At 55.4% G+C, this 115343-nt stretch carries 101 protein-coding genes and 1 riboswitch (2 of these 102 running past the window's edge); of the genes, 55 read left to right on the forward strand and 46 right to left on the reverse strand.

Features of this window, described 5'->3' with window-relative positions; genetic code table 11:
• The 3 genes in view from HZU72_RS03815 to hutH are tightly spaced (at most 1 nt apart) and all read right to left on the reverse strand, a layout consistent with a single transcriptional unit that may run on beyond the window.
• On the reverse strand, nt 1-636 hold the start of the coding sequence (locus tag HZU72_RS03815) for an FAD-binding oxidoreductase (RefSeq protein WP_180090615.1). Its footprint begins 753 nt before the window's first position; the window shows 636 of its 1389 coding nt (coding positions 1-636); the start codon lies at nt 634-636; its stop codon lies off the left edge, out of view.
• Nucleotides 633-1901 (reverse strand): alpha-hydroxy acid oxidase, encoded by a 1269-nt coding sequence (locus HZU72_RS03820; protein ID WP_180090616.1) that lies wholly within the window; start codon nt 1899-1901, stop codon nt 633-635. Before HZU72_RS03820 ends, HZU72_RS03815 begins: the two co-directional genes overlap by 4 nt.
• Nucleotide 1902: 1 nt before the next feature.
• Complete coding sequence (gene hutH, locus HZU72_RS03825) at nt 1903-3435, reverse strand: histidine ammonia-lyase (RefSeq protein ID WP_180090617.1); 1533 nt, start codon at nt 3433-3435, stop codon at nt 1903-1905.
• Nucleotides 3436-3821: 386 nt separating this feature from the next.
• On the opposite strand from hutH, the gene HZU72_RS03830 reads away from it, so the two are divergent.
• From HZU72_RS03830 to hutC, 3 genes are read left to right on the forward strand one after another with little or no spacing between them, the layout of a single operon-like run.
• Nucleotides 3822-4793 carry an isopenicillin N synthase family dioxygenase gene (locus HZU72_RS03830; RefSeq protein ID WP_208457951.1) on the forward strand — a complete coding sequence of 324 codons (972 nt, stop codon included), beginning with the start codon at nt 3822-3824 and terminating at the stop codon, nt 4791-4793.
• A 13-nt stretch (nt 4794-4806) separates the two neighbouring features.
• Complete coding sequence (locus tag HZU72_RS03835) at nt 4807-5409, forward strand: HutD/Ves family protein (protein WP_180090618.1); 603 nt, start codon at nt 4807-4809, stop codon at nt 5407-5409.
• Between the two features lie 56 nt (nt 5410-5465).
• On the forward strand, nt 5466-6179 hold the full coding sequence (gene hutC, locus HZU72_RS03840; RefSeq protein ID WP_180090619.1) for a histidine utilization transcriptional repressor HutC: 714 nt from the start codon (nt 5466-5468) through the stop codon (nt 6177-6179).
• A gap of 95 nt (nt 6180-6274) precedes the next feature.
• On the opposite strand, the gene HZU72_RS03845 is transcribed toward hutC, so the two are convergent.
• Nucleotides 6275-7636, reverse strand: a complete 1362-nt coding sequence (locus tag HZU72_RS03845; RefSeq protein ID WP_180090620.1) for a formimidoylglutamate deiminase — start codon at nt 7634-7636, stop codon at nt 6275-6277.
• A gap of 261 nt (nt 7637-7897) precedes the next feature.
• Here HZU72_RS03845 and hutU point away from each other — a divergent pair, with 261 nt between their 5' ends.
• The 6 genes from hutU to hutG all read left to right on the forward strand — a co-directional run bounded on the left by hutU (nt 7898) and on the right by hutG (nt 14344).
• A complete protein-coding gene (gene hutU, locus HZU72_RS03850; RefSeq protein WP_054645289.1) occupies nt 7898-9565 on the forward strand; it encodes a urocanate hydratase in 1668 nt (555 codons plus the stop codon).
• Between the two features lie 33 nt (nt 9566-9598).
• A complete protein-coding gene (locus tag HZU72_RS03855; RefSeq protein ID WP_054645290.1) occupies nt 9599-10252 on the forward strand; it encodes a flavin reductase family protein in 654 nt (217 codons plus the stop codon).
• Between the two features lie 62 nt (nt 10253-10314).
• The gene (locus HZU72_RS03860) at nt 10315-11643 is read left to right on the forward strand and encodes a YjiH family protein (protein WP_180090621.1); all 1329 of its coding nucleotides are present in this window, start codon (nt 10315-10317) and stop codon (nt 11641-11643) included.
• Nucleotides 11644-11655: 12 nt separating this feature from the next.
• Nucleotides 11656-12309: an aromatic amino acid lyase gene (locus HZU72_RS03865; RefSeq protein WP_137095032.1), complete on the forward strand. Its 654-nt coding sequence runs from the start codon at nt 11656-11658 to the stop codon at nt 12307-12309.
• An 8-nt stretch (nt 12310-12317) separates the two neighbouring features.
• Entirely contained in the window at nt 12318-13526 is a 1209-nt protein-coding gene (gene hutI / locus HZU72_RS03870; protein WP_180090622.1) for an imidazolonepropionase, read from the forward strand.
• On the forward strand, nt 13523-14344 hold the full coding sequence (gene hutG, locus HZU72_RS03875) for an N-formylglutamate deformylase (protein ID WP_180090623.1): 822 nt from the start codon (nt 13523-13525) through the stop codon (nt 14342-14344). The genes hutI and hutG overlap by 4 nt, the downstream gene beginning before the upstream one ends.
• Before the next feature lie 21 nt (nt 14345-14365).
• Here the strand turns inward: hutG and HZU72_RS03880 are convergent, their stop codons facing one another.
• Genes HZU72_RS03880 through HZU72_RS03895 form a run of 4 tightly spaced genes read right to left on the reverse strand, consistent with a single transcriptional unit; the run spans nt 14366 to nt 20316 of the window.
• Nucleotides 14366-15562 (reverse strand): lipocalin-like domain-containing protein, encoded by a 1197-nt coding sequence (locus tag HZU72_RS03880; protein ID WP_180090624.1) that lies wholly within the window; start codon nt 15560-15562, stop codon nt 14366-14368.
• Complete coding sequence (locus HZU72_RS03885; RefSeq protein ID WP_180090625.1) at nt 15559-18060, reverse strand: FtsX-like permease family protein; 2502 nt, start codon at nt 18058-18060, stop codon at nt 15559-15561. Before HZU72_RS03885 ends, HZU72_RS03880 begins: the two co-directional genes overlap by 4 nt.
• Nucleotides 18057-18722 carry an ABC transporter ATP-binding protein gene (locus HZU72_RS03890; protein WP_180090626.1) on the reverse strand — a complete coding sequence of 222 codons (666 nt, stop codon included), beginning with the start codon at nt 18720-18722 and terminating at the stop codon, nt 18057-18059. Before HZU72_RS03890 ends, HZU72_RS03885 begins: the two co-directional genes overlap by 4 nt.
• Nucleotides 18723-18762: 40 nt before the next feature.
• On the reverse strand, nt 18763-20316 hold the full coding sequence (locus tag HZU72_RS03895) for a sensor domain-containing diguanylate cyclase (RefSeq protein WP_180090627.1): 1554 nt from the start codon (nt 20314-20316) through the stop codon (nt 18763-18765).
• 357 nt (nt 20317-20673) lie between these two features.
• On the opposite strand from HZU72_RS03895, the gene HZU72_RS03900 reads away from it, so the two are divergent.
• The 8 genes from HZU72_RS03900 (at nt 20674) to uxuA (ending at nt 29369) form a co-directional block, all read left to right on the forward strand.
• Complete coding sequence (locus tag HZU72_RS03900) at nt 20674-21426, forward strand: GntR family transcriptional regulator (protein WP_180090628.1); 753 nt, start codon at nt 20674-20676, stop codon at nt 21424-21426.
• On the forward strand, nt 21426-22637 hold the full coding sequence (gene manD / locus HZU72_RS03905) for a D-mannonate dehydratase ManD (RefSeq protein ID WP_180090629.1): 1212 nt from the start codon (nt 21426-21428) through the stop codon (nt 22635-22637). Before HZU72_RS03900 ends, manD begins: the two co-directional genes overlap by 1 nt.
• Nucleotides 22638-22651: 14 nt before the next feature.
• Nucleotides 22652-23674, forward strand: a complete 1023-nt coding sequence (locus tag HZU72_RS03910) for a Zn-dependent oxidoreductase (protein ID WP_180090630.1) — start codon at nt 22652-22654, stop codon at nt 23672-23674.
• An 86-nt stretch (nt 23675-23760) separates the two neighbouring features.
• On the forward strand, nt 23761-24729 hold the full coding sequence (locus HZU72_RS03915; protein ID WP_180090631.1) for a TRAP transporter substrate-binding protein: 969 nt from the start codon (nt 23761-23763) through the stop codon (nt 24727-24729).
• A gap of 96 nt (nt 24730-24825) precedes the next feature.
• Nucleotides 24826-25404, forward strand: a complete 579-nt coding sequence (locus HZU72_RS03920) for a TRAP transporter small permease (RefSeq protein ID WP_180090632.1) — start codon at nt 24826-24828, stop codon at nt 25402-25404.
• Between the two features lie 2 nt (nt 25405-25406).
• Nucleotides 25407-26687 (forward strand): TRAP transporter large permease, encoded by a 1281-nt coding sequence (locus HZU72_RS03925; RefSeq protein WP_180090633.1) that lies wholly within the window; start codon nt 25407-25409, stop codon nt 26685-26687.
• Between the two features lie 3 nt (nt 26688-26690).
• Nucleotides 26691-28175 carry a mannitol dehydrogenase family protein gene (locus tag HZU72_RS03930; RefSeq protein ID WP_180090634.1) on the forward strand — a complete coding sequence of 495 codons (1485 nt, stop codon included), beginning with the start codon at nt 26691-26693 and terminating at the stop codon, nt 28173-28175.
• A 15-nt stretch (nt 28176-28190) separates the two neighbouring features.
• Nucleotides 28191-29369 carry a mannonate dehydratase gene (gene uxuA, locus HZU72_RS03935; RefSeq protein ID WP_180090635.1) on the forward strand — a complete coding sequence of 393 codons (1179 nt, stop codon included), beginning with the start codon at nt 28191-28193 and terminating at the stop codon, nt 29367-29369.
• A 112-nt stretch (nt 29370-29481) separates the two neighbouring features.
• Here the strand turns inward: uxuA and HZU72_RS03940 are convergent, their stop codons facing one another.
• The 4 genes from HZU72_RS03940 to HZU72_RS03955 all read right to left on the reverse strand — a co-directional run bounded on the left by HZU72_RS03940 (nt 29482) and on the right by HZU72_RS03955 (nt 33878).
• A complete protein-coding gene (locus HZU72_RS03940) occupies nt 29482-30981 on the reverse strand; it encodes a sodium:solute symporter family protein (RefSeq protein ID WP_180090636.1) in 1500 nt (499 codons plus the stop codon).
• 155 nt (nt 30982-31136) lie between these two features.
• Nucleotides 31137-31529: a RidA family protein gene (locus tag HZU72_RS03945; protein WP_022524043.1), complete on the reverse strand. Its 393-nt coding sequence runs from the start codon at nt 31527-31529 to the stop codon at nt 31137-31139.
• Nucleotides 31526-33013, reverse strand: a complete 1488-nt coding sequence (locus tag HZU72_RS03950) for an N-acyl-D-amino-acid deacylase family protein (protein WP_180090637.1) — start codon at nt 33011-33013, stop codon at nt 31526-31528. Before HZU72_RS03950 ends, HZU72_RS03945 begins: the two co-directional genes overlap by 4 nt.
• 1 nt (nt 33014) lies before the next feature.
• On the reverse strand, nt 33015-33878 hold the full coding sequence (locus HZU72_RS03955; RefSeq protein WP_180090638.1) for a MurR/RpiR family transcriptional regulator: 864 nt from the start codon (nt 33876-33878) through the stop codon (nt 33015-33017).
• Nucleotides 33879-33990: 112 nt separating this feature from the next.
• Here HZU72_RS03955 and HZU72_RS03960 point away from each other — a divergent pair, with 112 nt between their 5' ends.
• The gene (locus tag HZU72_RS03960) at nt 33991-35199 is read left to right on the forward strand and encodes an amino acid deaminase (protein WP_180090639.1); all 1209 of its coding nucleotides are present in this window, start codon (nt 33991-33993) and stop codon (nt 35197-35199) included.
• A gap of 35 nt (nt 35200-35234) precedes the next feature.
• Here the strand turns inward: HZU72_RS03960 and HZU72_RS03965 are convergent, their stop codons facing one another.
• The 5 genes from HZU72_RS03965 to HZU72_RS03985 all read right to left on the reverse strand — a co-directional run bounded on the left by HZU72_RS03965 (nt 35235) and on the right by HZU72_RS03985 (nt 40919).
• Complete coding sequence (locus HZU72_RS03965) at nt 35235-35924, reverse strand: HAD family hydrolase (RefSeq protein WP_180090640.1); 690 nt, start codon at nt 35922-35924, stop codon at nt 35235-35237.
• A complete protein-coding gene (locus HZU72_RS03970; RefSeq protein ID WP_180090641.1) occupies nt 35921-36895 on the reverse strand; it encodes a 2-hydroxyacid dehydrogenase in 975 nt (324 codons plus the stop codon). The genes HZU72_RS03965 and HZU72_RS03970 overlap by 4 nt, the downstream gene beginning before the upstream one ends.
• 49 nt (nt 36896-36944) lie before the next feature.
• On the reverse strand, nt 36945-37928 hold the full coding sequence (locus HZU72_RS03975; RefSeq protein ID WP_180090642.1) for a sugar kinase: 984 nt from the start codon (nt 37926-37928) through the stop codon (nt 36945-36947).
• Between the two features lie 85 nt (nt 37929-38013).
• On the reverse strand, nt 38014-39030 hold the full coding sequence (locus tag HZU72_RS03980) for a LacI family DNA-binding transcriptional regulator (protein WP_180090643.1): 1017 nt from the start codon (nt 39028-39030) through the stop codon (nt 38014-38016).
• Nucleotides 39031-39179: 149 nt separating this feature from the next.
• Complete coding sequence (locus HZU72_RS03985) at nt 39180-40919, reverse strand: HD domain-containing phosphohydrolase (RefSeq protein WP_180090644.1); 1740 nt, start codon at nt 40917-40919, stop codon at nt 39180-39182.
• Between the two features lie 279 nt (nt 40920-41198).
• Here HZU72_RS03985 and HZU72_RS03990 point away from each other — a divergent pair, with 279 nt between their 5' ends.
• A complete protein-coding gene (locus HZU72_RS03990; RefSeq protein WP_180090645.1) occupies nt 41199-42038 on the forward strand; it encodes a methyltransferase domain-containing protein in 840 nt (279 codons plus the stop codon).
• Complete coding sequence (locus HZU72_RS03995) at nt 42035-43039, forward strand: methyltransferase (protein WP_180090646.1); 1005 nt, start codon at nt 42035-42037, stop codon at nt 43037-43039. The genes HZU72_RS03990 and HZU72_RS03995 overlap by 4 nt, the downstream gene beginning before the upstream one ends.
• A gap of 10 nt (nt 43040-43049) precedes the next feature.
• Here HZU72_RS03995 and HZU72_RS04000 read toward each other — a convergent pair whose 3' ends face one another.
• Nucleotides 43050-43805, reverse strand: a complete 756-nt coding sequence (locus HZU72_RS04000) for a FadR/GntR family transcriptional regulator (protein WP_180090647.1) — start codon at nt 43803-43805, stop codon at nt 43050-43052.
• A gap of 247 nt (nt 43806-44052) precedes the next feature.
• Between HZU72_RS04000 and HZU72_RS04005 the strand changes: the two genes are divergently transcribed.
• The 4 genes from HZU72_RS04005 (at nt 44053) to HZU72_RS04020 (ending at nt 47563) form a co-directional block, all read left to right on the forward strand.
• Entirely contained in the window at nt 44053-44793 is a 741-nt protein-coding gene (locus tag HZU72_RS04005) for an SDR family oxidoreductase (protein ID WP_180090648.1), read from the forward strand.
• A 22-nt stretch (nt 44794-44815) separates the two neighbouring features.
• A complete protein-coding gene (locus HZU72_RS04010) occupies nt 44816-45658 on the forward strand; it encodes a fumarylacetoacetate hydrolase family protein (protein WP_180090649.1) in 843 nt (280 codons plus the stop codon).
• 23 nt (nt 45659-45681) lie between these two features.
• Entirely contained in the window at nt 45682-46704 is a 1023-nt protein-coding gene (locus tag HZU72_RS04015; protein ID WP_180090650.1) for a zinc-binding alcohol dehydrogenase family protein, read from the forward strand.
• Between the two features lie 130 nt (nt 46705-46834).
• Complete coding sequence (locus HZU72_RS04020) at nt 46835-47563, forward strand: SIMPL domain-containing protein (RefSeq protein WP_180090651.1); 729 nt, start codon at nt 46835-46837, stop codon at nt 47561-47563.
• Nucleotides 47564-47591: 28 nt separating this feature from the next.
• Here HZU72_RS04020 and greB read toward each other — a convergent pair whose 3' ends face one another.
• A complete protein-coding gene (greB, locus tag HZU72_RS04025; RefSeq protein ID WP_180090652.1) occupies nt 47592-48122 on the reverse strand; it encodes a transcription elongation factor GreB in 531 nt (176 codons plus the stop codon).
• Nucleotides 48123-48294: 172 nt separating this feature from the next.
• Between greB and HZU72_RS04030 the strand changes: the two genes are divergently transcribed.
• From HZU72_RS04030 to cysN, 6 genes are all read left to right on the forward strand, one after another.
• Nucleotides 48295-48954, forward strand: a complete 660-nt coding sequence (locus tag HZU72_RS04030) for a tetratricopeptide repeat protein (protein WP_180090653.1) — start codon at nt 48295-48297, stop codon at nt 48952-48954.
• Between the two features lie 72 nt (nt 48955-49026).
• Nucleotides 49027-49746: an NUDIX domain-containing protein gene (locus HZU72_RS04035; RefSeq protein ID WP_180090654.1), complete on the forward strand. Its 720-nt coding sequence runs from the start codon at nt 49027-49029 to the stop codon at nt 49744-49746.
• Nucleotides 49747-49748: 2 nt separating this feature from the next.
• The gene (locus HZU72_RS04040) at nt 49749-50195 is read left to right on the forward strand and encodes a DUF1249 domain-containing protein (protein ID WP_022524019.1); all 447 of its coding nucleotides are present in this window, start codon (nt 49749-49751) and stop codon (nt 50193-50195) included.
• Nucleotides 50195-50959 carry a phosphodiesterase gene (locus HZU72_RS04045; RefSeq protein WP_180090655.1) on the forward strand — a complete coding sequence of 255 codons (765 nt, stop codon included), beginning with the start codon at nt 50195-50197 and terminating at the stop codon, nt 50957-50959. Before HZU72_RS04040 ends, HZU72_RS04045 begins: the two co-directional genes overlap by 1 nt.
• Before the next feature lie 243 nt (nt 50960-51202).
• Entirely contained in the window at nt 51203-52135 is a 933-nt protein-coding gene (cysD, locus tag HZU72_RS04050) for a sulfate adenylyltransferase subunit CysD (RefSeq protein WP_180090794.1), read from the forward strand.
• Nucleotides 52136-52149: 14 nt separating this feature from the next.
• A complete protein-coding gene (cysN, locus tag HZU72_RS04055; RefSeq protein WP_180090656.1) occupies nt 52150-53592 on the forward strand; it encodes a sulfate adenylyltransferase subunit CysN in 1443 nt (480 codons plus the stop codon).
• 79 nt (nt 53593-53671) lie between these two features.
• Here the strand turns inward: cysN and HZU72_RS04060 are convergent, their stop codons facing one another.
• From HZU72_RS04060 to HZU72_RS04070, 3 genes are all read right to left on the reverse strand, one after another.
• On the reverse strand, nt 53672-54481 hold the full coding sequence (locus tag HZU72_RS04060) for an ABC transporter substrate-binding protein (protein WP_180090657.1): 810 nt from the start codon (nt 54479-54481) through the stop codon (nt 53672-53674).
• A gap of 65 nt (nt 54482-54546) precedes the next feature.
• Complete coding sequence (locus tag HZU72_RS04065; protein ID WP_180090658.1) at nt 54547-55278, reverse strand: ATP-binding cassette domain-containing protein; 732 nt, start codon at nt 55276-55278, stop codon at nt 54547-54549.
• Complete coding sequence (locus HZU72_RS04070) at nt 55275-55979, reverse strand: ABC transporter permease (RefSeq protein WP_180090659.1); 705 nt, start codon at nt 55977-55979, stop codon at nt 55275-55277. Before HZU72_RS04070 ends, HZU72_RS04065 begins: the two co-directional genes overlap by 4 nt.
• Before the next feature lie 166 nt (nt 55980-56145).
• Between HZU72_RS04070 and HZU72_RS04075 the strand changes: the two genes are divergently transcribed.
• The 4 genes from HZU72_RS04075 (at nt 56146) to HZU72_RS04090 (ending at nt 59591) form a co-directional block, all read left to right on the forward strand.
• Nucleotides 56146-57033, forward strand: a complete 888-nt coding sequence (locus tag HZU72_RS04075) for a substrate-binding domain-containing protein (protein ID WP_180090660.1) — start codon at nt 56146-56148, stop codon at nt 57031-57033.
• Between the two features lie 116 nt (nt 57034-57149).
• Nucleotides 57150-57713, forward strand: a complete 564-nt coding sequence (locus HZU72_RS04080) for a type 1 glutamine amidotransferase domain-containing protein (protein WP_180090661.1) — start codon at nt 57150-57152, stop codon at nt 57711-57713.
• On the forward strand, nt 57713-58831 hold the full coding sequence (locus HZU72_RS04085; protein ID WP_180090662.1) for an App1 family protein phosphatidate phosphatase: 1119 nt from the start codon (nt 57713-57715) through the stop codon (nt 58829-58831). Before HZU72_RS04080 ends, HZU72_RS04085 begins: the two co-directional genes overlap by 1 nt.
• An 85-nt stretch (nt 58832-58916) precedes the next feature.
• Nucleotides 58917-59591, forward strand: a complete 675-nt coding sequence (locus HZU72_RS04090; protein ID WP_141441305.1) for a zinc metallopeptidase — start codon at nt 58917-58919, stop codon at nt 59589-59591.
• An 18-nt stretch (nt 59592-59609) separates the two neighbouring features.
• Here the strand turns inward: HZU72_RS04090 and cmoB are convergent, their stop codons facing one another.
• Together cmoB and cmoA are read right to left on the reverse strand one after the other, a co-directional pair.
• Complete coding sequence (gene cmoB / locus HZU72_RS04095; protein WP_180090663.1) at nt 59610-60620, reverse strand: tRNA 5-methoxyuridine(34)/uridine 5-oxyacetic acid(34) synthase CmoB; 1011 nt, start codon at nt 60618-60620, stop codon at nt 59610-59612.
• A 2-nt stretch (nt 60621-60622) separates the two neighbouring features.
• Nucleotides 60623-61366 (reverse strand): carboxy-S-adenosyl-L-methionine synthase CmoA, encoded by a 744-nt coding sequence (gene cmoA / locus HZU72_RS04100; protein WP_180090664.1) that lies wholly within the window; start codon nt 61364-61366, stop codon nt 60623-60625.
• A 159-nt stretch (nt 61367-61525) separates the two neighbouring features.
• On the opposite strand from cmoA, the gene pgi reads away from it, so the two are divergent.
• The 5 genes from pgi to serB all read left to right on the forward strand — a co-directional run bounded on the left by pgi (nt 61526) and on the right by serB (nt 70807).
• Nucleotides 61526-63208: a glucose-6-phosphate isomerase gene (gene pgi, locus HZU72_RS04105; RefSeq protein ID WP_180090665.1), complete on the forward strand. Its 1683-nt coding sequence runs from the start codon at nt 61526-61528 to the stop codon at nt 63206-63208.
• Between the two features lie 318 nt (nt 63209-63526).
• Nucleotides 63527-65422 carry a DNA topoisomerase IV subunit B gene (parE, locus tag HZU72_RS04110; RefSeq protein ID WP_180090666.1) on the forward strand — a complete coding sequence of 632 codons (1896 nt, stop codon included), beginning with the start codon at nt 63527-63529 and terminating at the stop codon, nt 65420-65422.
• A gap of 125 nt (nt 65423-65547) precedes the next feature.
• Nucleotides 65548-67515: a methyl-accepting chemotaxis protein gene (locus HZU72_RS04115; protein ID WP_235975979.1), complete on the forward strand. Its 1968-nt coding sequence runs from the start codon at nt 65548-65550 to the stop codon at nt 67513-67515.
• Nucleotides 67516-67589: 74 nt separating this feature from the next.
• Complete coding sequence (parC, locus tag HZU72_RS04120; protein WP_208457952.1) at nt 67590-69845, forward strand: DNA topoisomerase IV subunit A; 2256 nt, start codon at nt 67590-67592, stop codon at nt 69843-69845.
• A 20-nt stretch (nt 69846-69865) separates the two neighbouring features.
• Nucleotides 69866-70807: a phosphoserine phosphatase SerB gene (gene serB / locus HZU72_RS04125; protein WP_180090667.1), complete on the forward strand. Its 942-nt coding sequence runs from the start codon at nt 69866-69868 to the stop codon at nt 70805-70807.
• 206 nt (nt 70808-71013) lie between these two features.
• Here serB and HZU72_RS04130 read toward each other — a convergent pair whose 3' ends face one another.
• From HZU72_RS04130 to HZU72_RS04155, 6 genes are all read right to left on the reverse strand, one after another.
• Nucleotides 71014-71400, reverse strand: a complete 387-nt coding sequence (locus HZU72_RS04130; protein ID WP_180090668.1) for a Na+/H+ antiporter subunit G — start codon at nt 71398-71400, stop codon at nt 71014-71016.
• A 67-nt stretch (nt 71401-71467) separates the two neighbouring features.
• The gene (locus HZU72_RS04135) at nt 71468-71737 is read right to left on the reverse strand and encodes a K+/H+ antiporter subunit F (protein ID WP_008958594.1); all 270 of its coding nucleotides are present in this window, start codon (nt 71735-71737) and stop codon (nt 71468-71470) included.
• A complete protein-coding gene (locus tag HZU72_RS04140; RefSeq protein WP_180090669.1) occupies nt 71731-72228 on the reverse strand; it encodes a Na+/H+ antiporter subunit E in 498 nt (165 codons plus the stop codon). Before HZU72_RS04140 ends, HZU72_RS04135 begins: the two co-directional genes overlap by 7 nt.
• Complete coding sequence (locus HZU72_RS04145; protein ID WP_180090670.1) at nt 72225-73736, reverse strand: monovalent cation/H+ antiporter subunit D; 1512 nt, start codon at nt 73734-73736, stop codon at nt 72225-72227. The genes HZU72_RS04140 and HZU72_RS04145 overlap by 4 nt, the downstream gene beginning before the upstream one ends.
• Complete coding sequence (locus tag HZU72_RS04150; RefSeq protein WP_022523997.1) at nt 73733-74065, reverse strand: Na+/H+ antiporter subunit C; 333 nt, start codon at nt 74063-74065, stop codon at nt 73733-73735. The genes HZU72_RS04145 and HZU72_RS04150 overlap by 4 nt, the downstream gene beginning before the upstream one ends.
• Entirely contained in the window at nt 74065-76905 is a 2841-nt protein-coding gene (locus tag HZU72_RS04155) for a monovalent cation/H+ antiporter subunit A (protein ID WP_180090671.1), read from the reverse strand. The genes HZU72_RS04150 and HZU72_RS04155 overlap by 1 nt, the downstream gene beginning before the upstream one ends.
• A gap of 175 nt (nt 76906-77080) precedes the next feature.
• Here HZU72_RS04155 and HZU72_RS04160 point away from each other — a divergent pair, with 175 nt between their 5' ends.
• The 3 genes from HZU72_RS04160 to HZU72_RS04170 are packed head-to-tail and all read left to right on the forward strand — an operon-like array spanning nt 77081 to nt 80847.
• Nucleotides 77081-77971: an ion transporter gene (locus tag HZU72_RS04160; RefSeq protein WP_180090672.1), complete on the forward strand. Its 891-nt coding sequence runs from the start codon at nt 77081-77083 to the stop codon at nt 77969-77971.
• 16 nt (nt 77972-77987) lie between these two features.
• A complete protein-coding gene (leuA, locus tag HZU72_RS04165) occupies nt 77988-79694 on the forward strand; it encodes a 2-isopropylmalate synthase (RefSeq protein WP_180090673.1) in 1707 nt (568 codons plus the stop codon).
• 34 nt (nt 79695-79728) lie between these two features.
• Complete coding sequence (locus HZU72_RS04170; RefSeq protein ID WP_180090674.1) at nt 79729-80847, forward strand: hypothetical protein; 1119 nt, start codon at nt 79729-79731, stop codon at nt 80845-80847.
• Between the two features lie 81 nt (nt 80848-80928).
• Here HZU72_RS04170 and HZU72_RS04175 read toward each other — a convergent pair whose 3' ends face one another.
• From HZU72_RS04175 to epmB, 12 genes are all read right to left on the reverse strand, one after another.
• Nucleotides 80929-82947, reverse strand: coding sequence for a pyrroloquinoline quinone-dependent dehydrogenase (locus HZU72_RS04175; protein ID WP_235975980.1), 2019 nt, complete (start codon nt 82945-82947; stop codon nt 80929-80931).
• Between the two features lie 10 nt (nt 82948-82957).
• Complete coding sequence (locus tag HZU72_RS04180; protein ID WP_180090676.1) at nt 82958-83323, reverse strand: hypothetical protein; 366 nt, start codon at nt 83321-83323, stop codon at nt 82958-82960.
• A 324-nt stretch (nt 83324-83647) separates the two neighbouring features.
• Complete coding sequence (gene atzF, locus HZU72_RS04185; protein ID WP_180090677.1) at nt 83648-85468, reverse strand: allophanate hydrolase; 1821 nt, start codon at nt 85466-85468, stop codon at nt 83648-83650.
• A 14-nt stretch (nt 85469-85482) separates the two neighbouring features.
• Entirely contained in the window at nt 85483-86202 is a 720-nt protein-coding gene (locus tag HZU72_RS04190; protein WP_208457953.1) for a hypothetical protein, read from the reverse strand.
• Entirely contained in the window at nt 86192-87262 is a 1071-nt protein-coding gene (locus HZU72_RS04195; protein WP_180090678.1) for an isopenicillin N synthase family dioxygenase, read from the reverse strand. The genes HZU72_RS04190 and HZU72_RS04195 overlap by 11 nt, the downstream gene beginning before the upstream one ends.
• Nucleotides 87259-90888: an urea carboxylase gene (gene uca, locus HZU72_RS04200; protein WP_180090679.1), complete on the reverse strand. Its 3630-nt coding sequence runs from the start codon at nt 90886-90888 to the stop codon at nt 87259-87261. The genes HZU72_RS04195 and uca overlap by 4 nt, the downstream gene beginning before the upstream one ends.
• Nucleotides 90889-91135: 247 nt before the next feature.
• Complete coding sequence (locus tag HZU72_RS04205; protein WP_180090680.1) at nt 91136-91774, reverse strand: urea amidolyase associated protein UAAP2; 639 nt, start codon at nt 91772-91774, stop codon at nt 91136-91138.
• A 15-nt stretch (nt 91775-91789) separates the two neighbouring features.
• Nucleotides 91790-92512, reverse strand: coding sequence for an urea amidolyase associated protein UAAP1 (locus HZU72_RS04210; protein ID WP_180090681.1), 723 nt, complete (start codon nt 92510-92512; stop codon nt 91790-91792).
• The gene (locus HZU72_RS04215) at nt 92509-93303 is read right to left on the reverse strand and encodes an ABC transporter ATP-binding protein (RefSeq protein WP_180090682.1); all 795 of its coding nucleotides are present in this window, start codon (nt 93301-93303) and stop codon (nt 92509-92511) included. Before HZU72_RS04215 ends, HZU72_RS04210 begins: the two co-directional genes overlap by 4 nt.
• Nucleotides 93300-94127, reverse strand: a complete 828-nt coding sequence (locus HZU72_RS04220; protein ID WP_180090683.1) for an ABC transporter permease — start codon at nt 94125-94127, stop codon at nt 93300-93302. The genes HZU72_RS04215 and HZU72_RS04220 overlap by 4 nt, the downstream gene beginning before the upstream one ends.
• Nucleotides 94128-94202: 75 nt before the next feature.
• Nucleotides 94203-95291: a putative urea ABC transporter substrate-binding protein gene (locus tag HZU72_RS04225; protein ID WP_180090684.1), complete on the reverse strand. Its 1089-nt coding sequence runs from the start codon at nt 95289-95291 to the stop codon at nt 94203-94205.
• Between the two features lie 57 nt (nt 95292-95348).
• Nucleotides 95349-95471, reverse strand: a riboswitch (guanidine-I (ykkC/yxkD leader).
• Nucleotides 95472-95732: 261 nt separating this feature from the next.
• Nucleotides 95733-96767, reverse strand: coding sequence for an EF-P beta-lysylation protein EpmB (gene epmB, locus HZU72_RS04230; RefSeq protein ID WP_235975981.1), 1035 nt, complete (start codon nt 96765-96767; stop codon nt 95733-95735).
• 164 nt (nt 96768-96931) lie between these two features.
• Here epmB and efp point away from each other — a divergent pair, with 164 nt between their 5' ends.
• Both efp and epmA read left to right on the forward strand, forming a co-directional pair.
• Entirely contained in the window at nt 96932-97498 is a 567-nt protein-coding gene (efp, locus tag HZU72_RS04235) for an elongation factor P (protein WP_133730405.1), read from the forward strand.
• An 86-nt stretch (nt 97499-97584) separates the two neighbouring features.
• A complete protein-coding gene (epmA, locus tag HZU72_RS04240; protein ID WP_180090686.1) occupies nt 97585-98565 on the forward strand; it encodes an EF-P lysine aminoacylase EpmA in 981 nt (326 codons plus the stop codon).
• A 3-nt stretch (nt 98566-98568) separates the two neighbouring features.
• Here the strand turns inward: epmA and asd are convergent, their stop codons facing one another.
• The 3 genes from asd to rsgA form a co-directional block, all read right to left on the reverse strand.
• On the reverse strand, nt 98569-99402 hold the full coding sequence (asd, locus tag HZU72_RS04245; RefSeq protein ID WP_180090687.1) for an archaetidylserine decarboxylase: 834 nt from the start codon (nt 99400-99402) through the stop codon (nt 98569-98571).
• A gap of 251 nt (nt 99403-99653) precedes the next feature.
• A complete protein-coding gene (locus HZU72_RS04250; protein ID WP_180090688.1) occupies nt 99654-100496 on the reverse strand; it encodes a sulfurtransferase in 843 nt (280 codons plus the stop codon).
• A gap of 18 nt (nt 100497-100514) precedes the next feature.
• Nucleotides 100515-101534 carry a small ribosomal subunit biogenesis GTPase RsgA gene (gene rsgA, locus HZU72_RS04255; protein WP_180090689.1) on the reverse strand — a complete coding sequence of 340 codons (1020 nt, stop codon included), beginning with the start codon at nt 101532-101534 and terminating at the stop codon, nt 100515-100517.
• A gap of 169 nt (nt 101535-101703) precedes the next feature.
• Here rsgA and orn point away from each other — a divergent pair, with 169 nt between their 5' ends.
• Nucleotides 101704-102309 (forward strand): oligoribonuclease, encoded by a 606-nt coding sequence (gene orn / locus HZU72_RS04260; RefSeq protein WP_180090690.1) that lies wholly within the window; start codon nt 101704-101706, stop codon nt 102307-102309.
• Here the strand turns inward: orn and queG are convergent.
• Complete coding sequence (gene queG, locus HZU72_RS04265; protein WP_371829533.1) at nt 102285-103442, reverse strand: tRNA epoxyqueuosine(34) reductase QueG; 1158 nt, start codon at nt 103440-103442, stop codon at nt 102285-102287. The genes orn and queG overlap by 25 nt on opposite strands.
• 97 nt (nt 103443-103539) lie before the next feature.
• Between queG and HZU72_RS04270 the strand changes: the two genes are divergently transcribed.
• From HZU72_RS04270 to HZU72_RS04315, 10 genes are all read left to right on the forward strand, one after another.
• Nucleotides 103540-105012: an NAD(P)H-hydrate dehydratase gene (locus HZU72_RS04270; RefSeq protein WP_180090799.1), complete on the forward strand. Its 1473-nt coding sequence runs from the start codon at nt 103540-103542 to the stop codon at nt 105010-105012.
• A gap of 11 nt (nt 105013-105023) precedes the next feature.
• Nucleotides 105024-105539, forward strand: coding sequence for a tRNA (adenosine(37)-N6)-threonylcarbamoyltransferase complex ATPase subunit type 1 TsaE (gene tsaE / locus HZU72_RS04275; RefSeq protein WP_180090691.1), 516 nt, complete (start codon nt 105024-105026; stop codon nt 105537-105539).
• Nucleotides 105530-106993 (forward strand): N-acetylmuramoyl-L-alanine amidase, encoded by a 1464-nt coding sequence (locus tag HZU72_RS04280; RefSeq protein ID WP_180090692.1) that lies wholly within the window; start codon nt 105530-105532, stop codon nt 106991-106993. Before tsaE ends, HZU72_RS04280 begins: the two co-directional genes overlap by 10 nt.
• An 18-nt stretch (nt 106994-107011) precedes the next feature.
• Nucleotides 107012-108919, forward strand: coding sequence for a DNA mismatch repair endonuclease MutL (mutL, locus tag HZU72_RS04285; RefSeq protein WP_180090800.1), 1908 nt, complete (start codon nt 107012-107014; stop codon nt 108917-108919).
• 60 nt (nt 108920-108979) lie between these two features.
• Nucleotides 108980-109918 (forward strand): tRNA (adenosine(37)-N6)-dimethylallyltransferase MiaA, encoded by a 939-nt coding sequence (gene miaA / locus HZU72_RS04290; RefSeq protein ID WP_180090693.1) that lies wholly within the window; start codon nt 108980-108982, stop codon nt 109916-109918.
• Between the two features lie 192 nt (nt 109919-110110).
• Nucleotides 110111-110359, forward strand: coding sequence for an RNA chaperone Hfq (gene hfq / locus HZU72_RS04295; RefSeq protein WP_007114649.1), 249 nt, complete (start codon nt 110111-110113; stop codon nt 110357-110359).
• 37 nt (nt 110360-110396) lie between these two features.
• Nucleotides 110397-111707: a ribosome rescue GTPase HflX gene (gene hflX / locus HZU72_RS04300; protein WP_071692781.1), complete on the forward strand. Its 1311-nt coding sequence runs from the start codon at nt 110397-110399 to the stop codon at nt 111705-111707.
• A 149-nt stretch (nt 111708-111856) separates the two neighbouring features.
• Entirely contained in the window at nt 111857-113122 is a 1266-nt protein-coding gene (hflK, locus tag HZU72_RS04305) for an FtsH protease activity modulator HflK (protein WP_180090694.1), read from the forward strand.
• Nucleotides 113123-114019, forward strand: coding sequence for a protease modulator HflC (hflC, locus tag HZU72_RS04310; RefSeq protein ID WP_180090695.1), 897 nt, complete (start codon nt 113123-113125; stop codon nt 114017-114019).
• A 143-nt stretch (nt 114020-114162) separates the two neighbouring features.
• Nucleotides 114163-115343, forward strand: the 5' portion of a protein-coding gene (locus tag HZU72_RS04315; protein ID WP_180090696.1) for an ATP phosphoribosyltransferase regulatory subunit. It continues 16 nt past the right edge of the window; 1181 of the gene's 1197 nt are visible here — the first part of the coding sequence; it begins with the start codon at nt 114163-114165; its stop codon lies beyond the right edge, outside the window.

Here is a 115343-nt window from a genome sequence, read left to right on the forward strand (position 1 = left end):
ACGGGTGATAATACCTAGGGTGCCTTCGGCACCGATAAAGCAGTGCTTAAGGTCGTAACCGGTATTGTTCTTGATCATGCCGTTCATCAAGTCGAGAATCCGGCCATCTGCTAGCACTACCTCCAGGCCGAGCACCTGGTCGCGGGTCATGCCGTGACGAATAACCCCATGGCCTCCAGCGTTAGTGGCAATAGTGCCGCCAATCTGGCAGCTTCCCCGAGCGCCAAAATCGACCGGATAGCGAAAGCCAGCCTCCTTAGCCGCGTTCTGCACCACTTCAAGCGTGGTGCCCGCCCGTACCGTCAGCGTGGCGGCGTCGCGATCAACGCTCTCCACCCCGGTGAGCCGGGAAAGCGATACCGCGATGCTATCGGCATTGGGCACTGCCGCGCCCGCTAAGCCGGTCATTCCCCCCTGAGGAACCACCGCGCGGCGATGTTCATGACATAGACGTAGCAGCCTGGAGACCTCTTCACTACTGGTAGGGCGTACTAGCGCCAGAGGTCGGCAGGCGGCATGGCCCGTCCAGTCGCTGAAGCAGGACTCAGGAATCGCCTCACCCAGCAGCACGCTGTCGCCAAAGCCATCGCGTAGTAAGTCCAAGAAGACGTCCTTATTGGCTGGATCAACACTCACGGTAGATCTCCCATGGTTGGTTGCACGGTTGCTATGTGGGAATGCACCGAATTAGCGGTGGGATAGTCTGGGAAGTAGCGTGGAATATGGAGGGGAGGGCCCAGGCAGCTACGGTCGAGCTGGTTTAGGCGAGGGCGCCCCAGCAAGGCAAGGGTGTTACGCAATTGTTGGTGGAGTAGCGTCAGAGCATGTGCGGCACCCGCCTCGCCGCCGACCGAGAGCCCATACAGTGTGGCCCGCCCGCTGAGTACTCCATTTGCGCCCAGGGCTAGCGCTTTTGCGATATCGCTGCCTCGACGGATGCCGCTATCAAGCAGGATTTCACACTGTTTCCCCACCGCCTCTACAATCAATGGCAGGCAGTCGAGGCTGGCGGGAGAGTCATCAAGTTGGCGTCCGCCATGGTTGGTGACCACGATGGCGTCAGCCCCCAGTCGCTGGCAGTGACGGGCATCTTCAGCATTGAGGATACCTTTGACGATCAGCTTGCCTGACCATTGCTGGCGAATCTCGGCTAACGATTCCCATGTGAAGTCGGTAGCCATCTGTTGGCTAATATAGGTAGCCGCGCTGGCTGCACTATGCTCTCCATGGGGCAAGTACTTGAGCAAGTTGCCCAGCGTCGGCAGACCGTGGGGCCATAGCGCCTGAGCTGCCCAGTACGGGTGAAAAAAGGCGTCAAAAGCGTGGCGAAGTGTTAGCCGCCGGGGATTCTGGTAGCTGCGATTATCCCATTCACGCCGGCCCAGCACCACCGCGTCAGTAGTTACCACAAGGGCCTCTGCATTGGCCACTTGAGCACGCTCGATTAGATCCCTGGTTGCCTGCTTATCACGTAAGGGGTAGAGCTGAAACCAAAGCCGACCGGCCGGGACGGCTGCGGCGATCTCTTCAAGGCTGTTGCAGGAAACGGTGCTGAGCGTGAAAGGAATATCGTGTTGCTGTGCTGCTCGCGCCAGTGCTATGTCGGCATCACGCCACAACATACCGTTGTAGCCGGTAGGGGCAATGGCTAATGGCATTGCGCACTCTTTTCCCAGCAGTGTAGCGCTGCTATCGATTTCGCTTAGGTCAATGAGCGTACGAGGTCGCCACTGCCAGCGTTGAAAGGCCCTGCGGTTGTCGTTAAGGGTGCGCTCGTCCTCGGCACCGGCGTTGAGATACTCCCAGGCAAAGGCAGGAAGTCGCTTGCTGGCCATTGCAGCAAGTTCATCGATACTTTGCGCCTGGCGCCAGCGGTGGCTAGGTGCGTAGCGTCGTTGCATGTTATTCCTCAGCGTAGAGCCGTGAGCGGGGCAGTAGCGTCTCGAAGGCAGCGTCAGCGACGAATCGCTGAGCGGCAACCAGATCGGGTGCGAAATAGCGATCCCGTTCATAACGTGCCACATCGCGGCGAATAGTTGCCAGAGCTTCTTCGAGGGAGGGGGAGGAAGTTAGGGGGCGATGGAACTCAACCCCCTGGGCCGCTGCCAGCAATTCAATAGCCACCACGGCGCTGGAATTGAACGCCATATCGGCCAGCCGCCTTGCCGCGAAGGTGGCCATGGAGACGTGATCCTCTTGATTGGCTGAGGTGGGTAAGCTATCGACCGAGGCTGGGTGCGCCAGGGTTTTGTTCTCTGAGGCCAATGCGGCGGCGCTGACCTGAGCGATCATAAAACCGGAGTTGAGTCCGCTCTCTTCGACCAGGAAGGCTGGCAAGCCTGACAGCGCCGGATCGACTAGTTGGGCGATGCGGCGTTCCGACAGTGCACCGATTTCAGAGATCACCAGCGCCAACACATCCGACGCCATAGCCACCGGCTCGGCATGGAAGTTGCCGCCGGAAAGCACATCACCATTATCGAAGACCAGTGGGTTGTCGGAGACCGCGTTGGCCTCGCGCAGAAACACGTTGGCAGCGAAACGAAGATGATCCAGGCAGGCGCCCATCACCTGGGGCTGACAGCGCAGCGAGTATGGGTCTTGAACCCTTGGGCAGTCGCGGTGCGATTCACGTACGCTGCTGCCAGCCAGCAATTCACGGTAGAAAACGGCTACATCCCGCTGACCGGGATGACCACGAACTGCCTGAATACGCTCGTCAAATGGGGTATCCGACCCTTTTAAGGCATCCACCGACAGGCTTCCTGCCACCACGGCAGCGGTAAATAGCTTCTCGGTGGCGAACAGCCCACGAAGCGCCAGCGCGGTGGATACCTGGGTGCCGTTGATCAGTGCCAATCCTTCCTTGGGTGCTAGCGTTAGCGGTTCGATACCTGCCAGCGCAAGCCCCTCAGCGGCGGGCATCTCTCGACCTTGATGACGCATGTGGCCTTCGCCAAGCAGGGTGGCCGCCATATGCGCCAGCGGCGCGAGATCCCCAGACGCGCCCACCGAGCCTTTAGCAGGAATACATGGGTAGACCCGCGCATTGTAAAGCGCCAATAGCGCTTCAATAATCAACCAGCGTACGCCCGAGTAGCCACGCGCCAACGAAGTTGCTTTCAGCGCCAGAATCAGCCCCACGGTGGCGTCATCCAGATTGTCGCCGACCCCGGTGCTGTGTGACAGCACCAGGTTCCGCTGCAGCTCGGTTAGCGATGCGCGTGGGATGGAGGTTTGGGCTAGGACGCCAAAGCCAGTGTTAATGCCGTAAACGGTGCGGCCGCTGTCCAGAATGTCGCTGACCGTGGCTTCGGCCCGAGCAACCTGATCCCGGCTCTCCTCGCCGAGCGCGAGAGTGGGACTGCCCTCGAAAAGCTCCCGCAGTGTAGCGAGCGTTATTTGGCCTGGGGAGAGTCGTTGTATCGATGTCATGGTTACCTCTATTGGCGCTTGGTAAACAGTATGCCGTGATGAAAGTGGTGGTGATGAAGTGAATGCCTTTATTATGTATATACAGGTAAGTGGGTTTGATGCAAGCGTAAAAGTAGATGCTAAGGCATGAATCATGAATTTATAATTTTTGCGTATTTTAAGTGCGATATTTATCTTTATGTCTCATTTTTGTGCACTTTTATTTTCTGGTAGGTCTTAGTTGCTCGTCGATATGTATATACTTACTGATTATTTAGCCTCTTGATGTCTTTTGGCACGCTCATTGCAAAATCGTCATTGCAAAGCCCTCACTATCATTTTTGAAAAACAAAACAGCTAAGAGGATGTGCGCAAGTACGTTCTATTAACGTTAGGAGACACAGCAGATGAGCAACTCAGCAATGACCATTCCTCTTGTTGATATGCAGGGCGTGCGGGAGGGGGACGCCCAATGCCTCGCTCGGGCAGGTGAGGCAATCCATGCTGCCTGTACCCAGGTGGGCTTTTTTTACATCATCAATCATGGGCTTCCCCAGGCGGTGATAGATGATGCTATGAAGGCCGCTCAACGCTTTTTTGGCGAGCCGCTTGAACGCAAGGTGGAGGTGGCGGTTAATAAGCGCCACCGCGGTTTTCATCGTCGTGGAGGTGCGACCATGTACCAGGCGACTCACCCCGATGAGAAAGAGTTTTATAGCTTTGGGTTGGATCTGGCCGAGGATGACCCGAGCGTGCTGGCGGGGGAGGCGTTGCGCGGACCGAACCAGTGGCCGAGTTTTATGCCTGAATTTCAGCAGGCGATGGATTGCTACTTTGTGGAAGTAGGTCGCTGTGGGGCAGACCTATTGCGTGCGATTGCGGTGAGTCTAGGGATCGACCCTGAGTTCTTTGCGGCTAAATACACCAAGCCGTTGCAGCGCACCCAAGCGGTCTACTATCCCGTTCAGGCTGATGATCGACCAGCGGATCAATTTGGCGTTGCGCCGCATACTGACTATGGCTGCGTAACGTTGCTCTACCAAGACGCTGTCGGTGGTTTACAGGTGCGTGAGCTAGGTAGCGAGCGCTGGGTCGACGCCCCCTTTATTGAGGGCTCGCTGGTGGTTAATGTCGGTGATTTGTTGGCGCGATGGTCTAATGACCGCTTCCGCTCTACGTTACATCGTGTCATCAATACCAGTGGCCGCGAACGCTACTCCATTGCGACCTTTTATGACCCCGATTATGCTGCTCGCGTTGATCCTGCCGACCTCGGTGTACCGGCAGCAGAAGCCCACTATCCGCCAGTAGCTGCGGGTGATTACATCTTGGGTCGCATTGATGCCTCAATGAGCTACCGCAAGGCTGCCGCATCCTGATGGGGAGCAATCAATGACGCTGCCTGAAAGGTTATGCTTTAGTGAACTTTTGCCCGTCGCTTGGCAAAATGGCGGTGGAGTAACACGTGAAGTGGCGCGCCAGGAGGGCGATGGGAAATCGCCGGGCTGGCGGGTTTCGGTGGCTGAACTTGATAGAGAGGGGCCATTCTCGATTATTGCTGGGGTCAGGCGTCACTTTACGGTGATAGGCGAGTATCCGGTCACACTTGTTTTGCCTGATCAGCGTGCTGTTTTGGCGCCTCGGGAAAGCTTTATCTTCGAAGGTGAAGCAGCGGTGAATTGCTTGTTGCCTGAAGGGCCGAGCCGGGCGCTGAATTTAATGTACAATCCAGCAAACTGGCAGGCTTCTGTTCGCTGGCTAACGTCTGGGGGGCCGCTAAGGCAAGCCCCAAGTGCTGAGACACTTATCTTAGCCGTTGACGGGCAGGCGTGGCTGGTCGGTGAGTCGTCACTGCCCATTACCAGTGGTGATATTTGGCACTGGCCCAGGCTGAACGCTGCTTACGAGCTAGCGACCGATAGCGGTAACACAATGACATTTGAGACGCTGCCTGCAACGCACTTGATTAGGGTCGACCTGTCTCCGCGGGTTTGATAATTCTTTTCAGAGTGTTCATGAGCGGGGTGGTGAAAGGGATTTGAGGAGAGCACGTGGGACGCCAACCGCCCCGGTATCAACAGATTAAGCAGTACTTGCTGGATAATATCCAAACGGGGCATTTTCCCGTCGATCATAAGATCCCGCCTGAGGAGCAGCTTGCGGTTACCTTCGGTGTCAGCAGAATGACTGCCAACAAGGCAATTCGCGACCTAGTGCAGGAAGGCTATCTGGTGCGTCAATCGGGGATCGGCACTTTTGTGACGGATCGTCGCTCTGAATCGCCATTGGCCGAAATAAATAATATCGCTGATGAGGTACGCAGCCGTGGCCACGAATACACTAATCGTGTGGTGAGTTGCGAAGCGCTGAATGCTGACGATGAAATCGCCCTGCGGATGGGCGTTCGTATCGGGACCAGGTTGTTTCATTCGATTCTTATTCACTTGGAAAATGGCCTTCCGATCCAGCTCGAAGAGCGCTACGTCAATCCGCGCTGGGTGCCCGGCTATCTGGAAGCAAATTTTGCGCGCCAGACGCCCAACGAGGTGTTGGTTGCTGCCTGCCCGATTACCGATATGGAGCACGTGGTAGAGGCGGTGCTGCCAGAAGCGGGGGCGGCAGAGTGGCTAGAAATCGATGCTGCGCTACCCTGCCTTAGCGTTCGTCGGCGCACTTGGTCAGGCGACCGCCTAATTAGCTATGCTCACCTGCTGCATCCCGGTGACCGCTATAAATTGCGTACTATGGCGAGCTCTTCTAAGTAGTCGTTCTTGCAAAGCAGCTTAAGTCGTTCTCGCGAAACATTCTCCCGAAACATTCTCCCGAAACATTCTCGCGAAACATTCTCGCGAAACAATAACTAACCTATCTCACGAAACAGTTTGGCAAGCGCCACACTGTTGGCTTCATCAAGGGCGTGACGACGCGCCTGGATAACCCAGCGGCCTGCGACCATGACATCGCGTATCTGTTGCTTGGAACCGCCAAACAGCCAACGGCCTAGCCGTGTTTCGTCTGTACTAGTGGCGAGGTAGGGGTCGCTGCCATCGAGGACGACAATATCGGCTCGCTTGCCCGCTTCGAGCGCGCCGATGGGTTGTCCAGAGGCCTGGGCGCCTCCTGCTAAGGCATGGCGATAAAGCCAGTCGCCCACCGGGCGTATTTCGCTATTGTGCAGGCAGTTGCGCTGTTGCGTGGCAAGTCGCTGGCCATACTCAAGCAGCCGTAGCTCTTCAACCACATCGAGTGAGACGTGACTGTCGGAGCCAATACCCAGGCGTCCACCCTGGGTGGCATACTCAACTGCGCGGAAAATACCGTCGCCCAGATTGGCCTCGGTGGTCGGGCAGAGTCCAGCCACGGCGCCGCTAGCGGCAAGGTCACGTACTTCTGCATCGTCTAGGTGTGTGGCATGGATCAAACACCAGTGCTCATCTACCTCAACATTATCCAGTAGCCATCGGACGGGGCGTTTTCCTGAATAGACGAGGCTGTCCTCCACTTCGCGTTGCTGCTCGGCGACATGAATGTGGCGTGGCCCTATAGGGTTCGTCGCCAGCACCGCCTGAATCTCTTCTAATGTCACCGCGCGCAGTGAATGGAACGCCATGCCCAGTGCTTGCGTGGGGTGGCCTGCAAGGCTTGGCTTCAACGTCTCAAGCAGGTTCAAAAAGTCTGGGACGGCGTGGATAAAGCGTCTTTGCCCATGATTGGGTGGCTGGCCGCCAAAGCCGCTGTGGGCGTAAAGCACCGGTAGCAAGGTAAGCGCAATGCCGCTGCGCTCGGCGGCTTGGCTAATCGCCCAGGCCATTTCAGCAGGATCACTATGGGCCTTGCCCGATACATCGTGATGTAAATAATGAAATTCGCTGACCTGCGTATAGCCGCCCTTGAGCATTTCGATGTAGAGCGCCTGGGCAATGGTGCCCACTTGATCCGGTGTCAGGCGGTCAACCAAGCCGTACATGCGGTCTCGCCAGCTCCAGAAGCTGTCTGGCTGGGGGCTACCGACTTCTGCTAGGCCCGCCATGACGCGCTGAAAAGCGTGTGAATGTAGGTTAGGCATACCGGGTAGCGCTGGCCCGGCTAAGCGCTGGGCGTTGCCGGGCGAGCTGTTGGGCAGTACCGATGTAAGCATGCCCGTGGCATCGACTTCGAACAGCACCTGAGAGGCCCATCCAGTCGGTAGTAGGGCATGATCAGCAAAATAGCAATGGGTCATCGGGGCTCCTTTTTGTTAACGAATAACGGATAATGTATATACATATAGCGAAGTCCGCTTCTTAGGTAAAGAAGAGAGTTGGAATTTCCTCGTAAAGTCCATTTTGGTGCGTAATTTCGCCCTATTTTTGGCGTTTGCACTATGTTGGCGAATATTTGGGACTGAGTTGTTTTTTTGCTAAAAAGGGCGATTTAGGTGATTGCGCAGAAGCGTTTGTTGCCATAATGTATATACAAGCTTTGACAACAAACAGGAGTTACCATGTCTCTTTCACGCTTTCGCGATACCGAAATTCGGGCACCTCATGGAGTCGAGCTCTCCTGCAAGAGCTGGCTGACTGAAGCACCGCTGCGCATGCTGATGAACAACCTAGATCCAGATGTCGCCGAGAATCCCAAAGAGCTGGTGGTCTATGGCGGGATTGGCCGCGCCGCCCGCAATTGGGAGTGTTTCGATACCATCGTTGAAACGCTCAAACGTTTAGAAGATAACCAGTCACTGCTGATTCAGTCTGGTAAGCCGGTGGGGGTATTTGAAACCCATAAAGACGCCCCGAGGGTGCTGATTGCCAATTCCAACCTAGTGCCAGCCTGGGCTAACTGGGAGCATTTCAATGAACTGGATAAGAAAGGCCTGATGATGTACGGCCAGATGACGGCTGGTTCATGGATCTACATCGGTTCTCAGGGCATTGTCCAGGGCACCTACGAGACCTTTGTTGAGGCTGGTCGGCAGCACTACGACGGCAAGCTGGCCGGGCGCTGGATTCTGACGGCCGGTCTTGGTGGTATGGGCGGGGCGCAGCCATTGGCGGCAACGCTAGCGGGTGCCTGCAGCCTGAATATTGAGTGTCAGCAGAGTCGTATTGATATGCGTCTGCGTACCCGCTATGTGGATGAGCAGGCGAGTGACCTCGACGATGCCCTGGCGCGCCTGGAGCGCTATACCTCAGAAGGTAAAGCCGTCTCGATTGCGCTGCATGGCAATGCCGCTGAAATATTGCCGGAACTGATTAAGCGTGGCATCAAGCCGGATATGGTAACCGACCAGACCAGCGCTCACGACCCACTGCATGGTTATCTGCCCGCAGGCTGGTCATGGGATGAGTATCTGACACGCGGGAAGACCGAGCCCGAGGTGGTGGTTAAGGCGGCTAAGCGCTCCATGGCGGTGCATGTGCAGGCCATGCTCGACTTCCAGGCAATGGGTATACCTACCTTCGATTATGGCAATAACATTCGCCAGATGGCTCAGGAGGAGGGCGTTTCTAACGCTTTCGACTTCCCCGGCTTTGTGCCTGCCTACATTCGCCCACTGTTCTGCCAGGGAATTGGCCCATTCCGCTGGGTGGCGCTCTCCGGTGATCCAGAAGATATCTATAAAACCGATCAGAAAGTCAAAGAACTCATCCCAGATGATCCGCATCTGCATAACTGGCTGGATATGGCCAAGGAGCGTATCAGCTTCCAGGGCTTACCGGCGCGCATCTGCTGGGTTGGCTTAAAGGATCGTGCTCGCTTGGGGCAGGCGTTTAACGCCATGGTCGCCAGTGGCGAGCTCAAAGCACCTATTGTGATTGGTCGCGACCACCTGGACTCCGGCTCGGTGGCCAGCCCCAATCGCGAGACTGAATCAATGCAGGATGGCTCGGATGCCGTCTCCGACTGGCCGCTGCTCAATGCGCTGCTCAACACCGCCGGAGGCGCCACCTGGGTCTCCCTTCACCACGGCGGCGGGGTGGGCATGGGTTACTCCCAGCATTCGGGCGTGGTGATCGTCGCCGACGGTACCGATGATGCCCACGCACGACTTGGCCGCGTGCTGCGGAATGATCCGGCTACTGGCGTTATGCGCCACGCTGATGCCAGCTATGAGATCGCCAAGAACTGTGCCCGTGAAAACGACCTTGATCTGCCGATGGTCAAGTGAACGGCCTGACTCCAACAAACAAGAGGACATGACATGAAATATATGCCGAACAGTGAGAAGTGCCCGCTGCCTTACTCACCCTTCAAAAGCTGTACCGTTCCGCGCCCGATCGGCTGGCTCTCTTCTATCAGCCCGGATGGGGTCGAGAACCTGGCACCTTACAGTCAATGGCAGAACCTGACGTTTGATCCGCCGATGGTGATGTTTGCTGCCAACCAGTATCCCGATGGCCGGCGCAAAGATACGGTCATCAACGCAGAGAAGACCGGCTGGTTCGTCTGGAACATGGTGACCTTTGATCTCAAGGACGCCATGAACACGTCCGCCATGGCGGTGCCGTATGGTGAAAGTGAAATCAGTCTCGCTGGATTGAAGACGGTCAAGGCTGACCTGTCCAATGTGCCGATGGTGGCAGATAGCCCCTGTCATTTCGAGTGCAAGTACATCTCGACGCACCGTCTCAAAGGCAACTCGAACGTGGGTACGATCGATATTGTCTTTGCAGAAGTCGTGAAGATTCACGTCAAGGATGAGTTCATTACCGAAGAAGGTAAGATCGACATCATGAAAGCGCGTCCTATCGCGCGCATGGGCTATCACGATTATACGGTGGTAGATAACCGTTTCGAGATGAAGATCCCGAAAGCTTCTGAAGATGAAGCAGATGGCCTCGAAGGTCGCCCTTGATAACTGGCCGATGGGGGAGACCTTCTCCCCTGTCGTCATCCTAAGCTAAGAGGATGCGGGAAATGGACAATAGCGCTGTTGACAACAATGCCAAGAGAAAACATTCACTTGCCGAAATCTTGAGGGTGGCGATTCCGAGCTTCCTTGGAATCATGGTCTTCTTCGTTCCGATAACAATAGCCGAGAAGAACACCATTCTTCTCGACCATTTGGTGATCTGGTGTGAGAACCTGCTGGGTGAAAACAGCCAATGGTACGCGCTGCTGCTTATCATTGGTGGCTCGGTATTACCCATCATGCAGAAGTTCTGGCGACAGGGCTTTGGCAGTATCGTGTTCACCCTCTTCAAGTTCATCGGCCTGGTCCTGGCAGGCATGGTCATCTTCAAGGCCGGCCCGGCAGCGCTTTACGAGCCCTTCATGCTGGAGTTTCTCTGGAAGGCGCTGGTCATTCCGGTTGGTATCCTGGTGCCGATTGGCGCCATCTTTATGCCGCTTCTGGTCAACTATGGCCTGGTGGAGCTGGTCGGGACTTTGACCCAGCCCTTCATGCGCCTGGCGTTCAAGGTGCCCGGACGGTCTGCTATTGACGCGGTGGCGTCATTCATCACCAGTTTTGCCGTTGGGCTCTTGATTACCAACAAGGCTTACCTCAGTGGGGAGTACTCCGCGAAGGAGGCTGCCATTATTGCTACGGGGTTCTCCACGGTATCCGTCGCTTTCATGGTAATCGTGGCCAGAACACTGGGGCTGATGGATATCTGGGTAGTGTTCTTCCTGGCAACGTTGTTCACTACGGTTGTGGTAACGGCTATCAGTGCACGCATTCCTCCCATCTCCAGCATGGACGATCACGCCTCGAATCGAGAAGCGACACCGGACAAGGGAAATCGCGTGGCAACGGCAGTGGCGGAAGCCATTGGGGTCGCCAACAGCCCGAAGAGTTTCCTCAACCTGGTCAAGGATAACCTCAAGGATGGCATCGTGATGACGATGACCATCCTTCCAACCATTCTCTCGGTCGGCACGATCAGCCTGTTGATTGAGAAGTACACGCCAGCCTTTGACTACATCGGGTATATCTTCTACCCCATCACGCTACTCTTTGGCATGGAGAATGGGCTGGAACTCTCTTCAGCAGTGTCTACGAGCTACTCAGAGATGTTCCTTCCCGCGTTGATCATGGCAGAGGCTGATGTTGTCTCGAAGCTGGTGGCGGGGATTACGGCCATCTCTTCTATTCTCTTCGTATCTGCCTCAATTCCTTGCATCATGGCGACCAATATCCCGATTTCATTCTATGGACTGACGGTCGTCTGGGTGGTCAGAACAGCCCTGACGATGGTGATAGCCATTCCGCTGTCTATGGGTATTGCTTCATTCATAATGTAGTGTTTATTTCAGATGGAAGAGAAGAAACTCCGCTCTGCTACTGATAACCCGTTAGTGGTTCCAGTTGAAGATGACAACCAGACTGTGACCCAGGCTAATCCTCACGGCGCCTCGGTGGCGATGGCCTGCGATCTGTTGGCCATCGCGGCCTGTGAGTGGAGTTCGATCTCAGAGCGGCGCGCCTACCGTTTAGTGACCCCCCAGGCGAATCAGCTGCCACCTTTCTTGACCACTGAAAGCGGCGTCAAGTCCGGCATGATGATCGCCCACTACTCGGCGGCTTCCCTGGTGGCGGATAACAAACGTCTGGCGCAGCCCGCAGTAACCGACAATTTTATCACCTCGGGCCTCCAGGAAGACCATCTAAGCTTTGGCGAAAGTGCTGCCCTGAAACTGGACAAGACCCTCGAAAATGCTTTCTACGTTCTTGCTATCGAATATCTACTCGCCTCTCAGGCCCTTGATTTAATTGGCAGCGATGAGTTTGCCAAGGGCACGTCGCTGGCTTGGAAATCACTGCGAGACGTCTTGCCTGCTTACCAGGAAGAGCATGCGCTGCACCTGGATATTGAGGCGACTTACCAGCGCCTAAAGGAGACTCAAGTGATCGATAAGCTCCTGTCTATTGCCCCGAACTTACTGCCGAGTCGGCAGCCTAGCGATTAGGAGGAAGCATGAAACAGCTATGGCACCACTGCCATGCGGTGACCCTGGCGGGTGGCCGCTACGGAATTGTGCGCGATGCGGCGCTGATTATAGACGCGGGACGCATCGCCTGGATTGGCACTGAGGCGCAACTTGACCGCGATGCTGCATTCGATGAAGTGCGTGACCTGGGTGGGCGCTGGCTAACGCCAGGGTTGATCGACTGCCACACGCATCTGGTGTTTGGCGGTGACCGCAGTAATGAGTTTGAGCAGCGCCTGGAGGGCGTGAGCTATAGCGAGATAGCTAAACAGGGCGGTGGAATCGTTAGCAGCGTGCGGGCCACTCGCGAGGCCAGCTTTGACGAATTACTGGCCAGTGCCGAGGCGCGCGCCAAGGTGCTGCTGAGCGAAGGCGTTACAACCCTAGAGATTAAGTCAGGGTATGGGCTTGATCTGGAAAGCGAGCGCAAAATGCTCAAGGTGGCCCGGGCGCTGGGGGAACGGCTACCTGTCGAGGTGCTTACGACTTGCCTAGCGGCTCACGCGCTGCCGCCCGAATACCACGAACGTAGTGATGGGTATATTGATCTAGTCTGCGAGACGATTCTGCCGACGCTGGCGAAGGAAGGCCTTGTCGACGCTGTCGATGGCTTCTGTGAAGGTATCGCCTTCTCTGTGGAACAGATGCGGCGCGTTTTTAATACTGCAAAACAACTGGGCCTGCCGCTCAAGCTACATGCTGAGCAGCTGTCACGTCTTGGCGGTTGTCAACTGGCTGCGGAGTTCGGCGCGCTTTCTGCTGACCACGTCGAGTATGCTGATGAAGCCGATGCTCGTGCAATGGCACGAAGCAGTACTGCCGCTGTGTTACTGCCGGGGGCTTTTCTTACCCTGCGTGAAACCCAACTGCCGCCAATTGCAGACTTTCGTGAGCAGGGCGTCACCATGGCGCTGGCCAGCGACCTTAACCCCGGTACGTCGCCGGTACTGTCGTTACGATTGATGATGAATCTTGGCTGCACGCTGTTCCGCCTTACCCCTGAAGAAGCGCTGGCAGGGGTGACCATCAATGCCGCTAAGGCGCTGGGCATTGCTGCCACCCACGGTTCGCTAGAAGTAGGTAAATGGGCAGACGCGGTCGTATGGGATATTACCGGGCCAGCGGAGCTTAGCTACTGGCTGGGCGGGCAATTGCCGGTCACGGTGTTTAAAGCAGGTAAGGAGGTAGAAGTATGAGCGACAGTTACCAACTCACGCAGGGCGATACGCCGCTATTGATTTCGATGCCTCACGCAGGTATCGCGCTAACGCCGGAGGTAGAGGCGGGGCTTAATAAAGCAGCGCTCAGCCTTGCCGACACCGACTGGCATATACCCCTGCTTTACGACTTTGCCGCCGAGCTCGGGGCGAGCCGTATTGAGGCGCGCTATTCGCGCTACGTTATCGACCTTAATCGGCCCGAGAACGATACGCCACTCTACGCTGGCGCGACGACCGGGTTGTTCCCCAGTACCGATTTCGACGGTAATCTGCTGTTTGAAGAGAGTCAGGTACCCTCTAAGGCACAGCGCGACTGGGCCAAAGAGCATGTTTGGCGCCCCTATCACAACGCCCTGGCAGGCGAATTGGCGCGGCTAAAGGCGCGATTCGGCTATGCGCTGCTATTTGACGCGCACTCTATTCGCTCAAAAATACCGCGGCTTTTCGACGACCAACTGCCTGATATTAATTTGGGTACCTTCGAGGAGCAAAGCTGCGATCCTGAGCTTAGTCGGACCTTGCAGGCGGTGTGTGCCGCTCAATCGCGTTTCACTCACGTGGTCAATGGCCGCTTCAAAGGGGGACATATTACCCGGGGGTATGGGGATCCTGATAACCATATTCACGCTGTACAGCTGGAACTCTCCCAGCGCACCTATATGAACGAACCAGACGACGAACAACCGATCTTTGCCTATCGCGAAGACCGTGCCGCTGAAGTACGTCCACTGCTACGTGAACTACTTGAGGCTATGCAGCGGTGGGGAGAGGTTAGCTACAGCCAGGGTAAATAAGACAATGTAGTCTTGATTTGCTCAATACCCGGTCATTTCCAGGTAGCCCTCGCCAAGCGATTCGCCGCTGGCGCGGTCGTTGATCACCACTTCACCTTCCCAGTAGGGCACGCTGGTGGTCATCCAGCGGTTGGCGTGGGGCGCTTCGATGTTGATGTCGATTCCTACTGACGGTATTTCCAGCCGCCATTGGGTGGGCACATTACGACCGGCGACAGTCGACGTTGCCAGCGGCGTCAGCGTAATGTCATCTGATGCTAAGGGGGTGGCGTCGCCTTGGGGGGTAATCCAGGTGCCGGAGCGGTAGTCTGCACTCTGCTCCTGATCTGCATCGTTGCTATCACCATTACCACCTCCCCGCAGTTGAAATGCCATCAGTTTGTGGCCGTCATCAAAGTGGATCGAGAACCAGTCCCAGCCTGATTGGCGGGCATCAAGCAGTTGGCTGCTCCACTCACGATCCAGCCAGCCGCGTCCGCTAACGGTTTTTGTCTCACCGTTAATGGTTACTTCGCCGTTTATCCGCCAGAAGGGCTGGCTGTAGTACATGGAGCCCTGGCCATTCGCAGCTTTTTGGCTAAAACCCTCTTCGCCGTGCAGTACTAGAGGCCCCTCTGCGGTAAGTTCTAAGCGGTAGCCAAAACGCGACGCGCCTTCGCCGCTGTAAGCGGTTAGCGTGAGGTGACTAAAATCGCTGCTATCAGACTCTTGGGCTTTAAGCTGCCAATCATCCAGCCAGGCATAAAAGGGGCTAATCATTACGCCTGCTTGGCTGTCCTGGGGAGTGTTCAATGGAGCCTGTGAGTGGCTGCGCCCGAAACGTTCGGCCACCTGATGCTGCTCGCCTTGGGAGATCGCCATATGGGCCATCCACAGTTGATCGGCTACCCAAGGCGTCGGTGCAGGGCGTTCGCTGGGTGGCATCAACGCCTGGCGAAAGAGCGTCCACTGCAGGCCGACAGGCTCACCTGCGGTATCTTCAAGGTTGGCGGTGAGATACCACCATTCGATACGGTAATCCGGATGGGCGGCGTGCTCTTGTGGAAAACTGAGCGGCTGATTAGGCTCGGCATGTCTAAAACCATCAGCGTCTTGTCCTAAACCGGCAAAGCCTGTGCTGTTGGTTTCGGTTTGCTTTTCTTCGTCACAGCCGTAAAGCGTCAACGCTACAGTGGCTAGAAGTAGAAGACGCAGGGTTAGTCGAAGCCTTAAGCTCATTGATTCGCCTCTTCCGCCAGTAAGGCCCGCGGTGAGGCGCGCCAGAAACGCAGCGTGGGCAGGGCTGCTGCCAGGAGTGCCACACCAACGGCGGTGGCCAGGGTAACAGCCATTTGCCCAGGAAATAGATAGAGCGGTAGTCGCCAGCCGAAGGCGGCCACATTAATAATCGCCACTAATCCCCAGGTAATCGCGATACCCAGTGGAATGGCCAGCAGGCCGGTGGCTAATGCGGCACCGCTCAGTTGCGCCAGATTCAACTGTGCCAGCAGTGCTCGGGGAACACCCAGCGCCCATAGCGGTGCTAACTGTTGGCGTCGGCTGCGCGCCTGGGTCAGTAGGCTGGCGAGAAGCGCCAGTGCCGCTACCGCTAGAGTTAATACATTGAGGGCGCGGGTAATGGTAAAGGTACGCTCAAAAATCTCGGTGGCAATACGCTTGATCTCGCGCTGATCGCTCAGCGCATCGCTACCGAGGTCAAAGCGTTCACGCAGGGCAGTACGTAGGGTATCAACATCAGCGTCATCACTCAGCACTAACCCCATGGAGCTAGGTGGCGCATCAAAACGAGCGGCTAGCTGGGGCGATGCCATCAGTACCTGCCCGCTGGGGTTGCCGTAGTCGGGATAAATAGCGGCGATGGTCAGCGTTTCATTGGCGCCCGGCGCGCTAAGCGTCAGGCGATCACCGGGGGAAAGATTCTCTGCGGTGGCGAGTTGCTCGTTAATAAAAATCGCACCATCACTAAAGGCTGCCCAGGCGGATGAGCGGTCTTGTTGGGTGGCCAGCAGTGGCCAGTGCGGGGTGAGTGATTCGCCAGGGGTAATGCCGTAAAGCTCGATAGGCGTGCCTAAAGAGCGGCTGCCTTCCGGCGTTGTGGCGGCCTGCAGGGTTGCATCGCTGCGTCGAGTGAGCAGGCGCTCGAAGACCTCCTGGCGATCAGCCAGCCAAGCATCAATATTCGCATATTGCTCGGTGGGGGCATTCAAATAGAGTGGGGCGACCAAGCGCTGATCAAGCCAGTCTAAAAACGTCAGGCGAAAGCCGCCGACCATGCTACCGACCCCCAGATTGGTCGCCAATGCGATAAGTAGTGCCATCATGGCCAGTGACAGCCTAGGTAGCTGAAGCTGCATATCCGCCAGCGCCCAGTGAATAAGCGGGCGCCGCCGGGCAAGGCGTGCCAGCACTTTCAGTACCAGTGCTAAAAAGGGCGGCAACAATAGAGCACTGGCCAGCAGCAGCGCGGCAATCAGCCCAAAGCCTGCCACTAAACCATCGCCAGGGGACTGAAAGTGTAGCCAGCCATATAGCGCTAGCGCACTACTTAAGGCGAGTGCGCCGGCGATGCTCATTAGCGATAATTGGCGGCGGTAACCGCTACGCCAAGCCTGCATCTGGCCTAACTCCAACATGTTTAAGCGGGCCGCGCGCCATAACACGCCGCTGCCCGCCAGCAGTAGTCCGGCAAGGCTAACCGCCAGCCCACCGACCCAGTAATGCCAGGGCAGGTTGAGCTCTTGCCCCACGCCAGCGCCATATAGTGAGTTCAGGGTTGCTGCGACATCGGGGAGTAACGAGCGTGCCAGCCATACGCCGCTGGCAATGCCGGCAAGCGCTCCGAACAGGCCGAGCAGGAACAGCTCTAAGCTGAGCGCTAGCACTAAACTGCGTCCTGATACACCCAGCACACGCAGGGTGCGCAGCATGCCCAGGCGTTGCTCCAACGCTAGCCCTAGCGCTGCTTGAACGATAAATAGCCCCACGACCCAGGCAAGTAGCCCCAGCGCGGTAAGGTTCAGGTGAAAGCTCTCGGTAAGTTGACCGGGGGAGGCTAGCGTGGTGGCGCGAGTGAGCGTTAATCCCGGTGGCGCTTCAGCGAGTGCCCCCGGGGCGGCCACGATGCGTGTCAGCTGGTCGCCGCTTTCAAGCAACCGCGCTGCGGCGGCAATATCCATGATCAGCGTGTCCGGCGGTAGTGCTGGCGCTAAAACGAGCGGCGGGAGTGTTTTGCCATCTGCCAAGGTCGGGGTGGCAGCCGATGCATTTTCACGCGCTATCTCCAGGGCTGCCAGGGTGTCAGGCGCTACGCGTGTTTGCCACGGGGGCGTTAGAAAGTCGCTTAACGACGCGGAGGTGTTGGCTTGAGCCAGCGCGTTATCGCTGGAAAGAGTCAGTGGGTCAATGCCGATCAGGGTTAGCCGAGTGCCATCTTGGGTAATTATTTCACCCTCTAGCATAGGCGAAACGGGCAAGCCTGCTTGGCGCAGGGCGTGATACTCGGCACGACTGAATGGCGTGCCATCGCGCCGCTCAAGCTGATCCAACTGGGTGTCAAACAGCGCATCGGCGCGGGCATAGCTGTCTCGCGCGGTGGCGTTGATCGCTTGGATACCACTCCATAGGGCACTGGCCACCCATAGGCCGAGCAGCAGCATAATCAGTTGCCCGGGGTGGCGCCGGTAGTGGCTAAGTAGCGTGGATAACACCCGGATCATGGTGCCGCTTCTAGTAGATTACCGTGGCTTAAGCGTAGGCAGCGGTCAAGCGGAGCCGCTACCTGGGGACTGTGGGTGACAATGAGCAGGGCGCACTGAGTCTCGCGAACCAGACTCAATAGCAGTTCAAGCACCTCGCCTGCGGTGGTTTCATCTAAATTGCCTGTAAGTTCATCGGCAAGCAGCAGAGGCGGGCGCGGCGCCAGGGCGCGGCCAATGGCCAGCCGCTGCTGCTGGCCACCAGAGAGCTGCTCCGGATAACGTTTTTCCATGCCATGCAGCCCAAGCCGCTCAATTAAGTAGTTGGTCCAGTCGGCATCGTCGCGTTTGGCTAAGCGCGCCTGTAAGCGCAGATTGTCGATGACCGTTAAGCTGGGTACTAAGTGGAATTGCTGGAAGACTAAACCCAGTTGCTCACGGCGTAGCCTGGCACGTGTGGGCTCAGGTAGAGACGCGACGTTCTGGTTTTCGAAGCTAACTGTTCCTTGGTCGGGAAGATCTAAACCAGCGGCAAGATGCAGTAGGGTGGATTTGCCGCTCCCAGATTCTCCCATAAGCGCCAGGCTTTGCCCTGCTGCAAGGCGAAGGGAGACATTGTCGAGCACGTTCAGCGGCCCTTGTGGCGTTGTGTAGGTTTTATGTACCTGATGAAATTCCAGCATGGCTGCTTTTGTTGTCCATTAAAGTAGAGGCTAGTTGATGCTAGTTTGGAGCCCCTGGCGCACCGCGCTCCCCATATACTGCTATTCCACCCCTGCCCGTGCGTTTAATGAAATACATACTTTTATCCGCGGCATCAATAAGCTCGCCTGCATCGCCAAATCCGCCGTCGTCCAGGCAGGCAATGCCAATTGAAACGGAGACATAGATAGGGTGCTGGCCGTCGTGAGCCATCGGCGTTTTTTCTAAACGCTGGGCAATGCGTTTGGCGAATACTTGAGCTGCCTGGGCATCTTCATCTGGCAAAATGACCAGGAACTCTTCGCCTCCCCAGCGCCCCGCAAGATCGCCTTCACGAATAAGCGACTGCAGCGTTTTGCCGAATTTTTGCAGCACGTTGTCGCCCATTTGGTGACCATATTGATCGTTGAGCCTTTTAAAGTGGTCAAGATCAATAAATACCACTGACATAATGCGTGACTGGCTTTGGCAAAGGATAAAACGTTTATGCGTCTGCTCTTCAAGCCAGGATCGGTTGGCAAGACCGGTGAGCATGTCTGTTCGTGAACGCTCTTCTAGCTCATCTTGCCGTTGACGCAGGGAGGTGAGCTCTACTTGTTGAGTATCAAAGCGCGCTTTGAGCTGTAAAGTCTGTTGAAACAGCAGCTGTTGGGCCTCAGCAAGCAACGATTCGTTATCCTGCAAAGGTGGCGCCGTCATTTGCAGCATGTCTGCCAGCGCTGGCAACTGTTCCTGAATATTCTCTAACAAAAGCCGTAATGAGATCGCATGGGCGCCCTGGTAGGTTTCAAACTCTCGTACCACAGCGATGAGCGACTGCGCAGGATGTGAAGAGAGCCAGGCGTCGGCGATGGGCCCAGATAGCTGAATGCAAAGTCTATCGGCAGCGGTAATGTCGTACTCACCGTGGCTGTCGCAGATACGCTGAGCGAGCGGTGTTGGAACACCCCACTTGGCGGCGAGCCAAGCGCCTACTTGAGAGTGGTCGCAGCCAAAAAGGCGCTGTTCTGATTCGGATAACTGTCGATGAGAGAGTGCGTATTCAGCATATAACTCATTGCTTTCTTTCGGGTATGTCGCCCTTAAGGCCATGATGCCAATGTCTTGTAGTAAGGCGGCAGTGAAAACGGGCCCCGCCATGTCCGGGCAAAGCTGTATGGCAAGGTGCCGTGCTGCTAACGAGGCAATGATAGAGCGCATCCATACCCGCTGATAATGGGCGTCAATACCTCTGTTTTGAAGCAGGCTGAAGCTCATTACCGCTGCCAGCGTGGTGTCTAACCCCAAACGAGCCGTTGCTTCTTGGCACGCATTTACCTTTATATGGCTACGTGAGAAAAAGGCGCTATTGGCTAGGGTAATGATACGTATGCTCAAGGCGGGGTCACGCTCGATAGCATTGGCGTAGTCGTTTACCGACGGATGCTCAGTACGCGCCAATTTTAAAACGTTAACGGCGACAGCAGGGAGGGTAGGTAAGTTTGGACACTTGAGTAGATCGGCTATCAAAAATGACGGTAATTCTGTCGTTAAGACCAGGTCTTGCGAATTATCCCTTGCCTGGATGGCCTGCATTATTCTCTCCTTACTTACGCGTATTTAGCTTGCAGCAGCCTTGAGCCATCCATGGCAATTTCGTATTGGGCAGTATTCAGTCGTTTGTATTAAACCACTTTAGGTGATTCGTCTGCTAAATACTCGCGTTGAATGCCAATTTTTTTACAGCTCAAAGTTCAAAAAATACGCCAAACCGAGATGTTATGTAAGATATTTCTCAGAATCAGGTAAGAAGCTGGCTATTCGTCGTCCGGCTCGATGTGCGACTAAAGAGTATAGAGAGGACCCTTTTTTTATCTCAATTCAACTACCATACTAGTCATATCAGTTCCTGACGCTAATCGTCTCGGGCTTCTCTAATTAGGATCAGGTGCAATGCACACGACATTACAAACGCTATGGCAGGAAACCCACGAAGGGGAATCAGTTCGCCAACGGCTATTTCATGTGCTGAGGCAGTCGATTATTCAGATGGTGCTGGCGCCGGGGCAGGCGCTATCAGAAAAGGAGCTTGCTGACACCTTTTCGGTGAGCCGTCAGCCGGTGCGGGAAGCTTTTATAAGACTCTCTGAGGCTGGGCTGGTGGAGGTGAAACCTCAGCGCGGCACCTATGTAGTCAGGATATCCCAGCGGGCAGTGCTCGAGGCGCGCTTTGTACGTGAAGCGGTTGAGGTAGCCGTTGTAAGGCTGGCGGCCGAAAAAGGCCTTGATCCAGCAGTGCTGACAGATTTGCACGATCTGTTAGCGCGGCAGCGTCGCTGTATTGAGCCTAATGATAACGATCGCTTTTACCGTCTTGATGAAGCCTTCCACCGCACGCTTTCACTGGGGGTAGAGCAGCACGCCGCCTGGAAAGTCATCGAAGAAGTCCGTGCTCAACTTGACCGGGTACGCTACCTCAGTGTGCCTCATAGCACCCCGCTGGAACGGCTTGTGAGCCAGCATGCCAGCATCGTTGCTGCCATTGAGTCACGAGACACCCAGCAAGCTGAAGAAGCGATGTCGCTGCATTTGCGTGAAATTTTGGTCTCTATGCCCGACTTGGTTCGTCGTTTCCCCGCGATGTTTGATGGAAAAGCAGCGTTCGAAGAACAAGAAAACCCAGCTCTTAAGCAGGAGACGATCTAATGAAGATTGAGCAGGCTTATACCATTGTGACCTCGCCGGGGCGCAATTTTGTGACGCTGAAGATTGTGACCGACCAGGGTGAATACGGCATTGGCGATGCAACGCTCAATGGTCGTGAATTGGCTGTGGTGGCGTATCTAGAGGAGCACGTCATTCCGACGTTAATCGGGCGCGATCCTCAGCGTATTGAAGATATCTGGCACTACCTTTACCGCGGCGCTTACTGGCGGCGTGGGCCTGTCACCATGAGTGCGATCGCCGCCGTAGACATGGCACTTTGGGATATTAAGGCGAAGCTTGCGGGCATGCCGCTGTATCAATTGTTGGGTGGTAAAAGCCGTGATCGGGTGATGGTGTATGGCCATGCAACGGGGCGAGATATTGAGGCGTGCCTGGAAGAGGTCGCCCGTCACGTGGATGAGGGCTATAAAGCCGTGCGCGTTCAAGCCGGTGTGCCAGGTATTGCCAGTATTTATGGTGTCGCCAAAAAAGAGGGCGAGCCCTACGAACCTGCAGATTCTGATTTGCCTGCAGAGCATGTGTGGAGTACCAGTAAATACTTAAACCATGTGCCTAAATTATTTGCCGCCGTACGTGAGCGCTTCGGCGATGATTTGCACGTGCTACACGATGTTCATCATCGTCTGACGCCCATTGAGGCTGCTCGCTTAGGTAAAGAAGTGGAGCCCTACCATCTCTTTTGGCTCGAAGACTGCGTACCGGCTGAGAATCAGGAGGCGTTTGGCCTTATCCGCCAGCACACCACCACGCCGCTGGCCGTAGGCGAAGTCTTTAACAGCCTTTTTGATGCCAAAGCGCTGATTGAAAACCAATGGATCGACTATATACGCGCCACTCTGACTCACGCCGGTGGGATTACCCATGTACGCCGAATCGCCGATTTAGCCGGGCTTTATCACGTGCGTACCGGCTTCCATGGGCCAACGGATCTTTCACCGGTTTGCCTGGGGGCGGCGATTCATTTTGATACCTGGGTACCCAACTTTGGTATCCAGGAATACATGCCGCATTCCAGCGCAACTGACGAAGTCTTCCCCCACGATTATCGCTTTGAAGATGGGCATTTCATCGTCGGTGAAAAGCCGGGGCACGGCGTTGATATCGACGAAAAGCTAGCCAAGCAATACCCCTATAAACGCGCCAGCCTGCCGGTGAACCGGTTAGAAGACGGCACCTTGTGGCACTGGTGAAGGAGTTCATCTAAATGCAAGCATTTCAAGTAAAGGCGCCCCATGACTACCAGGTCGCAGAAGTCGATCCGCCCAAGGTGGCTGCTGGTGAAGCACTGGTACGCGTAGCATTTGCCGGTATCTGCGGCTCGGATATGCACATTATCCATGGCGACAATGCCTTTGTGCGCTTTCCGCGCATCACCGGGCATGAGTTCGCCGGGGTAGTGGAGGCGGTAGGGGAAGGCGTGGCTGAGGTATTCGTCGGGGATCGCGTGTGCATTGATCCTGTTATCAGCTGTGGTCAGTGCTATCCCTGCCGGATTGGCCGTCCCAACGTGTGCAGTTCGCTTGAAGTGATCGGCGTGCATCGCGATGGTGGTTTTGAAGAGTTTGTGGCCGTCCCCGCGGCTAACGTGCATCAGCTACCTGATCATATCGGACTCGATGCTGCTGCCTTAGTTGAGCCCTACACCATTGCCGCCAACGTGCTTGATCGTATGCAGCCGCACCCTGGTGACCGGCTAATGATTCTGGGCGCCGGCGTTATTGGCCTTACGATCCTGCAGATGGCTCTGGCCAAGGGGATTAAAGAGGTCATCGTCACTGACGTTATTAATGAACGATTAGCGGCGGCAAAACAGCTTGGGGCAGCGCAGGTATTTAATAGCCGCGAGCAGGATGTCGAAAAAGAAGTGCTTGCCTTGACCCAGGGTGAAGGCGTGCCACTAATCGCCGATGCGGCCTGTGTGCCAGCGCTGCTACCGCAAATGCTGCGTTTAGCGTCGCCAGCAGGGCGCATTGGTCTGCTGGGCTTTAGCGTTCAGCCCAGCGAGCTCGTACAGCTAGAGGTGATCAAGAAAGAACTGACCCTGGTGGGGTCGCGACTTAACAACCGCAAGTTTCCGGAGGTGCTTAAGCTCATGGCAAGTGGGCAGTTGGATCCGTTGGCGTTAGTTAGCCATCGGTTGCCGCTAAGCGACATGCCCAGCGCTATCGACATGCTGGATCACCGACCAGAAGAGGCCCGTAAGGTGCTGATTCAAATTAGTGCTTGAGGGATGCGATACCAACCCACGCCAACCCACGCGCAATTAATAGCTGCAATTAACAACTAACAACACCCGTGTGCAGGAGAAAGACAATGATTAAACAACTTATCACCAGCGCTGTTCTTGGGGCCGCCATGCTAGGCAGCCACTCACTAATGGCGGCAGACTTTACTCTGCGTTTTGGCCATTTAGCCAATGAGCAGAACATTTGGCACCAGGCCGCCGAGAAATTTAAAGAGGAGGTAGAAGCAAACTCTGACGGGCAGATCGAGGTACGCCTCTACCCTAGTGAGCAGCTTGGTAACGAGATGGACGTGATCAATAGTATCCAGTTGGGCACAGCGGATATGACGATCACCGGCGAAAGCTTACAGAACTGGGCACCAAAAGCCGCGATGATGGCGGTACCGTATGCCTTTAGAGATTCCGAACATCTCCATTCCGCCGTTAACGGCGATATTGGTGCTGAGATTGAAGCGCAAATCACTGAACGCACTAATCTGGTACCTCTGGCGTGGTTTGAGCGTGGCCCCCGGGAACTGACTTCCAATCGTCCTATCCGTACGCCTGATGAGCTGGATGGGTTACGTCTTCGCGTGCCCAACGTTCCGCTGTTCGTTGATACATGGCAGGCAATGGGGGCACGTCCAACCCCAATGGCATTTAGCGAAGTGTTCACTGCGCTGCAGCAAAATACCCTGGAAGGTCAAGAGAACCCGCTTAGTCTGATCGAAAGCGCCAGCTTCAATGAGGTACAGGACTACGTCAACATGACCGGCCATGTGCGCAGCTGGATCTACGTGGTGATTGGTCGTAACCAGTTGGAAAGTATGCCGGAAGAACTTCAGCAGGTGGTGCGAGACGCTGCTCAAACGATGCAGGAGTATCAAGCCGAGCTTTTCGTTGATGACCAAGCACGTCTTGAGCAAGCGCTACAGGAGCGTGGCATGGAGTTCGTGGAAGTCGATGTCGATGCGTTCGCAGAGAAAGCTCGGCCCGCCGTGCTTGAGGCCTTAACCGAAGAGCAGCGTGAGCTCTTCGACGCTATCCAAGATTTGTAAGGTTGTATTGGAAGCGAACTGATAATGGTGATGGGCTAGCATCTTGCTGGCCTATCTTCTAACTGCACACGCAGCTTGCCCATTAAGGATACGGTTATGAACTCGGATCACAAAACGCTTGAAGAGCATGCGTTGGAGAGTCTGGATTCAATGTCGGCGGTGCCTAAGCTAGCAGGCCCCATAGGGCGCGTGATTGGCTGGGTGGATAAGTGCTTTCTAACCTTGGCCGTTGTGGCGCTGGTTGCCATAGCCGCCACGGTGCTGCTGCAAATTTGTTCTCGGCTGTTTTTGCCGTTTTCGATAGCCTGGACCGAAGAACTCTCGCGTTATCTGTTTATTTATATGGTGGCACTATCTGTTGGTGTAGTGCTGCGACAGAACCGAAACATCAGCGTTGAGCTTTTCCATCATCTGCTGGGGCCGCGCATACAGGCAGCCTTTCAAGCGTTGATCTGTGCGCTGATTGGCCTGTTTGCCTTTCTGGTGCTGCCTTACGCTTGGCAGTATGCGCAAAACGGCGCTTGGCAAACCTCGCCAACGCTGCATGTTCCCATGCTGTATATCTTTTTCTCAACGGTAGTCACCTTTGCGCTTCTCCTGGTTTACAGCTTGCTGGGGTGTCTTGAGGGAATTATCGCAATGTGTCGCTCCTCTGCCTCCCATCAGGAGTCGTAAGCATGGAAGTTATTATCCTCTTTAGCGTTTTCTTGGTTTTGCTCTTGGTGGGAATGCCCATTGCGTTTGCGCTGGGTTTAGCCTCGCTCTCTTATCTGCTGCTTGAAGGCATTTCATTAACCATCGTGCCGCAGCGTATGTATGCGGGTATCGATACCTTCGTGCTGCTGTGTATCCCCGGTTTTGTGCTGGCCGGCAATTTAATGAATGTGGGTAATATAACTGATCATATTGTGCGTTTCTCCAACGCTCTGCTAGGCCATATTCGCGGCGGACTTGGCTTGGCCAATGTGGCAGGGTCGATGATTTTCGGTGGTATTTCCGGCACGGCGGTTGCGGATTCAGCCAGCATCGGTTCGGTGATGATTCCCGGTATGGCTCGCTCAGGCTATGACAAGCCGTTTGCCGCTGCAGTTACCGCCGCCTCGTCAACCGTTGGGCCGATTATACCGCCCAGCGTCCCGATGATTATCGCCGGTTCGCTTAGCGGTATTTCGGTCGGGCGGATGTTCCTGGCAGGTGCAGTGCCGGGGCTTTTAATGGGCCTCGCCATGATGATTACGGTGTACATTCTGGCCGTTCGGCGTGGGTATCCCAAAGAGCAACGGGTACCGTTTTTGCGGTTGCTGCGCGAAGCCAAAACGGCCTTCTGGGCACTGCTGATGACCGTGATTATTCTCTACGGCATTATTGGCGGGTTTTTTACCCCTACCGAAGCCTCTATTGTGGCTTGTCTCTATGCCTTGGTCGTCGGCATGTATGTGTATAAAGGCCTGTCATGGAAAAAGCTTCCGGCGATTTTGTCAGACACCGTATTAACCTCTTCGGCATTACTGCTGATGGTGGGGTTAGCCAACCTGTTTGGCTGGATACTCACCAGTGAGCAGATCCCTCAGATGGTAGCCTCACTGATTCTCTCCATTAGTGATAACCCGCTCATTGTTTTACTCATCCTTAATCTGATTCTTTTGTTTGTTGGCGCTTTTATGGAGACCATTGCCGCGCTGATTATTCTTTTCCCGGCCTTGGTGGGAGTAGCGACTGGCGTGGGTGTCGATCCGGTTCACTTTGCGGTAATCGCGGTGTTGAACCTGATGATTGGGCTGACAACACCACCGGTGGGGGTGTGCCTATTCGTGGTGGCGGGGATTGGCAAACTACCTATGTTGACGGTGGCAAGAGCCATCGTACCCTTTTTGCTATGCAACTTGGCGGTGCTGTTGTTGGTGACTTATGTCCCCGCGATTTCGCTTTGGCTGCCTAACTTGCTAATGGGAGAGTAATTAATGATAGCTCCACAGCGTATTGAAGCAATGCCAAAAAGCGGTCGGATCGGGGTTGTCCATCTGGGGTTAGGCGCTTTTCATCGCGCGCACCAAGCGGTCTATTTAGAGCGTTATCGCCAACGCAGTGGCGATGGTGAGTGGGGCGTCTGCAGCGCGAATTTACGCTCTAGCGTTGGTCTAGTCGACGGCTTAGGTGCGGCAGGGCAGCGCTATCATGTAGCGGAGTACGCCGATAGTGACAGCATCACGCTGCGCGAAATAGGCGTGATTGAAGAAGCGCTATTCTCGGGCCGTGATGGTGCGGACGAAGGTATGGATAGCTGGGGTCGGGATCGGGAGGCGCTACTGGCGCGAATGGCGTCTGCGGATACCCGTGTTGTTACATTAACAGTCACTGAGAAGGGCTACTTTTTAAACCCTGCCAGCGGTGAGTTAAGAGCCGATGACCCCATGATCATCGGTGATATAGCTTCGCCCCAACAGCCGCGTACCGCCCCAGGACTATTGGTGGAGGCGTTGGCTCGACGGCATGAAGCAGGCATTGCCCCGTTTACGGTGCTTTCTTGCGACAACATGCCGGATAACGGCAAGCGAACCCGCCAAGCGGTGATCCAGCTGGCCGAGCAGCGTGCCCCCGCGCTGGCTCGCTGGATCGCCAATGAAGTGGCGTTTCCCTGCAGCATGGTGGATCGCATCGTCCCTGCGATGACCGACGACGACTTTGAGCGCTTAGCGGCATTGGGCGTTACCGATCCACACGCCGTGGTATGCGAAGCGTTCACGCAGTGGGTGGTTGAAGATAGCTTCCCCCAGGGGCGACCCGGCTGGGAAGCTGAGGGGGTTGAGATGGTGGCAGATGTGGCGCCGTTTGAAACCATGAAGCTGCGCATGCTCAATGGCAGCCACTCTTTGCTTGCCTATCTTGGCGCGCTTGCAGGTATCGAAACGGTTTATGACGGCATTAATCACGTCGAGCTTCGGGCGCTATTGCGCCGATATATGCTTGAAGAAGCGGCACCTACACTTGAGATGCCCGAGGGAATCGATTTAGACGCTTATGCTGACTCGCTGCTGGCACGCTTTGCCAATGACAGTTTGCGTCATCGTCTGCAGCAGATCGCGATGGATGGCAGCCAAAAGCTCCCGCAGCGCTGGCTCTCTGGTGCGCTCAAACGTAGCGCCGCTGGTCTATCCTCGCCCTGTGTGGCATTGGGGATGGCGGCCTGGATTCGCTACACCACGGGCGAAGATTTATTGGGGAATCGCTACACCGTCGATGACCCGTTAGCCAAACGCTTTGCTGATTTACACCATACCCATAGCTCCGATCCCAGCGCTCTGGTGGCGGCCTATTTAGCCATGGACGATGTCGTGCCTTATGCATTGGTAGCGGATAAGGCTTTTGCTCAGTCCGTACTAACGGCATATCAAATGCTGAACCAAGCCGGATTGGACGGGGCGCTCGCGGCACTTGAGCGCAACTAATAAAAGGAGATCACCATGGAGCATACCTGGCGCTGGTTTGGCCCTAATGATGCTATTCGGCTGAAAGAAATTCGCCAGACAGGCGCAACCGGTATCGTCACGGCACTGCATGAGGTGCCCAATGACCAGGTTTGGCCGGTTGAGGCAATCCGAGAGCGTCGGCGGATGATTGAAGCGGCTGGTCTGACATGGTCGGTGGTAGAGAGCGTGCCGGTACATGAGTCGATTAAAAAAGGATTGCCGGCGCGAGATGCCCTGATTGCAACCTACTGCCAGACACTGCGCAACCTTGCGGCTTGCGGTATCGACACCGTTTGCTACAACTTTATGCCGGTGCTGGACTGGACGCGTACCGACCTGACCTATGAACTGCCCGATGGCGCTTTGGCCCTACGTTTTGATCAGGTGGCGTTTGCCGCCTTTGATCTTTATCTGCTGCAGCGGCCAGGGGCTGAGAAAGAGTACCGCGCCGAGGAGAAAGCCCAGGCACGCCGCTATCTGGACGTAATGGATAGCGCAGGGCGCGACAAATTAGTCAATACACTGATCGCTGGACTACCGGGTGCCGAAGAGCACTACACCCTTGAGCAGTTTCGCGCTGTATTGGAAGAGTACGCTGATATTGATGCCGCTCGGCTGCGAGAAAACCTTGGCTACTTTCTGCAGGCGGTGATTCCGGTGGCAGAAGAGGTGGGCATCCGTATGGCCATCCATCCGGATGACCCTCCGCGGCCGCTACTGGGCCTGCCTCGAGTGGTTTCGACTTGCGAGGATGCCCAGTGGATTATCGATTGCATACCCAGCCCAGCCAATGGCTTGACGCTTTGCACAGGCTCTTACGGCGTTCGTGAAGACAATGATTTGGTGGCTATGACTCGCCACTTTGCCCCGCATATTCACTTTATTCATCTGCGCGCCACCCAGCGTGAAGCGGATGCGCTCTCGTTCCACGAGTCCCCTCACTTGGCAGGTGATGTGGATATGGTAGGTGTTATTCAAGCGCTGGTTGAAGAGGAGCGCAGACGCGAAAGAGAGGGTGGGGCACGTTTACCGCTGCGTCCGGATCACGGCCACCAACTTCTGGATGACCAACAGCGCAGTACGGCACCCGGCTACCCGCTTTACGGTCGTATGCGCGGCCTAGCCGAACTACGCGGTGTGGAGCTTGCAGTGCGACAGCAAACTGACCGATAACCCATTACCCTTCAACCTATATTACTCATCAACCTACATTACTCCTCAATATAGGAAAGCCCTGCTGGCTAATGTCTCAGCAGGGCTTTTTGGTGGCGCTAGCGGCTAACGATTAGCGAGGTGCAGCGGGCGCTTCAGCGTTCGTGAGAGTCGGTTCGGGCACTTGCTCCATACGCTTGCGCTCTTGGTCAAGAATTGCCAGTGCCTGGGTAGAAGTCACGCGCGAGGCGGGCGTCACTAGGCTTACAATCACACCCGCTACCAGCGCTACTAGCACAGCGGGGATGCTTGGGTTACCCCAGAAGGCTGTCCAGTCGCTATTGGCAATAATCGTTAAGGAGGTCACCGAGGCGCAAATTAATGTGGCGATGGCACCCTGCCAGTTATAACGTGACCAGAAACGGCCCAGCATGGCACTCACAAATAGTCCTGAAAGAATCGTTGAGATCATACGGGTGATGTAGGTGATGACATTGTCTGAGGCCAGGGCGAACAGCAGCGCCAGACCAATGGTTGCCACTAGCGCAATACGCGAGAAGCGCACTACATTTCGCGCTGAAGGCGTGCGGCCCGTTGCCAGCACATATAGATCGCGAATCAGCGTGGAAACACCGGCAATGGCATCGGAGCTAGCGCTAGACATCGTGGCGGAAAGACCCGCGACCAATAGCAGTAGCCCTAATCCTAGGGGCATGATTTCAGTGGCCAGGAAAGGGAAGGCAAAGTTGCTATTTTCAAGCCCAGGGTTAAGGGCGTGGGTGGCCATACCAATAATCGCGGGAATGATCGAAAAACCCAGGTAAAGAACGCCGGTGATTAAGAACGAGCGGCGTACCGATTTGACTGATTTGCCTGAATAGATGCGTTGACGAAAGGAGGGTGTAGCAAGCACGCCAATGGCAATCACGGCAGCCAGTGACAGCGCTGGCAACGCACCAATTTGATCAATACCTAGAAAGCTAGTGGCCCCTGCATCCATACCAGCCGTAAGGCCTGAGAAGCCGCCAACCTCGATCAGTGCCAATATTGCCATCAAGATAAAACCCGCGAACAGCACGACTGCTTGAATGGTGTCAGTCCAGATAACCGCAAAATAACCCCCTACCACGCAGTAAATGCCGAAGCCTAACGCCACCAGAATACGCGCGGTGGTTAGATCGATATCCGCCATCCAGGAGAGATAGAGACCACCGCCAAGAATATGCGCGCCCAACCAGCCTATACAGGCGATATAGATAAGTAGCGCGACCACATTACGTACCAGCCGATTCGCACCGACGTAATAGGCGAGTTCCTCACTCATGGTCATAAAGCGAAGTTTACGTACGGGAGCAAAACAGACCGCGAGCAGTAAAATGCCCACGGCACCCCCAAGCCCGTATAAGGCACCCGCCCAACCGTTGGCGTAACCGAACCCAACGGCGCCCATGCTGGAGCCGGTGCCCACCATGGTCGCCACCGTAGTCCCCACGGTAAGAAATAGCGGTACGCTTCGCCCGCCGAGTAGGAAGTCGTCGCCGCTGCCCCGTTTGTGTCTTGAAATCCACCAGCCAAACACAATCATGGCGACAATGTAGAGCACGAAGGTAATAAGGAATAGTTGGCTGTTCATGTTAACCTCTTATCGTTGTTTATCCGGCCGTTGCCGCGGCCGAAGGTAGGCAATGGAAGCGATTACCGTGGAGCTTTTTATCCTAATCACGCGGTAATCTGGCGCTGCGCCCTTGCCGGGGTGCGGCGCTTTTTTTGGTATTTAAAGTTGAGTGTTTAGACGCGATCAGCGCGGAAGCACTTCACGTCAACCTCGACTTTGCAATCCACCACCAGGTCTTGAACGCTGCAGATGCGTGCCGGTGGGTTGTCACCAAAGACCTCCTTAAACACCTTGTTGAACGAGGTGAAATAGCGCGCATCGGTGAGCACGGTGGTGACATGTACGACGTCTTCAACGCCGAAACCTGCTTCTTGCATGATGGCCAGGCAGTTATCGAAGGCGAGGCGGGTCTGCTCAACAATGCCGCCTTCAACGACTTCGCCGTCGGTCATTGGTGTTTGTCCGGAGACGTATAGCCAGCCACCTGCCTCTACGGCGCGGGCAAAGGGCAGCTTCTGACCGCCGGTGCCTACGCCGCCTTCCGTGCCGTATCGAGTAATGCTCATGGTGTTTGCTCCTGGTTGGGTTGAAAGGTGGGGATCGATTGAGAAATGCGCTCTGTTCTGCGCAGCATTCTGCCAGCGCGTTGGTCTGAAATTGCGCCTTGGTGATAGGCGATTTTGCCGTTCACTATGACCATTTCGATGCCTTTAGCGGCCGCGATGGGGGTCTCGTAATTGGCCGTATCTTCAAGAGTCGTGAGATCAAAAAGGGTGAGGTCTGCGTAGGCGCCTATGCGGATCACTCCGCGATCCGTTAAGCCGAAATTAGCTGCTGAAAGGCTGGTCATTTTGCGCACTGCTTCCGCCAGTGACATTAGCTTTAAATCGCGGCTGTAGTGGGCCAGCACACGCGGAAATGCACCCCAAAGGCGTGGGTGAGGGTGCGGATCGTTCGGTAATCCATCGGAACCGATCATGGAGAGCGGATGCGCTAACACTTGCTGCATATCCGTTTCACTCATGTTGTGGTAAACCGCCCCCGCCGGCTGTAGCTGCTTGGCCGCATCTAACAGTGATACCCCCCATTCGGCGGCGATCTCTTTTAATGGGCGACGCGCCTGCTCTGGGTGCGTTGTCGACCAAGTAATGGTGATCTCAATCTCATCCGTGACCTGGCCCAGATCGAGAGTGGAGGAGCCTGCGGTGTAGGGGTAGCAGTCGCAGTGGGCATGCTGGTACTGGGCGGCAGACTCCAATTTACTCAGCGCTTTACCAGCGCCTCCCCAATTGCCCGCGCCTGCGCATTTGAGGTGCGAGATCACCAGAGGCACCTGACCATTGCGAGCGGTGGAAAATGCTTCGTCCATGGCCTCCAGCAGGCCCGCAAACTCATCTCGAAGATGGGTGGTATATACGCCGCCTGATTTCCCAACGGCGGCCACCAGTGGGGCCATTTCGGTGGTCGGCGCGTGTATCGCGTTGCGATAGGCAAGCCCTGAGCTAAGCCCTAGGGCTCCCTCATCCAGCGCTTGGCTTAGCAGCACCTCCATTTGTGCAATTTCTTCAGCAGTGGCAGGCCGGGCAAAGCTGTCCATCACCTGGCTGCGCAGACTGGTATGCCCCACCAAGGCGGCGACGTTGATACTTGGCGCAGCGGCGTCTACGGCGTTGGCATAGGCGCTGAAGCTTGGGTAGCGAAAGTCTTCTAGCTTGCCCAGTAAATTCATGGGATCGGGTACTTCGCGAGTGAGTGTCACGGGGCTCGCACTGATCCCACAGTTACCCACCACCACCGTCGTTATCCCTTGTGTCAGCTTCGGCAGCATCTCGGGAGTACGAATGACATTGGTGTCGTCGTGAGTGTGGACATCGATAAAACCAGGGGCCAGATGGCGCTCTTGGGCGTCAATAATGGTGGTGGCGGTGGCGTAGGGCATGTCTCCGATGGCGCAGATACGCTCGCCTTGAATAGCTACATCGGCACGAAAATGAGCTGCGCCGGAGCCATCCAGTACGTTGGCGTTACGAATCAGCAGGTCGTAAACCATCTTAATCTCCTAGTGGCTGGCGGTTGTCGCCACCGCGATGGTCATCGAGGCTAAGCTTGAGACGACGCAATTTAGTTCGTGAACGCTCACGGTGACGCATGGCAAGTTCAAGTGCTAACACATCGATGACCGCCAGCATGGCGTAGCGGGAAGCTGAAGGGTGATAGATGAAGTCCGTTTCCCGAGAGGTAATCGGGAGCACAATGTCGGATGTATCGGCTAAAGGAGAATTCAGGGCGGTGATGGCAATCACTTTTGCGCCGTACTGCCTGGCAATTTGTGCAGACTCCACCATCTCCGGGGTGTAGCCAGTGACAGATAGCACGACGACTACGTCATTCGGCTCTAGGGTTGACGCTACCATGCGGGGCAATAGTGCTTGAGGGTAAGCGCAGATCGCATAGCCAAGACGGACTAAACGGAATTGAAACTCTTGGCAGAGAATGCTGGAACCGCCCCCTGCGCCAAATACCAATATCTGACGCGCTTTATCCAGCTGTTCGACCGCGCCTGCCACATCGGCCTGGGCGAGTAGGTCGCGGTTAAGCGCGAGGGTTTGTGTGGCTATGTCATACACCACGCTTGAGCTGTCTTCGGGTGTCGCTTCTTGTATAAAGCGGCGACCTGCTGCTAAAGCGCGTGTTAAGCGCGTTTTTAAGTCGCGCACATTAGTGCAGCCGATAGCGCGTGCAAATCGGGTGACACTGGCATCACTTACCCCCGCGCGCTTGGCGATGTCACCGATGCTTGCTTCGGTGACAAACTCGATGTCAGCAAATATCAGCTCGGCGACTTTTTTTTCAGCTTCACGCAAGGCAGCAAAGTCAGTAGTAATACGTGACAAGATGTCGATTTCCTGGCTCACCGTGGACTCCTAATGGTTGCCTGATTTAAAAAGTATGTTAGTTTCTAACCTTAAGTCAATAGTTGTGAAAGTATCTAACATTGATGCTTTATTAAAATGAGGATATGGGCGTATGCAGACAATGGCGTTAGCGATGGATAAAGGCGGTGAGGAATTGGGATCAAACCTTCTATCAGGTGTCAGCCTACCCGCTGCCGTGGTGCATGAAGGCCCACTGGCTCATAACGTAGAGTGGATGCAGCGCTTCGCAGAGGCTCACGGTGCTCGCTTGGCGCCCCATGGCAAAACCACCATGACGCCCGCGCTTTTCCATCGACAGCTCCAGGCAGGTGCGTGGGGTATCACACTTGCCACTGCGCCCCAGTGTCGTGCTGCTTTCGCCAATGGCGTTACCCGAATATTGATGGCGAACCAACTGGTGGGTCAGGCAAATATGGCCATTATCGCCTGTCTGATCGAACAGGGCGCTGCGTTTTACTGTGTGGTCGATAGCCATGAGAACGCACGCCAACTCGGGTGTTTTTTTGCTGAGCGGGGCTTGACGTTATCGGTGCTTATTGAGATAGGCGTGGAGGGTGGCCGCTGTGGCTGCCGCAATCAGCAGCAAATTCTTTCGCTGGCGGAGGCGATTGCTAATGAGCCAGCACTTTCTCTGGTGGGCCTGGAGGGCTATGAGGGTGTGGTTCACGGGGATAATCCCGAATCTGGTATTCGTAACTATGCTAAATACCTGGTGGATGCTGCCGTAGAGCTTGAAGCTGCTGGACGCTTTGCTGAAGAGAACCCGATTGTCACCGCGTCAGGTTCCGCCTGGTATGACGTGATTGCGGAGGCCTTTCAGGGCGCACCGCTTCAGGGGAGATTTACCCCCGTGCTACGCCCAGGTTGCTACATCGTCCACGACCATGGGCTTTATCGTGAAGCGCAATCAGCGGTATTAGGCCGCCGGCCAGATTTGCAGCAGGGGCTTGAGCCTGCCCTGGAAGTTTTTGCCCAGGTGCAGTCGCTTCCCGAACCTGGACTTGCCATTGTGGCGTTAGGTAAGCGTGATATCGGTCATGACCAGCTACCTATTGCCCTGCGTCGGTTCCGGGAAGCCGGTGAGCCCTCTCAGTCAATGTCAGTTGCTGGCTGGGAGGTGACAAAAATTATGGATCAGCACACCTTTGTGCGCCTTCCGGAAGGAGCTCAAGATGTCGAGGTCGGTGATATTGTCGCGTTTGGCGCCTCTCATCCCTGTTTAACCTTCGATAAATGGCGCCAGATACTGTTAGTGGATGATCAACTAAACGTTAAAGAGCGTATGGCGACCTACTTTTAAAGGTGTCTGCAGTGTTGCCCGTCGCGGCGCCATCATTACGCCGTCGCTTGTACAGTTAAGCGTGCAATAGCAGCGGGTAATTCATGGGCGTGATGGATGCCAATGGCACCTTCGGGGGTGATTTCCTCATTAGGGAAGTGGTTGAGGTGAATCACGTGCATGCCCGCCGCTAGCCCTGCTTCCACACCCACAGCCGCATCATCGATCACCACGCACTGCTGAGGAGCGTAGCTCATAGCGGCGGCAGCCTTACGATACAGCTCGGGGTCGGGTTTCCAGACGTTGAGGGTATAGGCGCTAAAGAGCTTGTCGGCAAAGTGATGGCCTAACTCGGTGCTTTCCAGCGCACAGCGAATTTTGCGCTCGGGGCCATTAGACACCACGGCCTTGGGGTGGCTGCTTAAGTGGTCAAGAGCAGCAGCCATGCCCGGTATTGCCACAAGCTCGGCCCGCATACGGGCTTCCATGCGCGCCCGCATACCCGCCTCAAGCTGAGAGAACTGGCCTTCTGCCAACGCCTGGAAACGCTTTTCCAGCGTTTGGACGATGGTCTGGAAGCGTACCCCGCGAAACTCATCCATATACTGCCGTGCTGTGAAGGGTAAGCCGAACTCGGGAAGGATTTCGGCCATCACCTCGGCAAGCAGTATTTCGCTATCCACCAGGGTGCCATCGCAATCGAACAGTAAGCACAGGGGCGTGGAAGGAGGCGTGGCAGGCTTCATTGATAGGTTTCCTCGTTGACTAAGCTAATTGGCCGCTCGCCCTGGAGTGCTAGACGAATATTATCCACCGCCCGTTGGGCCATGGCGTCGCGGGTTTCATGGGTAGCAGAGCCGATATGCGGCAGGGCGACCACATTGGGCATCTTCGTCAGCGGTGACGCAGCGCGTAGTGGCTCCTGCTCAAATACATCCAGCCCGGCTGCTTGAATAACGCCGTTTTCCAAGGCGTCTATTAAAGCGCTTTCATCGACGACTTTGCCTCGGGCGATATTGATAAAAATGCCTGAAGGCTTCATCAGCGCGAACTCTTGGGCACCGATCAAGCGTTCGGTTTCGGCGGTAAGCGGCACAGTGACACAGACGAAATCGGCCTCGGCCAACAGTTCGTTGAGTTCGCGGCGCTGCGCGCCAAGTTCACTCTCTAAATCGGGCTTGGGTGAAGCGTTGGAGTAGAGCAATTGCATACCAAAGCCCAGGGCTCCGCGCCTGGCAACGGCTTGGCCAATGCGTCCAAAACCCACCATGCCCAAGGTTTTGCCATGTACATCGCTGCCAAACAGTGCGGGGCCAATGCTGGCTTGCCATTTGTCCGCTTTGATCCACTCGGCTAGTTCAACCACTCGGCGCGCCGCGGCCATGATCAACGCAAAGCCGGTGTCGGCGGTGGTTTCGGTAAGCACATCAGGTGTATTGCACAGCATAATGCCGCGCTTCGTAAGTTCATCAACAGGGATGTTGTCGTAACCAACAGAGATGGTCGCGATGACTTTCAAGTTGGGTGCTGCGTCCAGCAACTGGGGGGTAATGGCTAAGCCAGAGCCGATGATGCCGTGCGCCTCCGCTAATAGAGCGCGATTTTCAGTGGCATCAAGCGCAGTGGCTTGCGGCAACACATCCACTTCAAACAAATCGCTAAGTTCAGCCTGTTGAGCGTCGCTGAGTCGTCCTTGAATCACTAGACGTTTTTTCATTGTTATCTCCATGGTGAAAAGCCTGTTATATAAAAGTAGTGTGTGGCGATTAGCCAATGGGCTGGTCGACTTCAAGCGCTAATAGCTGCTCGCGATTAGGCAAACCTTCCATATCACCCACTACCTGGATGGCTTGGGCGCCAATGAGGTTGCCGCGTTGGGCGGCTTGATGCGCCGTCCTTCCGTCAAGCAGGGCGCTAATGACACCGACGGCGAAGCCATCGCCTGCGCCTACGGTATCCACCACCTCAGCAACGTGGCAACCGGCCACCGTAAAGCTCTCTTCTTGCCCATCCAGGTTGCCACGGTAATAGCTACCTTCAGGGCCCAGCTTGATGATCACAGCCGAGGCACCTTGATCCAGATAATAGCCTGCTATGTCGTAAGGCGTCTTCTGCCCGGTGAGAAGCTGGCCCTCTGAAAGCCCAGGTAACACCCAATCGGCGCGACCTGCGAGTTCATTAAGGGTCGACCGCATAACGTTTTCGCTGGGCCAAAGTGACGGCCGTAAATTGGGGTCAAAGGAAATACTAGCGCCGTGGGCGCGGGACTCTTCCATCAAATGATGGCTAAGCTGGCAGGCGCTTTCAGATAACGCTGGGGTAATGCCCGTCGCGTGAAGGTGGTTAAGCGCCTGAAAGTCGACATTCCGGGCGTCGTCAATAGTGAGATGGCTGGCGGCACTGCCACGTCTGAAATACTCTACTCGCGGGTCGTCGCCATTCTGGGCACGCTCTTTAAAGAGCAGCCCGGTGGGGTGCTGTGCATCGGCACGAATATAGCGATCATCGATACCTTCCGCTGTTAATGCGGCCTGAATAAACCCTCCAAAGCTATCGGTTCCCACTCGACTTAACCAGCCCACGTGGAAACCCAGCCTTGAGAGGCCTATAGCGACATTATTATCGGCGCCTGCCAAGCGGCGGTGGAAACGCTCAATGCTGGATAAGTCGCCCGGTGTATCAGCGACAAACATAGCCATGGCTTCGCCGAAGGTGAGAATTTCTGGTGGGCTAGAGAAGGAGTGGTGCATAGTCAGTAATCTCTTCGAGTTGTTCGTTATCATCCAATGGGAACGATACCATTTTTGTGGCAATTTTTTAGCACCGACTAAAAAATTAGCGTTGAGTAGAACCTCGTTCGATCAGAGTAGGTGAAAAACTCAGCGCCGCTGGCATTGACGATGCATGGGGCGCAATGCGATGCATCAAGCATTGAACAGCCGTTTTACCCATTGCATCGGTGGGTTGGGCAAGCGTAGTAATGCCGGGAGAGATCAAAGCGCACCACTCGAGTTCATCAATCCCCATCAAGCCTATCTTGCCAAGCGATAAGTCCAACTGTTGAAAAAGACGGGTCACTGTTAGGGTGGCATTGCCATTGCCGCATAAGACAGCGCAGGCGTGTTGTTGGTGGGTTGCTAAAAAGTCGCTTAGCGCTTGAAGCGTTGCAGTGCCATCTGAGTTAGCAAGCAGGGAGGATGAATGAATAAGCCCCAACTGCTCGGTAGTGTGGTTAAAGCGGGCCAAGCGTTTTTGTCGGGTGCTTGACTGCTGGGGAGCTTCGCTGACATACAGCACGGCCTGGTAGCCCTGATCGACCAAGTGTTCGAGTGCCATATCGATCGCCAAGTGATTATCGAGTCCAACCACCTCCGCTTCCACATGATCGACTTCGCGGTCTAGCAGCACAATGGGAGTCCCCTGGCTGATAAAAGTATGTAGTTGTCGTTCAGGGCTGCCGGACGCATTTACCACAAGACCTTCCACCTGATAGGCACCCAGCAGGTCTAAATGCTGGCGCTCCTGTTCTGGGTCGTTATCAGTATTACATACTACCAATGAGTAGCCGTATTGGCGGCACGCTTGCTCGACACCATGTGTGATAGCCACTGAAAATGGGTTGCGGATATCTGCCACCAACATACCTAACAATTTAGAGCGGCCACCTTTTAACCCGCGTGCCATCTGATTTGGCTGGTAGCCAAGGGTACCTGCCGCATGGGCGATACGCGCTTGGAGTGAGGGCGAGAGCCGATCACGCTCTTCGCCAAAATAGCGCGACACGCTGGTTTTAGAGGCACCAGCGAGGCGGGCTACTTCAAGAATGGTGGAACGGCGCGGTGTAGGCGGCATAGTGTGCTTAAAAAATAGTGTGCTTAAAATTGTGTGATTGGATAAATAGTGTCTTTCGCCAAAGTATCTTCCGTTACATGCTGGTTGACAAAATTAACACAGTCTAATTTTGGGTGTTTGCTAGGCCAAAAGCAACGGCGTGCGAGCCGCTAAGGGTGATTGACCATATGAATATTGTAGTCTGTGGGGTTTACCGTGCCCTCAAGATGTCCAATTTGAGTAAAGTCACTATTTTCAAGAACCGTGTCAATAGATGTGTCTCTAAAGGAGAGGTTTTTAATAACGTTGACCTTGCACGGCATTCCCTTTGTGTCGACATCCATTATCCATGCTAAAAAACCGTTTGAGAATTTAGCTAAGCTGCCGATAGGGTATAACCCAAAGTGTTGGATATACTCTACAAGTAGTGACTTTTCATAAATAGTTGGGCAGTTGTTAACCCAGCGATAGGCATCAAGAGGTTGCCGTGGTTTCTGACCATTTCGTTCGTGAGTTAATTTGTTGATTATTTTAATAACACTGATTAGCCGAACGTGCTCGGATAACTCTGCTGCTGTCTTTCCTGCTGGATACCCGCTGCCATCAAGCCGTTCGTTGGCATTGAGGATAATGTTATGGCAGGCTGGGCTAGCAGTCCAGTTTAATGCCGTTAGTCTGTTCTCCAATGTGACAACATGCTCTTTGAGCATTTCCGCTTGTGAAGGAGACATATGCATCTTAAGCGAGGGGAGTTGCTCGCTAATAAGCAGTGGTTTTCCCATGGTGTGCAGTAAAGCCCCGGCGACCGCTTCCCGCGTCTGCGATGCGTATGGATCACGACTGATCAGAATCATCGCGAGTTGACTACCCACTTGTATGGCATGGCGCACCCACTCGGGTTCATCATGCAGAAAAGCCATCGCATACTGAAGTCCCTTTCGGTCTTGATTCACCATGTACAGCAGGCTGTCTACACACTCATAGAGGCTCTCTTCTGGAAATAAATCCTTGTTTTTGGTGAACATTAACATGACTTGTAGCTGGTGAGCGACTTCAAGAACACCGCGTAGCAGAGGAGAACGTTGGCTACTCTTGGTTTGATCACGCTCTTCTTTGTGCTGCATTTTCTTCTCTTTGGCATCTGCGATGAAAAGCCGCGACTTAGCACGTGAGTTGCTATCTTGTAGGCCTGAACGAAAAGCGGCTTCGAACTCAGACTCCGATACATAATGGAAAAGTGTTTCAGTCATTGTGGCTGTCATGTTAATAAACTCAATGCCGATAGCCGCGTAGTCGTGGCTTCCAAAAGGGCGCATATGACGAATACGCCCCTGAGTATTGAATGTTTCTCCGTTTGGAAACTCCAGTGTTACCTCTGGCAGCGTCTGGTTAACGCTAAGGGCCATGCTATCTTCGAGGCTGACATACACCATGCAGCCGCCCACTGAAAGGTTACGCACTTTTCCTTCCACATTAAGCTCATGAGCAAAGACTTCAAGGTGCACACGTGCATGCATACCAAGAATAAAGGGAACGCGTAGAGCACCTCTATTATCGGAAGCAAAAATAGAGTTGGGAAGCTGACACTCAAGATGGTAAGTGCAGGCATCTATCTTAACGACGTGTGCAGGTACTTGCTCAATATTGTAAATTTCTTCTTCTATGCCAGGTGAAGGGTGTGAAGCTTCTATGTCAAAGCAAATAGTATCGTTTTTAAAATAAGGAGAAAGCGAACTTCCAGTGTAATGAATAGCTAAGGTTATTTTTCCCCTATCCAAATCTATCTTAATTGCCTTAGCTTCGATGGCATAGGCTGCTTCCTTAGAAAATATAGAAATAGCATGCTCTTTTTTTAGCAGTGATCGTATTATCTGCCCAGTGGTATTTTGGTTTTCCATATCGATAATCATATAAAACCCACCGCATTTATTTTGTTATAATTTATATCGACTTGGTGGTGACTGCTCTACATTTCTATTGCTTGTCACTGCTACCATGATAGGACATTTTCCCTGTGTCGATTAGCTATTATTTCGCTCCAGTTTGCAAACCTATTTATATCTGTTTTAAAAGTGATTTGTAATGTTTTGATGATTTTTGTTTATGTTTGATGCAGGCTAGACCACCATTCGGTCGAGTAGGCATAATCAGGTAAACTGCACGTTTTCTTTTACAGTGATGCCCGCGGCATGCCCTCAAACCCTAAATCAATCCATTCTCAATCGCGCAGCTATGAATTAACGCCGTCTGGCGATCGCTATTTCGATGGCCTGGCCGAGAAATTTTCCCGCTCGCTCTATCAAGCGCCCCGGGGCGAGCTGCGTCTCGCTATGCTCGACTACCTGCTACCGGAAATGCTGAATCTAGAGTGGCAGTGTGTGTTGGACGTGGGGGGGGGGTTGGGCCAGCAGGCGGCATGGTTTGCTGAGCGGGGGCACCGGGTCACGATGACTGAGCCCTCAGCAGATATGCTCAGCTACGCAAAAAACTGGCACCGGAATGTTAAAACGTTACCGGAAGAGGCGATCACTTATCTACAGGCGCCGCTGCAACGGTTAACAGAACAAGCTCCTGGCCCATGGTCGCTTATTACCTGCCATGCAGTGTTGGAGTGGTTGGGTGATCCGCAAGCGGCGCTGGCCACCTTGAGCGATTTATTGGCCCCAGGTGGCCAGCTAAGCTTGATGGTGTTTAATCGCGATGCACTGCGCTTTTCTAATGCAGTCAAAGGCAACCTTGAGAAGGCGTTGAGCGACCGCTTGGCAGGGAAGGGCAAGCGCCAACGATTGACGCCTATTTCGCCCGTTAGTCATGCCGAGATAGAGCAGTGGAGTGCGGATAACGGCTTAGTGATAGATGCAGTCGCCGGTATCCGCGTCTTTCAAGATTTCTTGCGCCACCCTCCCGCCACGCCAGCAGAAATTGAAACGCTGCTGGCGCTGGAAAAAAAGTACTGTCGCCATGATCCTCACTGGCGCTTAGGTCGCTACCTACTTTATACATTAACTAAACCGGAGATCGTTGAATGAGTGCCCAAGCCCCAGCGTGCCGATTGTTAGAGCGGCAAAAAGATAACTATGTAGCGCTGTGGGTCATTGGCCCGCCAGTCGATAGCTGGCTTATTGATCAATCGACGGGTGTGGTCAGTGGCGATTTTGGCGCACTGCGTGAGTGGCAGGCGAAAGGCAAACAGGCCCGAGCGCCTTTTGACTTAGAGGTGGGCGAGACATTCGGCAAAGAGCTGGTGCTGTTTTGGCCGAAGGCACATCAGTTAGGTATTTGGTGGCTCAAGTGGTTATGTGAGCAGCTACCTGAAGGGACGCCCTTTGAAATTGTCGGCGAGCATCAAGGTGGAATTAAACGCGTTCCCAAGATGCTGGAAGAGCTGGGCATGCCTTGGGATAAGCGCGACAACGCCCGGCGCTGTTCACTCTTTGCCACCCAAACCGTGGCATTGGATTCGACTAGCGATAGCGCTTGGCAGCAATTCGAGACATTAGGACTTACGCTGAACAGCCACCCGGGCGTATTTGGCCACGGTAAAGTCGATGAAGGCACGCTGTTACTGTTGGAGAGCATTGAGAATAGCTTGCCGAAAAAAACGCTCAAAGTGCTGGATATGGGCTGTGGCGACGGCATCATTAGCGCCTGGCTGGCTCAGCGTGGCCATTATGTAACCGCTGTGGACGTCAGCGCCTTTGCGGTAGAGGCGTGTAAGCGTACGTTAGCGGCGAACGGGCTAGAGGGTCGAGTGCTCTGCAGTGATGTTTTCAGTGCGCTTGGAGGCGAGCAGTTTGACTGGATTGTTAGCAACCCGCCGTTCCATAAGGAGCGTGATATCAGCTATGGCCCCAGTCAGCGTTTGATCAGCGCGGCGCCAGAGCATCTCAATGTGGGCGGGCAGTTAATCCTGGTGGCAAATGGCTTTTTGCCCTATCCAGACCACTTGCAGCGGGCATTTCAGGACTTCCAGACCCTGGCGGATAATCGCCGCTTCAAGGTTTACGGTGCGGTTAAATCTCAGCGCTAGGCCTGGACGCTTACTCGGCAAAGAAAACATTAAGTACGTGATCCAGATGCACTTCCATGGCACGACGAGCAGCCACCGGGTCACGTTCTTCAATGGCTTTAACGATGCGCTTATGGTCGTCCTGGGAGCGCTGCGGCATATCTGTTTCCATAAATAGCTCCTGGAGTCGACGAAACATGGCGCCGTACTTGTGGCCAAGCAGATGCTTGATGACAAGTGCGTAGGCCGCGTTACCTGAAGCCTCAGCAATACGAATATGCAGTAATCGATCCCCGGCGCAGTTACGCCCGCCATCGGCGTTGTCAGATACATTTCGCTCAAATGCCAAACGGATCGCTTTCATATCCTCTTCAGTGGCGTTCATGGCTGCTAACGCGGCAATTTCCGGTTCCAGATAGCGGCGCGTCTGGAGCAGTGAAAAGGGCGGGATCTCTTCGTCCAGATTGAGCTCAATTTCGCTCTCGAACTCTGGGTCTATTGCCCAGGGCTCGGTTCGAGCGGCTGCGCGCATCACCGACTCCATGGGAGTGGCGCGCGATTCAAGAACCACGACACCATGGCCGACCCGAACAGCTACCTGCCCAACCACTTCGAGAGCAATCAAGGCCTCTCTCACTGAAGCCCGACTAACGCCAAGAGCTTGGGCAAGCTCTCGCTCGGGGGGTAACAGCGTTCCTGGGGGAAACTCACCGTCATTGATTAACTGCTGTAACTGATCAGCAATCTGGCGATAGAGGCGCTGCGAGCGGATGGTTTGAATCGGCATTCGTGGTGTTTCCTATCCGTTTCATTGGTGGTTTTAGACTAAGGTTGATGGCTACTAAAGTTTATTCCCCAAAGCAGCTATTTAGCTTTTTGAGGCTTGCCAGGGTCAAAGTTTCTCGCTCATACTCGGCTCATTGGTCAGGCCATTGGATATCTGGATGATTTGGCCTGATGTATGTTCCCATTCTTTTCAAGGTCGTACCACAGCTTTTAGGCGCGCGCCTTAGCCGTTAGGGATGTGCAATAGTATGAGACTCAAAAACAAAACTGCACTGATCACCGCCGCTGCAAACGGCATTGGGCGTGCTAGCGTCGAGCGCTTTGTTGCCGAGGGTGCACGCGTATTCGCGACAGATATCGATATTGCCAGCTTAGAAGGGATACCGGGTGTTGAAGCTTATCGCCTGGACGTCACGGATAGCCAAGCGATCCACCATTTAGCCGCTTCACTACCGGCCTTGGATGTACTGTTTAACTGCGCCGGTATGGTGGCAGGTGGGACCGTACTCGAATGCGACGAGGCCACTTGGCAGCGATCGATGGATCTGAATGTCACTTCAATGTTTCATACCTTGCAGGCTTTTTTACCGGGCATGTTGGCAAAAGAGAGTGGCAGCATCATCAACATGGCTTCCCTGGCATCTAGCATTAAAGGAGTTGCTAATCGCTGCGCTTACGGTACCTCTAAAGCCGCGGTAATCGGACTGACCAAGTCAGTCGCCGCCGACTTTATGACCCAGGGAATTCGCTGCAATGCGATCTGCCCTGGCACCGTTGAGTCTCCCTCTCTCAAACAGCGTATTGCTGAGCAGGCACGTAAAGAGGGGCGCAGTGATGCAGAGGTGCTAGCCTCTTTTATTGCCCGTCAACCAATGGGTAGGTTGGGGCGAGTGGAGGAAGTGGCGGCGCTGGCGGCTTTCCTGGCTTGTGATGAATCGCAGTTTATTACCGGCACCACGCAATTGATCGATGGTGGTTGGGCTAACTGATTACTTCAGAAGGAATAACAATATGAAACTTTTACGCTTTGGAACGACAGGACAGGAAAAGCCGGGCATTCTCGATAGTCAGGGTAAGGTGCGTGATCTTTCCGCCCTCGTTAGCGATGTTGCTGGTGATGTGTTGAGCGACGAAGGGTTGCAGAAACTTCGCGATGTGGATCTCTCTACATTGCCAGAGGTCGCGGCTGATGTGCGTCTGGGGCCTTGTGTTGGTCACGTGGGCAAGTTTATTTGTATTGGTCTCAACTACTCCGATCACGCAGCAGAAACCGGCGCTGAGGTTCCCCCTGAGCCGGTCATTTTCAATAAGTGGACAAGCGCTATCTGTGGCCCCAATGACAACGTAGAGATTCCTCGTGGCTCCCAAAAAACCGATTGGGAAGTCGAGCTTGGGGTGATTATTGGGAAGGGGGGGCGTTACATTGATGAAGCCGAGGCCATGTCACATGTGGCGGGGTTCTGCGTGGTTAATGATGTGTCCGAGCGCGAGTTTCAGCTGGAGCGCAGTGGGACTTGGGACAAAGGCAAGGGCTGCGATACGTTTGGCCCTTTAGGGCCCTGGTTAGTTACCCGTGATGAGATTGTTGACCCACACCAGTTAGGTATGTGGCTTGAGGTAGACGGCCAGCGTTACCAGAACGGCAATACGCGCACCATGGTGTATCAAGTGCCTTTTCTGATCAGTTACTTGAGTCGTTTCATGAGTTTGCAGCCTGGCGATGTTATCTCAACCGGCACACCTCCCGGTGTGGGCATGGGCCAGAAGCCCGCCGTTTACCTTCGTGATGGGCAGCAAATGCGTTTAGGTATTGAGGGCTTAGGTGAGCAGCAGCAGCGGGTCGTTCAGGCCTAAACATAACGAGGAGAAGCGCGCTTATGGAAGTGCTTGTCTGTTCAAAGCCGCAACATCTGGAGCTGCGTCACGCTGCTAAGCCAGAGTGTGCCCCTGGGCATGCCGTGGTACGGATACGCCGTATCGGTATCTGCGGAACGGATATTCATGCTTATGGTGGTAATCAACCCTACTTTGAATACCCCAGAGTGTTAGGCCATGAGCTTGCTGGTGAGGTCGTCGAGGTTGCTGATGATCACGCTCAGCACCTACTTGGCAAGCAGATTTATGTCATTCCTTACCTGCATTGCAGTGAGTGCCGTGCCTGCCGTCAGCATAAAACCAACTGTTGTCAGCGCATGCGGGTAATCGGCGTGCATAAAGATGGCGGAATGGCGGAGTATCTAGCCGTTCCCACCACTCATTTAGTGGTGTCGGAAACGCTCACGATTGATCAACTGGCGCTGGTGGAGTGCATGGCGATTGGTGCACACGCAGTACGGCGTAGCCAGCTTCAAGTTGATGAACTCGTCGTTATTGTGGGCGCTGGGCCTATTGGCATGGGTGTGTTGCAGGTAGCTAATAGCCGTGGTGCTCGCACACTGATGGTGGATACCAATGCCTCTCGGCTGGGTTTTTGCCGCGATGTGTTGGGTGCTGATGCGGTGGCCAACCCACAGAAAGTCGATGTGGCTGAACTTATAAGCGAATTGAATGATGGGGCGTTGTCAGATGTGGTGTTTGATGCCACAGGGAGCCCTCGTGCTATGGAGGCTGGGTTCGATCTGGTGGGGCATGGCGGTCGCTATGTGCTGGTGAGTATAGTCAAAGCAGACATTACCTTCAGTGATCCTGATTTCCACAAGAAAGAGTTGACCTTGATCGGCAGCCGTAATGCCATTCGCGAAGACTTTGATAGCGTGGTGTCTCTGATGGAGAGCGGGGACATCAATGCTGAAGCGATGATTACCCACCGTGCTTACCTTGCTGACGTGCCTGCCCAGATGCCCCAGTGGTGCGACCCCGCTAATCAGGTTATCAAGGCCATGATATCGATTGATCATTAACACTTCTGCATCGTTTCCTCAAACTTGCCACATTCAGCCGCCGACGAAATTACCGTTAAGGACTATCGTTAAGGGCTATGATGCAAATTAAGGAGTCGTTAATTTAACGGTATGAGTAGGAGTGGCGGCAATGACGGGAAATATTCGAAATACGGCGGTACTGGGAAGTGCCGTTCTACTGGGCGGGCTGCTGGCGCTAGGGCTGGTATGGAGCGGTAGCTATATCAAGGGCGCCGCAGAAGTGTGGCAACAGTCGTCACGTAGCGTCACGGTACGCGGCTTGGCCGAGCGAGAAGTGCCGGCGGATTTGGTGCTGTGGCCGTTCAATTACAGTGTCAGCGCCAATAGCTTGAGTGACCTTGAGCAGCAGTTGTCCAGTGACGAGCAGGCAATTCGCGATTTTCTGGAGGCGCAGGGGTTTGCATCGGAGAATGTTAGCTCCACTCCGCCGCGGATTACCGACCAATATAGTAATCAGTACGGTGGTCAGCGCCCGGATGAGCGCTACCGCGCCGAAGCAACACTGCTACTACGCTCCCCCGATGTTGAAGGGGTGATCGAGGCAATCCCCAATGCGACTTCACTGGTGCGAGAGGGCGTACTGCTCTCGCCCAGCTACGAATACCGCACGGAGTTTCTGTTTACCGGACTCGATGCGATCAAGCCTGAAATGATTGCGGCGGCCACTGCGGATGCGCGTAACGCCGCACAGCAGTTTGCCGAAGATTCCGGTAGCCAAGTGGGTCAGATTCGTCAGGCGACCCAGGGCTACTTCTCCATCGAGGACTTGGACAGCTACACGCCGCAAACCAAACGTGTTCGCGTTGTCACCACAGTGGATTATTCCTTACAAGATTAGGCCCTAGGCGGCGTGAATGGCGCAGGAGTTAGCCAGTGTAATCAATGGCGGTGATGGTATAAAACGTATCACCGTTAGGCGTGAGCACTTTTGCTTCATCACCCACCTGTTTACCGAGCAATGCTTTGGCCATAGGCGCATCGATACTGATCCAGCGCTTTTTGGTGTCGATTTCGTCGTGGCCAACGATCCTGAGGTGCACCTCACCGCCATTTTCATCCTCCAGGCTTACATAAGCGCCGAAAAACACCTTGCTGGTATCGGCTGGCAGGCGGTCTACGATTTGCAGTTCGTCCAAACGTTTCGTCAGGTAGGTGATTCGGGCGATAACGCGGTTCAGCTCTTTCTTGTTATAGGTGTAATCGGCGTTTTCACTGCGGTCGCCCTGGGCGGCTGCTTCGCCGACCTTTGCTGAAATGTCCGGGCGTTTAACCCGCGATAGGTGATCCAAGATAGCGCGCAAGCGAGCCGCCCCTTCTGGGGTAATCAGGTTGCTCTTAGGGGCTTGACGCGGATCTTTGGCTGGATCGCGCCAGCGGGTCATGTTGCGGCCTTTCATTACCTATTCCCCATTGTGTTTCGAGCTATCTACCTTACGTTAATTGCGCGAAGCATACCAAGCAACATACTACTGGAGAATCATTCAAACGTTTGTTACATTTTTGCTATATTGAGCGAGAGACCCGCTATTGGTAGGTCTAACCAGGACAACAATAATGTTAGGAGCATGTATGCGAACTTACTCTTTTTCACGCAACTCTTTGTCACGTTCAATAATCGCCGTTGCCATTGGCAGCGCGCTGATGCTGTCTCCGCTAACCGCTTCTGCCTTTGAAGGCGAGCTGTTTTCGCTTAAAAACAGGTGGGAGCATACCGTGACTGAGATGCCCGCCAACGAGCGGGAGAGCACGTTAAAGGCGTTGGCAGGTGAAGCGGAGCAGTTGGCCGAGCAGCACAGCGATGAAGCTGACGTACTTGTCTGGCAGGGTATAATTCTGGCGTCTTATGCCCGTGAGCGAGGCGGCTTAGGCGCATTAGGAACCGCAGGTGATGCGCGTGACGCGTTAGAAAAGGCGATTGAAATAGATCCCCAGGGGTTGAATGGTTCCGCCTACGTCACACTAGGTGCGCTTTACGATCGCGCTCCGGGGCGGCCACTCGGTTTTGGCAATAGTGATAGCGCTGAACGCATGTTCCAGCGTGCCTTGGAGATCCGCCCAGACGGCATCGATGTGAACTACTACTACGCTGCCTTTTTGAAAGAAGAGGGCAATGAGCAGGCCGCTCGCGAGCACGCCCAGCGAGCGGTTAACGGCACCGCTCGAGACAACCGGCAAGTCTCCGATGAAGCGCTACGCCGTGATGCCGAAGCGCTGCTTAATAAGCTGTAATCCACCCGCTGAATTGGCATTCCCGATGGCGAGCATTGATAATAGATCGATTATCACCACCGGGAGTGCCTCATGGCGTCCAACTCCAAGCACGATGCTGTTCAGAATCCTACTTTTCAGCGCCCTCCTTTTAAAAACACGTCTCTTAGTGTCCCTGACTTAAAGCGCGATGATGTTGAGCTGTTTAAACGGGAGACGCTACACCAAGGGTTTTTCCGCCTGGAAGCCTTAGAGCTTCGTCACCGGCTGTTTGAAGGCGGTTGGAGCGAACCCTTGCGGCGTGAAGTGCACAATCGCTTTGATGCGGTGGGTGTACTGCTCTACGACCCCGAACGAGACTCTCTGGTGCTCATTGAGCAGTTTCGTGCCGGCGCCATTGATGATTCCGCGTCTCCCTGGAAGCTCGAACTCGTGGCCGGTTTGGTCGAAAAAGACGAATCGCTGGAAGATGTGGCGCATCGCGAGGCATGGGAGGAGGCCGGTTGTAAAGTGGCCCAACTGACCAAACTTCACACGTATTATCCCAGCCCTGGCGCCTGCAACGAGCAAGTGACACTATTTTGTGGTTTGGTAGATACCCAAGGATTAGGTGGGATTCATGGCCTAGATGAAGAGCATGAGGATATTCGTGTTCACGTCATGCCTTTCGCTAACGCTTGGGAACTCTTAGAGAAGGGGCGACTCGACAACGCCATGTGTTTAATTGGTCTACATTGGCTTAATAGCCAGCGAGCCTCACTGCGTGCTGCCTCTCAGCGCGCTTTGACGCAAAGCGAAACCGACGAGGAGTGAACATGGCGAGAACGGCCTATGTCACCGATTTAAAATCGCTCCAAGGGGAGTGTAGCGCCAACTATTTACGTTTGGTGCGCCTGGTGGGCGATATGGAGGCCGGCCAGCGCCGCGATATTGCCCTGCGCGGTGATAAACAGCATTTCGGTGATCTGCATCTGTATATTCAAGAGCAGGCGCCTTACACCACCATGGTGAATGTTTCTCAGACCGGCCCACTAGATACCGTTTTGGAAGGGCCGCGTATGCGCGTACATCTCTATCACGATGTACGCATGGCGGAAGTGACCGACTTTCAACGTGAGCGCCACTTTAGTGGCCGCTACCGCTACCCCAATGCCCGGATGCATCAGCCGGATGAGAAGCTTCAACTTAACCGCTTCTTGGGCGAGTGGCTGGCTCACGGCCTTGCCCACGGTCACACGGTCGACGTGCCGGAGATGCCCTAATGCGTGTGGTTCAAATTACCGACGCCCATCTCTATGCGGATATTGAAGCGCGTTCCCGGGCGGGCATACCCTGGCAGCAGTTTCAGCAGGTGTTGAATGCCGTTGTCGCCGAAAAGCCCGATATCGTGCTGTTTACAGGTGATATAAGCCAGGATGAATCGGCCGCTTCCTACGCCTTGGCAGTGCAGGCGCTGGAGCAGTTGCCTTGCCCCTGGTACTGGCTGCCGGGTAATCACGATCAGCCCGAGTTCATGGCGGCCGAGCGGCCGATGGTCGAACAAGTGGACTTGGGTTCGTGGCGCATCCTGCTGCTCAATACCCAGGTGGAGGGCAAACCCCACGGTGAACTGGGAAGCGAGCGGCTAGCTAAGCTCGCTGAACAGTTAGAGAACGATGACCGGCCCACGCTGATAGCCATGCACCACCCGCCAGTTGACGTGGGGGCGGTGTGGATGGATGCCATTGGCTTACAAGATCGCGACGCATTTTGGCAACTGCTAAGTAAACACCCGCACGTTAAGATCATCCTATTTGGGCATGCGCACCAAGCCTACGCCGAGCATCATATTTTAGGCGTAGGTAGGGGCATAGGTGAAGCGACTATTGATGTTTATGGCTGCCCGGCGATGGCCGATCAGTTTCTGCCTGGTGCCGAGCAGTTTGCGATTGATGAAGCTTCCCGCCCTGGCTATCGGGTTATCGATTTGGCGTATAGCGATGCCCAGGAAAGCGAGTGGCAGAGCTGGATTGAGCGCATTGATTAATAGGCCTATCACATTCTTAGTCTTCGTTAGGTGATTAAGGAATAAAAAGATAGTTATTAATTCTTTTGGGTTATTATCAACTCGGCGTTACCCTACCCACATTCGAACGTACAATTATTTATAACGTACGCTGATTTTAGCTTGTGTGACGAGCTTGTTCTTGTGAGGTAAGGGGCCATGACCCAATTGTCTACATTGTCGTCAAAAGAGCGGTCTTCAGAGACGCGTTCTTCATCTACAGCGATGCAGGGGGAGGCTTTTAATGCCCCTGATGCCGCACGCTTGACCCACCTCAAGCAACTAGAAGCCGAGTCTATCCATATCATCCGTGAAGTCGCCGCCGAGTTCGCTAACCCGGTGATGATGTACTCCATCGGCAAAGATTCGTCGGTAATGCTGCACTTGGCGCGCAAAGCTTTTTACCCCGGCACACCCCCATTCCCGCTGATGCACGTGGATACCACGTGGAAGTTTCGCGAAATGATCGAGTTCCGCAACCGCATGGCCGAAGAGGCGGGTATGGAGCTGATCGTGCACACCAACGAAGAGGGGCGGTCAGCCAATATCAACCCGTTCGATCACGGCAGCGCCAAATACACCGATATCATGAAAACCCAGGCGCTCAAGCAGGCGCTGGATAAGTATGGGTTTGATGCGGCCTTTGGTGGCGCGCGTCGGGATGAAGAAGCCTCGCGTGCCAAGGAGCGCGTCTACTCGTTCCGCGATAAGTATCACCGCTGGGATCCTAAAAACCAGCGCCCTGAGCTGTGGAACGTGTATAACGCCAAGGTCAATAAAGGCGAATCGATCCGCGTGTTCCCGCTCTCTAACTGGACCGAGCTGGATATCTGGCAGTACATCTACTTAGAGTCGATACCCATCGTGCCGCTCTACTACTCGGCCAAGCGCCCGGTGGTCGAGCGTGATGGTATGCAAATTATGGTCGATGATGACCGCTTGCCGTTAGCGCCTGGTGAAGTGCCGGAGCAAAAGTCAGTGCGGTTTAGAACGCTTGGCTGCTACCCGCTAACCGGCGCGGTGGAATCCGAAGCCGCGACGCTTCCGGAAATTATTCAAGAGATGCTGCTGACCCGAACCAGTGAACGCAGTGGCCGCGCCATCGATCGCGATCAGGTGGGTTCGATGGAAAAGAAAAAGCGCGAGGGCTATTTTTAAATGAGGAAAGTCTGATGTCTCATCAATCCAATTTAATCGCCGATAATATCGAAGAATACCTGCACGAGCACGAAAACAAAGACCTGCTGCGTTTTATTACCTGCGGCAGTGTCGACGACGGCAAATCGACGCTGATTGGCCGTCTGCTTCACGACTCAAAAATGATCTTTGAAGATCAACTGGCGGCGATCACTCAGGCTTCCAAAACCAGTGGTACTACCGGTGACACCGTTGATCTGGCGCTGTTGGTGGATGGCCTGCAGTCAGAGCGTGAGCAGGGCATTACCATCGATGTGGCGTACCGCTTTTTCTCTACCGATAAGCGCAAGTTTATTATCGCCGATACGCCTGGGCACGAGCAGTACACCCGCAATATGGCCACGGGGGCGTCAACCGCCAGCCTGGCGATTATCCTGATCGATGCACGCTATGGTGTGCAAACCCAGACTCGCCGCCATAGCTTTATTGCCGACCTGCTAGGTATTCAACACCTGGTGATTGCGGTCAATAAGATGGATCTGGTGGACTTCTCCGAGCAGCGGTTTAACGAGATAGTCGATGAGTACCGCGCCTTTGCTACCAATCTGCAAGCGCCGGATATTCGCTTTGTACCGATGTCGGCTCTGAATGGCGACAATGTGGTCAATCGCAGCGAACAAACGCCCTGGTATTTTAGCGATGGTTACCAGGGGGAAACACTGATCGAGCTATTAGAGAGTGTCGAGATTACCCGCGATCAGAACCTCAGCGATCTGCGTTTGCCGGTACAGTACGTCAACCGCCCGAACCTGGATTTCCGCGGCTATTGCGGCACGTTAGCTGCGGGGGTATTACGCCCTGGGCAAGACGTTAAGGCACTCCCGTCGGGTAAAACATCGCGGGTTGCACGGATTGTCACCTTTGATGGCGATCTAGCGGCGGCTTATCCTGGCCAGGCGATCACTGTGACCCTGGAAGATGAGATCGATATCTCCCGTGGCGACTGGCTGGTGGCAGCGGATAGCGAACTGCCACTCTCCAACACCTTTAAAGCCGATATTGTCTGGATGCAGGAAGAGGCGTTAACGCCGGGTAAGCTCTACGATTTCAAATTGGCGACCCGCGACCTTTCCGGCGAGGTCAGTGCTATTGATTACCAAATCGACGTCAATACCCTCGAGAAACATGCCACTCACTCGCTGGGGCTAAATGCGATTGCCCGCTGCGATGTGGAACTGACCGCCGCTATTCCGGTGGATGATTACCGCACCAGCCCAGGTACCGGTAGCTTTATCATCATTGACCGGCTGACCAATGTCACTGTAGGGGCCGGTATGATTCGCGGTACCGCCAGCGCCCCAGGCAATGCTTCAAACGCCACCGATTGGGCCGCCTTTGAACGCGACTTGAATGCCCTGGTGCGTAAGCATTTCCCTCACTGGGAAGCGAAAGATATCAGCGGCTTATTTAACCGCTAAAAAGCTTAGACGCACGCACCGCAGCACAAAGCACAACGGCACGCCTTGAAGGCGTGCCGTTTTTTGATGAGTTGAAATATTACTCAGCGTTAGGAAAAAATAGTTGCTGTCCGTCTACCTCAAAATCCGCAATCGCTTGCTGGCCTTTATCGGAAACCAACCACTCGTGCCACTGGGCGGCGAGGTCGTGCTTCAGGTGCGGGTGACGCTCTGCCGAAAGCAATAGGCTGCCATACTGATTGAATAGCGCTTCATCGCCTTCAAACAGCAAGGTAAGGTCTTGTGGGTTGTCAAAGGCGACCCATGTGGCTCGGTCAGTAAACGTATAGGCGTCCATACCCGCGGCGGTATTCAACGTAGGGCCCATGCCGCTGCCCAGCTCGCGGTACCACTCGCCCTGTGGTGTGACCCCAGCATCTTCCCACAAGCGCAATTCCGCGCGGTTGGTGCCGCTATCGTCCCCACGTGAGGCGAAGGGCGACTCGCTCTCGGCAATACGCTGCATGGCATCTATAACGGTTTCGCTGTCATGGATGCCCGCAGGGTCATCGCTCGGGCCGACGATCACGAAATCGTTGTACATCACATTCAGACGTTCTGTGGCGTAGCCATCGGCCACAAACTGCTCTTCACCTGCGGTGTCGTGAACCAGCAGGCTATCCGCATCGCCACGGCGGCCAATTTCGAACGCCTGGCCGGTACCCACGGCGACCACGCGCACATCAACCCCGGTCTCTTCGCTGAATGCGGGGATGATGGCGTCAAACAGGCCAGAGTTTTCGGTAGAGGTGGTGGAGGCCAGGGTAATGTAGTCATCGGCTGCCATCAGCGTCGCGCTGAAGGTCAGCCCTAGGGTGCCAGCGGTGATAAGTGCGGTAGTTTTGTTCATTTTTGCTCCTTGATCGCTTTTCATGAATCGTTTTACTTCAATCCTAGGGCTCACTCATATTGGAGCTACCAGACCAACTCGCCGCGAATAAACGCCCCCGCCTCAGGTGAGGTGGGGGCGGTAAAAAAGTCACTGGCAGGGGTATATTCAAGTAGTTCGCCGTTATGCAAAAACACCACGTCATTGGCTAAGCGACGTGCTTGGTGCAAGTCGTGAGTAGTCATAACGATACGTGTACCGCTGTGATGAAACTCCAGTACGGCATCTTCAACGGCCTTGATGGCGGCGGGGTCGAGCGCCGAGGTGGGTTCGTCTAAAAACAGCACTTGGGGATTGAGCAGCCAGGCCCGTGCTAACGCTAAACGCTGCTGCTCACCGCCGGAAAGCACCCGCGCAGGCCGTTTGGCTAGGTGTGCTAAGCCAAACTTCTCAAGGGCACTCATCGCCTGGGCTTTTCGAGGTAATGCTTTCAGTTCTGATCGAGCCGCTTTGTTGATGGCTAGCACATAGGTCAGATTATCCAGCGCAGAGCGTCGCAACAGCACCGGGCGTTGGAAAACCATGGCTTGCGCAGGCTGAATTCCTTGCCAGCGAACCGAACCGCTAGAGGGCGTTAGTAGGCCGTGGGCGAGACGCATTAACAGGCTTTTGCCCGCACCGTTCGGCCCCATTATTAACGTTCGCTGGCAGCCTGCAAGGCGCAGTGAAGTCGGTTTAAGCAGGGTATGGCCGCGATGGATAAAGCTCACGCTGTCGAGCTCAAGGGGGGCGATGGGGGGCATATGATAAGCGTTCATCCCAGCCGCCTTTTCGCCGTTTCGCCGATCATGTGGGCAATCGCGTTAATCATGGTAACCAGGGCGAGCAGGATGATCCCTAAGCCAAGTGCCATAGGCAGGTTGCCCTTGCTGGTTTCCAACACAATGCTGGTGGTCATCACGCGAGTGACGCCATCGATATTGCCACCCACAATCATTACCGCACCCACTTCGGCGCTGGCGCGTCCGAAGCCCGCTAGGATCACCGTTAACAGCCCAAAGCGCGCGTCCCACAGCAGGGTGGGGATCATACGTAGGCGCGTTAGCCCCAGTGAGTTCAACTGCTCGGCATACTCACTGTGAAGCGCTTCAACCTGCTGCCGAGTGAGGGCGGCAATAATGGGTAGCACCAGAATTACTTGGGCTATCACCATCGCGGTTGGTGTAAACAGCAGCCCCCATTCACCCAGTGGGCCTGCGCGCGAAAGCAGTAGGTAAACACAAAGCCCTGCCACGACTGGCGGTAAGCCCATCAGGGCATTTAGGGCGACAATCACGACGTTACGTCCAGGAAAGCGCCATAGCGCCAGAGCAGCGCCTAAGGGCAGGGATATCAGGCTGGCAATTAATACCGCCATCAGCGATACCTGCAGCGAGAGCATCACGATGGAGATTAACGCGCTATCCATACTCAGGATTAGGGTGAGAGCCGTACTAAAAGCGTTGTCACTGGTGAGCATTGAGCGTCGGTTTCACTTTTGTATGAAGAGCTGTTGTATGAAAACTGTTGTCCGAGAATTGGCATAATGTATCGAAAAATGACTTAATGCACTGTGTCCTGAAATTTATGCAGTCATATGCAGTAAAAATAAAAAATTGCGCTCTATGCAGTGAGGCTACCTTGCGATGTCTGAACCACATGCTTACCTGACCACCACAGAAGTCGCTGACTATTTGCGCTTAAAAGAGCGCAAGGTGTATGACTTGGTACGCCAAGGCCAGATCCCCTGTAGTCGGGTAACGGGAAAGTTGCTGTTTCCCCGCCAACAGATCGATTTATGGGTACTCAACCATTTAGAAGGCGATCAGGCGCAGCGCTTATCAGTGCCGCTAGTAGCGGCCGGTAGCCAGGATCCGCTGCTGGAGTGGGCTATTCGGGAAAGCGGCTCTGATTTGGCGATGCTCTGCCAAGGCAGTGGCGACGGCGTGCGGCGGTTGCTTGACGGCAAGGCGATGCTGGCGGGTATTCATCTGCTGGATGCTTCTACTCAGCGTTATAACGAGCCCAGCGCGCTTGGCTTAAGCGGCATGCGTGATTTGTTGATAGTGCACTGGGCAAAGCGCCGCCAAGGGTTGCTTTTACCCGCTGGCAACCCGCTGAGCATCTCTGGGTTAAATGATTTAAAACGGCCCGGAGTGCGCGTGGCGCATCGCCAGTCCGACGCTGGAGCAGCACGGTTGCTGCACTGTTTGCTACAACAAGCAGGCATTGAAAGCTCGGTGATCAACTGGGCGCCACATGCTTCCTTAAGTGAAGATGATTTGGCGCTTAGCATTGGTCAGGGCGAGGCGGATGTTGGACTGGGAGTTGAAGCCGCCGCCCATCGCCAGCACCTCGGCTTTGTTACACTTTGCGATGAGCCGTTTGATTTGATTATGCAGCGGCGCAGCTATTTCGAACCTTCAATACAGCGACTATTGGCGTTTGCTCATCAAGTGCGTTTTGCCGAGAGGGCAACACAGTTAGGGGGTTATGATATTGCTGAACTAGGACGGATTGTGCATAACGCCTAGCGCGCTATTCGCTAACTGTTAATCTGCGGTGTCAGCAGGAGAGCTTGACCCTGATTCAATATCCGCCACACTAGTGGGGCGTTACTAACGCAAATCATCACGAAAAGGAGAGCATGATGAAACAAGGACTAAACGGTAAGCGTGTTGCTATTTTAGCCGCAGATGGTTTTGAAGAGTCTGAGCTGAGCGTACCGCGCGCCGCCTTACAGAAAGAGGGTGTTGAGGTTCATGTGGTCACCCCCGACGGTAAAGGAATCCGCGCTTGGGCGGAAACCGACTGGGGTGACAACTATGAAGCCGATAAAGCCCTTGCTGATGCCAGTGAGTCTGACTACCACGCCTTGGTATTGCCGGGTGGTTTATTCAACCCCGATGAACTGCGCATCAACGACGATGCGTTGAGTTTCGTAAGAGGGTTTTTCCAGGCAGGTAAGCCTGTTGCCGCTATCTGCCATGCGCCGTGGATTTTAATTAATGCGGGCGTGGTTGAAGGCCGCCGCATGACCTCGGTACACAGCGTCGCGCAAGATTTACGCAATGCCGGCGTTGAGTGGGTCGATGAGCCAGTTGTTGTGGACAGCGGTCTTGTGACAAGCCGTACGCCGAAGGACTTGGATGCCTTTAACGCCAAGTTACTCGAAGAGCTGCAGGAAGGGCGTCACTCCGGTCAACACGCTTGATGAACGTATTGCGTCAGTGGACAAGCTTTATCAAAAGGCTTGTCCACGTTATTGCCAAACCCATCAAAGGAGACAGTAGCCGCGGCGGGATGGTGGTTCATCCTTACCGCGGCTATGGCTCCCAGCGTGAAGTTTTTGTCATGGGCCGGGTGTTTCGCCAAGCCGCACTAGGTCGAGCCATTCCTCGCCATGGCATGCTACGCGATACCGCAGACGTGGCGCGGCGCGTTTTACGCCGAGGGCTGGCCGAAGCGCAGGTAGAAATTCACATCGGCGAAAATCAGCTCTGCGTCGGTACAGATCGAGATGGCTATTTCGACGTCCACTTACCGATTAGTCACACCCTGCCCATTGATGTCTCCTGGCACCGAGCCGATATTTTAGTGCATTGCTCAGGGCAGACGTCGGTACGTACTCACGTAGAAGTTTATATACCTCCGTCAGAGGCGGATTTGCTGATTATCAGTGATATTGATGACACCGTTATGTTTACCGGGGTGGCGGAAAAGCTCAAAATGCTTTACCGCTTATTTGTTAAAAAGCCTCATCGCCGCACCGCTTTCCCCGGGGTTGCGCCGCTTTATCAAGCTTTACATCGTGGCGTGAGTGAACGCGCTGAGCGGCCCATTCTGTATGTATCCCGTGGCCCTTGGGCGATATACGAAATGCTCGAAACCTTTTTTCAGATCAACCGCATCCCCGTTGGGCCGATTATTTTTTTACGCGAATGGGGCGTCTCTTTACGCAAGCCTTGGCCGCGCCGTGCAGAAGAGCATAAGCGTGAACTGATCGACCGTATGTTGACGCTTTACAATGATATGCCGTGTATTCTAATTGGCGACAGCGGTCAGCACGATCCAGAAGTATATATTGAGATCTTGAAAGCCTACCCGGATCGGATTAAAGCGATTTACATTCGTCGAGTGGATAAAAACCCCAAGCGTGAGCAGGCGATACAACGCTTGCGCGATGAGTTGGTTGGCACCCAGTGCGAGTTGGTTCTTGCCGTCGATAGCGTTCTGATTGCCGAACACGCTCACGCCCAGGGCGATATCTCTGCTCACGGCTTAGCGGCAGTAAAGCGCGAAGTGGAGGAGCATCGCAACGATCCCGCATAACGCTGTTGCCAAGCCAGTCCCCATGGTAAAAGCTACGCTACGAAAAGGTGTGTTTAACGACGGTCATTTGTAGATAGGGACTGCCATGGTTGTTGTGCTGATCATTTTTGCGCTGGCGGTATTTGTGCTCCCCAATGTTTGGGCCAAGTGGGTGCTGAAACGCCATACCCGCGGCCGTGACGATTACCCGGGCACGGGTGCAGAGCTTGCCGATCATTTGCTGCGCCGACTAGGTATTGAGGGCGCAAGCGTTGAGCGCACTGAGTTCGGTGACCATTATGACCCTGAAACCCGCTGCGTACGTCTTTCACCAGATAACTACGATGGGCGTTCGCTAACGGCCGTCACGGTGGCTGCCCATGAAGTAGGGCACGCCATTCAGCATCACCAGGGCTACGCGCCGCTACTGGCGCGCAGCCGCTTAGTCGGCGTTGCCCAAAAAGCTGAGAAACTCGGCGCTGTGCTGATGATGGCTGCGCCTTTTCTGTTTTTATTGACGCGTCTGCCGGGTGGTTTGGCCATTGTAATTGCCATGGCGGTGATCAGCTTTGGCACCGCAGCGTTGGTACATTTGGTGACTCTGCCGGTTGAGTTTGATGCCAGCTTTAACCGCGCGCTGCCGCTCTTGAAAGAGTACGTCCCGCCTTACGATATGCCCGGTGCCCGGCATGTACTCACCGCCTGCGCGTTTACCTACGTGGCCGCCTCACTCGCCAGCGTGATGAACCTAGGCCGCTGGCTGGTGATTTTGCGGCGGTAGTTTGCAAGCATGCAGCCCCTATTCTGGCTTGTTGGCGATAATCACCGCCCGCCGCGGTGCGGGGTAGCCTTCAATGGTGTGGGTGCGGTCTTCAGGGTCGAGAAAATCAGCCAAAGATTGGTAGGTCATCCACTCGGTTGAGCGCTGCTCGTCTAAGGTGGTAACGGCTTCGTCAACCACGCGCACGTTGGTAAAGCCGCAGCGCTCCAGCCAATGGCAGAGCGCCTGAGAAGAGGGCAGGAAGTAGACGTTGGGCATGGCGGCGTAACGTTCGCCGGGCACAAATACGGTCTGCTCGTCGCCTTCGACTACCAATGTTTCCAGCACCAGCTCGCCGCCCGGAGCCAACGCGGCTTTTAGCTGCTGAAGATGTTCCAATGGGGCAGGGCGATGGTAGAACACGCCCATGGAAAATACCGTATCGAAAAAGCTCAGGTTTTCTGGCACATCCTCGATGCCTACTGGCAAGAACTGCGTTCTGCCACCATCAGCATCGCCGACGAAGTGGCGTACCGCCTGAAACTGCCAGTAGAAGCGCGGCGAAGGGTCAATTACTAATACGAAAGCAGCCCCAGCCCCTGCCATCCGCCAAGCGTGGTAACCGCTGCCACCGCCCACGTCGAGCACCTTGCGGTATTTTAGCGGCGCCAGGTGTGGAGCCACTCTCTGCCACTTCCAGTCCGAGCGCCACTCGGTATCAATATGAATGCCGCCCAGTTGAAAAGGGCCTTTACGCCAAGGGGCAAGCTTTCTTAGTAGGTTAAAACACTGGCGCTGCTGGCTATCGCTAAGATCGAGATCAACGCTGACGGTGTCGCTGTTTAAATCCACGCGCCGCTCGGCGGGCAGCGCGGGAAGCTTGGCCACCGCTTTTTCCCAGGCGGATAAATCGCCGTGGCGGTTACGGTCAAGCCCGTGAGCTAACTGCTCGGGAAGCTTCGCTAGCCAGGATGTTAGCGAGGCATCAAGCGTGGCTTGCTCTAAAAACGCCTGATAAATTGCGCGATGATCGTCGGGTAGTGGCGCCACCTTTAACCCTCCTTAAACGCAATCAGCGAGGCAAAGTTAAGGTACTGGAACCAGGTCATTGAGCGTGGAAAGCCTGCTTGTTTCAAACGGCCATGAAGTGCATCGAGGGTATCCGGCACCAGTACGTTCTCAAGAGCGGTGCGCTTCTGGCTGATCTCCAGATCACTGTAACCATTGGCGCGCTTGAAATCGTGGTAGCGTTCTACCCGCCAGGCATTGTCGCGCTCGTCGGCGTCGATGGTTTTCTCAGAGAGAATCAGCACGCCGCCGGGTTCCAGCGCCGCATAAAGCCTCGCCAGTAGCGCATCGCGGTCGGCGGCGGGCAGAAACTGTAGGGTAAAATTGAGAATGATCATGCCCGAAGGCGCATACTCTAGGGTACGAATGTCGGCTTCTTCGACCTGCATAGCGTACGCTGGGCACTCGTCAGCAAAGGTTTGCCGAGCCTGGGCGACCATGGCGGGCGATAGGTCAACGCCCGTGTAGCGAAAGGCGTCGGGCGCCAGCGCCCCTGCCAGCGCCAGGCCGGAAGCGCCCAGCGAGCAGCCTAGATCATAGACATGGGCGCCATGGCGCAGGTGGCGCTGGGCAATTAAGCTCAACATGCCGAGAATTTGCCCGTAGCCGGGTACCGATCGGCGGATCATGTCAGGAAAGCAAGCGACCACCTTTTCGTCGAAAGAGAACCGCGCGACTCGGTCAAGGGGTGTCGAAAAGATAGCGTCACGGTAAGATGCATCACTCATGGGCAAGCCGGGATCATGGAAAAGGCGTGCTAGTTTACGCGCCCTTAATTGACGAGAACAGGCCTGTCTAGCACAGACTCGTTTAGAACAGCCCTGTTTAAGTTTATTAACCTGCTTAAAAAGCCCCGCTGCAAGGATCGACGCCACTGGAGAAGCTAAATGGCCTCAGCATCAAGCGCTACACCCGATACGTTACCGGCATGGCAAACGTTAAAGCATCACGCTGAAACGCTGCAGCACGTTCACTTGAAAACGCTGTTTGGCACCGAGCCTTCCCGTTGGGAAAGCTTTACTCGCCAGGTGGCGGGCTTGACGCTGGATCTTTCCAAGCAGCGCTGGGATGACGATACGCTCGAGCATCTGTTTACGCTGGCCAGCGAAGCGGGCGTACCCTCTGCCATTGAGGCGCTGCTAAGTGGTAAGCGAGTGAACGTCAGCGAAAACCGCCCGGCGTTACATACAGCGCTGCGTTTACCCGATGATGCGACGCTGGAGGTTGAGGGTGAAGATATCGTTGCCGCCGTACACGAAAGCCTTGCCCAAATGGAGCGCTTGGTCAGCCGGCTGCACGCAGGGCAGTGGCGTGGTGCCACCGGCAAGCCGATTCGGCATGTGGTTAACCTGGGTGTAGGCGGTTCAGATCTAGGCCCACTAATGGTCACCCATGCCTTGGCAGATTTCCGACCCAAAGATATTCATCCTGTTGAGGTGCATTTTGCCTCCACCATGGATGGCTCCCAGTTAGCGGACTATCTGAGCCGGTTGAATCCTGAAACCACTATCTTTGTGTTGTCATCCAAGTCGTTCACCACCATTGATACGCTCTCCAACGCTAACACCGCTCGGGAGTGGTTACTTAGCCGCTTGACCCAGCATGGTGCGACGCCGATCAGCGCTGAGCTGGTGGTGCGTCAGCACTTTATTGGTGTGTCGGCGAGCCCTGAGAAAATGACCGAGTGGGGCATTGCTGACGATCACCAGTTAACATTCTGGGAGTGGGTAGGCGGGCGCTACTCGCTATGGGGCACCATTGGCTTACCCATTGCGCTGGTGGTTGGGATGGCGAATTTCCGCGAGTTTTTAGCCGGTGCGCACGCCATGGATCGCCATTTTGCTGAGGCAGAAATGGCGGAGAACCTGCCCGTGCTGCTGGCGTTAGCGGGCATCTGGAACGTCAATTTCCTGGATATCCGCGCGCACTCCATTCTGCCCTACGATGGGCGCTTGGAGTATTTCGCCGCCTATCTTGAACAGCTTGAGATGGAGTCCAACGGCAAGTCGGTTACCCGTCAAGGCCAGCCGATTAACTACTCCACCTGCCCTGTGCTCTGGGGTCAGCTTGGCCCCAACGCCCAACACGCGTTTTATCAGCTATTACACCAGGGAACTCAACCGGTGGTGTGTGATTTTATCGCGCCGCTCAAGCGATACGATGAGGTGGAAGACCCGGATACCCGCCGCCACCTTAAAACCCAGCATCGTCTGGCACTGGCCAACTGTTTTGCGCAGTCCCGCGTATTAATGCTTGGTGATGACGCTTTGGAAGACGACGGCCCACGGCCAGAGCACAAGCGTTATCGTGGTAACCAGCCCTCGACGACGGTGCTGCTTGACCAGCTCACCCCAGCGACCCTTGGTTCGCTTATCGCCCTTTACGAGCACAAAGTCTTTGTTCAGGCGGTGATTTGGGATATCAACCCGTTCGATCAGTGGGGCGTTGAGCTAGGCAAACAGATTGCCACGGATACTCAAAAGATTATCGACCATGAGGGAGATCTATCGCGGATGGATGCTTCCAGTAAGGGATTGATTGAAGCATTTTGGGCGTCTGAGCAGGAGTGAATTAAGTAGATAGCGAGCCGGGGCTAACCCGGCGACAGGTCTACGAGGAGGCGCTGTGAACCCATCCTTGGGCGCTACATTTGCCATCTGACCGCCATGGATGGCGAAAATGCCGGAATTGAAGGGATCATTTTTCCGGCCATGGCAAATGACCTCCTCTACGACCTATCCCCGGCGCCCCTGGCAACAAGCATGAAGCATGGCTAGATATACAGCTTTTTGCTTTTCCGCTATCCTGTGCTTCTTTGCAAGTCGGCAATGACACTTTTCAGCATTTGATATGGCTGCCAGTACGATTTTTCAGGGAACCGACGTTACATGACCCAGTTTGATGCCTCTCAGTACGGCGCGAGTTCCATCGAAGTCCTGTCGGGCCTCGAGCCGGTACGTAAGCGTCCCGGTATGTATACCGACACCACACGCCCCAACCACCTTGCTCAGGAAGTGATTGATAACAGCGTCGATGAAGCGCTGGCGGGCCATGCCACCGAAATTAACGTCGTGCTACATAGCGATGGCGGTATTGAGGTGCAGGATAATGGCCGAGGTATGCCCATCGACCTACACCCGGAGCATGGTGTTTCAGGCGTTGAACTGATATTTACCAAATTGCACTCGGGTGGCAAATTCTCCTCCACTAGCTACCGCTTCTCGGGCGGCCTACACGGGGTAGGGGTCTCGGTGGTTAATGCGCTATCGCGCCGGTTAGATGTCGAAGTCACCCGGGATGGGGCACGCCATGCCATGGCCTTCGAGTTCGGTGAGAAAGTCGAAGAGCTGCATGAAATTGGCAAAGCCCCCAAGCGGGCAAGTGGTACTTTGGTGCGTTTCTGGCCGGATGAGAGCTACTTCGATAGCCCCAAGTTAGCGCTAACCCGGTTGAAACACCTGTTGCGTGCCAAAGCGGTGCTGTGTCCCGGCTTAAAAGTCACGCTGGTAGAACCTGACGGCACTTCCACCGAGTGGGAGTTCGCCGATGGTTTGCGTGATTATCTGGTCGAAGCCACTGACGGCTATGAAGTGCTTCCGGCGGAGCCGTTTGTCGGCCACTTCAATGACGACGAGCACGGCGTAGACTGGGCGATTCAGTGGCTACCGGAAGGCGGCGAAGCGCTGCTGGAGAGCTACGTTAATCTGATTCCCACCCCCCAGGGCGGTACCCATGTAAACGGCTTCCGTTCCGGGCTGTTGGATGCGCTGCGGGAATTCTGCGAATACCGTAACCTGCTGCCCCGCGGCATCAAACTCACTGCTGATGACCTCTGGGAGCGCACCTCCTTTGTGCTCTCAGTGAAGATGCTCGATCCACAGTTTGCCGGGCAAACCAAAGAGCGGCTCTCATCGCGCACGATTGCCGGTTTTGTTTCCGGCGTCGTTAAAGACGCTTTCTCGCTATGGCTGAATCACCACGTGGATCAAGCCGAAGCAATTGCCGAGCTGGTCATCAGCGCGGCGCAAAATCGCCAGAAAAAAGCCAAAAAAGTCGCCCGTAAAAAGGTCACTTCCGGCCCGGCACTGCCCGGTAAGCTGGCGGACTGCTCCGGTCAAGATCCCGCCCAGAGCGAGCTGTTTTTGGTAGAAGGGGACTCTGCCGGCGGCAGTGCCAAGCAGGCGCGTAACCGCGAGACCCAGGCGATACTGCCCCTGCGCGGTAAGATTCTGAATACCTGGGAAGTGGAAACCCACGATATCTACGGCTCCCAGGAGGTGCACGATATCGCCGTCGCCATTGGCGCTGACCCCGGCAGCGCTGATCTGGAAAAACTGCGCTATCACAAGATCTGTATTCTCGCCGATGCCGACTCCGATGGCTTGCACATTGCCACGCTACTGTGCGCGCTGTTTGTACGCCATTTTCCGAGCCTGGTAGACGCAGGCCATGTGTATGTCGCCATGCCACCGCTTTACCGTATCGATCTGGGTAAAGAAGTGCACTACGCCCTGGATGAGAGCGAAAAAGCCGCCATTCTTAAGCAACTGGCCAATAAGCGTGGCACACCTAATGTGCAGCGCTTTAAAGGCCTGGGTGAGATGAGTCCGCTACAGCTACGTGAAACCACCATGTCGACGGAAACCCGTCGCCTTGTGCAACTGACGTTGACCGTCGGCGACGGCACCATGGAAATGATGGATATGCTGCTGGCCAAGAAGCGTGCCGGTGATCGCAAAAAATGGCTGGAAGATTACGGCAATCTTGCCGATATCGAAGTGTAGGTAAAAGCAGACAAGCGTTAACAAGCCGTTGTTACAGTAACGCGTACTTTAGCCGATAGTTGAATGTAGAGCTTACATACTAAAAAGACGTAATAAACGTACATTCATATATAAGGGGAAGGCTTTTGTTTAACACGATATCCCGACAGTTAACGCTGTCTGCATTCGTACTTATGCTTCTGATGGCGGCCAGTATTTACGGCGTAATGGCGTGGCGAGGTCAGCCGCTGGTTATCGATGCGAGCCAGTCATTGATAGAGCGTACGGGGGGCTCGATTGTAAATGCGCTCAATGGTCAATTAGCCCGGGTCGAAGGCAATACATCAAGTTTGGCGGCTTTGGCCGAATCGCTACCGCGTGAAGAAGCCATTTACCTTGAAGCCTTGCCTAATGTCGTTGATGACAACGGCAATGCAACGGTGGCGGGCGGCGGTATTTGGCCGGAGCCCGGCGCATTTTCCTCGGGGGTCGAGCGTTTTAGCTTTTTCTGGGCACGCAATGCCCAGGGCGAGCTGGAATTTTTGGATGATTATAACGCAAGCGATATTGCCGCCTATCATGATGAGGCATGGTACAGCAGTGCCCTTGATGCAACCCCTGGGCAGTGTGTTTGGTCTGCTGCTTATCGCGATCCGGCGACCGGCGTCGCGATGGTGACCTGTAGCGTGCCTTATTACCTCGATAATGACTTTGCTGGTGTGGCCACCATTGATATGCAGTTAAACGGTGTTGCTGAGTTTCTCGCCGAAAATGGTGGCGGCACAGGTGGCTATGCTTTTGTGTTGGATAAAGATCACAACGTAATTGACTTGCCGGGCGTTGAGCAGGCGTCGGATGAAATGCGTGGCCTGGGCGATTTAGTGGGTGATATGCCTTGGCTTCAGCCCATTGTAGAGGCCGTTGAGGCTGGCCGTGATGAGGCCAATGTAGAAAGTGCGGGCGTATTGGACGAGCCTGCGGCAGTGCGTTTGTTTGATATGCCAGACACTGGCTGGACACTCGGCTTGGTAACGCCTAGCGAACAGGTAACGGCTTTGGCGCGCACCTTAACGCGTGATTTATTGATGTTTATTTTACCGCTGTTGGCGCTGCTGCTCGCGCTAGGCTGGTGGGGTGGGCGTATCTTGTTACGTCAGATTCGCAGTACTACTGGGCAGATTGATCAACTGGGCCAGGGCGGTTCCAGTCGTGAACTGACCATTTATCGCGATGATGAAATCGGCGAGCTACGCGGTGCCGTTAATCGCTACGCGGAGAAGTTGCAGCGTCTGTTTGGTGACGTGCGTGGCGTAGCGGATGCCATTGCCAGTGAATCGACGGAAATTGCCGCGGGCAATACCGAGCTTTCTAGCCGCACTGAGCAGCAAGCGGCTTCTCTGCAAGAGACTTCTTCTACGATGGAAGAGATGGCCGCTACGGTGAAGCGCAATGCTGACAACGCTCAAGAGGCGGATCAGCGAGCGAAAGAGTCAGCAGAAAAAGTGAAACAGGGTGGAGAGCAGGTATCACGGCTGGCGCAATCCATGGAGGCCATCAATGCGAGCTCTACTGAGGTCTCTTCGATAGTCGATGTGATTGAAAATATTGCCTTCCAAACCAATATTTTAGCGTTAAATGCCTCTGTGGAAGCGGCGCGAGCCGGTGAACATGGGCGTGGCTTTGCGGTAGTGGCCAGCGAAGTACGTGAGCTGGCGTCGCGTAGCGCTGCTTCTGCCAGAAACATTAATGGGCTGATTAAAACCACCTCAGAGCAGATTGCGACCGGTAGTGGCTATGCTCAAGCAGCTGAATCCGCCATGAAAGACATCGTGGTGGCGATTGAAGAGGTTACTGCACGTATTAGTGAGATCAGCCAGGCGTCTGGCGAGCAGACCAACGGTATTGATGAAATCAACCGGGCGGTCACGCAAATGGATACGGTGACGCAGCAAAATGCCGGGTTGGTTAGCGAAGCGGCGAGTGCTGCCAATGAGCTGTCGTTACAGGCCCAGCGCTTGAAAGGGCTGTTAGACGAGTTTCACGGTAGTTCTCAAGAAGCGTCATCTACGGCAGCGCTATCTAATGCATCAAACGAAAGGTATCAATTAACATAGCGAGCCATGTTAAGTGGCCGCGTGTCCGCTTATCAGCCGCCCCAACAGGGGCGGTTTTGTTGTCAAGGTAGGATATGATCGACATGGATATTCAAGTAGCGGAAGGAGACGTCGAGCGTCTCTCCCTGCGCGACTACACTGAAAAAGCGTACCTCGACTACTCGATGTACGTCATTCTTGACCGCGCCTTGCCCAATATTGGCGACGGCATGAAACCCGTGCAGCGGCGAATCATTTACGCCATGCGCGAGCTGGCGCTGCATGCCAACGCCAAGTACAAAAAGTCGGCGCGTACCGTCGGTGATGTGCTGGGTAAATTCCACCCCCATGGCGACAGCGCCTGCTACGAAGCCATGGTGCTGATGGCGCAGCCGTTTAGCTACCGCTACCCGCTGGTAGACGGCCAAGGCAACTGGGGGAGTCCTGACGATCCCAAATCCTTCGCCGCCATGCGCTACACCGAAGCCAAGCTTTCCAAGTTCGCCGAAGTGCTGCTGGGTGAACTGGGTCAAGGCACCGTCGATTGGGCGCCCAACTTTGACGGCACCATGCAGGAGCCGCTGGTACTGCCGGCCAAGTTACCCCATGTGCTGCTCAATGGCGGCACAGGGATTGCGGTTGGCATGGCCACCGATATTCCTCCCCATAATGTCTCGGAAGTGGTCGAAGCGACTTGTCATCTGTTGCGCAATCCCAAGGCGACCACCGCTGATTTAATGGAATTCGTACCCGCACCTGATTTCCCCACCGATGCGGAAATTATTACTCCGCCTGCTGATCTGCGAAAGCTTTACGAATCCGGGCGTGGCTCGGTCAAGCTGCGTGCCCGCTACATCCGCGAAGAAGCCAATATTGTTATCACCGCCGTGCCCTATCAGGTCAGCGGTGCCAAAGTATTGGAGCAGATTGCCGCGCAAATGCAGGCCAAAAAGCTGCCCATGGTGGCTGACCTGCGCGATGAGTCGACCCACGAAGAGCCGACTCGCTTGGTCATCGAACCGCGCTCTAACCGCATTGACGTAGAGTCGTTGATGGCGCACCTGTTCGCCACGACTGACCTGGAAAAGAATGTACGGGTGAACATGAACGTGATCGGCCTGGATGGCCGCCCACGGGTGATGCCGCTTCCCGAAATGCTGGGTGAGTGGCTGCAGTTCCGTCGTAGTACGGTGCGCCGTCGTTTAGAGCACCGCCTAGGCAAAGTCGAAGATCGCCTGCATATCTTGGAAGGCTTGCTAATTGCCTACCTTGATCTGGACGAAGTGATCCGCATTATTCGCGAGGAGGACGAGCCTAAAGCCTCGCTGATGGCGACGTTTAGTCTCTCCGAACGCCAAGCCGAAGCCATTTTAGAGTTGCGCCTGCGTCACCTTGCCAAGCTCGAAGAGATGAAAATTCGCGGCGAGCAGGATGAACTGGAAAAAGAGCGCAAATATTTAGAGGGGCTGCTGGGCAGCGAAGCCAAGCTCACCACACTGATCGAAAAAGAGATCCGCGCAGCGGGTAAAGAGCACGGCGACGAGCGACGCTCACCGCTGGTCGAGCGCGAAGAGTCCAAGGCGCTTTCAGAAGTGGAGCTGCTGGGCGCTGACCCGATTACCGTGGTGCTCTCCGATAAAGGATGGATTCGTGCGGCCAAGGGGCACGATATCGACCCCGAGGGGCTCTCCTATAAAGCCGGGGATAGCTTCCAACTGGCGGCGAAAGGTAAAACCAATCAGCCGCTGGTACTGCTGGATGACACCGGTCGCGCCTATACGCTGTCTGCTCACAATCTTCCCAGTGCGCGGGGTCAGGGAGAACCGGTCACCGGTCGCGCTAATGTTGCCGCTGGGGCGAAAATGGCGGGCCTGATGTTCGCACCGCCGGAACGGCGCTTCGTGCTCGCCACTGACGGCGGTTATGGCTTTGTGGCGCGGCTCGATACGCTCACCGGTAAAAACAAAGCCGGTAAAGCGGTGCTTAGCCTGCCCAAAGGTTGCAATGTGATGGCGCCGGTTGAAGTGCCAGAGGGCGACGAGCTGTGGGTTGCCTCGGTTTCAAACGAAGGCCGGCTACTGCTGTTTCCCTTGGATCAACTACCGGAAATGTCCAAAGGCAAAGGCAATAAGATGCTCGATATCCCCGGCCCACGAGCTGCCCGTCGGGAGGAGTTTGTTACCGGCATTGTGGTGCTCGCCGCCAGTGAGGCGCTGATGATTCATGCTGGTAAGCGCAAGCTAACCCTAAAAGCTGACGATTTAGCTTATTATCGCGGCGAGCGTGGCCGCCGCGGCAGCAAGTTGCCCCGTGGCTTCCAGAAAGTCGACCGTTTAGAGGCAGGAGAGTAAATAATGGCAGGAGCTAAGTGATGGCAGGCGGTGACTTAATCCTAACCGTATTAGCGGCACGTTTAACCGCAGATATTCAATCCCAGGTAGACGCCCTGATCGTGCAATTTGGTCTGCAGAAAAGGAGCACCCGTCGACTTGCCGATCTGTCGTTGCAGCAGAACTCGGTACAGCTGAGCAAGTGCCTCGACTGTATCGAGCATCGTCTGGTAGGTGAGGTGGATGTTGAAGCGGTTCGTAATGCCGCACGGGTACTGAGCGAAACTCTTAGTGCGGATATTGTTATCCAAGCAGATACTCGTGATCACGTTCAGCCCCGTTTGGTGTGTTTCGATATGGACTCCACGCTGATCAAAGCTGAAGTGATTGACGAACTGGCCCGCCGCCATGGCGTGGGGGGTGAAGTCGCAGAAGTCACCGAGCGTGCCATGCGCGGCGAGCTGGATTTCAAAGCGAGCTTTCGTGAGCGGATGAGTAAACTGGCCGGTTTGGATGAGTCCGTGCTGGCGGAGATCGCTGAGGAATTGCCGTTAATGGAAGGTGTAGAGCGCTTAATGATTAACCTGAAGCGCTTAGGCTTTCGCACCGCCATCCTCTCCGGCGGCTTCACTTACTTTGCTCGCCACTTACAAGAGAAGCTTGGCTTTGACGAGATCCATGCCAATGAACTGATCATCGAAAATGGCAAGGTAACTGGCGAAGTAAGTGAACCGATCGTCGATGCCGAGCGCAAAGCCGAACTATTAGAGTCCATTGCTCAGAGGGAAGGTTTTACCCTGGGTCAAACGATTGCGGTAGGGGATGGCGCCAATGATCTGAAAATGCTTGCCAAAGCGGGCATGGGGATTGCATTTCGGGCTAAGCCTTTGGTGCGTGCTCAGGCACGCCAGGCGATTTCTACCTCAGGTCTTGATGGCGTGCTCTATCTACTGGGCTATCACCAGCAGGATTTAACTCCGTAATGTAATGCGTCTGGAAGCTAATTGTGGGAGGCAGCTTCAGCGGTGGTTCGACATCTCGGCGAAGGGAGCAGAATGCTCCCCAAGGTTATCAGCCTAAAGGGTCGCGAGCTAAAGCTACCTCCCACTGTGGGACTATTATGCTGGAAGCCAGTTGGTTGTGAGCTAAAGTCCCGCTCACTTAGGCAGGCGTTTTTATTGTTATCGTTTCAGCCATGGCCTTTATCCGGGTGGGGGACCGGTTTATCGCCGACTTCTTCTGGTCGCAGCTCTACCGGTTTACCCTGGGTTTTATCAGCGTGCTTTAAACGCAGGTGCAAGCCGGACTTGGCCAGCAAGTGGGCACTGACCGGAGCGGTAATAAACAGGAAGAGCGTGATTAGCAGTTCTTGAATGTCGGGTTTGCCGTCCACGCTCCAGAAATACATCATCGAAGCGATCAACATACAACCGATACCCAGAGTGGTGGCCTTGGTCGGGCCATGCAGGCGCATATAAAAGTCGCGCAAGTGGGCCATTCCTAGCGAACCAATAAACACAAAAATGCCGCCAGCAACCAGCAGCAGCGAAATAACCGCCTCTATTACTCCTGACATAACGCCCCCTGGCATGATCCTTTCTGGCATTGCAGTTGCCTCTTTTTGGAGGCGGCGATCACGGTACTCATTCGATAATATCTCCGCGCAGAATATATTTGCACACCGCAACGGTACTGATGAAACCTAACATCGCGATCAGCAGCGCCGACTCGAAATAGGTTTTGCTGTTCAGCCATAGCCCCAGTAGCACAATCAGTGCAATCGAGTTGACGTACATAGTGTCCAGGGCGAGTACCCGGTCGGGCAGGCTGGGGCCGATGGTAAGCCGGTAGAGATTCATCAACAGTGCCATCACCACCAGGGCTAAGGTGATATAAAGCGCAATGCTCAGCATTCGTAAATCTCCTTGAGCGGGCGTTCATAGCGCTCACGAATCTGCTTAATCAGCGCCTCTTCATCGTCCACGTTTAATGCGTGAATCAGCAGTGACTTGCCATCCATGCGTAGATTGGCCGATACGGTGCCCGGTGTCAGGCTGATCGTGCTGGCCAGCAGCGTAATGGTGAAGCGCTCTTCGAGCATGAGTGGGTATTCAATAAAGTGAGGCTTAAGCTTGCGCCACGGGTTGGCGATCAAGTAAGCCACTTCAAAGTTGGCGATGATAATGTCGCCCAGTAGCCGGAAAATAAATCGCAAAAGCGCGAAAGGTTTGGCTATAAGTGGGCGCGCATCCCAAAAGCGGTGGGTCAGCAGTGGGATCAAAATGGCTAATGAGCCACCGAGTACGAATTGACCAAAGGCATAACTGCGTACCAGCAGCAGCCAAACGACTAGCAGTAGTAGTGATAAAACAGGCGTGGGTAGCCAGGAGCGCGGAGCAATCATTGGGCATCTCCAGCATCAGGTAGTAGCGTGCGAATTAGCACCTGGGGGTTAGCTAATTGCTCAGCCGTGGCTTGAGTGTAGCTGCTCACTGGCCCGGCCATGGCGACTAACAGAGGGGCTGCACTCAGCAGCCAGATAACCCCAAACCACTGGCAACGGGAAAGTGGCGTACCGCTGATGGTGCCCCGGTGGCTACGCCAAAACAGCGTAGAACCTGCCCGGGAAAGAGCGATCAGCGAGGCTAAGCTGGTTAGCAGCAGCAGCGGCCATAGCCATAGTCGCTGGGTGCCTTCGGCAGCATTGAGCATCAACGCTTTGCCGAAAGCGCCGGAGAACGGCGGGATGCCTGCGACGGCGATAGCGCCGACAAAAAACAACATGGCGAGTGCTGCGCCCTGCACCATAGGGCGGCCCTTGACTATGCGAGTACCCGCTTTGCCACGCTGTAGGCCAATCATTTCCGCTAGCAGGAACAGACCACCGGTGATCAACGTAGTGTGGATCAGATAGTAGATTAGTGCAGAGACCGCCTGTGGCGAGCGCATGCCGATACCCGCCAGCAGCGTGCCCACTGACACCAGCACCAAATAAGCAACCAGCAGTCGTAAGTCCCGTGCGGCCAATACCCCAACGCCTGCGGCAGCCAGGGTAGCGAGCGATAGCCACCACACCCAGGGCTGTTCCAGCGCTTCCAAGTCGCCAGCGCTGTCGCCAAAAATGAGCGAGTAGACGCGCAGAATGGCGTAAATACCCACTTTGGTCATGATGGCAAACAGCGCCGCCACTGGGGCGGGGGCCGAGGCGTAAGCTTTGGGCAGCCAGAAGTAGAGCGGCAAAATGGCGGCTTTTAACCCAAACACCACCAGCAGCATCAGTGCCCCAGCGCTCACTAAGCCGTCACGCTCTGCGGATAGTTCTGCTACCCGAATAGCCATATCGGCCATATTGAGCGTACCCGTAGCGCCATACAGGATCCCCACTGCAATCAGAAACAGTGAGGAGCCTGCCAGATTGAGCACCACATAGTGGACGCTGGCTTGAATTCGCGCTTTACCGCCGCCGTGAAGCAGCAGGGCGTAGGACGCCAGGAGCAGAACTTCAAAAAAGACGAACAGGTTAAACAAATCACCGGTTAAAAAGGCGCCATTGATGCCCAGCAGTTGCCATTGAAAAAGACCATGGAAGTTACTGCCTTTTTCATCGTCACCGGCGCAAGCAAACACTACTGCGCCAACGGCTAATACGGCAGTCAGCAACAGCATTAACGCCGAGAGGCGATCCAGCACTAACACGATGCCGAACGGAGCTTGCCAGTCCCCCAGCGCGTAGTAGGTGATTTCACCACTGGCGGCTTGGCGTAATAGGCCTATCGCGACCAGCAGCAGTAGCACCGTGGCAGCAACACTCACCGTGCGCTTGTAACGCACTAATCCTTGGCGTTGATAGAGCAGCAATATGCCCGCGACTAGCGGTAGAACGACAGGGAAAACAATTAGATGCTGCATCATTCTCGGTCTTCCTTTTTACCGTCGACGTGGTCGTTCCCCACTTCACTCCGCGCCCGCATGGCCAGGATCACCACAAACGCGGTCATCGCAAAGCCGATCACTATAGCCGTGAGCACTAGCGCCTGGGGCAGCGGGTCGGCGAAACCTGCACCCTCGGAGACAATGGCAGCTCCATCAGTGGTTAGCCCCCCCATTGAAAACAGGAACAAATTCACGGCGTAAGAGAGCAGCGTAAGACCCACCACGACCGGAAAAGTACGGCCGCGTAACGTTAGATAGAGGCCAGAAGCAGTCAATACACCGGTGGTCATCGCATAAAGCAGTTCCATTAACGAGGCTCCTTGGCAGAGGTGGCGGCGGCGTTGGCGTCAGCATCCTGTTCGCTTGCTTCGGTCACCGGGCGGTGAGCGGTGGTGACCTTACCAAGGTTGGCAAGAATCATCAGCGTAGCGCCCACCACCGCTAAGTAGACACCCAGATCAAAGAGCAGCGCGGTGGCCAGTTCAAAGGTGCCGACTAGCGGTAGGCTGAAATAGCCAAATGTGGATGTTAAGAACGGATGACCAAATAGCCAGCTACCCAGCCCAGTTAGGGTGGCTATCGCCACGCCAATGACGGCTACTGGTTGGAAAGGGAAGTCCAAACGCTCTTGCGCCCACGCCACGCCCCGGGCCATGTATAGCAGGATCAAGGCTACCGCCGTGATCAGCCCGGCGATAAAACCACCCCCCGGCTGATTGTGGCCACGCAGGAAGATAAACGCTGATACCAACAGCGCCAGCGGCAGCAGCGTCATTGAAATTGATGTGAGTACCGCTGGGTAGCGGTCAGGTGACCATACTCGGCCTTCGCCGTCGCTGTGCGGCATAAACAGGCGTAAGCGGTTCAGCAGCTTAAATATCGCCAGGCCAGCGATGGCCAGTACGGTGATTTCACCTAGGGTATCAAATCCCCGGAAGTCGACCAGAATCACGTTGACCACATTGTAGCCGCCACCGCCGGGCTTGCTGTTCTCCACAAAGAAACTGGAAATCGACAGCGTCTCGCGGGTCATGACCGCATAGTTAAGGCTGGCAATCACCAAGCCAAGGGTGCCGGCTAGCAACATGTCGCGAACGTTGCGTAGTGGGCTGGATTCCCGTGGGGTCTTTTGTGGCAAGAAAAATAGCGCCAGCATCAACAAAATCATGGTCACCACTTCCACCGAAAGCTGTGTCAGCGCTAAATCGGGTGCTGAGAAGCGGGCGAAGGTGAGTGCCACAAAGAGCCCGACGACCGATAGCATCAGCAGAGAAATTAGCCGGTAGCGGTGAGTGGCAGCGGTGGCCACGCCGCCAAACATCAGCATCCCCGCCCCGAGTATGAGGATACCGTCCAGCTCTTGATTGCCGGCAGCACCCGTTAAGTCGGTGATCTGAACCAGGCCGATCCCACCCATGACTAATGCGCCCAGCCAGAGCCAGCCCACATAACGCTGTAGCGAATTGCCTTCCAGCGCGGCAATAAGCTGCTCGGCGCGATAACCTATGGAGACAAGCATGCGCTCAAACACCCGCCGGGCATCGACCCCGGCAAACTGCTGGGTAAATCGACGCACCTCTCCATAGCGCCAATAGAGGGCAATGCCCACCACGAAGGCGAGCAAACTCATGATGAGCGGTAGATTCACGCCGTGCCAAATAGCCAGGTGGAAATCTAGCGGGCTACCGATCACCGCTTGGCTGGCGAGCTCTAACAATCCCGTTGCCATAAAGGCCGGGAACAGTCCCACTATCACACACAGGGCTACCAATATTTCTACCGGCAAACGCATAAGGTGTGGCGGCTCATGGGGCGATTTCGGTGGTGCTTCCCGAGCCGGTTTGAAGAAAACGGCGTGTACTAAACGCAGTGAATAGGCCACGGAAAGAATACCGCCAAGCGCCGCTAATGCGGGTAACAACCAGCTAAGTCCGCCTAAAACGGGCGTCGCTAGCGTTTCTGTGAAGAACATCTCTTTGGATAAGAAACCATTAAATAGCGGTACGCCCGCCATTGCGGCAGCCGCTAGCGTAGTCAAGAGTGCCGTCACTGGCATGGCTTTTTTCAGCCCGCCCAACTGTTTCAGCTCCCGGGTACCGGTCTCGTGATCGATAATGCCGGCACTCATAAACAGTGCAGCTTTAAAGGTGGCGTGATTCAGAATGTGAAACAGGGCAGCTAAAATCGCCATGGGGCTACCGATACCCAGCAGCACGGTAATCAAGCCTAAATGGCTAACGGTGGAGAACGCCAGAATACCCTTTAGGTCGGTCTTCATCAGTGCAAACCAAGCGCCATATAGCATGGTGATGATACCGACCAGGGAGACCACCACGCTCCATAGCTCGCTACCCGCGATGGCTGGGTGCAGTCGTGCCATCAGGAAAATGCCCGCTTTAACCATGGTGGCCGAATGCAGATAGGCTGATACCGGTGTGGGCGCTGCCATGGCGTGGGGTAACCAAAAATGGAACGGGAACTGCGCCGATTTGGTAAAGGCCCCCAGCAGTACCAAACCCAGCATAAGCGGGTAGCGGGAATCCGCCAGAATCACTTCGCCGCTAGTCAGTACATCGCCCATATTGAAGCTGCCCGCCATATCGCCCAACAGCAGCAAGCCTGCCAATAGGGCAAGGCCGCCCGCGCCGGTAACAGTGAGCGCCATGCGTGCGCCTTTACGGGCGTCCGATTGGTGCGACCAGTAACCGATCAGCAAAAACGAAGAGAGGCTGGTTAACTCCCAGAATAGCCATAGCAGAATCAGGTTGTCCGACATTGAAATACCCACCATTGACGCCATAAAAAGCATCAGGAAGGCGTAGAATCGGCCATAGGGTTCGTCTTTGGCTAAATAGTAGTGAGCATAAAGAATAATCAGCAGACCGATGCCGAGTATCAATAGGTTGAACAGCAGCGATAGCCCATCCAGGCGGAACGCCAGGTTCAGTGCCAGTTCCGACATCCAGGTGGCCGAAAAACGTAGCTGCTCGCCATCTAAAAGAGCTGGCACATTGAGTAGCGTCATTACTAGGGCGGTAGTGGGCAGCACCGCCGTTGCAAGGGAACAGAAACCGCGCCCGCGCCGTGCGGTGAGTGCCGGCACCAGTACGCCTAGCAGAGGCAATAAGGCTATCCAAAGCAGTGTCATGGGGATCATCCAGCGGCTAAAGTAAAAAAAGTCAAAAGAGTACCAACAGGGCGTCTAAAGAGGCGTTCTGGTGGCGTAGGATACATCAAGTGAAACAACAGGATATCACTTGTGTAGCAGGCGTGTAATTTTAGTATAAAGTGTGCGGATTAACCGTTGAGAGATTTTTTGTTACATGAGTGAGTCCTTTACTACCTGGCAGGCCCGTTTTGAAAAGCTGCGGTCAAACAAGTTTTTTGAAGCGATGGTGATCGCCATTATCGTCATTTCCGCCCTGGTGATCGGAGCAAAAACCTACGACGAAACCACTCAGGTTGAGCAGTGGCTGCTCTATCTCGATATCGCAGTAACGATATTTTTCCTGATTGAGATTTTAATCAGAATGGCCGCGGAGCGCAGCCTGCTCGACTTCTTCAAAAAGGGCTGGAACGTTTTTGACTTCCTGATTGTGACTGCCAGTCTCATCCCCATGGATGACTCGGAAATGGTGCTACTGGCCAGGCTGCTGCGCATTTTCCGGGTACTGCGCCTGGTGTCGATGATTCCTGAACTTCAGATGCTACTTAGCGCCCTGGTGAAGTCGGTGCCACGGATGGGCTATGTGGTACTGCTGATGTTTATCATCTTCTATATATACGCTGCCATTGGGAGTTTTCTGTTTCACAATGTAGACGAGGGGCTGTGGGGCAATATTTCCCTGGCCATGCTAACGCTATTTCAGGTGGCGACCTTTGAGAGCTGGGCCACCGCTGTGCTGTACCCGGCCATGGACGTCTACCCTTACGCTTGGATCTATTTTCTCACCTTTATCTTTTTGAACGCCTTTATCTTTCTCAATATGATGATTGGTATTGTGCTGGACGTGATGCAGAAAGAGAGCGCGCAAATGGCGCTGGACAACGGCGAAGGCGAAGAAGCCGAGCTGCAGTCGCTGCGCAATGATGTTCGCGGGCTGAAAGCGCAGCTTGACCGTATGGAGTCAGCGCTCTCTCAAGCATACTCGACAGACCCAACACAACAGAATGAAGCGGGCGGTAAGCACAGCGACAAGCCCCCAACTGACTGATTTTAGGAGAGCCGCCATGATGTTGACTGATCCTGCCAAAAAGTACCGCCCCTTTGTGGCCGTTGATCTGCCCGACCGCCAGTGGCCGAGCAAGCGTATCGAGACGGCGCCTATCTGGTGCAGCGTTGACCTGCGCGACGGTAACCAGTCGCTGATCGACCCCATGGATCAGGAGCGCAAACAGCGCTTATTCGACATGCTGCTTAGTGTTGGTTTTAAGCAGGTAGAAGTGGGCTTTCCGTCAGCCTCCCAAACTGACTTCGATTTTGTGCGCTCGCTGATTGAGCAGGATAAAATTCCTGAGGATGTGATCATTCAAGTGCTTACCCAGGCACGGCCACACTTGATTGAACGCACTTTCGAAGCGCTGCAGGGTGCCAAAAACGCCATCGTCCACGTCTATAACGCCACCGATCCCATGTTTCGCCGGGTGGTGTTCAACGTCGATAAAACTGAGTGCGTACAAATCGCCGTGGAAGCAACCCAGCAGATCCGCGCGCAGATGGACGCCGCACCAGAAACCAACTGGACGTTCCAGTACTCGCCGGAGCTCTTCACTACCACCGAGATGGACTTTGCCGTTGAGATCGTCGAAGCGGTCATGGACGCTTACGGCACCCGCGCCGATAAGCCCATGATCGTGAACCTGCCGGCCACGGTAGAAGTCGCCACGCCCAACAACTACGCCGACCAGATCGAGTGGTTCTGTCGCCACGTCAAAAACCGCGACCACTTGATTGTTAGCGTTCACCCCCACAACGACCGCGGTACCGGTGTAGCAGCGGCAGAGCTGACGCTGATGGCCGGGGCTGATCGCGTTGAGGGCACGCTGTTTGGGAACGGCGAGCGCACCGGCAACGTTGATATCGTCACCCTGGCGATGAATATGTACACCCAGGGCGTTAACCCCCAGCTCGATTTTTCCAATATCACCCCGATCATGCGCGAAGTGGAGTACTGCAACCAACTGCCGGTGCATCCCCGACACCCCTACGTGGGCGATCTGGTGTTTACCGCCTTCTCCGGCTCCCACCAGGATGCGATCAAAAAAGGCATGGCAGATCGTCGCGCCAACCCTGATGCCGTTTGGGATGTGCCTTATTTGCCTATCGACCCGCTGGACGTGGGCCGCAGCTACGAAGCGGTGATTCGGGTTAATAGCCAGTCGGGTAAAGGCGGTGTTTCCTACCTGCTTGAGCAGGAACACGGTATTGAGCTACCGCGTCGGCTTTCCATCGAGTTTAGTCAGGTCGTTCAGGAAGTGGCAGAACGCACCGGGCGTGAGATCACCTCGCAGATGATCTATCAGGCTTTCTCGGATGAGTATTTAGAGCAGCGAGTGCCCTTTGCATTAGTTAACCACCGTTTGTCGTCTGAACCCGACAGCCCCAAAGTCACGCTGGACGCCGTGATTGAGGAGAGCGGCACACGGCAAATGTTAAAGGGCGAGGGTAACGGCCCGTTAGCGGCCTTTGTTAAAGCATTGGCAGCCGCAGGGCACGATGTAGAGATTATCGACTACCACGAGCACTCCCGCGGGCAGGGCGCTGACGCTGAGGCGATCGCTTATGTGGAAGTGCGTATCGACGGCAAAGCGGTATTCGGTGTAGGCAACGATGAAAGCATTACCAGCGCGTCGATGAAGGGGGTGTTGAGCGCGATCAATCGCCACCACTCTACCCAGCCCGCGGCGGCCAACGTGACGGCGGAGACATTGGGGTAATCCTGAGGTTACCCGTTGAGTGAGGTGGATTGCGATGCGGCCCTGGCAGATAATGGTAGTAACCGCGATAGTGATCGCCGGGCTAGCATCAGCATTGGCCTCTCATGAGCCGTTTGAGTCCAAACTGGTACGATTGGAAGCTCAGCGGGCGTTGCCCTCGCTAGAGGCGTCGCTTCAGCAGGAAACACCGGAGCTCAATGCGCTGTTTCTCAGCTATGCTGACGATCAGGCGCTGTGGATGAGTGCCTCTTTGGCGATTTTGCGCCACGGTGATATGGCCCGCGATGTATTAGTGGAGTACGGCTTACTGCCCAATTTTCAGCGAGTACTGGTGCGCTATGGGGCTGACGCAGTACTTCCCATTAGCTACTTTCGCAGCCACGATGTGGCCACGCTAAAGGCGCAGTACTGGGTCGGTGAGCGTTATCAGCAATTCAGCCGCTGGTGGAGTGATGAGGAGGGAGAAGCGGATTCAGCGTTCACCCCTTACCGCCGCGGGCAGATGGGTATTGCGCTGCTGGATGCCAATGGCCACGCGCTGCTTAACCAGTTTGTGGTCAGCGAACAAGGCGACGTGGAGTGGCTACAGGGCGAGCGTCTGGTTGCGGGCCTGGGCGATTTCTTCACCAGCGGTTTACGCGATTTGGAAAGCCAGTGGCGGCGGGGCGACGATGTTGGCGCCGCTGATCTAGGCTGGGCCGGTGTCGATCTACTCGTGATGGCCAGCACCGTGAAGGTGCTGCGGGCAGGCAAAACCGCTCGTGCTGCCCGGGTGGGCAGTGTGGAAGCCCAGGGCGCTCGGACGAGCCTGCGCCAAGGGATTTTCGCCACCAGCGGACGTTTTACGCGCTTGCCTCGTATGGCCAAGGTGGCCGCAGTAGCGGGCACTGCCTATGTGGTGGTGCGCCACCCAAGCTTAGTGAGCGCACTCGGCGCCAACCTCTCTACTTGGCTTGGCTGGCCGGTCTGGTTCGGTCAGTTTCTTATCTGGTTCATCGTGCTACTGCCAGTACTCTTCATCGCGCGCTTTATTTACCGCTGGTTGCTCACGCCGATACTGTGGTTGCTGGTACCACTGATGCGAGTATGTTTTAGGGCGGCAAATAATCAGTTAGCCAGGCGTACCAAGCCTCAGACTCGTGACCTTGGCTGAAGCAGTGAGAGACAGTAGCTGTTAACGTAAACGAGACGGCCTCAGAGGCCGCCCCGTTTATCATTTTACCTACGCTGAGGGTTACTCTGGCAGCGCGTAGACTACGATCTGATCACCCACCTGGTCTTTCAGAATGGTATTGCCACCGGAAACAAAGGCGACATATTGGCGACCGTTGTACTCGTAAACCGCAGGGTTCGAGACCGAGGGGGCTTCGGTCTGATCCGACCAGAGCTCCTCGCCGGTTTCTAGGGAGTAGGCACGCACCTTGGCATCCATGGAGGCGCCAATAAAGATAATATCGCCTGCGGTGACGGCCGGGCCACCGATGGTAGGCGAGCCCCAGCTCTCAGGCATAAAAAAACCATACTGTTGCGATGCACCCACCGGACGACGCCATTTGATATCACCGCTGGTCATATCCAGGGCGACAAGCTCGCCAAAGGGTGGCTCCCAGCAGGGCATGCCTAGCCGGTTAAGCGCTACCTCAAGACGCATCCCGTAGGGGGCGCCTTCTTGGGGGGCGAAGCCGCTTTCGTTGCCGGAGCCGCTATCGGCCTTTTCATACTCTTCACGACTGTAGAGCTTTACATACTGCACAATGTGCGAGGTATTGACGATTGCTGTCTGGCTCTCCGGATCAAAGGCCACGCCACCCCACTGTACGCCGCCTGCGCTGATCGGATAGCCGAGCGTGCCTTCGCCTTGGGTAGTGGGCGGGGTGTACATGCCTTCATAATGAAGATCGCCCCACAACGCGGAACACTCTCCGAAGCTAACCGCGTCAGCCAGCGCCCAGACGTTGGGCTTTTCAGACTGATCTAACAGCGGTTCCGGTTTAGTCGGGAAAGGTTGGGTCGGCGCGTAAACTTCGCCCTCAACGCTGCCATCACCGCCGGGTACCGGGCGCTCCTCAATCGGCCAAACGTCTTCGCCTGTTTCGCGATTAACCACGAATAGAAAGCCCATCTTGGTTGCTTGGATGAGTGCCGGTATGTCTTCACCATTTACTGTGATGTCCATCAGCGTTGGCGCGGCATTGATATCGTAATCCCATATATCGTGATGTACCCACTGCCGCGACCAAACCACTTCGCCGGTCTCGATATCCAGGGCGGTGGTGGATGTGCCCAGGGGCACTTCTTCGGCGCGATTGCCGCCCCAGTAGTTCGGCGAGGGTGAGGAAACCGGCAGATAGACTAAACCACGCTCCTCGTCGGCGGACATATGTGTCCAGACATTGGCGGTGCCGCTTTGATCGCGCATCTCATCTGAAAGTGCCTGGAACGTCCATTCACGTTCTCCTGTGCGGGCATTAATTGAGTAAATAGTGCCTGGTGGCGCCTGTTCGTAGGCCCAGTCCATCCCCGCCCAGCCGAGTACCAAGTGGTCTCCCACCACGGTAGGGGGTTGTAGTAGCGAAAGCGGCCAGCGGTCGTTGGTGTCGTTCCACTGGTTGACGTCGAGCACACCGTTATCAGCAAAGTCAGCGCACTGTTCGCCACTATCGGCGTCGACCGCGAATAGCTGTGCATCCATGGTGCCCATATAGATAATTTTCTGGCAGGGCTCGCCTGCTACCGGATTGTCGGCTTCCCAATAGGCCACACCACGGTTTTTCAAAGCGGGTTGAGTTAGCGCTTCCAGAGAGGATTGAGTATCGAAACTCCATTTCTCTTCGCCACTACCGGGGTCTAACGCGAGTATGCGGTAGAAGGGGGTACCAATATAAAGGGTATCGTTAGCAAACACCGGGGTCGCTGACCAAACGGTGGCTGGCAACTCACCTGAGCCATCTGCGACATCGCCGGTATGCACTTCCCATACCTTCTCCAGCTCGCCGACGTTATCAGTATTGATTTGATCAAGCGGGCTATATTTTTGGGCATTAAGCTGGCCATGGAAGCTGTCCCAGGTCGGCTCGCCAGGCACCAACGGGATGGGAGCGCGACTGGGCGCTTCTTCTTGCTCGGGATTCTCCTGCTCACTGGGTTGATCCTGAGCCAGTAACGGCAAGGGCGTAAAACACATCGCCAGGGCGGTGACTGCGCCTAAGCCTGGGGTTACCGATTTAAACGGGGTGGATAATAATGTCGGCATGGGCGGCTCCTCAGGTGTGGGTGAGACGGGCATGATGGGTTGCGCGAACCATATCAACAATCAAGCCGATCAGACCGACTACCATGGCTGCACTGATCCACCACTGATGCAACAGCATTCCGGCGAAAAATGTACCGGCAAGCCCCATCAGGATGAGTATCCGCAGTACGATGGAAGCACCACGCCTTTTGACTTTAAAGAGAAGTAACGCCATCACCGCAAGGGCGAGGCAAGCCACAATGGCGACCAGTGCCCCAAGCGTTCCAGTGACGCCGGTTAGTGGTGTGAAATAGGCATATAAAGCGATAGCAAGCCCGGCAAGCGAGGCTATTAAGAGGACGAAAGCGCCCGGTCTGGACGAGAGGGATGGTGACATAACGCTATGGCCTCCTGCTGAGTGAGATGTCCAACGTTGAGGCTAATTCAACGTCAGAAATCGTTAGCACTATAACTTTAGCAGAAAACGATACTTTTACGATCTGGGTGATATGTCTTGATTAACTGTAGCAACACCTAGCGCTGTTTTTTCAATGGAGGGGAGGCATTGTAAAAGCGCCTGGTGTTTGTGGCAGGACAGTTTAAAATATCTAATGACTTTGATCGGATGGACAAAATTGAACAGCTTAAATGCCAATAATCTGTTTCGTTTAAAAGGCCCATCCGCAGCGTTTCACATGCCCATGGGCCTCGTATATCAGCGTTATGATCGACTCGCTAACCACCCCCGCCAGCCGCCAAACTCGGTAATATCCTCTGCTTTACCACCTTCGTTTAGCGCCCCTGCGGTGCAGATAAAACCGCACTTCCAACTGCCATCGACAAGTTCCACCTGGCCTAAACCGAGCGGTGCGGGTATGCCCGCTAAAAAGCTGCCCAGGGTCTCGATAGGCAGACGCCACACTTCCACTTCAATGGCTTGCCCATTCTCGTCGCGTAGCATCGCCGGGCGCTTTGGGCCCCCGCCTGCCAGAGCAAACAGCTTATAGCGCGGGGCGCTGTGGGTAGTGTTCACCAATACGCCGCGGCGTTCTGTCAATTGGTGATTCAGCGGCAGGCCTTTTAGGTGCGCACCGCATACCACTAGTTCTATGCTGCCGTCTTGGGCAGGAGCGGTGAGTTCTGCTAAAGGCGGGTGTTGAATTCCGGTCGCGCCTAACGGCAGCATTAAACGAGTTTCGAGAGCGCGAGCGAGGGAGAGCAGCGTTAGATCAGCAAATACGGGCCCAAAGAGCGTGACGCCAACTGGCAAGTCCCGCTCGCTAAAGCCTATAGGTACGGCCAGGGCGCTGTAATCGAGCAGATTCATAAAGTTGGTCCAGGTGCCCAGGCGAGAATTGACACTGATTGGATCCGCCGCTACCTCGGCCTTGCTCGGATGCGTGACCGTGGTGGGTGAAAGCATCACATCCACCTGACTGATGAGTGCGTCTGCCTGACGCTTATACTCAGCGAGTTTATAGCGTGCATCGAAGGCGTCTACCGCCAGCGGCGTGGCACCATCTTGGGTAATTTCAAACGTGACCGGATGCACCGCATCCGAGTGGCTCTTCATCAAATCGCGAATCACATGGTAGCGCTCGGCCACCCAAGGGCCTTCGTAGAGCAAGCGCGCTGCCGCCAGTAACGGCGAACAGTCCAGCTCGACCTTTTCACCCCCAATGGCTTCAAGCTCGGCAATCGTCTGGTGCATGCCTTGGGTATAGGCCGCATCGGTTTGCCACTGGGATTCCAGCGGCACCCCAAAGCGGAACGCAGTGGGCGCTTTGCCGTAGCGTTTACCGTACACCGCAAAATCATGCTGTCGCGACCAAGCGCACTGATCATCATAGGCAGCGGTAATATCCAACACCTTTGCGGCATCGTCTGCGGTCAGCGCAAACAGGCTAATGGTATCCAGCGTGGCACAGGCGGGAACTACGCCGCGGGTGCTAAGCAGCCCCAGGCTGGGTTTAACCCCGTACAAGTTATGAAAGCAGGCAGGTACACGACCAGAACCGGCGGTATCGGTACCGAGTGCAAAGCTAACCATACCGGCCGCGGTGACCACCGCTGAGCCGCTGCTGGAGCCGCCGGGCACCAGCGTTGGGTCAAAAGCATTAGCAGGTGTGCCGTAAACTTCTAGCGCCCGCTCTCCCACCAGCCCGGTGGCGAACTGATCCAGGTTGGTTTTGCCCATGGGAATCGCGCCCGCATCAATCAACTGCTGCACCACAAAAGCGTTTTCCGTAGGTGCATAGGCATACGCCGGGCTGCCAGCGGTGGTAGCAACCCCCGTCAGGTCGATATTATCCTTCAGAGCAAAGGGAATGCCGTAAAGCGGTAGCGTCTTCGGCGATTCGCCTTCCAGGCGCTTCAAATAGGGCGCCAACTGCTCGCGACTTAAGCGAGTAATCCAGGCAGGCTCTTTACCGTGGGCCTCGGCTTGAGCGAGCAAATCGTCGATTAACGCTGCAGGGGTGAGTTCACCCTGTTGGTAGGCGGTGTGAAGGCTGGCGATATCGAGTGCGATAGGAAGCGTCATAATAGATTCCTCAATTAAATCGGTGTCACGAAAGAAGGCTTAAGTAGATTTTTTGCGCCATCCAGAATCAGTCCCTTTCGCCAGGGCTGGGTAGATAGCATTACTTGCCAGCCGTCTTGGCTTTGCTGTAAGTAGTCAAAGCATAGGCTGGCGCGCCAGCGTAGGGTGTCTTCGGCGGCGGTACTTATGGGGGAAAACAGATCGGAAATGTTGGCGGCTGGGCGCGGGGTAATCGCTATAGCGTGGTTACCTATTTGCAGCCAGCGCAGTTGCCCCTGCTCGTCTTGAATCACTTCTTCAACGGCATTATTGGCAAGCCGCTGCCAGTGCTCAACGTACTGACCGTGAGGGTGTCGCTCTTCCAGGGTGGTGTCGTTAATCCATTGCAGTAGTCCTACATCCTTTTCCAGACTAGGGCATAGATCCTGATAGCGGTGCCAGATGCATAGCCTTTTGCATAGCTCGCCTTTTATTTGAGTAATACCCGCAAAAGCCGTGAGCCCCGCCAGCCACTCAAGCTGAGATCGGTTGCAGTCGTCTAAACAAGTGATGCCTGCAAAGCCAGGCGAGTCCGCAGGCAGGCGCAGGTCGGCATGCCAGTGCTTGCCCTGTAGCCAATACACCTGCGTAGTGGTGTCGGCCCTTTGGTAGGGCTCAATAGCGGGCTCGGCGTAAAGAGTACGCTGCCATACGCCGCGAAATGTTTGAGGTGTGGCTGGCAGGTTAGCGTTCATAAGGGGGTTCCTTATGTTTGCCGTGCTGGCCTAGGCTGCCCACTTCGCGGGAGCCCTCTGGGAGTGTGATTTCGCCCTTTGCCAGTCGATCGCGGAGATAGCGGAAGGTTTGGATCGTTTGGGCGTAGAGGTGATCACCCGCTTTAAGCGGTGCGTAATGGGCTTTGCCGTGGCGCTGGACTAATTCAGGCCGCGGCGCGACCTCAGTATGATAATCGCAGGCGAAAAATAGCGGGAAGGAGTAGCGCTCCTGTTTCACTTTGCGCACACGGTGAGAGGTCGCCACAAACTCGCCGTTACTCCAGATTTCCAACATATCGCCAATATTCACCACCAAGGCATCGTCTTGATACGGCACATCAATCCATTCGCCCGCACCGTTCATGACTTCAAGCCCAGGCGCGGTGGGTAGCAGCAGGGTAAAGCACTCGTAGTCAGTATGCGCGCCAATGCCTTGGGCGTCTTCGGCGTCAGGATTGTAAGGGTAGTGAATAAGGCGCAGCTGGCTGGGTGGTTTGTTGACGTGGCGCAGTAGCTGCTGTTCTTCAAGCCCTAAGGCCAGAGCAAAGCCGCCCATCAGCGAGCGACCCACCTGATAAGCCGCCTCATAATAAGCGGCCACCGGTGCGCGGAAACCGTCAAGGTCTGGCCAGGGATTGGGGCCGAGCAAAGGCGTTCCGGCTAATACTTCAGGGTCGCTTTCGGGAAGCTCAAAAGCGAGATCAAAAGCCTCTTTCATATCAGGCTTGTTAGGGTCTGGTGACTCTTCACCGGGAGGGACATAGCCCCGATGATGGTGGTAAAGGCCAATATAGCGCTCCATTTTGGCTGCTTCAGGTTGAGCAAAGAAGCGCTTGGCTTGGCAAATCAACCCTTCGCGCAAGGAGTGATCAATTCCGTGCCCCACCATTTGAAAGAAACCTACTTCCCTTGCGGCGCGGCCAAGGGAATCGGCGACGGCTTGACGCGCGGGGGTATCGCCATGGAGTAGGTCGTTAATGTCGATGACGGGAATGGACTGGAAATCAGCCAAGCGCTGATCGTTAGGAAGCTGACTCATGCGCCCGTCTCCTCTTTACTGGTGAGCACTACAAGCGGTTGCCCAGGCCCAATAGACGCCCCTTCGCTTATGGGAAGCCGGGAAACGCAACCCGCGCAGTGAGCAGTTACTTCTACCTCCATTTTCATGGATTCGACTAACGCTACTGCTTGACCGGCGCTAACCTGCTCGCCTTCTTGTACCAGCAGTTTCCATAGGCTGCCGGTTACCGGGCTTTCAATACCCACTTCGCCGTCGGCCAAGGTTTCGATTTCAGGGCTAGCCGGTACTTGATCTTCAAAGGTGAACTGACCATTAGAACGCCAGGCGGCCATCTCTGCCTGGAAGGCAGCTTCGCGCTTGGTACGGAAGGTTTCGATGGCGTCGGCGTTTTCGTCGATGTCAGCTTGGTAGTCCGCCAAACGGAAGTGTGCCGTTTCGGTGGACAGCTCAAAACGACCATGGGGGAAGTCGCGGCGAATTTGCTCAAGCTCGTCGTGGCTGACTTCATAAAAGCGCAGCTGATCAAAAAAGCGCAGCAGCCAGGGGTTTTCGAAGTGTTGGGTGGTGCGGTAGCGGTTCCACATTTGTAGCGTGCGACCGACAAACTGGTAGCCACCGGGGCCTTCCATGCCGTATACGCACAAATAGGCACCGCCGATGCCCACAGAGTTTTCTGCCGTCCAGGTGCGGGCGGGGTTGTATTTGGTGGTCACCAAGCGCTGGCGCGGATCCAGCGGTGTGGCGACGGGGGCGCCTAGATAAACGTCGCCAAGACCCATTACCAGGTAGCGGGCATCGAAAACGATATCGCGCACTTGTTGTTCGCTCTCCAGTGCATTGATGCGGCGAATAAAGTCGAGGTTGCTGGGGCACCAGGGTGCATCTGGGCGCACGCTGCGCTGGTATTTGTCGATGGCTTCGTGGCAAGCAGGATCGTCCCAGGAGAGCGGTAGATGCACCACCCGCGACTCAACCTCTAGCGACTCTATGTCGACTAGCGCCTGCTCGGCTTTGAGCAAGTGCTCGAGCAACTCATCAAGGCTAAGTTCTAGCGGTTCATAGTGAACTTGTAGCGAACGAATGCCGGGGGTTAGCTCCCGTAGGCCGGGCAGCGAGTGTTCCTGTAACCACAGCATCCAAGCGTGTACGCGAAAGCGCAGCGCGATATCCAACTCCATCGCACCAAATTCTATCAGCAGGAAATCGTCCCCGGCGCGGCGGTAAACGATGCGCTCACCGGCTTGCTGAGTAGGGACGTCGCGCAGGATCGGGGTGTCGCGTTCTGGCTGAATATCGTCAACAGGCGGCGCTGTAAGGTTCTCTAACTGGGCGCGCTGGCGCGCTTCCAGGCTGCGGGCGGTGGCGAGGCTAACCGCCACAAAGCGCACCTTATCGCCAGCGGCGAGCTGTCCTAGCTTCCAGCGTTCGGCACGCACCACGGTGGCCGGGCAGACAAAACCGCCTAAAGAGGGGCCGTCGGGGCCAAGAATCACCGGCATATCGCCAGTAAAGTCGATAGTGCCAAAGGCGTAGGCGTTATCGTGGATATTGGAGGGGTGTAACCCCGCTTCGCCGCCATCGGCTCGGGCCCACTCGGGGCGCGGGCCAATCAGCCTTATGCCGGTGCGGCTGGAGTTGTAGTGGACTTCCCACTCGTGGTCGAAGAAGCACTGGATGTCGTCATCGGTAAAAAAGTCCGGCGCGCCGTGGGGGCCGTAAAGCACGGCCACTTGCCAGGTCTTGCCGCTGTTTTGATGGCCGAAGGTAGGTATTAACGCCTCATCCAAATGCGCCTGGGAGGTGGCGGCAAGCGAGGGTAAATCGAGCATATCGCCGCTGCGCAGCGCTCGGCCGCCGTGGCCGCCGAACTGCCCGAGGGTGAAGGTGCTGCGTGAGCCTAAATAGCGTGGGCATTCGATACCGCCACGCACTAGTAAGTAGGCCCGCGCGCCCGCAGCGACCTTGCCCAAGCTAAGCGTTGCTCCAGCGGGAATATCAGTTACCTGCCAAAAAGCAACTGTTTCGTCATCGAGCGTTGCAGGGAGCTCGGCACCCGTCAGCACGATTTGTGTGGCGCGGTGAAAACGCAGCGTCGGGCCGGTCAGGGTGATTTCAAGCCCGGCGGCATCGGCGGGGTTATCGAGCAGGCGATTGCCGAGGCGAAACGACCAGTCATCAAAGGGCCCGGAAGGCGGCACGCCCACATCCCAGTGGCCCTGGCGGCCGGGGTGGTCTTGAATCGTTGTCACTGTGCCGGGGGCGATCACTTCAATGGTGGGCGGCGCCCACTCCAGGGTGGTTAGCCAGTGGGTGTCCAGGTCGGCGTCACGAAAACGGTCTGCGCGCAGCGCATGGGCAAGCCAGGCGCGGTTAGTGGTAATGCCGTAAACGCTGGCGTTATCCAGCGTGTCTGCTAACTGTTCGATAGCTGCGGCTCGGCTGTCTGCGTGAACAATCACTTTGGCTAGCATGGGGTCAAACAGTGCCGATATTTCTAGCCCAGCTTCAATGGCGTGGTCGATGCGCAGACCGTCAGCCTTGGGGAAATCGACTTCTGTCAGCAAGCCTGCGCTGGGGCGGAAGTCGTGGGTGGGATCTTCGGCGTAGAGGCGCGCCTGTACGGCATGGCCGCGTGGGGCGAGGTCGTTGGTGAGCGTCTCAAGGGCGGGCAGTTCGCCTGCCCCGAGGCGTACCATCCACTCAACGATATCAACGCCGTAGACTAGTTCGGTGACGCCGTGCTCGACCTGGAGTCGGGTATTGACCTCTAAAAAGTAGAACGCTTCCCGCTCAGCATCGTAAATAAACTCGACGGTTCCTGCGCTACGGTAGTTGACCGCCTTGCCCAGTTGAACCGCCGTGGCGTGCAGCGCCTGGCGAACGGGTTCGGGCAGGTTGGGGGCCGGACACTCTTCAAGCACTTTTTGGTGGCGGCGCTGGGTAGAGCAGTCGCGTTCACCGAGGGCGATCACGCTGCCTTGGCCATCGCCAAATAGCTGAACTTCCAGGTGCCGGGCGCGGGCGATATAGGCTTCCAGAAACACGCCGCCGTCGCCAAAGTTGCGCTCACCTAGGCCTTTCACTGAGTCAAAGGCGCGTTCAAGCTCGGCGGGGGTTTGGCATACCTGCATACCGATACCGCCACCTCCGGCGGTGGATTTGAGCATTACCGGGTAGCCAATTTGCTCGGCGCTGGTGAGTGCCTCGTTAACGCTTTCGAGAAGTTTTGAGCCGGGCACCAGGGGCACACCGGCGTTTTTGGCCAGGGCGCGGGCCTGGTGTTTTAGGCCAAACTGTTCAATTTGCTCGGCGGTGGGGCCTAGAAAGGTCAGCCCTGCTGCGTCGCAGGCTTCGATAAAGCGGGTGTTCTCTGACAGAAAGCCGTAGCCAGGGTGAACGGCTTGTGCACCGCTTTTTTTGGCAATGGTGATCAGCTTGTCGATATTAAGGTAGGTATCGCTGGCCGAGCCTTCGCCCAGGGCATAGTTCTCATCAGCCTGATGAACGTAGGGCGCGTCCCGGTCGGCGTCGGCGTAAACCACCACGCTGCCGATATTGAGTGTTTTGAGAGTACGTAAAATACGTGCGGCAATGGCACCGCGATTGGCAATCAGTACTTTGCTAAACGTTTTATTGATGGACATGGCACTGCCTGCAAACAAAGGCGGGTCGTCCCGCAGAAGAGTCAACCTCTTGGGGTCGTCCCCAGAGATTTAGTGCTGTGGCCCATTCAGGAGAGACGCGAAAACGCTGTGAACCCATCCATGGGCGCTCGGCTTTTTCATCTGACCGCCATGGATGGCGGGAATGCCGGAATTGCATGGAGCTCTTTCCGGCCCTGAAAAAGACGTTTCGCTTACTCTCCTGACTTGATCAGCGCCTATTCTCATGTCAGTCCCAAACCAACAGCTCAATAGGCGTTGGGTTGTAGTCGTTGCAGGGGTTATTGAGCTGGGGGCAGTTGGAGACCAACACGATCACATCCATCTCGGCGACCATCTCAACGTATTTACCCGGTGCGGAGATGCCGTCCTCAAAGGTTAGCCCACCGTCGGCGGTGACCGGCACATTCATAAAGAAGTTGATGTTGTGGGTGATATCGCGCTTGGTAAGCCCAAACTCTGGATAGTTGGCGATGGCGTGCATCCAGTTATCCCGGCAGGAGTGCATATAGCGCTTTTCCAGGTCGTAGCGCACGGTGTTGCTTTCGCTGGCGCAGGCGCCGCCCAGGGTATCGTGACGGCCGCAGGTGTCAGCGGTAATCGTCAGCATAGTGCGGCCTTCGCTGGAGATCAGCGGGGAGCCTGCGGTGAGGTAAACCGCGCCTTGTTCGCGTACCGTATCCATGGCGCTGTAGCGCTCGCTGGTATCGTCAGCGCTGAAGAACAGCGTATCTGCGGCCTGATTGCCTTCTAAATCGAGAATACGCAGGGTTTGGCCGCGTTTAACGATGCCTATGTAGTGGTCGCCTGCGTTTACAGTGGTGCGGCTTAAGGCATTTTCGGGGCGTAAAGTGCTTTCAATAATCATGGTGTTCGTTCCCCCTTATAGGCCGAGGTGGTAAAGACGGTTATTGGCGAAGCCGCGGGCATTTTCGGGCCGCGAGCGGTAGCAAGGGTCGTCTTCGGTGGTCGGCTCGGCGGTGCCGAGGGCGATGTCCACGCCTCGACGGGGGTACTCCGTGCTGAGGTCGAGTGGGTGGGGGCAGGTGTGCAGCAGCACGAGTGTGTCCATCTCAAAGCGCAGTGTGACGCTTTGGCAGGGCTGGCAGTGGCCAGAGATATAGCGCAGCCTGCCCTCGTCATCGCTTTCTACCCGGGAGAAAAGATTTAGATTGGCGGCCATGTCCCTGCGGCCCAGGCCGTACTTGGCCAATTCCACTAAAAAGGCATCGAAGCCAGTGAGCGTCCAGTCGTTATGGGCCTGTTGATAACTGACCGGCTGCCAGCCTTTCTGCAGCAGATGGTGGGGCATTAAATTGCCGCCCACGCTATCGTGCCAGCCCAGATCATCATGGGTGATGGAGGCAAAAATACGCCCCATATCCGAGTAGAGGCAGTGGCCCTGGGTGAGTTTAAAGGTGTGTTGACACTTCAGGGTGTCGGGTAGGTTTAAGCGCTCCAGCAGGTTTTCGGGGTTGTAGCATAAAAGCCCTACGTTGCTGTCGGCTTCCTGCGCCGTCAAGGTCAAGGTGGTGCCGCGGCGCAGGCGCAGCGACCAGTGGTGCCCGCCAGGTAAATGAGTGGTGTATCGCGCTTCGTTGATCATAGCAGCGTCTCCTGGGTGTGAGTTTTCAGACCGCCCTGGTAAAGCGCTTCTTGCAAGTCTGTTGAGGGGCGGTCTCTCGAAATAGGAAGGTCGTAAGTAATTGTGGCGCCATATGCCTCCGGCGCCTGTGGGTCTTGACGGGTTTTATCGAATACCCACAGCCGCGTGCCTAGCTCAAAGGCTTCTTTAAGGTCGTGGGTAATCATAAAGATCGTCAGGTGCTGCTCTTGCCACAGGCGGTTGATAAGCACATGCATATCCTGACGAATGCCTGGGTCAAGCGCGCCGAAAGGCTCATCGAGCAGTAAAATGCGCGGCCGCATCATCAGCGCCTGGGCGATGGCCAAGCGTTGCTGCATACCACCGGAGAGCTCGTGAGGATACTTTCTGAGCGCATGGCTAAGGCCGACTTCTTCAATGCGAGCACGAGCCTTTTCAATAGCGTGGCGCTTGTCTGAGCCAAAACTCTTGCCCAGCAGCTTGGCGCGGTGAAACTCATCGGCAATCATTACGTTGCCCTGCACCGTGAGGTGAGGAAACACCGAGTACTTCTGGAACACCACTCCCCGGTCGGGGCCGGGCTCATTGGGGATGGGTTTTTCATCCAGCGTTAAGCTACCCCGCGAGGAGGCTTCAGTGCCCAGAAGCATTTTAAGAAAGGTGGTTTTACCGCATCCCGAGGCGCCCACTAAGGTGACAAACTCCCCGGACTCAACGCTAAAATTAAGGTTTTCGAGCACAACGTGATTGCCGTAGTGCTTCTCTAATCGTTTGGCCGCGAGAAGGCTCATGAATTATCTCCTTCGCCGGCGTGATACCAGGGGAATGCTAGCCGCGACACCCAGGCCAGCAGTTGGTCGAGCAGAAACGCCAGTAGGGTGATCCAGGCCACATAAGGCAAAATCACATCCATCGATAGATAACGACGTACCAGAAAAATGCGGTAGCCAAGCCCTTCCTGCGCCGCGATGGCTTCAGCGGCGATCAAAAAAAGCCAAGCAGTGCCCAACGCCAAACGGGTGGCGTTCAGTAGCCGAGGGGTAAGCTGTGGCAGCAGCACTCTTAACAGCACCTGCCAGGAGCTGGCGCCTAGGGTTTGTGCTTTGATCAACTGCTCATCGGGGAGCCGCAGGGCGTGGCCTTGAAGGTCACGAATAAGAAATGGCGTTACCCCAATCACAATCAGGGCAATTTTGGCGGCCTCACCGGTACCAAAGGCGATAAATAGAATCGGCAGTATCGCCATAGGAGGAATCAGCGAGGCGACAGTAACTAGTGGCGAAAGCTTGGCGCGCACAACAGGCAAGCCGCCGTTTAGGATACCCACCACTAGACCAATCAATGCACTAATACCGACACCAATCACAATACGTTCCAGGCTTGCGAAAGTGTCTGTCCACAGCACAATCTCCCCCGTGCGAACGTTCTCGGCGGTGGCCAAGTGATAAAACGAGCTTGCCATGGTCGAAGGCGTGGGCAACAAACGGTCGTTAGGGTTTTCCGCCAGCCTTGCGTTGGAGAGGCTCATATAGAGCATAGCCAGTAGCAAAAAAGGCAGCAGGCCCAACAGCCAGCGGCCGCCCCGAGAGGGCGTTAAGTTAATTAATCGCTTCATGACGGTGTCCACGAAAGATGGGAGCAGAGGGAGTGGCAAGGGCCACTCCCGTCGCGCTAATGCAGGAGGGACCCGTTACTGAGCGTCGAGATACGCTTGGGTAAAGCTAGGTTCGAAGCGCAGTTGCACATTGCTCTCATCGCCAAACATGCCGCTAGGGGTTTCGATGCCGACGACGCCAGCATTGGGCGCCATATCGCCGAGTAGGCCATGGGTGAAACTAAACTCGGCGACCCGTTCCATGGTTTTGAGCAGCTCGGGGCTTTCCATTAACTCAATTGCCTCTGCTGGGTCGGTATACAGGTAGGTGGCGTCTAACTGAGAGCGATAGCCTTCAAGGTCGGTGCCCGCCGCATCGGCCATAATGTTGAGGGCATGCTCATCATCCGCTTCAACCAAACCCATTACTTCATACCAAGCACCGACCAAAGCGTGGCCAAGGGCAGGGTTATCGGCTAGGGTTTGGGTGTTGACCACCATCATATCGAGGATTTCGCCGGGGATTTCCGCTGAGGTATACACCACGTTGGCATCGGGCATATCAGCGATGGCGCTTAGCTGTGGATTCCAGGCAGCGACAGCTTCGGTGGTATCGCTAGAGAAGAGACCAACAATATCCGCATCGGAGGTATTGACCGTTTCGATATCGCGTTCAGTAAGGCCGACGCTCTCAAGGGCGCGCGCCAGGAAGTAGTGGGAGACACTGAACTGAACCAGGTTGACCTGGCGGCCTTCAATATCGGCAAGATCGTCGCTACCTTTGAGCACGATGCCGTCGTTGCCGTTGGAGTAGTCGTTGATAATCAGTGCAGTGGAGTCGACGCCACTGGCGGAGGGGATTGTCAGCGCATCCATATTGGTCATGGCGCAGCCGTCAACATTGCCCGAGGTGAATTGGTTAATCGATTCGACGTAGTCGTTCACTTGCACCACATCAATGCTAATGCCGTACTTGTCGGCCCATTTATCGACCACGCCTTCAACGTCGGCGTAGGCCCAGGGCATCCAGCCGGCATAAATCGACCAACAGACGCTAAACTCGTCCCGCTCTTGGGCTTGGGCAGGCGCAGCCGCAACAAGAGTTGCCAGCAGGGTGGTAGAGAGTGCGGCGGAAAGCGAAGTGAGGGGTAAGCGTTTTGGGGAAGTACGATTGCAACGGGTCATGGCAGCCTCCAGCGGCTAAGGGAAAACTCGGGGGCATCGGCGCATCACTGCACCTTATCCTCCCGGGCTTTTGTCCCGCCGTGTAACCTCACGCCTTGGCGTTAGGTCGATTGCTCTCGGACCAGCCACAGCCATCAGGGGGTATATGTTGATGGTGTCGGAACCCTAGCGATCTATTGGAAACTTAAATTGTTTGGCAGCGTTAGCCGTCGATACCCCGTTTGTAACACTTATTAATAGAGCAAAATATTGGCCCGATTTAAAAAATGCGTTTATTTTTAGTTGTTTGCTGAATTTAAATTCTGACGAGTAGCATGCCTGTTAAACATTAATTGCATCATGATAGTGCGGATGAATATCTTGATGCACTATTGTGAGGCTTTTTATAACGATCAGCGTCAGCATTTAGAAGTCTTAGCGTGGCTTTTGATAGTCGCTTTTCTATAGCGGCGTTTTACTCTCTTTACCGGGGATTTCCCGCACTAGTCGTGGCATTAAGAACCCAGGTAGATGAGCGAGAAGTTGAGCAACTAGCTTGCGCGCTTCATTATCCGTCACATCAAAATGCGCAGCGCCTTGCACAGGATCCAGCACATGCAGGTAGTAAGGTAGAATACCCGCTTCGAATAGCCGTTCAGAAAGCGCGGCAAGTGTGGTGACGCTATCGTTCACATTGCACAGCAGGACACTCTGGTTGAGTAGTGTTGCACCCGCCTGCTTAAGGCGCGCACAGGCGTCTATCACTGCTTGGTCGATTTCATTGGCGTGGTTAATATGCAGCACCACCACTTTTTGCAGGCGTGTAGCTGAGAGCCAGTCAAGCAGGGCGTCATCGACCCGATCGGGAATCACCACCGGCAGGCGGGTATGAATGCGTAGCCGTTTTAGGTGCGGGATGCTTTCTAGCTGCTCCACCAGCCATGCCAACTGGCGATCGCTGGCGGCCAGTGGATCGCCGCCAGACAGAATCGCCTCGTGAATAGTGGTGTCAGCGCGCAGGTAATCCAGCGCTTCCTGCCACTGCGCTCTGGAGGGTGAGTTATCGCTATAGGGAAAATGTCGACGAAAGCAGTAGCGGCAGTTGATGGCACAGTTGGGGCTGGCAATAAGCAGCACTCGGCCAGCATACTTATGGATCAGCCCTTTGGCGGGCCGATGTTCGGCTTCTTCAAGCGGATCGACGACGTAGCCATGTGGCGTTAGCGCTTCCTCGCCAAGCGGCAGTACCTGGCGCAGCAACGGGTCGTTTATATCGCCATAGGGTATTCTGTTGAGATACGCTTCAGGAACACATACGTCAAACAGTGCATGTCCAGCCTGGGCGCCCGCCAACCAGTCGTGGCTTAGTCCCAGCCGTTCGCAAAGTGTTTGCGGATCGCGAATGGCATGAGAAAGCTGCTGCTGCCAAGTAGGTTGCGCCAGTGAGTCGCGATGGCTTTGCGTTTCAGACGCGGCAATAATGATGTTCTCCTGCAAAAAAGCTCTCCTTCGGGTTATCATGCGCGCACTTATTTAACGACGCCATTTGCAACGCTGCTGGCATATAGCTACTGGTATATAAACCTGCTGACGGTGGCAAAGTATGGTTTCGCGCACTACCTGTTGAAACAAATAACTGAAATGGATAATTGAGAGACATTATGGCGAACTATTCTACCAACGAATTCAAGGCCGGTCTGAAAGTAATGCTCGACGGCGATCCTTGCTCGATCGTTGAGAACGAGCTGGTCAAGCCCGGTAAGGGGCAGGCGTTTAACCGAGTTAAGCTGCGGAATTTGATGACTGGCCGCGTAGGTGAGAAGACTTTCAAATCTGGTGACTCGCTGGAAGGGGCCGATGTCATGGATTTAGAGATGGAGTATCTATACACCGATGGTGATATGTGGCACTTCATGAAGACCGATGGCTCGTTTGAGCAGTATGCAGTAGAGAAAAAAGCGCTAGGCGATACCGTCAAGTGGCTGAAAGAGCAGGTGCCCTATATCATTACGCTTTGGGATGATAAGGCTATTTCCGTGACGCCGCCTAACTTTATCGAGTTGGAAGTCGTGGAAACAGATCCCGGTTTGAAAGGCGATACGGCACAGGGTGGTTCTAAGCCTGCGACGTTGTCTTCTGGTGCTGTGGTGCGTGTGCCGCTCTTCATTAACCAGGGCGAAGTGTTGAAAATCGATACGCGCAGTGGGGACTACGTCTCCCGCGCTTGATCGCTTTCCTGGGCGCTTGTATGTCTTAATGGCCACGCTTTGTGCGTGGCCATTATTATTTTAAGGTGGTTTTCCAAGGAGTCTCCATGGCCATTGATTGGCAACCCTCAGCGTCTTTTGAAACGCTGCGCGAACGGGCGCGGTTAATGGCCAAAGTGCGCGCTTTTTTTGCCCAGCGTGATGTGCTGGAAGTAGAAACGCCAGTGCTGGGGCAGGGGGGCAGCACGGATGTGCACTTGGTCTCGCTACACACCTTGGCGCGCACGGACAAAGGGCAGCGCCGTCTATGGCTGCAAACCTCCCCAGAATTCCATATGAAGCGCTTGCTCGCAGCGGGCAGTGGGCCGATCTTTCAGCTTGCGCGCAGTTTTCGCGATGGCGAAATCGGCGCCCGCCATAATATTGAGTTCACTATGCTGGAGTGGTATCGGCCGCAATTTACGCTGGATCAACTGATTGATGAGACTGCGACGCTCATTATGTCACTGTTGCCCAGTTTCCCCGGCCCACCTGTGCATTATCGCTACCGGGAGTTGTTTCATACTTACGTAGAGGTTGATCCGTTCACGACGTCGCTGGTTAGGCTGAGGGCGATAGCTGCCGAGCGGGCACAAATGCCTGCCCAATCCTTAGCTGATGAAGGTCGCGATACCTGTCTTGACCTGTTAATGAGCGTGGTGATCGAGCCGCAGTTAGGCCAGCAGGAGCTAAGCGTGGTGGTTGATTATCCGGCTAGCCAAGCAGCCCTGGCGCGACGCCATCAAGATGCAGATGGTGAGTGGGTGGCTTCCCGCTTTGAGGTCTATCTTAACGGTATTGAGTTGGCTAACGGCTACGATGAGCTGACAGATGCGGCTGAGCAGCGCACGCGCTTTGCCGAAGATAACGCTGAGCGCCGCCGTTTGGGCTTACCGGAAGTGGATGTGGATGAGCAGTTGCTGGCCGCACTTGAGCACGGAATGCCCGAAGGCGCCGGTGTGGCGCTGGGGATAGATCGTTTGATTCAGTTGGCACTCGGCAAAGCACGCCTGGAAGACGTGCTTACATTCTCAACGCCTAATTGCTAACAATTAATAATCCCCCAGCGCTTGCCCCATCTGCACCATGCTGCCCAGTGGGTTGACTGCAAAGTTCAGCGGTTTGGCGAAGCACATCACCACGGTAGAACCAAGCTTGAAGCGGCCCATCTCGGCGCCTTTTTCAAGTGTGATAGGTTGGCTAAACTGTGTGCGCTGAGGGCAGCCCGCAAGCGGCGTCACCTGCCCTGACCAGACGGTTTCGATGGCAGCGACGATCATCGCACCAACCAGTACCATCGCCATGGGGCCGTACGCGGTATCAAAGATGCATACTAAGCGCTCGTTGCGGGCGAAGAGGCCCGGCACGTAGTTGGCGGTGGCCTGGTTGACCGAGAAGAGCCGACCGGGTACGTAGATCATTTCTCGCAACGTGCCGGTTACCGGCATATGCACTCGGTGATAGTCCCGTGGGGAGAGGTAAACGGTGGCAAAGCTGCCGCCTAAGAACTCTTCTGCCAGTGCCGTATCGCCGCCGAGCAGGGTTTGCGCGGAGTAGGTGTGGCCTTTGGCCTGCACCAGTTGTCCGGCCTGTAGGCGTCCGTATTGGGAGAGCGTACCATCGGCGGGGCTGAGGATGCCGTCGCCTAGCGGGCGGGCATCCGCTTTGAGCGCCCGGGTGAAGAAGTCGTTGAACGTAGCGTAGGCGGTGGGGTCTGGCTCCAGCGCCTGGCTCATATCAACGTTAAAGCGTTTGATAAACGCTTTAATCAAGGTGTTTTTCACCCACGGATTGTCACACTGGGCGAACTGGCCGGTTAGGCGCGAGATCGCGTGGTGAGGCAGCGGATATTGGAGTAGTGAAAAGGCTTTTTGGGAAAGGGTCACAGTGGTTACTTTTTGGCAGTGGCTTGTAGTGGGATATTGCCATTAAGAGTTACCCCGATGACAGGTCTACGAGGGGGCGCTGTGAACCCTTCCTTGGGCGCTACATTTGCCATCTGACCGCCATGGATGGCGGAAATGCCGGAATGGTATGGAACATTTTCCGGCCATGGCAAATGACCCCCTCTACAACCTGTCCCCGGCGCTCTTGATCAAGCACATACTTGTTTTAAACATTGGGGAAGAGTGCGTTATTACTTCTCAATCGGTGTGTCGTCGCGGTTGCCCCATTCTCCCCAGGAACCCGCATAGCCGCGCATATTAAAGCCCAGCGCCTTGCCCACCAGCCAGGTAAAGCTGCTGCGGTGGTGACTTTGGCAGTGGGTGGCAATTTCCATGTCGGGCGTGAGGCCCAGGGCGCCTAGCTCGGTGATCAACTCGGCGTAATCGCGTATACGTAGCGCACGGTTGCGATCCATGGCGTGGAGCCAATCCATATTGACCGCCCCTGGAATATGGCCCAGGTGCTTGTTGTTACCGCGTACGCCATCGTACTCATCTTTGGAGCGCGCATCCCATACCGCAAACTGCCTATCATCGAGCTTTTCTTTGATTTCGTCGCAGGTAATCAGGGCTTGGGGGTTGAGAAGTTCAGCGTGGTATTCGCTGGGGGTTGGGGCGTTTGGTTCTGTGCTCTCTTCCAGGCCCGCATCGCGCCAAGCGTGAATGCCGCCGTTCAAATAGGAGTAGCGAGTGTGGCCGATCAGGTCTAGCGTCCACAGTAATCGTGCCGCCCAGCCGCCGCCTTCGTCGTCATAAGCGACCACGTGAGTATCGCGGGTTAAGCCCAGGGCACTGAACAGCCTTGATAGCGCCTCGACGCTGGGAACGTCGCTGGGCACAGGCCCTTCACCGCGCATCAAATAGCGAAAATCGAGGAAGATAGCCCCAGGCACATGGCCCTGACGATAGCTATCGCCGTTGACCGGTACATCGATAATCAGCAGCTGTGGGTCATCCAAATGTTCCTGCAGCTGTTCAGGCTCAACGATTAGCGGCAGCAGGTTGGATTCCGACGATTGGCTTTCGGTGCTCATGAGTAACTCCTCTAAATCCTAGCTATCCAAGCTATCAAGTATGCGCCGGTAGCTGGTAAAGCGTGCTGGATGAATCTTGCCTGCCTCGACCGCTGCGAGTAAAGCACAGCCTGGCTCATTGCGGTGGCGGCAGTCACGGAAGCGGCAGTGACCAATATAGTCGTGAAACTCAATAAAGCCGTCGGTAACTTCCTGCTCGTTGAGGTGCACCAGGCCAAACTCGCGAATACCCGGTGAGTCAATGAGATCGCCGTCGGCCACTTCAGCACGACTCATGGTGTAGAGGCGTGCCGTGGTGGTGGTGTGAGTACCTTTACGCGAGTCTTCCGAGAGCGCGCCAATGCGCAGGGTTTCATCGGGTAGCAGCAGGTCGATTAGCGAAGACTTGCCCACGCCGCTTTGACCGACGAATACCGAGGTGCGGCCTTCAAGCTGGCTGCGCAGATCATCCAGCCCGGTTTCGGTAGCGGTGGTGGTGCGTACGACGGGATAGCCCAAATTGCGATAGCGTTCTAATAATTTGCCTAACTCGCCGCCATCTTCTGGCAGCAGGTCGGTTTTGTTGAGCACCAGCACGGGCGCTATACCGGTGGCCTCGGCGGCGACCAGATAGCGATCGATAAGGTTGGCGTGAGGTGCGGGTTCTACCGCAAACACGATCAACAGCTGGTCAATATTGGCGGCCACCGGTTTGAGCAGGCCGCGAGCGTCTGGTCGCTTAAGCACGCTATCGCGCTCTTCACGAGCCACCACCACGCCGGAGCCTTCTTGCCCTGCACGCCATATCACTCTGTCGCCGGTGACTAGGCCATCCAAGTTGGCGCGTAAGTGACAGCGCACCGGTTCATTATCGCTATTGCGCACCTCCAGGGTGCGTCCAAAGTGAGCAACGACACGGCCCGGCTGTTCGGCTCCGTATTCACCGGCGGCGAGCTTTTCAGCGTCTTGAACATCGCGCTTTTCTGCACGCAGGGCACGTTCCGCCTGGACTTTCTCGACGCGCCACTGTTGCTGGCGACTTAATTTACGTTTGCTCATGACCACCTGATGATCGCTACAATAGAGGTCATTGTACCTATCAAAGGTGTGATTGTACTTATCAAAGATGCCATCAAGTAGCCAAGCTCTCCTTTGTAGCTGCTTGGCGGATCTATTTAAGGCACACTTGCATGATGTTAATAGCCATTTATGCAAAAGGATAACGGTAATGAGCAGCGATACGACGGGTGCAACGGAAGGAAAAACATCGCCGCGGAATGATCTGCTGGTGTGGATTGATCTAGAGATGACCGGTCTCGATCCTAATAAAGAGCGCATCATTGAAGTAGCCACGCTCATTACAGATGCGGATTTGAATGTGGTCGCCGAGGGGCCGGTTATTGCAGTGAAGCAGCCCGATAGTCTGCTGGCGCAGATGGATGACTGGAACCAGAAAACCCACAACGAATCAGGCTTGGTTGCACGCGTGAAGGCAAGCCAAGTGGAAACCGCTGAAGCTGAGCAGCAAACCCTGGCGTTTTTGCAGCAGTACGCAGTGGCGGGTTCGTCGCCCATGTGTGGCAACAGCATCCATCAGGATCGGCGTTTTCTCGAGCGTGAGATGCCTGCGTTGCTCAACTTTTTCCACTATCGCAATCTTGATGTGTCTACCATAAAAGAAGTGGCCAAACGCTGGAACCCCGGTGCGCTGGCGGGCTTTAGCAAACAGAATGTGCACTTGGCCATGGACGATATTAAAGAGTCGATTGCCGAGCTGGCCCACTACCGCAATACGTTTTTACGCGTTGATCAGCGCAGCGACGAAGAAGAGTAAGCGTTTAAGCCCCCGTCAGTAGTAATTAGCTCGCCGCGTTTGAGGTGCTGCTCCTCAAGCGCCCAGGCGACGTGTTCACGCACCAGCGCGCTTGGGTAGGCCCTACGCGCCCATAGCGCGGCTTCAACGGCCTCGCTCCAGGGCGCGTTGCCCAGGCCAATGGCAATGTTACGCAGCCAGCGCTGGTAGCCAATGCGCCGAATGGGGCTGCCGGCGGTTTTGTTCAGAAATTCCGCTTCGCCCCAGCCAAACAGGCTAATAAGCGATGCGCGATCCAGGTCATGGCGCGGCGCAAAGTCATCTTCCTGGGTGATATGGGTAAAGCGAGTAAAAGGGCAGACCAGTTGGCAGTCATCGCAGCCGTAAATACGGTTACCCATGGAGCGGCGAAACTCAACTGGAATCGCGCCGTGCAGTTCAATGGTGAGATACGAAATGCATTTGCGCGAGTCGACGACTTTATCGTCAACGATGGCGCCGGTGGGGCAGGCGGTGCGGCAAGCACTGCAGCTACCGCAGTGTTCGTGCTCAAACGGTGCGTCAATGGGCAATGGAAGGTCAGTATAGAGTTCGCCAAGAAAAAACAGCGAACCCGCCTTGGGGTTGAGCAGCATGGCGTTTTTGCCAAACCAGCCGAGCCCCGCTTTTTGAGCCAGGGCGCGTTCCATCACCGGCGCTGAGTCAACAAAAGCGCGGTACCCGAAGCTGCCGACTTCCTGCTCAATTTTTTTTGCTAATAGGGCTAACCGTTTGCGGATTAGCTTGTGATAATCACGCCCAAGGGCGTAGCGCGATACATAGGCGCGGGCGGGCTGGCCGAGCACCTTGGTGCTCTCCACCTCAGCAGGCAGGTAATCCATACGCACGCTGATAATGCGTTGAGTGCCGGGTTCCAATTCCCCAGGGCGAGTGCGCTTGGTGCCGTGCTTGGCCATAAAGCCCATTTCGCCGTGGTAGCTCTTTTCCAGCCACGCGTCGAGGTGGTCTTCATGAGCCGACAGTTCAGTATCGGTGATGCCCACTTGCTGAAAGCCCAGCTCTCGCCCCCAGGTTTTAATCAGGTCGGCCAGGCGAGCAAGTTTCTGGTCAGTCATTGCACCATCAGAACGTGCAAAGGCAGTGGAATTCGACATAGTCAATCAACAGCAAGGCATTAAGAGCGCTATGCTAACGCATTGGCAGCCATCAAAACATGTGAAAGGAGCGATCGTGACAGTCCCGAATACTTCCATGCTACGCCCCCTCTATAAAGCAGCCCAGGTTCAGGAACTCGATCGGCGCACGATCGCCGGGGGTATCGATGGCTTTGCATTGATGCAGCGCGCCGCCTCAAGCGCCTGGCACAGCTTCCGCTCCCGCTGGCCACAGGCACGTAGTATCACCGTGCTATGTGGGAGTGGTAACAACGGTGGCGATGGTCACGTGCTGGCAGCGCTAGCCATGCAGTCGGGCCTCAAAGTGCAGCGGATAACCCTTAAGCCTGTTGAAGAGCTCAGCAGCGACGCGGCCCGTGCCGCGGAATTAGCAACATCCGCGGGAGTGGGCTGCGAGGAGTGGCACGCTGGGATTGAGCTCACCGGCGAAGTGATTGTTGATGCATTGCTGGGCACCGGGTTGACCGGTGAAGTAGAGGGGCGCTTCAAGCGTGCTATTGAAACGATCAATGCTGCAGGTCAACCGATACTGGCGATTGATACTCCCTCCGGTTTGGTTGCCGACACCGGGGCGGTGCCGGGGATTGCTGTGAAGGCCTCCTGCACGGTGACCTTTATTGGCGATAAGGTTGGATTACATACAGGTGATGCCCCTGCCTATACTGGCGAGATCGACTTTCGACCCCTGGGTGTCAAAGCCCAGGCCTATTTCGATATTCCCCCCACGGCGTGGCGGCTGGATGATTCGCTGCTGGCAGAGGCTTTTGCACCGCGCCTACGCACTAACCATAAAGGTGACATGGGGCATGTGTTGGTGATGGGGGGCGCTCCAGGTTTTGGTGGTGCAGCTCTACTGGCCTGCCAAGCTGCCGCGCGTTTGGGAGCGGGTAAAGTAAGTTTGGCGACGGCTCCTGAGCATATCACCGCCAGCTTGGTACGTTGCCCGGAAGTGATGGCTCATGGTGTACGCGGAGGCGCTGAAGCCGCTGAGCTGCCCAGTAACGCTGACGTTGTGGTGGTAGGGCCAGGGCTTGGTCAGGCTGCCTGGGGGCAGGCAGTGCTACAGAGTGCACTGCAGTCAGACGCCCCGCTGGTGGTAGATGCCGACGGGCTTAACCTCCTGGCGCGCCAGTGGCCGGAGGTTCGCCGTGATAACTGGATTTTGACTCCACACCCCGGTGAGGCCGCGCGACTATTAAACTGTTCCGTTGCCGATATCCAATCCGACCGGCCCGCAGCTGCCCAGGCACTGCAACGTGCCCGAGGTGGTGTGGTGATTTTGAAAGGTGCGGGCAGTTTAATTGCTGGGCCTAGCGGTTTGGTGGTGTGCCCTTACGGGAATCCCGGTATGGCCAGCGGCGGCATGGGCGATGTGCTCAGCGGTATGCTGGGGGCGTTGGTTGCTCAGCGGGGCGAGGTGGAGTTTAGTGCCTGGCTAGGTGCCATGGTGCATGCATTAGCGGCCGATCGCGCGGCAGAGGAAGAAGGCGAGCGTGGCCTGCTGGCCAGCGATCTGGCATCCTATGCGCGAAAATTGATTAATCCGTGAAGGCAGCCCACATGCAGGTGCAATTAGACAACGAAGAGGCCCAGGTCGCTTTTGGCGAAGCGCTCGGGCACGTATTGCAAAGACGCGGGCTCGTCTATCTAGAGGGTGAGCTAGGTGCCGGTAAAACCACGTTAACGCGTGGCATCCTACGGGCTTACGGCCATCAAGGGGCGGTTAAAAGTCCTACTTACACCTTGGTAGAGCCTTATGAGTTGAACGACCAGCGGGTTTATCATCTGGATTTATACCGCTTAGCGGATCCAGAGGAGCTTGAATTTATTGGTGGTCGAGACGTGCTGGCCGACGATGCAGTCACCATTGTCGAGTGGCCCAGCCGCGGTGAAGGGTGGTTGCCTGCGCCTGACCTGCGCCTAACCTTGGAAGTAGTGGAACAAGGGCGTTTAGTCTCATTAGCTGCGGGTAGTGATAACGGTCAGCGTATGCTTGAATTATTGCGAAGTAAGGTAAGTGCAGTCAGTAAAGAAGGTTCCGACCAGTTGGAGAACGGTGTGATTCAATGGAAATGAAGGGCATAGCGGCAGGCGTATATCGCTTATTAGCCACCGGTTTTTTTGCCCTGGCGGCGGTAGATGTGCAAGCGTCCAGCGTAGAGAGCATGCGGCTTTGGGCGGCGCCAGATCATGCCCGGCTGGTGTTTGATCTCTCCGCTGCGACTAATGCCAACGTATTTTCGCTGGAGAACCCGGCGCGGTTGGTGATTGATTTAGATGATACCCAGATGGATACCGACCCCAGTACGCTGCCTTTGCATGACAGTGCAATTACCTCGGTGCGTACCGGCGCGCGGGAGGGTGGGGGCCTGAGGGTAGTGCTTGAGCTCAATCGAGAAATTGAGCCACGCCATTTTACCCTGACACCTAACGATCAGTACGGTCACCGACTGGTTGTTGATCTCGAATATCCTGGTGAGAGTGCCGTCGAGAATCCGATTGACCCAATTGAGGCGATGATTCGGGATCAGGAAATTCAGGCCCAGCGGGCATCTGCTCAAGGCCAGTTGTCGGACAGCGTGGCGTCGCCTAGCGAGGCAACGCCGGCAGAAGTGCAGGAAGCCAAGCTGCACCCAAGGCGCGATATTATTATTGCCGTCGACGCCGGTCATGGTGGTGAAGACCCGGGGGCGATTGGCCCTTCAGGCACACGGGAAAAGGACGTAGTGCTGGAAATTGCCCGTCGCCTAGCCGCTGAAGTGAACGGTACTGAAGGCTTTAAAGCTGTGCTGGTACGGGATGGCGACTACTATATAGGGCTGCGTCAGCGTACCGCACTGGCACGTGAGCAAAAAGCCGACTTTTTTGTCTCGATACACGCCGATGCTTTCACCAGCCCAAGGCCCCAAGGGAGCTCGGTCTATGCGCTGTCTCAGCGCGGCGCCACCTCGGAAACCGCGCAGTGGCTGGCGGATAGTGAGAACCGCTCCGACCTTATCGGCGGTGTCGATGGCAATCTCTCCTTGCGTGATAAAGACCAGGTGCTGCGCGGCGTGTTGTTGGATTTGACCATGACTGCCACGCTGAATGACTCGCTCTCGATTGGTGGTCAGGTATTGGAGCAGTTAGGCCGCATTAACCGGCTGCATAAGTCGCGGGTCGAACAGGCTGGGTTTATGGTACTGAAGTCTCCCGATATCCCCTCGCTGTTGATTGAGGTTGGCTTTATCTCTAACCCTGACGAAGAGCGTCGGCTACGCGACCCAGTTCACCAGTCAGGGCTTTCTCAGGCTATCTTCAGCGGTTTGCGCGAGCATTTCGAGCGCTTCCCACCGCCGGCCAGCCTGCTTGCCTGGCAGCGTGATAATCAGCGTCGCCCTTCGGGTAACGAGTACCGTATTCAGTCGGGAGACACCCTGTCAGCGATTGCTGTGCGCCATGGCGTGCCGGTTAATCAGTTGAGGCAGGCCAATGACCTGAATGGTGACGTGATTCGCGTTGGCCAAGTGTTACAGATTCCCCGTTCATGAGGTGCCGTGTTGACTGATATGACCGCTACCGCACCGCGTATACAGGTACTCGACCCGCGGTTGGCCAACCAGATTGCCGCCGGTGAGGTGGTTGAGCGCCCCTCATCGGTCACCAAAGAGCTGATAGAGAACGCTATCGATGCTGGCAGCCAGCGTATCGAAGTAGAGATCGAGCAAGGGGGCGCGCGGCTGATCAAGGTGCGCGATGACGGGATTGGCATTGGCGAAGAGGATTTGCCGCTGGCCCTGGCCCGCCATGCCACCAGTAAGATTGGCAGCCTGGAAGACTTAGAGGGCGTTAGCTCGTTAGGCTTTCGCGGCGAAGCGCTGGCATCGATCAGCTCCGTCTCACGGCTGGAGCTAATCTCCAATGCCGAAGACGACCCCCGCCATGGCTGGCGGGTGGTTGCGGAAGGTCGGGGCATGGAAGCACGGGTGACACCTGCGCCACACCCCCGTGGTACCAGCGTCGGCGTGCGCGATCTGTTTTTTAATACCCCCGCCCGGCGCAAGTTTCTGCGCACAGAAAAGACCGAATTTGCCCATGTAGAAGAGGCATTTCGCCGTCAGGCGCTATCCCGCTACGACATCGCTTGGGTACTGCGCCATAACCAAAAAGTCATACACCAGTTGCCCGCCGGTCACTCTGCGGCGGCCCGGGAGCGGCGTATTGCCTCGCTGCTGGGCAAGAATTTTATCGAGCACGCCCGCTATATCGAGCGCGAAGCGGGCGGTATACGGCTAAGCGGCTGGGTGGGCCTGCCTACTCACTCACGCTCCCAGGCTGACCAGCAGTACTTTTTTGTCAATGGGCGCGTGGTGCGTGATCGTTTGGTCGCCCACGCGGTGCGTCAGGCCTATCGTGATGTGCTGTTTAACGGCCGTCATCCGGTCTTTGTGCTCTATCTGGAGCTTGATCCAGACGTTGTGGACGTCAATGTCCACCCCACCAAGCATGAAGTGCGCTTTCGTGATGGTCGTATGGTTCACGATTTTCTCTATTCGAGCCTCCACCACTCCCTGGCGTCAGCTAAACCCGCCGAGAGCTCAGAGGAGCGTGATGCCGAGGTGGCTGATACGTCAGGCGCATCGTCACAGGGCGAAGCGTCAGAAGTGGGCGCCGAACAGCCCCGCTGGCAGCAGCAGGGGATGGCCCTGACCCACTCGCCGGATCGCCACCCCGGTGCTGAGCGCGTGCGTCGCTTTATGCAGGGTTATCAGGCGCTGCACCCCAATCACGAAGAAACGCTGTTAACGCCTCAGCCGAGCCCTCCCAGTGAGCGAGTTAGTGAGGTGCGTGAAGCGCCCCTGGTGATGCCTGATGACGACCCCACTGCGCCACCACCACTAGGGTTTGCGCTAGGGCAGTTGCACGGCATTTATATTCTGGCCCAGAACGCTGAGGGATTGGTGCTGGTGGATATGCATGCCGCCCATGAGCGAATCGTCTATGAGCGCATGAAGACACAACTGGCCGGCGCCAAAGGGTTGGATGCGCAGCCGCTGCTAGTGCCCGTCTCCATTGCCGCTAGCCGGGCCGAAGTGGCCACGGCAGAGAGCGAGCAAGAGGCAATTGCCAAGCTGGGTATTGAGCTGGATATCGCCGGGCCAGAGACGCTGCTGGTACGCCAATTACCTGCGTTACTTGCCCAGGCTGATCCTGAGGCGCTGGTGCGTCAGATGTTGGAAGAGCTGTCGCGCTATGGGCGTACCCATCAAGTCGAGGCTAGGGTGCATGAACTACTCTCTACTATGGCCTGCCATGGCAGCGTGCGTGCCAACCGTCGGCTTACTATTGACGAGATGAATGCGCTACTGCGCGACATGGAGCGCACCGAGCGCAGCGACCAATGTAATCACGGTCGTCCCACCTGGACGCAGATGGGGCTCAAAGCGCTTGATCGGCTCTTCTTGCGCGGCCAATAAATGCTTGAACAACAGCTGCGCGATCAGTAATCACCATTTTCTTAGCTAATGGAACCGCGCATGGCTGATACCCGCCCCTGGGCGATTTTTTTAATGGGCCCCACGGCCGCCGGGAAAACCGATGCTGCGATGGCGCTACACGAGCGCCTAGGGCATGAGCTGATTAGCGTTGACTCGGCCATGGTGTATCGCGGTATGGATATTGGCAGTGCCAAACCCAGCGCGGCGGAGCTTGCCCGAGCGCCTCACCATTTGATCGACATTCGCGATCCTGCGGAGCCCTACTCAGCGGCCGATTTTCGTGTAGATGCGCTTTCGCTTATGCGACAAATCAGCGCGGCGGGCAAAGTTCCACTGCTGGTCGGCGGTACCATGCTTTACTACAAGCGGCTGGTTGAAGGGGTGGCAAACTTGCCTTCTGCCGACCCGGCTATTCGCCAACGGCTTGAAGCACAGTGGCAAAACGAAGGACTATTGTCGCTACATCAACGCCTGGCAGAGGTGGATGTGCTATCCGCCCAGCGCATTCACCCCAATGACCCGCAGCGCGTCATGCGCGCGCTGGAGGTGTACTACGCCAGTGGGCGGCCAATGAGTGAGCTGTGGGCAGAGCAGCAGCCGGAAACCTTTCCCTGGCGCGTGTTGTCGATAGCTTTAGCGCCCAGTGATCGCAGCTTGCTGCATCAACGCATTGCCCTGCGTTTCGAAGTAATGTTGGGTGAGGGCTTGATAAATGAAGTCGCCGCCCTCAAAAAGCGTAATGACTTACATTTAGGCCTACCGGCGATGAAGAGTGTTGGTTATCGCCAAGTGTGGGAGTACCTGGAAGGTGAGTATGACTATGCCTCCCTCGTTGAGCGAGGCGTGATCGCAACTCGTCAGCTAGCCAAGCGACAATTAACCTGGTTAAGAAGCTGGCCAGAACTTAACTGGGTGGATTCACAGCGCTCAGATGCGCTGGATCAGGTGTTGAAACTCGTGCGTGCCAGCGGTGCTTAGCGTAAGATAGTTCGCTAAGCTGGTAATTTAGGTAGTGTGTTTTCGATTGGCTGGGTGTTTGAGCCTTTCGAATATCACTAGGCTCTTCGGGCATCATTCGGCCTTCCGGGCAGTAATAAAATAGTGCGGCGTAGCACCAGTAGGGCACGCCATTTGATAATTAACCCCAACGACAGTTTTAGGGAGAGCAACATGTCCAAAGGGCAGTCCCTTCAAGACCCGTACTTGAACATTCTGCGCAAGGAGCGCATTCCGGTCTCTATCTTTTTGGTCAACGGCATTAAGCTGCAGGGCCAGATCGAATCGTTTGACCAGTTTGTTATCCTGCTGCGCAATACCGTCAGTCAGATGGTTTATAAACACGCTATTTCCACGGTTGTTCCATCTCGCAACGTACGCTTGCCTGCGCAAGACCCGGCAGAGCAGGATGCGGAGATTTAACACCGCTGGAGAAGCAAGAGAGTCCACGAGGTATTGATTGTTTTTCGAACGCCCAGACGCCGGTGAAACGGCAGTTCTTGTTCACGTCGATTTTCATGATGAACAAAAACGTGAAGACCCGGGTGAGTTTTTAGAGCTCGTACGCTCTGCTGGTGCAGAGCCTGCGACTCTACTCACTGCTAGCCGCCACCGACCTGACTCGCGCACCTTTATTGGGTCAGGTAAGTTGGAAGAGCTGCGGGCACTGCTCGCGGCTCATGAGGCAGAGCTGGTGATCTTCAACCATAGCTTAAGTCCCTCTCAAGAGCGCAATGTAGAGCAAGAGCTCAAGTGCCGAGTGCTTGACCGTACTGGTTTGATCCTCGATATCTTTGCGCAACGGGCAAGAACCCATGAAGGTAAGCTGCAGGTAGAGCTTGCTCAGCTTGAATATATGTCGACTCGCCTCGTGCGCGGTTGGACACACCTAGAGCGGCAAAAAGGTGGGATTGGCCTGCGCGGCCCAGGCGAGACGCAGTTAGAAACAGACCGTCGTCTGTTGCGTGGTCGGATCAAATCGATTCACAAACGGCTCGATAAAGTACGCAGCCAACGCGACCAGAATCGCCGTGCGCGTGCTCGTGCGGAAATTCATAGCGTATCGCTGGTGGGATACACCAACGCCGGCAAGTCAACGCTATTTAACGCCTTAACCAATTCTGAGGTGTATGCAGCCGACCAACTGTTTGCGACACTTGACCCCACTTTGCGGCGGCTTGAGATTGAAGACGTAGGCCCGGTAGTGATGGCCGATACCGTGGGCTTTATTCGCCACTTGCCGCACAAGTTGGTTGAGGCGTTTCAAGCAACGCTCCAGGAAGCCTCTGAAGCGTCGTTGCTGGTACACGTAATCGATGCCGCAGACCCTGACCGCGAGTTAAACGTGGAGCAGGTGGAGCTAGTGCTCAAAGAGATCGGTGCCGATGATGTACCGGTACTCAAAGTCATGAATAAAATTGATAAGCTCGATAGTGCACCGCGTATAGAGCGTGATGGGCATGGTGTGCCCGAAGTGGTTTGGCTTTCGGCCCAGCAGGGCCAGGGGCTTGAGCTGCTCCATGAGGCGCTGACCGAGCGCTTGGCAAATGATGTCATTGGCTTTTCGCTGACACTGACTCCCGAGCAGGGTAAGCTGCGGGCAGGGTTGCACGAGCTTAATGCCGTTCGCGAGGAAGCCTTTGATGAGCAGGGGCATTCAGTGCTTGATGTGCGTTTGCCGCGGCGTGACTTTAATCAGTTGATGGCCCAACTGGGCGAGCGAGCCAACACCTATTTACCTGAAGCGCTGCGTGAAACCGATGAGTGGTAAGCGACTTAATTACCCATCCTAGTACGCTGCATGTATGCAGTTTTGTATAAAAATGGTACAAGGTTTATAGAGCAATAATATCAAAACGCGGTGGTGCCGCCTAAGTGTGATGCCACTAGCGTTAGCGAATACCTTAGTGGAGACGAAGTATGGCCTGGAATGAGCCTGGTGGTGGCAACCAGCACGACCCTTGGAGTAGTGGCGGCCGACGCGGTGGAAACGACGGCGATGGAAACCGTGGAAGTAATAATGGCGGCAACGGCAATAAAGGGGGTAACAACCAAGGTCCACCTGACCTGGATGAAGCGCTGAAAAAGTTTCAGGACAAGCTCAACAGCATGTTGGGTGGCGGCAAAAAAGGCGGCGGCAAGAAAACCGGTGGTGGCGGTAGTGATAAGAACCGCAACCCTTTCGCGCTGCCAGGTCTGCTGATTATTGTTGCGCTGGCTATTTGGGCTGCAATGGGCTTCTACCTCGTGGATCAATCCGAGCGTGGCGTTGTGCTGCGGTTTGGTGAGTTTCAGGGCATCGTAGATCCAGGCCTGCAGTGGAATCCGCCGCTGATTGATGATGTGCGTATGGTCAATGTGACCCGTGTACGCTCTCTGTCGCAGACCCAGTCGATGCTGACCCGCGATGAAAACATTGTCGAAGTGGAAATTTCTGCTCAGTACCAAGTGGCTAATCCACGTGATTTCGTACTTAACGTTCGTGATCCTGCTATTTCGATCGAGAATGCGTTGGATTCGGCATTACGTCACGTTGTCGGCGGTACTGATATGATCGATATCCTTACCTCAGGTCGTGAGATTCTGGGTAGCTCGGTCGCTAGTCGTTTGCAGTCCTATCTCGACAACTATGGTGCCGGTATTCGCTTACAGACCATTAACATTGAGTCCACTTCGGCGCCCGCGCCAGTGATTGACGCCTTCGATGACGTTATTCGTGCTCGTGAAGATCGCCAGCGTACGATTAACCAAGGTATTGCCTATGCCAACGCGATTATTCCTGAAGCGCAAGGTCAGGCACAGCGTATTGTTGAGCAAGGCCAGGGTTACCGTGAATCGGTAGTTGCTGAAGCGCAAGGTCAAGCCAACCGCTTTAACTCGCTATTGACCGAGTACAGCAATGCACCGGACATCATGCGCGAACGTATGTACCTAGACACGATGGAAGAAGTGTTCGGTAAAACGCCGAAGGTGCTATTGGATGTAAGCGAAAACGCGCCGCTGATGTATCTGCCCCTCGATCAGCTTAGCGGTGGGAGCAGTAATCGAAATAACTCTTCGAGCGGAAGCGCCAATAGCGATGAACAGCTAGACCCGAGTGTGCTTGAGCGATTACGCAACACCCAGGGCAGTTCCAGCTCTGCATCGAATACCAATAGTAGCTCCATCCGCAGGGAGGGCCGGTAAATGATTAATAATCGATCCCTGCTGATTGTTGGTGGTCTGGCTGCCGTGGCGTGGCTGGCGAGTAATACTCTCTACGTAGTAGATGAAACCGAACGCGCCGTTAAGCTGCGGTTTGGTGAAGTTATCGAAGAGAATATTCAGCCTGGCCTGCACGCCAAAGTGCCGATCGCACAAACGATCCGTAAGTTTGATACGCGCTTGCTGACGCTGGACACTGATACCAGCCGTTACCTGACGCTAGAGCAGAAAGCGGTTATCGTCGACTCCTATGTTAAATGGCAGGTGGTTAATCCAACGCGCTATTACGAGGCGACGGCCGGTGATGAGTTGATGGCTATCCGCCTGATTCAACCGCGAGTGGATGAGAGCTTGCGTAATGAATTTGGCCGCTTGAACCTTCAGGAAATTATTGCCGAGCGGCGTGATGATCTGATGGTCGGTCCTACCGAAGAGCTTGATTCACTAATGCGTGAAGAGCTTGGGGTAGCTATTCGCGATATTCGTATCAAGCGCATCGATTTGCCCGAAGACGTATCAGCCGCTGTTTTTGAGCGGATGCGCTCGGAGCGTGAGCGTGAAGCCCGTGAATGGCGTGCTCAGGGTCAGGAAGAGGCTGAGCGTATTCGCGCCAATGCGGATCGTCGTCGTCAAGTACTGCTTGCCCAGGCCAATGAGCGCTCCGAGACGCTGCGCGGTGAAGGCGATGCCCAAGCCGCGGCGATCTTCTCTGAAGCGTATGGTCAGGATCAGGAGTTCTTCTCTTTCTGGCGTAGCCTTAATGCCTATAGCGAAAGCTTTGCCGACGATGGCAATCTGATGGTGCTGGAGCCGAGTAGCGATTTCTTCCGCTATTTGCGCAGCGCTGAACCAGAAAGCGGAGAAGACAACGGCGAGTAAAACGCCGTCGGCCGGTGCTCCTCGTCTTGGTTTGTTGATAGCCAAGCGGGGTTCACCCGGCCAATAAACGTGATAGAATTTATTGACCGGGCGTCGCCCGGTTTTTTTGTGGCTCCTATTTCTTCAAGTTCAAGGCAATCGTCATGACCATCGCTGACCGCTGGCTACTGCCCGACGGCATGGATGAGGTGCTCCCGCCTCAGGCAAGCCGTATGGAAGAGCTGCGCCGCGCGCTGCTCGATCTTTACCACTGCTGGGGCTACGACCAAGTTATGCCGCCCCCAGTGGAGTTTCTGGATTCGCTGTTAACCGGCACCGGTACGGATCTGGATCTTCAGACCTTCAAACTGACTGATCAGTTGACCGGCCGTATGATGGGTGCCTCGGCGGACGTTACGCCGCAAGTTGCGCGTATGGATGCCCATTCGCTAAAGCGTCAGGGGCCGGTGCGCCTTTGCTACTGCACTAATGTACTGCGTGCTAAGGCAGACCAGCATCAGGGAGGGCGTAGCCCGGTACAGGTGGGCGCTGAGCTGTTTGGTCATGCTGGGCTAGAAGCGGACAGTGAGATAATTCACTTGGCGCTGGCCAGTATGAAGGCTGCAGGCGCTGAGGAAATTCACTTGGCGTTGGGGCATATCGGTATCTATCGAAGCCTTGCCGAAGCGGCAGCGCTCAGCGACGATCAGGAGCGTGATTTATTTGAGGCGTTAGCGCTAAAATCCCCCAGTCAACTGGCGCAGCATGTAGATGCCAGCGTCAGCGACCCGGCCTTAGCGGACATGCTGTTAGCTCTGGGTGATCTGCACGGCGGTGCGGATATTTTACGTCAGGCGCGGGAGCGTTTTGCCGGCGCGCCGGCCTCGGTCACGGCGGCACTGGATCAGTTGGATGCGCTCTATCAAGGGGTGCTGGCACGCTTTGATGTGTCGCTCTACTTTGACTTGGCGGAACTGCGCGGCTATCAATACCACACGGGTATGATGTTTGCCGCTTATGTGCCGGGCTACGGACATGCGCTGGCTAAAGGCGGACGTTATGACGATACCGGGCGGGCTTTTGGTCGTGCGCGCCCGGCCACCGGCTTCTCGATGGATCTGAAACAGCTGGCGTCGCTGGCGCTGGCCTCTCCGAGTCGCGGGGCTATTTGGTCGCCCGCTGTGCAGGATGAGTCGCTCAACGCTGCCATTGTCGCGCTGCGTGAGCAGGGGGAACGCGTGATTCAAGCGCTGCCAGGGCAGCGTACTGGGCCGGCGGAGCATGAGTGTGACCGCCGTCTCGAGCTTATCGATGGTCGTTGGCAGCCAACGACCCTGACACAAGA

The sequence above is a fragment of the Vreelandella sedimenti genome, assembly GCF_013416325.1.
Lineage (GTDB): Bacteria > Pseudomonadota > Gammaproteobacteria > Pseudomonadales > Halomonadaceae > Vreelandella > Vreelandella sedimenti.

Bases quoted from the DNA above. Each gene is read 5' to 3' on its own strand.
- HZU72_RS03820 (WP_180090616.1), bottom strand. From the start codon at position 1,901: ATGCAACGACGCTACGCACCTAGCCACCGCTGGCGCCAGGCGCAAAGT.
- hutH (WP_180090617.1), bottom strand. From the start codon at position 3,435: ATGACATCGATACAACGACTCTCCCCAGGCCAAATAACGCTCGCTACA.
- HZU72_RS03830 (WP_208457951.1), top strand. From the start codon at position 3,822: ATGAGCAACTCAGCAATGACCATTCCTCTTGTTGATATGCAGGGCGTG.
- HZU72_RS03835 (WP_180090618.1), top strand. From the start codon at position 4,807: ATGACGCTGCCTGAAAGGTTATGCTTTAGTGAACTTTTGCCCGTCGCT.
- HZU72_RS03845 (WP_180090620.1), bottom strand. From the start codon at position 7,636: ATGACCCATTGCTATTTTGCTGATCATGCCCTACTACCGACTGGATGG.
- hutU (WP_054645289.1), top strand. From the start codon at position 7,898: ATGTCTCTTTCACGCTTTCGCGATACCGAAATTCGGGCACCTCATGGA.
- HZU72_RS03855 (WP_054645290.1), top strand. From the start codon at position 9,599: ATGAAATATATGCCGAACAGTGAGAAGTGCCCGCTGCCTTACTCACCC.
- HZU72_RS03860 (WP_180090621.1), top strand. From the start codon at position 10,315: ATGGACAATAGCGCTGTTGACAACAATGCCAAGAGAAAACATTCACTT.
- HZU72_RS03865 (WP_137095032.1), top strand. From the start codon at position 11,656: ATGGAAGAGAAGAAACTCCGCTCTGCTACTGATAACCCGTTAGTGGTT.
- hutI (WP_180090622.1), top strand. From the start codon at position 12,318: ATGAAACAGCTATGGCACCACTGCCATGCGGTGACCCTGGCGGGTGGC.
- hutG (WP_180090623.1), top strand. From the start codon at position 13,523: ATGAGCGACAGTTACCAACTCACGCAGGGCGATACGCCGCTATTGATT.
- HZU72_RS03880 (WP_180090624.1), bottom strand. From the start codon at position 15,562: ATGAGCTTAAGGCTTCGACTAACCCTGCGTCTTCTACTTCTAGCCACT.
- HZU72_RS03885 (WP_180090625.1), bottom strand. From the start codon at position 18,060: ATGATCCGGGTGTTATCCACGCTACTTAGCCACTACCGGCGCCACCCC.
- HZU72_RS03890 (WP_180090626.1), bottom strand. From the start codon at position 18,722: ATGCTGGAATTTCATCAGGTACATAAAACCTACACAACGCCACAAGGG.
- HZU72_RS03895 (WP_180090627.1), bottom strand. From the start codon at position 20,316: ATGCAGGCCATCCAGGCAAGGGATAATTCGCAAGACCTGGTCTTAACG.
- HZU72_RS03900 (WP_180090628.1), top strand. From the start codon at position 20,674: ATGCACACGACATTACAAACGCTATGGCAGGAAACCCACGAAGGGGAA.
- manD (WP_180090629.1), top strand. From the start codon at position 21,426: ATGAAGATTGAGCAGGCTTATACCATTGTGACCTCGCCGGGGCGCAAT.
- HZU72_RS03910 (WP_180090630.1), top strand. From the start codon at position 22,652: ATGCAAGCATTTCAAGTAAAGGCGCCCCATGACTACCAGGTCGCAGAA.
- HZU72_RS03915 (WP_180090631.1), top strand. From the start codon at position 23,761: ATGATTAAACAACTTATCACCAGCGCTGTTCTTGGGGCCGCCATGCTA.
- HZU72_RS03920 (WP_180090632.1), top strand. From the start codon at position 24,826: ATGAACTCGGATCACAAAACGCTTGAAGAGCATGCGTTGGAGAGTCTG.
- HZU72_RS03925 (WP_180090633.1), top strand. From the start codon at position 25,407: ATGGAAGTTATTATCCTCTTTAGCGTTTTCTTGGTTTTGCTCTTGGTG.
- HZU72_RS03930 (WP_180090634.1), top strand. From the start codon at position 26,691: ATGATAGCTCCACAGCGTATTGAAGCAATGCCAAAAAGCGGTCGGATC.
- uxuA (WP_180090635.1), top strand. From the start codon at position 28,191: ATGGAGCATACCTGGCGCTGGTTTGGCCCTAATGATGCTATTCGGCTG.
- HZU72_RS03940 (WP_180090636.1), bottom strand. From the start codon at position 30,981: ATGAACAGCCAACTATTCCTTATTACCTTCGTGCTCTACATTGTCGCC.
- HZU72_RS03945 (WP_022524043.1), bottom strand. From the start codon at position 31,529: ATGAGCATTACTCGATACGGCACGGAAGGCGGCGTAGGCACCGGCGGT.
- HZU72_RS03950 (WP_180090637.1), bottom strand. From the start codon at position 33,013: ATGGTTTACGACCTGCTGATTCGTAACGCCAACGTACTGGATGGCTCC.
- HZU72_RS03960 (WP_180090639.1), top strand. From the start codon at position 33,991: ATGCAGACAATGGCGTTAGCGATGGATAAAGGCGGTGAGGAATTGGGA.
- HZU72_RS03965 (WP_180090640.1), bottom strand. From the start codon at position 35,924: ATGAAGCCTGCCACGCCTCCTTCCACGCCCCTGTGCTTACTGTTCGAT.
- HZU72_RS03970 (WP_180090641.1), bottom strand. From the start codon at position 36,895: ATGAAAAAACGTCTAGTGATTCAAGGACGACTCAGCGACGCTCAACAG.
- HZU72_RS03975 (WP_180090642.1), bottom strand. From the start codon at position 37,928: ATGCACCACTCCTTCTCTAGCCCACCAGAAATTCTCACCTTCGGCGAA.
- HZU72_RS03980 (WP_180090643.1), bottom strand. From the start codon at position 39,030: ATGCCGCCTACACCGCGCCGTTCCACCATTCTTGAAGTAGCCCGCCTC.
- HZU72_RS03985 (WP_180090644.1), bottom strand. From the start codon at position 40,919: ATGATTATCGATATGGAAAACCAAAATACCACTGGGCAGATAATACGA.
- HZU72_RS03990 (WP_180090645.1), top strand. From the start codon at position 41,199: ATGCCCTCAAACCCTAAATCAATCCATTCTCAATCGCGCAGCTATGAA.
- HZU72_RS03995 (WP_180090646.1), top strand. From the start codon at position 42,035: ATGAGTGCCCAAGCCCCAGCGTGCCGATTGTTAGAGCGGCAAAAAGAT.
- HZU72_RS04000 (WP_180090647.1), bottom strand. From the start codon at position 43,805: ATGCCGATTCAAACCATCCGCTCGCAGCGCCTCTATCGCCAGATTGCT.
- HZU72_RS04005 (WP_180090648.1), top strand. From the start codon at position 44,053: ATGAGACTCAAAAACAAAACTGCACTGATCACCGCCGCTGCAAACGGC.
- HZU72_RS04010 (WP_180090649.1), top strand. From the start codon at position 44,816: ATGAAACTTTTACGCTTTGGAACGACAGGACAGGAAAAGCCGGGCATT.
- HZU72_RS04015 (WP_180090650.1), top strand. From the start codon at position 45,682: ATGGAAGTGCTTGTCTGTTCAAAGCCGCAACATCTGGAGCTGCGTCAC.
- HZU72_RS04020 (WP_180090651.1), top strand. From the start codon at position 46,835: ATGACGGGAAATATTCGAAATACGGCGGTACTGGGAAGTGCCGTTCTA.
- greB (WP_180090652.1), bottom strand. From the start codon at position 48,122: ATGAAAGGCCGCAACATGACCCGCTGGCGCGATCCAGCCAAAGATCCG.
- HZU72_RS04030 (WP_180090653.1), top strand. From the start codon at position 48,295: ATGCGAACTTACTCTTTTTCACGCAACTCTTTGTCACGTTCAATAATC.
- HZU72_RS04035 (WP_180090654.1), top strand. From the start codon at position 49,027: ATGGCGTCCAACTCCAAGCACGATGCTGTTCAGAATCCTACTTTTCAG.
- HZU72_RS04040 (WP_022524019.1), top strand. From the start codon at position 49,749: ATGGCGAGAACGGCCTATGTCACCGATTTAAAATCGCTCCAAGGGGAG.
- HZU72_RS04045 (WP_180090655.1), top strand. From the start codon at position 50,195: ATGCGTGTGGTTCAAATTACCGACGCCCATCTCTATGCGGATATTGAA.
- cysD (WP_180090794.1), top strand. From the start codon at position 51,203: ATGCAGGGGGAGGCTTTTAATGCCCCTGATGCCGCACGCTTGACCCAC.
- cysN (WP_180090656.1), top strand. From the start codon at position 52,150: ATGTCTCATCAATCCAATTTAATCGCCGATAATATCGAAGAATACCTG.
- HZU72_RS04060 (WP_180090657.1), bottom strand. From the start codon at position 54,481: ATGAACAAAACTACCGCACTTATCACCGCTGGCACCCTAGGGCTGACC.
- HZU72_RS04065 (WP_180090658.1), bottom strand. From the start codon at position 55,278: ATGAACGCTTATCATATGCCCCCCATCGCCCCCCTTGAGCTCGACAGC.
- HZU72_RS04070 (WP_180090659.1), bottom strand. From the start codon at position 55,979: ATGCTCACCAGTGACAACGCTTTTAGTACGGCTCTCACCCTAATCCTG.
- HZU72_RS04075 (WP_180090660.1), top strand. From the start codon at position 56,146: ATGTCTGAACCACATGCTTACCTGACCACCACAGAAGTCGCTGACTAT.
- HZU72_RS04080 (WP_180090661.1), top strand. From the start codon at position 57,150: ATGAAACAAGGACTAAACGGTAAGCGTGTTGCTATTTTAGCCGCAGAT.
- HZU72_RS04085 (WP_180090662.1), top strand. From the start codon at position 57,713: ATGAACGTATTGCGTCAGTGGACAAGCTTTATCAAAAGGCTTGTCCAC.
- HZU72_RS04090 (WP_141441305.1), top strand. From the start codon at position 58,917: ATGGTTGTTGTGCTGATCATTTTTGCGCTGGCGGTATTTGTGCTCCCC.
- cmoA (WP_180090664.1), bottom strand. From the start codon at position 61,366: ATGAGTGATGCATCTTACCGTGACGCTATCTTTTCGACACCCCTTGAC.
- pgi (WP_180090665.1), top strand. From the start codon at position 61,526: ATGGCCTCAGCATCAAGCGCTACACCCGATACGTTACCGGCATGGCAA.
- parE (WP_180090666.1), top strand. From the start codon at position 63,527: ATGACCCAGTTTGATGCCTCTCAGTACGGCGCGAGTTCCATCGAAGTC.
- parC (WP_208457952.1), top strand. From the start codon at position 67,590: ATGATCGACATGGATATTCAAGTAGCGGAAGGAGACGTCGAGCGTCTC.
- serB (WP_180090667.1), top strand. From the start codon at position 69,866: ATGGCAGGCGGTGACTTAATCCTAACCGTATTAGCGGCACGTTTAACC.
- HZU72_RS04130 (WP_180090668.1), bottom strand. From the start codon at position 71,400: ATGTCAGGAGTAATAGAGGCGGTTATTTCGCTGCTGCTGGTTGCTGGC.
- HZU72_RS04135 (WP_008958594.1), bottom strand. From the start codon at position 71,737: ATGCTGAGCATTGCGCTTTATATCACCTTAGCCCTGGTGGTGATGGCA.
- HZU72_RS04140 (WP_180090669.1), bottom strand. From the start codon at position 72,228: ATGATTGCTCCGCGCTCCTGGCTACCCACGCCTGTTTTATCACTACTA.
- HZU72_RS04145 (WP_180090670.1), bottom strand. From the start codon at position 73,736: ATGATGCAGCATCTAATTGTTTTCCCTGTCGTTCTACCGCTAGTCGCG.
- HZU72_RS04150 (WP_022523997.1), bottom strand. From the start codon at position 74,065: ATGGAACTGCTTTATGCGATGACCACCGGTGTATTGACTGCTTCTGGC.
- HZU72_RS04155 (WP_180090671.1), bottom strand. From the start codon at position 76,905: ATGACACTGCTTTGGATAGCCTTATTGCCTCTGCTAGGCGTACTGGTG.
- HZU72_RS04160 (WP_180090672.1), top strand. From the start codon at position 77,081: ATGAGTGAGTCCTTTACTACCTGGCAGGCCCGTTTTGAAAAGCTGCGG.
- leuA (WP_180090673.1), top strand. From the start codon at position 77,988: ATGATGTTGACTGATCCTGCCAAAAAGTACCGCCCCTTTGTGGCCGTT.
- HZU72_RS04170 (WP_180090674.1), top strand. From the start codon at position 79,729: ATGCGGCCCTGGCAGATAATGGTAGTAACCGCGATAGTGATCGCCGGG.
- HZU72_RS04175 (WP_235975980.1), bottom strand. From the start codon at position 82,947: ATGCCGACATTATTATCCACCCCGTTTAAATCGGTAACCCCAGGCTTA.
- HZU72_RS04180 (WP_180090676.1), bottom strand. From the start codon at position 83,323: ATGTCACCATCCCTCTCGTCCAGACCGGGCGCTTTCGTCCTCTTAATA.
- atzF (WP_180090677.1), bottom strand. From the start codon at position 85,468: ATGACGCTTCCTATCGCACTCGATATCGCCAGCCTTCACACCGCCTAC.
- HZU72_RS04190 (WP_208457953.1), bottom strand. From the start codon at position 86,202: ATGAACGCTAACCTGCCAGCCACACCTCAAACATTTCGCGGCGTATGG.
- HZU72_RS04195 (WP_180090678.1), bottom strand. From the start codon at position 87,262: ATGAGTCAGCTTCCTAACGATCAGCGCTTGGCTGATTTCCAGTCCATT.
- uca (WP_180090679.1), bottom strand. From the start codon at position 90,888: ATGTCCATCAATAAAACGTTTAGCAAAGTACTGATTGCCAATCGCGGT.
- HZU72_RS04205 (WP_180090680.1), bottom strand. From the start codon at position 91,774: ATGATTATTGAAAGCACTTTACGCCCCGAAAATGCCTTAAGCCGCACC.
- HZU72_RS04210 (WP_180090681.1), bottom strand. From the start codon at position 92,512: ATGATCAACGAAGCGCGATACACCACTCATTTACCTGGCGGGCACCAC.
- HZU72_RS04215 (WP_180090682.1), bottom strand. From the start codon at position 93,303: ATGAGCCTTCTCGCGGCCAAACGATTAGAGAAGCACTACGGCAATCAC.
- HZU72_RS04220 (WP_180090683.1), bottom strand. From the start codon at position 94,127: ATGAAGCGATTAATTAACTTAACGCCCTCTCGGGGCGGCCGCTGGCTG.
- HZU72_RS04225 (WP_180090684.1), bottom strand. From the start codon at position 95,291: ATGACCCGTTGCAATCGTACTTCCCCAAAACGCTTACCCCTCACTTCG.
- efp (WP_133730405.1), top strand. From the start codon at position 96,932: ATGGCGAACTATTCTACCAACGAATTCAAGGCCGGTCTGAAAGTAATG.
- epmA (WP_180090686.1), top strand. From the start codon at position 97,585: ATGGCCATTGATTGGCAACCCTCAGCGTCTTTTGAAACGCTGCGCGAA.
- HZU72_RS04250 (WP_180090688.1), bottom strand. From the start codon at position 100,496: ATGAGCACCGAAAGCCAATCGTCGGAATCCAACCTGCTGCCGCTAATC.
- rsgA (WP_180090689.1), bottom strand. From the start codon at position 101,534: ATGAGCAAACGTAAATTAAGTCGCCAGCAACAGTGGCGCGTCGAGAAA.
- orn (WP_180090690.1), top strand. From the start codon at position 101,704: ATGAGCAGCGATACGACGGGTGCAACGGAAGGAAAAACATCGCCGCGG.
- queG (WP_371829533.1), bottom strand. From the start codon at position 103,442: ATGTCGAATTCCACTGCCTTTGCACGTTCTGATGGTGCAATGACTGAC.
- HZU72_RS04270 (WP_180090799.1), top strand. From the start codon at position 103,540: ATGCTACGCCCCCTCTATAAAGCAGCCCAGGTTCAGGAACTCGATCGG.
- tsaE (WP_180090691.1), top strand. From the start codon at position 105,024: ATGCAGGTGCAATTAGACAACGAAGAGGCCCAGGTCGCTTTTGGCGAA.
- HZU72_RS04280 (WP_180090692.1), top strand. From the start codon at position 105,530: ATGGAAATGAAGGGCATAGCGGCAGGCGTATATCGCTTATTAGCCACC.
- mutL (WP_180090800.1), top strand. From the start codon at position 107,012: ATGACCGCTACCGCACCGCGTATACAGGTACTCGACCCGCGGTTGGCC.
- miaA (WP_180090693.1), top strand. From the start codon at position 108,980: ATGGCTGATACCCGCCCCTGGGCGATTTTTTTAATGGGCCCCACGGCC.
- hfq (WP_007114649.1), top strand. From the start codon at position 110,111: ATGTCCAAAGGGCAGTCCCTTCAAGACCCGTACTTGAACATTCTGCGC.
- hflK (WP_180090694.1), top strand. From the start codon at position 111,857: ATGGCCTGGAATGAGCCTGGTGGTGGCAACCAGCACGACCCTTGGAGT.
- hflC (WP_180090695.1), top strand. From the start codon at position 113,123: ATGATTAATAATCGATCCCTGCTGATTGTTGGTGGTCTGGCTGCCGTG.